At 59.6% G+C, this 108,888-nt stretch carries 125 protein-coding genes (1 of these 125 only partly in view); 47 read left to right on the top strand and 78 right to left on the bottom strand.

Annotation, left to right across the window (positions count from 1 at the left end):
• Window positions 1-242: 242 nt before the first annotated feature.
• From nqrF to KUW67_RS03110, 6 genes are read right to left on the bottom strand one after another with little or no spacing between them, the layout of a single operon-like run.
• Complete coding sequence (nqrF, locus tag KUW67_RS03085) at window positions 243-1,463, bottom strand: NADH:ubiquinone reductase (Na(+)-transporting) subunit F (protein ID WP_224823816.1); 1,221 nt, start codon at window positions 1,461-1,463, stop codon at window positions 243-245.
• A 12-nt stretch (window positions 1,464-1,475) separates the two neighbouring features.
• Window positions 1,476-2,084, bottom strand: coding sequence for an NADH:ubiquinone reductase (Na(+)-transporting) subunit E (nqrE, locus tag KUW67_RS03090; protein ID WP_224823817.1), 609 nt, complete (start codon window positions 2,082-2,084; stop codon window positions 1,476-1,478).
• Window positions 2,084-2,737, bottom strand: a complete 654-nt coding sequence (locus KUW67_RS03095; RefSeq protein ID WP_224823818.1) for an NADH:ubiquinone reductase (Na(+)-transporting) subunit D — start codon at window positions 2,735-2,737, stop codon at window positions 2,084-2,086. The genes nqrE and KUW67_RS03095 overlap by 1 nt, the downstream gene beginning before the upstream one ends.
• A 1-nt stretch (window position 2,738) precedes the next feature.
• On the bottom strand, window positions 2,739-3,554 hold the full coding sequence (locus tag KUW67_RS03100) for a Na(+)-translocating NADH-quinone reductase subunit C (RefSeq protein WP_224823819.1): 816 nt from the start codon (window positions 3,552-3,554) through the stop codon (window positions 2,739-2,741).
• Window positions 3,547-4,752 carry an NADH:ubiquinone reductase (Na(+)-transporting) subunit B gene (locus KUW67_RS03105; protein WP_224823820.1) on the bottom strand — a complete coding sequence of 402 codons (1,206 nt, stop codon included), beginning with the start codon at window positions 4,750-4,752 and terminating at the stop codon, window positions 3,547-3,549. Before KUW67_RS03105 ends, KUW67_RS03100 begins: the two co-directional genes overlap by 8 nt.
• Before the next feature lie 3 nt (window positions 4,753-4,755).
• Window positions 4,756-6,084 carry a Na(+)-translocating NADH-quinone reductase subunit A gene (locus KUW67_RS03110; protein ID WP_224823821.1) on the bottom strand — a complete coding sequence of 443 codons (1,329 nt, stop codon included), beginning with the start codon at window positions 6,082-6,084 and terminating at the stop codon, window positions 4,756-4,758.
• A gap of 199 nt (window positions 6,085-6,283) precedes the next feature.
• On the opposite strand from KUW67_RS03110, the gene KUW67_RS03115 reads away from it, so the two are divergent.
• Both KUW67_RS03115 and nqrM read left to right on the top strand, forming a co-directional pair.
• Window positions 6,284-7,312, top strand: coding sequence for an FAD:protein FMN transferase (locus KUW67_RS03115; protein WP_224823822.1), 1,029 nt, complete (start codon window positions 6,284-6,286; stop codon window positions 7,310-7,312).
• Window positions 7,313-7,330: 18 nt separating this feature from the next.
• Window positions 7,331-7,573: a (Na+)-NQR maturation NqrM gene (gene nqrM, locus KUW67_RS03120; RefSeq protein WP_224823823.1), complete on the top strand. Its 243-nt coding sequence runs from the start codon at window positions 7,331-7,333 to the stop codon at window positions 7,571-7,573.
• Between the two features lie 76 nt (window positions 7,574-7,649).
• Here the strand turns inward: nqrM and KUW67_RS03125 are convergent, their stop codons facing one another.
• The 6 genes from KUW67_RS03125 to KUW67_RS03150 form a co-directional block, all read right to left on the bottom strand.
• On the bottom strand, window positions 7,650-7,922 hold the full coding sequence (locus KUW67_RS03125; RefSeq protein ID WP_224823824.1) for a hypothetical protein: 273 nt from the start codon (window positions 7,920-7,922) through the stop codon (window positions 7,650-7,652).
• A 186-nt stretch (window positions 7,923-8,108) separates the two neighbouring features.
• Entirely contained in the window at window positions 8,109-8,300 is a 192-nt protein-coding gene (locus KUW67_RS03130) for a hypothetical protein (RefSeq protein WP_224823825.1), read from the bottom strand.
• A 6-nt stretch (window positions 8,301-8,306) separates the two neighbouring features.
• Window positions 8,307-8,792 (bottom strand): CBS domain-containing protein, encoded by a 486-nt coding sequence (locus KUW67_RS03135; protein ID WP_224823826.1) that lies wholly within the window; start codon window positions 8,790-8,792, stop codon window positions 8,307-8,309.
• A 118-nt stretch (window positions 8,793-8,910) separates the two neighbouring features.
• The gene (hisD, locus tag KUW67_RS03140) at window positions 8,911-10,215 is read right to left on the bottom strand and encodes a histidinol dehydrogenase (RefSeq protein ID WP_224823827.1); all 1,305 of its coding nucleotides are present in this window, start codon (window positions 10,213-10,215) and stop codon (window positions 8,911-8,913) included.
• Window positions 10,216-10,219: 4 nt separating this feature from the next.
• On the bottom strand, window positions 10,220-10,882 hold the full coding sequence (locus tag KUW67_RS03145; protein ID WP_224823828.1) for an amino acid racemase: 663 nt from the start codon (window positions 10,880-10,882) through the stop codon (window positions 10,220-10,222).
• Entirely contained in the window at window positions 10,879-11,880 is a 1,002-nt protein-coding gene (locus KUW67_RS03150; protein WP_224823829.1) for a D-cysteine desulfhydrase, read from the bottom strand. Before KUW67_RS03150 ends, KUW67_RS03145 begins: the two co-directional genes overlap by 4 nt.
• Window positions 11,881-11,992: 112 nt before the next feature.
• Here KUW67_RS03150 and KUW67_RS03155 point away from each other — a divergent pair, with 112 nt between their 5' ends.
• Window positions 11,993-12,850, top strand: a complete 858-nt coding sequence (locus KUW67_RS03155) for a LysR family transcriptional regulator (RefSeq protein ID WP_224823830.1) — start codon at window positions 11,993-11,995, stop codon at window positions 12,848-12,850.
• A gap of 151 nt (window positions 12,851-13,001) precedes the next feature.
• On the opposite strand, the gene KUW67_RS03160 is transcribed toward KUW67_RS03155, so the two are convergent.
• Window positions 13,002-14,321 (bottom strand): aminotransferase class III-fold pyridoxal phosphate-dependent enzyme, encoded by a 1,320-nt coding sequence (locus tag KUW67_RS03160; RefSeq protein ID WP_224823831.1) that lies wholly within the window; start codon window positions 14,319-14,321, stop codon window positions 13,002-13,004.
• A gap of 101 nt (window positions 14,322-14,422) precedes the next feature.
• On the opposite strand from KUW67_RS03160, the gene KUW67_RS03165 reads away from it, so the two are divergent.
• The 3 genes from KUW67_RS03165 to KUW67_RS03175 all read left to right on the top strand — a co-directional run bounded on the left by KUW67_RS03165 (window position 14,423) and on the right by KUW67_RS03175 (window position 18,408).
• A complete protein-coding gene (locus KUW67_RS03165; RefSeq protein WP_224823832.1) occupies window positions 14,423-15,877 on the top strand; it encodes a PLP-dependent aminotransferase family protein in 1,455 nt (484 codons plus the stop codon).
• A gap of 75 nt (window positions 15,878-15,952) precedes the next feature.
• Complete coding sequence (locus KUW67_RS03170; RefSeq protein WP_224823833.1) at window positions 15,953-16,486, top strand: RNA polymerase sigma factor; 534 nt, start codon at window positions 15,953-15,955, stop codon at window positions 16,484-16,486.
• Window positions 16,483-18,408: a VWA domain-containing protein gene (locus KUW67_RS03175; protein ID WP_224823834.1), complete on the top strand. Its 1,926-nt coding sequence runs from the start codon at window positions 16,483-16,485 to the stop codon at window positions 18,406-18,408. The genes KUW67_RS03170 and KUW67_RS03175 overlap by 4 nt, the downstream gene beginning before the upstream one ends.
• Before the next feature lie 140 nt (window positions 18,409-18,548).
• On the opposite strand, the gene KUW67_RS03180 is transcribed toward KUW67_RS03175, so the two are convergent.
• The 3 genes from KUW67_RS03180 to KUW67_RS03190 all read right to left on the bottom strand — a co-directional run bounded on the left by KUW67_RS03180 (window position 18,549) and on the right by KUW67_RS03190 (window position 20,803).
• Window positions 18,549-19,019, bottom strand: a complete 471-nt coding sequence (locus tag KUW67_RS03180) for an Hsp20 family protein (RefSeq protein WP_224823835.1) — start codon at window positions 19,017-19,019, stop codon at window positions 18,549-18,551.
• A 144-nt stretch (window positions 19,020-19,163) separates the two neighbouring features.
• Complete coding sequence (locus KUW67_RS03185; RefSeq protein ID WP_224823836.1) at window positions 19,164-19,988, bottom strand: serine protease; 825 nt, start codon at window positions 19,986-19,988, stop codon at window positions 19,164-19,166.
• Window positions 19,985-20,803, bottom strand: coding sequence for a serine protease (locus tag KUW67_RS03190; RefSeq protein ID WP_224823837.1), 819 nt, complete (start codon window positions 20,801-20,803; stop codon window positions 19,985-19,987). Before KUW67_RS03190 ends, KUW67_RS03185 begins: the two co-directional genes overlap by 4 nt.
• A 297-nt stretch (window positions 20,804-21,100) precedes the next feature.
• Between KUW67_RS03190 and KUW67_RS03195 the strand changes: the two genes are divergently transcribed.
• On the top strand, window positions 21,101-21,925 hold the full coding sequence (locus tag KUW67_RS03195) for a DUF2189 domain-containing protein (protein WP_224823838.1): 825 nt from the start codon (window positions 21,101-21,103) through the stop codon (window positions 21,923-21,925).
• Window positions 21,926-21,944: 19 nt separating this feature from the next.
• Here KUW67_RS03195 and glcF read toward each other — a convergent pair whose 3' ends face one another.
• From glcF to KUW67_RS03210, 3 genes are read right to left on the bottom strand one after another with little or no spacing between them, the layout of a single operon-like run.
• A complete protein-coding gene (gene glcF, locus KUW67_RS03200; RefSeq protein WP_224823839.1) occupies window positions 21,945-23,345 on the bottom strand; it encodes a glycolate oxidase subunit GlcF in 1,401 nt (466 codons plus the stop codon).
• A 10-nt stretch (window positions 23,346-23,355) separates the two neighbouring features.
• Entirely contained in the window at window positions 23,356-24,480 is a 1,125-nt protein-coding gene (glcE, locus tag KUW67_RS03205) for a glycolate oxidase subunit GlcE (protein WP_224823840.1), read from the bottom strand.
• 12 nt (window positions 24,481-24,492) lie between these two features.
• Complete coding sequence (locus KUW67_RS03210; RefSeq protein WP_224823841.1) at window positions 24,493-25,941, bottom strand: FAD-linked oxidase C-terminal domain-containing protein; 1,449 nt, start codon at window positions 25,939-25,941, stop codon at window positions 24,493-24,495.
• Between the two features lie 101 nt (window positions 25,942-26,042).
• Between KUW67_RS03210 and KUW67_RS03215 the strand changes: the two genes are divergently transcribed.
• Both KUW67_RS03215 and KUW67_RS03220 read left to right on the top strand, forming a co-directional pair.
• Entirely contained in the window at window positions 26,043-26,759 is a 717-nt protein-coding gene (locus tag KUW67_RS03215) for a DUF599 domain-containing protein (protein ID WP_224823842.1), read from the top strand.
• A 36-nt stretch (window positions 26,760-26,795) separates the two neighbouring features.
• Window positions 26,796-27,146, top strand: a complete 351-nt coding sequence (locus KUW67_RS03220; protein ID WP_224823843.1) for a hypothetical protein — start codon at window positions 26,796-26,798, stop codon at window positions 27,144-27,146.
• A 3-nt stretch (window positions 27,147-27,149) separates the two neighbouring features.
• On the opposite strand, the gene KUW67_RS03225 is transcribed toward KUW67_RS03220, so the two are convergent.
• Genes KUW67_RS03225 through KUW67_RS03240 form a run of 4 tightly spaced genes read right to left on the bottom strand, consistent with a single transcriptional unit; the run spans window position 27,150 to window position 33,910 of the window.
• Window positions 27,150-29,213: a hypothetical protein gene (locus tag KUW67_RS03225; protein ID WP_224823844.1), complete on the bottom strand. Its 2,064-nt coding sequence runs from the start codon at window positions 29,211-29,213 to the stop codon at window positions 27,150-27,152.
• Between the two features lie 49 nt (window positions 29,214-29,262).
• Window positions 29,263-32,031 carry a DUF4159 domain-containing protein gene (locus KUW67_RS03230; protein WP_224823845.1) on the bottom strand — a complete coding sequence of 923 codons (2,769 nt, stop codon included), beginning with the start codon at window positions 32,029-32,031 and terminating at the stop codon, window positions 29,263-29,265.
• Window positions 32,031-32,906 (bottom strand): DUF58 domain-containing protein, encoded by an 876-nt coding sequence (locus tag KUW67_RS03235; RefSeq protein ID WP_224823846.1) that lies wholly within the window; start codon window positions 32,904-32,906, stop codon window positions 32,031-32,033. The genes KUW67_RS03230 and KUW67_RS03235 overlap by 1 nt, the downstream gene beginning before the upstream one ends.
• Entirely contained in the window at window positions 32,903-33,910 is a 1,008-nt protein-coding gene (locus KUW67_RS03240) for a MoxR family ATPase (protein WP_224823847.1), read from the bottom strand. The genes KUW67_RS03235 and KUW67_RS03240 overlap by 4 nt, the downstream gene beginning before the upstream one ends.
• 70 nt (window positions 33,911-33,980) lie before the next feature.
• Here KUW67_RS03240 and KUW67_RS03245 point away from each other — a divergent pair, with 70 nt between their 5' ends.
• Window positions 33,981-34,559, top strand: a complete 579-nt coding sequence (locus KUW67_RS03245; protein ID WP_224823848.1) for a DUF1285 domain-containing protein — start codon at window positions 33,981-33,983, stop codon at window positions 34,557-34,559.
• Window positions 34,560-34,729: 170 nt separating this feature from the next.
• Here the strand turns inward: KUW67_RS03245 and KUW67_RS03250 are convergent, their stop codons facing one another.
• Genes KUW67_RS03250 through KUW67_RS03275 form a run of 6 tightly spaced genes read right to left on the bottom strand, consistent with a single transcriptional unit; the run spans window position 34,730 to window position 40,259 of the window.
• On the bottom strand, window positions 34,730-35,623 hold the full coding sequence (locus KUW67_RS03250; RefSeq protein ID WP_224823849.1) for a cation diffusion facilitator family transporter: 894 nt from the start codon (window positions 35,621-35,623) through the stop codon (window positions 34,730-34,732).
• A 2-nt stretch (window positions 35,624-35,625) separates the two neighbouring features.
• Window positions 35,626-36,195, bottom strand: coding sequence for a YdeI family protein (locus KUW67_RS03255; protein ID WP_224823850.1), 570 nt, complete (start codon window positions 36,193-36,195; stop codon window positions 35,626-35,628).
• Entirely contained in the window at window positions 36,195-36,728 is a 534-nt protein-coding gene (locus KUW67_RS03260; protein ID WP_224823851.1) for a pseudouridine synthase, read from the bottom strand. Before KUW67_RS03260 ends, KUW67_RS03255 begins: the two co-directional genes overlap by 1 nt.
• A gap of 3 nt (window positions 36,729-36,731) precedes the next feature.
• Window positions 36,732-37,151: a hypothetical protein gene (locus tag KUW67_RS03265; protein WP_224823852.1), complete on the bottom strand. Its 420-nt coding sequence runs from the start codon at window positions 37,149-37,151 to the stop codon at window positions 36,732-36,734.
• Window positions 37,152-37,195: 44 nt separating this feature from the next.
• Complete coding sequence (polA, locus tag KUW67_RS03270; protein ID WP_224823853.1) at window positions 37,196-40,000, bottom strand: DNA polymerase I; 2,805 nt, start codon at window positions 39,998-40,000, stop codon at window positions 37,196-37,198.
• Between the two features lie 55 nt (window positions 40,001-40,055).
• Complete coding sequence (locus KUW67_RS03275; protein ID WP_224823854.1) at window positions 40,056-40,259, bottom strand: zinc-finger domain-containing protein; 204 nt, start codon at window positions 40,257-40,259, stop codon at window positions 40,056-40,058.
• A gap of 98 nt (window positions 40,260-40,357) precedes the next feature.
• Between KUW67_RS03275 and KUW67_RS03280 the strand changes: the two genes are divergently transcribed.
• The gene (locus KUW67_RS03280; protein WP_224823855.1) at window positions 40,358-41,290 is read left to right on the top strand and encodes an ABC transporter ATP-binding protein; all 933 of its coding nucleotides are present in this window, start codon (window positions 40,358-40,360) and stop codon (window positions 41,288-41,290) included.
• Between the two features lie 495 nt (window positions 41,291-41,785).
• Here KUW67_RS03280 and KUW67_RS03285 read toward each other — a convergent pair whose 3' ends face one another.
• Together KUW67_RS03285 and KUW67_RS03290 are read right to left on the bottom strand one after the other, a co-directional pair.
• The gene (locus KUW67_RS03285; protein ID WP_224823856.1) at window positions 41,786-42,169 is read right to left on the bottom strand and encodes an HIT domain-containing protein; all 384 of its coding nucleotides are present in this window, start codon (window positions 42,167-42,169) and stop codon (window positions 41,786-41,788) included.
• Window positions 42,170-42,177: 8 nt separating this feature from the next.
• Window positions 42,178-43,755, bottom strand: coding sequence for a DUF5928 domain-containing protein (locus tag KUW67_RS03290; protein ID WP_224823857.1), 1,578 nt, complete (start codon window positions 43,753-43,755; stop codon window positions 42,178-42,180).
• A 141-nt stretch (window positions 43,756-43,896) separates the two neighbouring features.
• On the opposite strand from KUW67_RS03290, the gene KUW67_RS03295 reads away from it, so the two are divergent.
• The gene (locus KUW67_RS03295; protein ID WP_224823858.1) at window positions 43,897-44,715 is read left to right on the top strand and encodes a sulfotransferase family protein; all 819 of its coding nucleotides are present in this window, start codon (window positions 43,897-43,899) and stop codon (window positions 44,713-44,715) included.
• Window positions 44,716-44,989: 274 nt separating this feature from the next.
• Here the strand turns inward: KUW67_RS03295 and KUW67_RS03300 are convergent, their stop codons facing one another.
• On the bottom strand, window positions 44,990-45,982 hold the full coding sequence (locus KUW67_RS03300; protein ID WP_224823859.1) for an adenosine kinase: 993 nt from the start codon (window positions 45,980-45,982) through the stop codon (window positions 44,990-44,992).
• Window positions 45,979-46,623, bottom strand: a complete 645-nt coding sequence (gene nth / locus KUW67_RS03305) for an endonuclease III (protein WP_224823860.1) — start codon at window positions 46,621-46,623, stop codon at window positions 45,979-45,981. Before nth ends, KUW67_RS03300 begins: the two co-directional genes overlap by 4 nt.
• Window positions 46,624-46,717: 94 nt before the next feature.
• Here nth and KUW67_RS03310 point away from each other — a divergent pair, with 94 nt between their 5' ends.
• The 4 genes from KUW67_RS03310 to KUW67_RS03325 all read left to right on the top strand — a co-directional run bounded on the left by KUW67_RS03310 (window position 46,718) and on the right by KUW67_RS03325 (window position 50,372).
• The gene (locus KUW67_RS03310; protein WP_224823861.1) at window positions 46,718-47,557 is read left to right on the top strand and encodes a bifunctional helix-turn-helix domain-containing protein/methylated-DNA--[protein]-cysteine S-methyltransferase; all 840 of its coding nucleotides are present in this window, start codon (window positions 46,718-46,720) and stop codon (window positions 47,555-47,557) included.
• Between the two features lie 113 nt (window positions 47,558-47,670).
• Window positions 47,671-48,351, top strand: a complete 681-nt coding sequence (locus tag KUW67_RS03315; protein WP_224823862.1) for an OmpA family protein — start codon at window positions 47,671-47,673, stop codon at window positions 48,349-48,351.
• A 102-nt stretch (window positions 48,352-48,453) separates the two neighbouring features.
• The gene (locus tag KUW67_RS03320) at window positions 48,454-49,221 is read left to right on the top strand and encodes a FadR/GntR family transcriptional regulator (RefSeq protein ID WP_224823863.1); all 768 of its coding nucleotides are present in this window, start codon (window positions 48,454-48,456) and stop codon (window positions 49,219-49,221) included.
• Between the two features lie 125 nt (window positions 49,222-49,346).
• Window positions 49,347-50,372 (top strand): fatty acid desaturase, encoded by a 1,026-nt coding sequence (locus KUW67_RS03325; RefSeq protein ID WP_224823864.1) that lies wholly within the window; start codon window positions 49,347-49,349, stop codon window positions 50,370-50,372.
• A gap of 77 nt (window positions 50,373-50,449) precedes the next feature.
• Here the strand turns inward: KUW67_RS03325 and KUW67_RS03330 are convergent, their stop codons facing one another.
• From KUW67_RS03330 to KUW67_RS03355, 6 genes are all read right to left on the bottom strand, one after another.
• Window positions 50,450-51,010: a F0F1 ATP synthase subunit B gene (locus KUW67_RS03330; protein ID WP_224823865.1), complete on the bottom strand. Its 561-nt coding sequence runs from the start codon at window positions 51,008-51,010 to the stop codon at window positions 50,450-50,452.
• A 4-nt stretch (window positions 51,011-51,014) separates the two neighbouring features.
• Window positions 51,015-51,536 carry a F0F1 ATP synthase subunit B' gene (locus KUW67_RS03335; protein WP_224823866.1) on the bottom strand — a complete coding sequence of 174 codons (522 nt, stop codon included), beginning with the start codon at window positions 51,534-51,536 and terminating at the stop codon, window positions 51,015-51,017.
• A 77-nt stretch (window positions 51,537-51,613) separates the two neighbouring features.
• Window positions 51,614-51,850, bottom strand: coding sequence for a F0F1 ATP synthase subunit C (locus KUW67_RS03340; protein ID WP_011453893.1), 237 nt, complete (start codon window positions 51,848-51,850; stop codon window positions 51,614-51,616).
• Window positions 51,851-51,910: 60 nt separating this feature from the next.
• Entirely contained in the window at window positions 51,911-52,621 is a 711-nt protein-coding gene (locus KUW67_RS03345; protein ID WP_224824372.1) for a F0F1 ATP synthase subunit A, read from the bottom strand.
• A 44-nt stretch (window positions 52,622-52,665) separates the two neighbouring features.
• Window positions 52,666-53,016, bottom strand: a complete 351-nt coding sequence (locus KUW67_RS03350; protein ID WP_224823867.1) for an AtpZ/AtpI family protein — start codon at window positions 53,014-53,016, stop codon at window positions 52,666-52,668.
• A gap of 140 nt (window positions 53,017-53,156) precedes the next feature.
• Entirely contained in the window at window positions 53,157-53,615 is a 459-nt protein-coding gene (locus KUW67_RS03355) for a GFA family protein (protein WP_224823868.1), read from the bottom strand.
• Between the two features lie 254 nt (window positions 53,616-53,869).
• Between KUW67_RS03355 and KUW67_RS03360 the strand changes: the two genes are divergently transcribed.
• The 3 genes from KUW67_RS03360 to KUW67_RS03370 all read left to right on the top strand — a co-directional run bounded on the left by KUW67_RS03360 (window position 53,870) and on the right by KUW67_RS03370 (window position 57,022).
• The gene (locus KUW67_RS03360; RefSeq protein WP_224823869.1) at window positions 53,870-54,706 is read left to right on the top strand and encodes a LysR family transcriptional regulator; all 837 of its coding nucleotides are present in this window, start codon (window positions 53,870-53,872) and stop codon (window positions 54,704-54,706) included.
• An 8-nt stretch (window positions 54,707-54,714) separates the two neighbouring features.
• Entirely contained in the window at window positions 54,715-55,038 is a 324-nt protein-coding gene (locus tag KUW67_RS03365; RefSeq protein WP_224823870.1) for a metalloregulator ArsR/SmtB family transcription factor, read from the top strand.
• A 142-nt stretch (window positions 55,039-55,180) separates the two neighbouring features.
• Window positions 55,181-57,022, top strand: a complete 1,842-nt coding sequence (locus KUW67_RS03370) for a Hint domain-containing protein (RefSeq protein WP_224823871.1) — start codon at window positions 55,181-55,183, stop codon at window positions 57,020-57,022.
• Here KUW67_RS03370 and KUW67_RS03375 read toward each other — a convergent pair.
• Together KUW67_RS03375 and KUW67_RS03380 are read right to left on the bottom strand one after the other, a co-directional pair.
• Entirely contained in the window at window positions 57,011-57,511 is a 501-nt protein-coding gene (locus KUW67_RS03375) for a ClbS/DfsB family four-helix bundle protein (protein WP_224823872.1), read from the bottom strand. The two genes, KUW67_RS03370 and KUW67_RS03375, sit on opposite strands and share 12 nt — an antisense overlap.
• A gap of 68 nt (window positions 57,512-57,579) precedes the next feature.
• Window positions 57,580-58,461, bottom strand: coding sequence for a LysR family transcriptional regulator (locus KUW67_RS03380; RefSeq protein ID WP_224823873.1), 882 nt, complete (start codon window positions 58,459-58,461; stop codon window positions 57,580-57,582).
• A gap of 111 nt (window positions 58,462-58,572) precedes the next feature.
• Here KUW67_RS03380 and KUW67_RS03385 point away from each other — a divergent pair, with 111 nt between their 5' ends.
• From KUW67_RS03385 to trmD, 12 genes are all read left to right on the top strand, one after another.
• Entirely contained in the window at window positions 58,573-59,154 is a 582-nt protein-coding gene (locus KUW67_RS03385; RefSeq protein ID WP_224823874.1) for an FMN-dependent NADH-azoreductase, read from the top strand.
• Window positions 59,155-59,221: 67 nt separating this feature from the next.
• Window positions 59,222-59,707: a hypothetical protein gene (locus tag KUW67_RS03390; protein WP_224823875.1), complete on the top strand. Its 486-nt coding sequence runs from the start codon at window positions 59,222-59,224 to the stop codon at window positions 59,705-59,707.
• Between the two features lie 162 nt (window positions 59,708-59,869).
• Complete coding sequence (gene ffh, locus KUW67_RS03395) at window positions 59,870-61,351, top strand: signal recognition particle protein (RefSeq protein WP_224823876.1); 1,482 nt, start codon at window positions 59,870-59,872, stop codon at window positions 61,349-61,351.
• Window positions 61,348-61,878 carry a GNAT family N-acetyltransferase gene (locus KUW67_RS03400; RefSeq protein WP_224823877.1) on the top strand — a complete coding sequence of 177 codons (531 nt, stop codon included), beginning with the start codon at window positions 61,348-61,350 and terminating at the stop codon, window positions 61,876-61,878. Before ffh ends, KUW67_RS03400 begins: the two co-directional genes overlap by 4 nt.
• A complete protein-coding gene (locus KUW67_RS03405) occupies window positions 61,878-62,384 on the top strand; it encodes a GNAT family N-acetyltransferase (protein WP_224823878.1) in 507 nt (168 codons plus the stop codon). Before KUW67_RS03400 ends, KUW67_RS03405 begins: the two co-directional genes overlap by 1 nt.
• Complete coding sequence (locus KUW67_RS03410) at window positions 62,384-62,983, top strand: GNAT family N-acetyltransferase (protein WP_224823879.1); 600 nt, start codon at window positions 62,384-62,386, stop codon at window positions 62,981-62,983. Before KUW67_RS03405 ends, KUW67_RS03410 begins: the two co-directional genes overlap by 1 nt.
• Window positions 62,976-63,272, top strand: coding sequence for a chorismate mutase (locus KUW67_RS03415; protein ID WP_224823880.1), 297 nt, complete (start codon window positions 62,976-62,978; stop codon window positions 63,270-63,272). The genes KUW67_RS03410 and KUW67_RS03415 overlap by 8 nt, the downstream gene beginning before the upstream one ends.
• A 48-nt stretch (window positions 63,273-63,320) precedes the next feature.
• Window positions 63,321-63,752, top strand: a complete 432-nt coding sequence (rpsP, locus tag KUW67_RS03420; RefSeq protein ID WP_224823881.1) for a 30S ribosomal protein S16 — start codon at window positions 63,321-63,323, stop codon at window positions 63,750-63,752.
• 15 nt (window positions 63,753-63,767) lie between these two features.
• Window positions 63,768-64,397: a 5,6-dimethylbenzimidazole synthase gene (gene bluB, locus KUW67_RS03425; protein ID WP_224823882.1), complete on the top strand. Its 630-nt coding sequence runs from the start codon at window positions 63,768-63,770 to the stop codon at window positions 64,395-64,397.
• A gap of 45 nt (window positions 64,398-64,442) precedes the next feature.
• A complete protein-coding gene (rimM, locus tag KUW67_RS03430; protein ID WP_224823883.1) occupies window positions 64,443-64,946 on the top strand; it encodes a ribosome maturation factor RimM in 504 nt (167 codons plus the stop codon).
• 32 nt (window positions 64,947-64,978) lie between these two features.
• The gene (locus KUW67_RS03435; protein ID WP_224823884.1) at window positions 64,979-65,908 is read left to right on the top strand and encodes a phosphotransferase; all 930 of its coding nucleotides are present in this window, start codon (window positions 64,979-64,981) and stop codon (window positions 65,906-65,908) included.
• Window positions 65,909-65,965: 57 nt separating this feature from the next.
• Window positions 65,966-66,754, top strand: a complete 789-nt coding sequence (gene trmD / locus KUW67_RS03440) for a tRNA (guanosine(37)-N1)-methyltransferase TrmD (protein ID WP_224823885.1) — start codon at window positions 65,966-65,968, stop codon at window positions 66,752-66,754.
• A 72-nt stretch (window positions 66,755-66,826) separates the two neighbouring features.
• Here the strand turns inward: trmD and KUW67_RS03445 are convergent, their stop codons facing one another.
• Both KUW67_RS03445 and KUW67_RS03450 read right to left on the bottom strand, forming a co-directional pair.
• The gene (locus KUW67_RS03445; protein WP_224823886.1) at window positions 66,827-66,997 is read right to left on the bottom strand and encodes a hypothetical protein; all 171 of its coding nucleotides are present in this window, start codon (window positions 66,995-66,997) and stop codon (window positions 66,827-66,829) included.
• A 5-nt stretch (window positions 66,998-67,002) separates the two neighbouring features.
• Complete coding sequence (locus tag KUW67_RS03450; protein ID WP_224823887.1) at window positions 67,003-67,167, bottom strand: hypothetical protein; 165 nt, start codon at window positions 67,165-67,167, stop codon at window positions 67,003-67,005.
• Between the two features lie 101 nt (window positions 67,168-67,268).
• Between KUW67_RS03450 and KUW67_RS03455 the strand changes: the two genes are divergently transcribed.
• The 9 genes from KUW67_RS03455 to KUW67_RS03495 all read left to right on the top strand — a co-directional run bounded on the left by KUW67_RS03455 (window position 67,269) and on the right by KUW67_RS03495 (window position 76,911).
• The gene (locus KUW67_RS03455) at window positions 67,269-68,147 is read left to right on the top strand and encodes a LysR family transcriptional regulator (RefSeq protein WP_224823888.1); all 879 of its coding nucleotides are present in this window, start codon (window positions 67,269-67,271) and stop codon (window positions 68,145-68,147) included.
• Window positions 68,148-68,383: 236 nt separating this feature from the next.
• Window positions 68,384-68,767: a 50S ribosomal protein L19 gene (gene rplS / locus KUW67_RS03460; RefSeq protein ID WP_224823889.1), complete on the top strand. Its 384-nt coding sequence runs from the start codon at window positions 68,384-68,386 to the stop codon at window positions 68,765-68,767.
• A 12-nt stretch (window positions 68,768-68,779) separates the two neighbouring features.
• Window positions 68,780-69,001, top strand: coding sequence for a 50S ribosomal protein L31 (rpmE, locus tag KUW67_RS03465; RefSeq protein ID WP_224823890.1), 222 nt, complete (start codon window positions 68,780-68,782; stop codon window positions 68,999-69,001).
• Between the two features lie 93 nt (window positions 69,002-69,094).
• Complete coding sequence (locus tag KUW67_RS03470; protein ID WP_224823891.1) at window positions 69,095-69,499, top strand: VOC family protein; 405 nt, start codon at window positions 69,095-69,097, stop codon at window positions 69,497-69,499.
• 61 nt (window positions 69,500-69,560) lie between these two features.
• Window positions 69,561-69,989 carry a hypothetical protein gene (locus tag KUW67_RS03475; RefSeq protein WP_224823892.1) on the top strand — a complete coding sequence of 143 codons (429 nt, stop codon included), beginning with the start codon at window positions 69,561-69,563 and terminating at the stop codon, window positions 69,987-69,989.
• A gap of 217 nt (window positions 69,990-70,206) precedes the next feature.
• Window positions 70,207-73,644: a reductive dehalogenase gene (locus KUW67_RS03480; protein WP_255596711.1), complete on the top strand. Its 3,438-nt coding sequence runs from the start codon at window positions 70,207-70,209 to the stop codon at window positions 73,642-73,644.
• Between the two features lie 283 nt (window positions 73,645-73,927).
• The gene (locus tag KUW67_RS03485) at window positions 73,928-74,776 is read left to right on the top strand and encodes a MaoC family dehydratase N-terminal domain-containing protein (RefSeq protein WP_224823894.1); all 849 of its coding nucleotides are present in this window, start codon (window positions 73,928-73,930) and stop codon (window positions 74,774-74,776) included.
• Window positions 74,776-76,020 carry a CoA transferase gene (locus KUW67_RS03490; RefSeq protein WP_224823895.1) on the top strand — a complete coding sequence of 415 codons (1,245 nt, stop codon included), beginning with the start codon at window positions 74,776-74,778 and terminating at the stop codon, window positions 76,018-76,020. Before KUW67_RS03485 ends, KUW67_RS03490 begins: the two co-directional genes overlap by 1 nt.
• 81 nt (window positions 76,021-76,101) lie before the next feature.
• A complete protein-coding gene (locus KUW67_RS03495) occupies window positions 76,102-76,911 on the top strand; it encodes a division plane positioning ATPase MipZ (RefSeq protein WP_224823896.1) in 810 nt (269 codons plus the stop codon).
• Here KUW67_RS03495 and KUW67_RS03500 read toward each other — a convergent pair.
• The gene (locus KUW67_RS03500; RefSeq protein WP_224823897.1) at window positions 76,880-77,101 is read right to left on the bottom strand and encodes a hypothetical protein; all 222 of its coding nucleotides are present in this window, start codon (window positions 77,099-77,101) and stop codon (window positions 76,880-76,882) included. The two genes, KUW67_RS03495 and KUW67_RS03500, sit on opposite strands and share 32 nt — an antisense overlap.
• Before the next feature lie 92 nt (window positions 77,102-77,193).
• Between KUW67_RS03500 and KUW67_RS03505 the strand changes: the two genes are divergently transcribed.
• Window positions 77,194-78,462, top strand: coding sequence for an MFS transporter (locus KUW67_RS03505; RefSeq protein WP_224823898.1), 1,269 nt, complete (start codon window positions 77,194-77,196; stop codon window positions 78,460-78,462).
• Window positions 78,463-78,515: 53 nt separating this feature from the next.
• Here KUW67_RS03505 and KUW67_RS03510 read toward each other — a convergent pair whose 3' ends face one another.
• From KUW67_RS03510 to KUW67_RS03530, 5 genes are all read right to left on the bottom strand, one after another.
• Window positions 78,516-79,193 (bottom strand): type 1 glutamine amidotransferase domain-containing protein, encoded by a 678-nt coding sequence (locus KUW67_RS03510; RefSeq protein WP_224823899.1) that lies wholly within the window; start codon window positions 79,191-79,193, stop codon window positions 78,516-78,518.
• Window positions 79,194-79,316: 123 nt separating this feature from the next.
• The gene (locus KUW67_RS03515; RefSeq protein WP_370634878.1) at window positions 79,317-80,390 is read right to left on the bottom strand and encodes a BMP family ABC transporter substrate-binding protein; all 1,074 of its coding nucleotides are present in this window, start codon (window positions 80,388-80,390) and stop codon (window positions 79,317-79,319) included.
• 22 nt (window positions 80,391-80,412) lie between these two features.
• On the bottom strand, window positions 80,413-81,345 hold the full coding sequence (locus KUW67_RS03520) for an ABC transporter permease (protein WP_224823900.1): 933 nt from the start codon (window positions 81,343-81,345) through the stop codon (window positions 80,413-80,415).
• Complete coding sequence (locus KUW67_RS03525; protein WP_224823901.1) at window positions 81,345-82,430, bottom strand: ABC transporter permease; 1,086 nt, start codon at window positions 82,428-82,430, stop codon at window positions 81,345-81,347. The genes KUW67_RS03520 and KUW67_RS03525 overlap by 1 nt, the downstream gene beginning before the upstream one ends.
• Window positions 82,427-83,971, bottom strand: coding sequence for an ABC transporter ATP-binding protein (locus KUW67_RS03530; protein WP_224823902.1), 1,545 nt, complete (start codon window positions 83,969-83,971; stop codon window positions 82,427-82,429). Before KUW67_RS03530 ends, KUW67_RS03525 begins: the two co-directional genes overlap by 4 nt.
• Window positions 83,972-84,127: 156 nt before the next feature.
• Between KUW67_RS03530 and KUW67_RS03535 the strand changes: the two genes are divergently transcribed.
• A complete protein-coding gene (locus KUW67_RS03535; RefSeq protein ID WP_224823903.1) occupies window positions 84,128-84,820 on the top strand; it encodes a trans-aconitate 2-methyltransferase in 693 nt (230 codons plus the stop codon).
• A gap of 134 nt (window positions 84,821-84,954) precedes the next feature.
• On the top strand, window positions 84,955-85,398 hold the full coding sequence (locus KUW67_RS03540; protein WP_224823904.1) for a DUF4399 domain-containing protein: 444 nt from the start codon (window positions 84,955-84,957) through the stop codon (window positions 85,396-85,398).
• A gap of 92 nt (window positions 85,399-85,490) precedes the next feature.
• Here KUW67_RS03540 and KUW67_RS03545 read toward each other — a convergent pair whose 3' ends face one another.
• On the bottom strand, window positions 85,491-86,231 hold the full coding sequence (locus tag KUW67_RS03545) for an SDR family NAD(P)-dependent oxidoreductase (protein ID WP_224823905.1): 741 nt from the start codon (window positions 86,229-86,231) through the stop codon (window positions 85,491-85,493).
• 125 nt (window positions 86,232-86,356) lie between these two features.
• Between KUW67_RS03545 and argB the strand changes: the two genes are divergently transcribed.
• From argB to KUW67_RS03560, 3 genes are read left to right on the top strand one after another with little or no spacing between them, the layout of a single operon-like run.
• Entirely contained in the window at window positions 86,357-87,202 is an 846-nt protein-coding gene (gene argB / locus KUW67_RS03550; RefSeq protein WP_224824374.1) for an acetylglutamate kinase, read from the top strand.
• Window positions 87,199-87,831, top strand: a complete 633-nt coding sequence (locus tag KUW67_RS03555; RefSeq protein ID WP_224823906.1) for a ferredoxin — start codon at window positions 87,199-87,201, stop codon at window positions 87,829-87,831. Before argB ends, KUW67_RS03555 begins: the two co-directional genes overlap by 4 nt.
• On the top strand, window positions 87,828-88,322 hold the full coding sequence (locus KUW67_RS03560; RefSeq protein ID WP_224823907.1) for a histidine phosphatase family protein: 495 nt from the start codon (window positions 87,828-87,830) through the stop codon (window positions 88,320-88,322). Before KUW67_RS03555 ends, KUW67_RS03560 begins: the two co-directional genes overlap by 4 nt.
• 93 nt (window positions 88,323-88,415) lie before the next feature.
• On the opposite strand, the gene KUW67_RS03565 is transcribed toward KUW67_RS03560, so the two are convergent.
• From KUW67_RS03565 to rplO, 18 genes are all read right to left on the bottom strand, one after another.
• Window positions 88,416-89,183 carry an amino acid ABC transporter ATP-binding protein gene (locus KUW67_RS03565; protein WP_224823908.1) on the bottom strand — a complete coding sequence of 256 codons (768 nt, stop codon included), beginning with the start codon at window positions 89,181-89,183 and terminating at the stop codon, window positions 88,416-88,418.
• 15 nt (window positions 89,184-89,198) lie between these two features.
• Window positions 89,199-90,494: an amino acid ABC transporter permease gene (locus KUW67_RS03570; RefSeq protein ID WP_224823909.1), complete on the bottom strand. Its 1,296-nt coding sequence runs from the start codon at window positions 90,492-90,494 to the stop codon at window positions 89,199-89,201.
• A gap of 1 nt (window position 90,495) precedes the next feature.
• Entirely contained in the window at window positions 90,496-91,710 is a 1,215-nt protein-coding gene (locus KUW67_RS03575) for an amino acid ABC transporter permease (RefSeq protein ID WP_224823910.1), read from the bottom strand.
• Window positions 91,711-91,837: 127 nt separating this feature from the next.
• On the bottom strand, window positions 91,838-92,854 hold the full coding sequence (locus KUW67_RS03580) for an amino acid ABC transporter substrate-binding protein (protein WP_224823911.1): 1,017 nt from the start codon (window positions 92,852-92,854) through the stop codon (window positions 91,838-91,840).
• 197 nt (window positions 92,855-93,051) lie between these two features.
• Window positions 93,052-93,783 carry an ATP12 family chaperone protein gene (locus tag KUW67_RS03585; RefSeq protein ID WP_224823912.1) on the bottom strand — a complete coding sequence of 244 codons (732 nt, stop codon included), beginning with the start codon at window positions 93,781-93,783 and terminating at the stop codon, window positions 93,052-93,054.
• Window positions 93,784-93,787: 4 nt separating this feature from the next.
• Complete coding sequence (locus KUW67_RS03590; RefSeq protein WP_224823913.1) at window positions 93,788-94,456, bottom strand: HAD-IA family hydrolase; 669 nt, start codon at window positions 94,454-94,456, stop codon at window positions 93,788-93,790.
• Window positions 94,453-95,496: an RluA family pseudouridine synthase gene (locus KUW67_RS03595; protein WP_224823914.1), complete on the bottom strand. Its 1,044-nt coding sequence runs from the start codon at window positions 95,494-95,496 to the stop codon at window positions 94,453-94,455. The genes KUW67_RS03590 and KUW67_RS03595 overlap by 4 nt, the downstream gene beginning before the upstream one ends.
• Entirely contained in the window at window positions 95,493-95,870 is a 378-nt protein-coding gene (gene crcB / locus KUW67_RS03600) for a fluoride efflux transporter CrcB (protein ID WP_224823915.1), read from the bottom strand. The genes KUW67_RS03595 and crcB overlap by 4 nt, the downstream gene beginning before the upstream one ends.
• 31 nt (window positions 95,871-95,901) lie before the next feature.
• Entirely contained in the window at window positions 95,902-97,209 is a 1,308-nt protein-coding gene (locus KUW67_RS03605; RefSeq protein ID WP_224823916.1) for a replication-associated recombination protein A, read from the bottom strand.
• Between the two features lie 37 nt (window positions 97,210-97,246).
• A complete protein-coding gene (locus KUW67_RS03610) occupies window positions 97,247-97,834 on the bottom strand; it encodes an acyl-homoserine-lactone synthase (protein ID WP_224823917.1) in 588 nt (195 codons plus the stop codon).
• 59 nt (window positions 97,835-97,893) lie between these two features.
• Window positions 97,894-98,505 (bottom strand): LuxR family transcriptional regulator, encoded by a 612-nt coding sequence (locus KUW67_RS03615; RefSeq protein ID WP_224823918.1) that lies wholly within the window; start codon window positions 98,503-98,505, stop codon window positions 97,894-97,896.
• A gap of 140 nt (window positions 98,506-98,645) precedes the next feature.
• A complete protein-coding gene (rplQ, locus tag KUW67_RS03620; RefSeq protein WP_224823919.1) occupies window positions 98,646-99,065 on the bottom strand; it encodes a 50S ribosomal protein L17 in 420 nt (139 codons plus the stop codon).
• Between the two features lie 131 nt (window positions 99,066-99,196).
• Window positions 99,197-100,213, bottom strand: coding sequence for a DNA-directed RNA polymerase subunit alpha (locus KUW67_RS03625; protein ID WP_224823920.1), 1,017 nt, complete (start codon window positions 100,211-100,213; stop codon window positions 99,197-99,199).
• A 112-nt stretch (window positions 100,214-100,325) separates the two neighbouring features.
• Window positions 100,326-100,715: a 30S ribosomal protein S11 gene (gene rpsK, locus KUW67_RS03630; protein WP_224823921.1), complete on the bottom strand. Its 390-nt coding sequence runs from the start codon at window positions 100,713-100,715 to the stop codon at window positions 100,326-100,328.
• A gap of 11 nt (window positions 100,716-100,726) precedes the next feature.
• Window positions 100,727-101,095, bottom strand: a complete 369-nt coding sequence (gene rpsM / locus KUW67_RS03635) for a 30S ribosomal protein S13 (RefSeq protein WP_224823922.1) — start codon at window positions 101,093-101,095, stop codon at window positions 100,727-100,729.
• A gap of 194 nt (window positions 101,096-101,289) precedes the next feature.
• Complete coding sequence (locus KUW67_RS03640) at window positions 101,290-101,871, bottom strand: adenylate kinase (RefSeq protein WP_224824375.1); 582 nt, start codon at window positions 101,869-101,871, stop codon at window positions 101,290-101,292.
• Window positions 101,871-103,232: a preprotein translocase subunit SecY gene (gene secY / locus KUW67_RS03645; RefSeq protein ID WP_224823923.1), complete on the bottom strand. Its 1,362-nt coding sequence runs from the start codon at window positions 103,230-103,232 to the stop codon at window positions 101,871-101,873. Before secY ends, KUW67_RS03640 begins: the two co-directional genes overlap by 1 nt.
• Window positions 103,233-103,348: 116 nt before the next feature.
• Window positions 103,349-103,822, bottom strand: coding sequence for a 50S ribosomal protein L15 (gene rplO, locus KUW67_RS03650; RefSeq protein WP_224823924.1), 474 nt, complete (start codon window positions 103,820-103,822; stop codon window positions 103,349-103,351).
• Window positions 103,823-104,118: 296 nt separating this feature from the next.
• On the opposite strand from rplO, the gene KUW67_RS18335 reads away from it, so the two are divergent.
• On the top strand, window positions 104,119-104,241 hold the full coding sequence (locus KUW67_RS18335) for a hypothetical protein (protein WP_255596695.1): 123 nt from the start codon (window positions 104,119-104,121) through the stop codon (window positions 104,239-104,241).
• Window positions 104,242-104,435: 194 nt separating this feature from the next.
• Here KUW67_RS18335 and KUW67_RS03655 read toward each other — a convergent pair whose 3' ends face one another.
• From KUW67_RS03655 to rplN, 10 genes are all read right to left on the bottom strand, one after another.
• The gene (locus tag KUW67_RS03655; RefSeq protein WP_224823925.1) at window positions 104,436-105,149 is read right to left on the bottom strand and encodes a hypothetical protein; all 714 of its coding nucleotides are present in this window, start codon (window positions 105,147-105,149) and stop codon (window positions 104,436-104,438) included.
• A gap of 129 nt (window positions 105,150-105,278) precedes the next feature.
• A complete protein-coding gene (gene rpmD, locus KUW67_RS03660; protein WP_050931352.1) occupies window positions 105,279-105,467 on the bottom strand; it encodes a 50S ribosomal protein L30 in 189 nt (62 codons plus the stop codon).
• Between the two features lie 12 nt (window positions 105,468-105,479).
• Window positions 105,480-106,058 carry a 30S ribosomal protein S5 gene (rpsE, locus tag KUW67_RS03665; protein WP_224823926.1) on the bottom strand — a complete coding sequence of 193 codons (579 nt, stop codon included), beginning with the start codon at window positions 106,056-106,058 and terminating at the stop codon, window positions 105,480-105,482.
• A gap of 104 nt (window positions 106,059-106,162) precedes the next feature.
• The gene (gene rplR, locus KUW67_RS03670; RefSeq protein WP_224823927.1) at window positions 106,163-106,522 is read right to left on the bottom strand and encodes a 50S ribosomal protein L18; all 360 of its coding nucleotides are present in this window, start codon (window positions 106,520-106,522) and stop codon (window positions 106,163-106,165) included.
• A 10-nt stretch (window positions 106,523-106,532) separates the two neighbouring features.
• On the bottom strand, window positions 106,533-107,066 hold the full coding sequence (rplF, locus tag KUW67_RS03675) for a 50S ribosomal protein L6 (protein ID WP_224823928.1): 534 nt from the start codon (window positions 107,064-107,066) through the stop codon (window positions 106,533-106,535).
• Between the two features lie 11 nt (window positions 107,067-107,077).
• The gene (rpsH, locus tag KUW67_RS03680; RefSeq protein WP_224823929.1) at window positions 107,078-107,470 is read right to left on the bottom strand and encodes a 30S ribosomal protein S8; all 393 of its coding nucleotides are present in this window, start codon (window positions 107,468-107,470) and stop codon (window positions 107,078-107,080) included.
• 15 nt (window positions 107,471-107,485) lie between these two features.
• Window positions 107,486-107,791: a 30S ribosomal protein S14 gene (gene rpsN, locus KUW67_RS03685; protein ID WP_224823930.1), complete on the bottom strand. Its 306-nt coding sequence runs from the start codon at window positions 107,789-107,791 to the stop codon at window positions 107,486-107,488.
• Window positions 107,792-107,808: 17 nt separating this feature from the next.
• Window positions 107,809-108,369, bottom strand: a complete 561-nt coding sequence (gene rplE, locus KUW67_RS03690) for a 50S ribosomal protein L5 (RefSeq protein WP_224823931.1) — start codon at window positions 108,367-108,369, stop codon at window positions 107,809-107,811.
• Window positions 108,362-108,676: a 50S ribosomal protein L24 gene (gene rplX / locus KUW67_RS03695; RefSeq protein ID WP_224823932.1), complete on the bottom strand. Its 315-nt coding sequence runs from the start codon at window positions 108,674-108,676 to the stop codon at window positions 108,362-108,364. The genes rplE and rplX overlap by 8 nt, the downstream gene beginning before the upstream one ends.
• 1 nt (window position 108,677) lies before the next feature.
• A protein-coding gene (gene rplN, locus KUW67_RS03700) for a 50S ribosomal protein L14 (RefSeq protein ID WP_224823933.1) crosses the window boundary here: on the bottom strand, window positions 108,678-108,888 show its 3' portion. Its footprint extends 158 nt past the window's final position; 211 of the gene's 369 nt are visible here — the last part of the coding sequence; its start codon lies off the right edge, out of view; its stop codon occupies window positions 108,678-108,680.

Consider the following 108,888-nt stretch of genomic DNA (forward strand, 5'->3'; position numbering starts at 1 on the left):
TGGCAAAGCTCAAGCCGATGGACCCAGCCTTTGAGTAAGAGCGCGGTCCTACTTCGGACATCCCAGTAAATTAACGCGATGACGCAAACCAAAGCGTCAGAAAAGAAGAGTTTTTCAACAAAATCAGATGCGAGCGGTTTCTGCGTCAGCAAAAGCCGCACGTGCAAAAGGCGGGTTTGTCCGCAAAGCGGTCTTACAGCCTAAACGACAAAGGCCGGAGCGTTTGCTCCGGCCTTTTGCATTTATCCGCCGAAATCGTCCAGCATGATGTCTTCGCGGTCGACGCCCAATTCGATGAGCATGTTGATGACCGACTGGTTCATGATGGGGGGACCGCACATGTAGTATTCGCAGTCTTCCGGCGCGGGATGGTTCTTGAGGTATTCCTCGTAAAGCACGTTGTGGATGAAGCCGGTGTGGCCGTCCCAGTCTTCATTTGGGGCCGGGTCGGACAGGGCGACGTGCCATTCGAAGTTATCGTTTTCGCGGGCGAGCATGTCGAAATCCTCGACATAGAACATCTCGCGTTTTGAGCGCGCACCATACCAGAAGCTGATCTTGCGCTTGGTCTTGATGCGGCGCAGCTGATCGAACAGGTGGCTGCGCATGGGGGCCATGCCCGCACCGCCGCCGACAAAGATCATCTCTTTCTCGGTCTCGCGGGCGAAGAACTCGCCGAAGGGGCCGGAGATTGTGACCTCGTCACCTGCTTTGAGGTTGAAAATGTAGGAGGACATCTTGCCCGCGGGGATGCCCTGGCTGCCCGGGGGCGGCGAGGCGATGCGGACGTTGAGCATCACGATGCCCTTTTCCTCAGGGTAGTTGGCCATGGAATAGGCGCGCTCAATCGGTTCATCGACCTTTGAGGTCACGTCCCAGATTTTGAACTTGTCCCAATCCTCGTGGTATTCCTCGTCTACGTCGAAATCCTTGTAGGACAGTTCGTACGCGGGGGCTTCGATCTGGATGTAGCCACCGGCGCGGAACTTGACGTCTTCGCCTTCGGGCAGTTCCAGAACTAGTTCCTTGATGAAGGTGGCGACATTGTCGTTGGAACGGACTTTGCATTTCCACTTCTTGACGCCGAAAACCTCTTCGGGGACTTCGATTTCCATGTCCTGCTTGACGGCGACCTGACAGGACAGGCGGTCGCCGCAGGAGGCTTCGCGCTTGGTGATATGGCCTTCTTCGGTGGGCAGGATTGAGCCGCCGCCGGAATGGATTTTCACACGGCATTGGGCGCAGGTGCCACCGCCGCCGCAGGCCGATGGCACGAAGAGTTTCTGTTCGGCCAGTGTTTGCAACAGCTTGCCCCCGGCGGGGACTTTGATCGTTTTCTCGCCGTTGATGGTGATCGATACGTCGCCCGTCGAGACCAGCCGCGAGCGGGCGACAAGGATCAGCGTCACCAGCATGATGACGATCAGCGTGAACAGCGCGACGCCAAGGCTGAAGGTTTCCATATGAACGCTCCCTTACAGTTTGACGCCGGAGAAGGACATGAAGCCGATGGCCATCAGTCCGGCGGTGATGAAGGTGATCCCGAGGCCTTGCAGACCGTCGGGGATGTCGGAGTATTTCAGCTTCTCGCGCACGCCTGCCATGGCCGTGATGGCGAGCGCCCAGCCGACGCCTGATGCGATACCATATGTGGTCGCTTCGGCGAAATTGTAGTCCCGTTCGACCATGAAAAGCGAACCGCCAAGGATAGCGCAGTTCACGGTAATGAGCGGCAGGAAAATGCCCAGCGCGTTGTAGAGCGGCGGGAAGAAGCGATCGAGGGTCATCTCGAGGATTTGCACCATCGCGGCGATGACGCCGATATAGGAGATCAGGCCAAGGAAGGTCAGATCAACCTCGGGGAAGCCAGCCCAAGCGAGCGCACCGGGTTTCAGCAGGTAGGTCAGGATCAGGTTGTTGGTGGGCACCGTGATGGCCTGCACCACGATGACCGAGATACCCAGACCCAGCGCGGTGCTGATCTTTTTCGACACGGCGATGAAGGTACACATGCCAAGAAAGAACGAGAGCGCGAGGTTCTCGACAAAAATGGCCTTTACGGCGAGGGAAAGGAGACCTTCCATCAGTGCGCCTCCGCTTCCTGAATTTTGTATTCACGCTTCTCGACCTGCTCGGGCTTCCAAGCGCGGAAGGCCCAGATAATCAGACCGATCACGAAGAACGCGGAGGGCGGCAGAAGCAGCATGCCGTTGGGGACATACCAGCCGCCGTTGTTTACCGATGGCAGGATCGTGACGCCAAAGAGCGTGCCTGCCCCGAACAACTCGCGCACAAAGCCGACCATCAGCAGGATGAGCGAATAGCCAAGTCCGTTGCCAATGCCGTCCATGAAGGACGCAACCGGCGGGTTCTTCATGGCGAAGGCTTCCGCGCGGCCCATCACGATACAGTTGGTGATGATGAGGCCAACGAAGACCGACAGCGTTTTGCTGATCTCATAGGCGAAGGCTTTGAGCACTTGGTCCACCAGGATCACGAGCGAGGCGATGATGACCATCTGCACGATGATCCGGATCGAGCTGGGGATCTGGTTGCGGATGCACGAGATGAAGAAGCCGGAAAAGCCTGTCACCAACGTCACCGCCAACGCCATCACCGCAGATACGGTGAGCGAGGAGGTCACGGCGAGCGCCGAGCAGATGCCCAGCACTTGCAAAGTGATCGGATTGTTGTCGACCATCGGGTCGACCAGCAGATCGCGGGTTGTCTGGGCCATCTTAGAGCCCTCCCTGTTGTAGTCTGGCAAGGAAAGGCTCGTAGCCTTGCTCGCCCATCCAGAATTTCACGAGATTGTCGACACCCACAGAGGTCAGCGTGGCCCCGGCCAGCGCGTCGATCTGGTGGTCGATCATGTCGGCTTGCGGCGTGCCTTTTTGAACGGCGATGCGAAGCTCGCCTTCTTCGTTGTAAAGTTTCTTGCCCTTCCACTGGGATTTCCAGTTGGGGTTGTCGACTTCCGCACCCAGACCCGGCGTTTCGCCGTGGTCATAGAATTGCAGGCCGAAGATTTCGTTGCCGTCCTCTTCGATCGCGACAAAGCCGTAGAGCGTGGACCAAAGCCCATAGCCCCAAAGCGGCAGGACCACTTTGTCCAGTTCGCCCGCCTCGTCGCGCAGAAGATAGGCGGTGACGAAGTTGGGTTGGCGACCGATGCCTGCGATGTCGTTGGTCAGTTCGCGCGACAGCTCGGGATCGTTGGCCGACTGGATATCGTCGAAGCCTTCGACGGAAATGGCGTCGCTGAATTCGCCGGTGGAGACTTCGAGGATGCGCTGCTCGAACGCGCCGAAAGCGTCGTTCACATTCATACCGGGCTCGTAGACGCCCGCGACCTCGAGGATGTTCTTGCGTTTGTCGACCAGTGAGTTGGCTTCCTGCACGGGGCGCAAGGACACAGCTGCGACCGACACGATCATCGAGCAGAAAAGGCACAGGGCCACAGCGACGAAGATCGTCTTGGGCGTGCTGTCTGGCGGCAGCGCCAGAAAGCGGCCGATGGGGCCTTTGGGGGCGGTGGGTTGGACGTCAGACATAACGCTTTGCCCTTCTCTTGATATTGGCCTGCACGACGAAGTGGTCGATCAGCGGGGCGAAGATGTTGGCAAAGAGGATCGCGAGCATCATGCCTTCGGGGAAGGCCGGGTTGATGACGCGGATCATCACAACCATGAAGCCGATGAGCGCACCGTAGATCCAGCGGCCCATATTGGTGTGGCTGGCGGAGACGGGCTCGACCACCATGAAGGCCAGACCGAAAGCGTAGCCGCCAATGACAAGGTGCCAGTACCACGGCATGGCGAACATCGGGTTGGTGTCAGAGCCGATGATGTTCAGGAGGCCCGAGAACGCGATCATGCCCAGCAGGCAGCCTGCGACCAGCCGCCAGTTGGCGATCTTGGTGATCATCAGGAAGGCCACACCGATGAGCGCCGCAAGGGTCGAGGTTTCACCCATCGAGCCAGGAACGAAGCCGAGGAAGCTGTCCCACCAGGTCATGCCGTTGGCCGCTAGCGTCTGGTAGCCGTCGGAGGCGCTGATCGCCAACGCGGTGGCCCCGGAATAGCCGTCGACGGCGACCCAAACGGTGTCACCGGACATCTGCGCGGGATAGGCGAAGTAAAGAAACGCGCGGCCCACAAGGGCGGGGTTGAGGAAGTTTTTCCCTGTGCCGCCAAAGACCTCCTTACCGATCACGACACCGAAGATGATGCCCAGAGCGACCTGCCAGAGCGGCGTGGTGGCGGGCAGGATCAGCACGTAGAGCATGGAGGTGACAAGGAAGCCCTCGTTCACCTCGTGGCCACGGATGACCGAGAAGATCACCTCGCACACGCCGCCTGCGACGAGTGTCACGACATAGATCGGCAGGAAATACATGAAGCCGTGGGCCATATTGGCAAAGACATTGTCGGGGTTGAACCCGATACCCAGCGCCGACAGGACCGCCGCGCGCCAGCCAGAGGGTTCGAACCCCGTGGCGGCCATCGCGGCGTTGGCCTGAAAGCCGGTATTGTAGAATGCCATCATGATGCAGGGGATCGTGGCGACGACCACGTAGATCATGATGCGTTTCATGTCGATGAAGCTGCGCGCGTGCGGCGCGGCCTTGGTCACCGTCTTTGGGGTGTAGACGAAACTTTCCACCATTTCATAGAGCGGGAAATACTTCTCGTATTTGCCACCGTTCGTGAAATGCGGCTCAAGACGGTCGAAGAAACTGCGTGCGCCCATGGCTCAGCCCTCTTTCTCGATCTTGGCGAGGCTTTTGCGAAGCGCCTCTCCGTATTCATATTTTGCGGGGCAGGCGAAGGTGCACAGGGCGAGGTCTTCCTCGTCCAGCTCCATCGCGCCCAGCGCTTGTGCGGTGTCGGTATCCATGACCAGCAGCGCGCGCAGCAGCTGCGTGGGCAGGTAGTCTTGCGGCATCAGACGCTCGAACGTGCCGGTGGGCACCATCGCGCGGCGACCGCCGTTCAGGTTCGAGGTCATATTGTAGAGCTTGCGGCCCAGAAAGCTGGAGGCCAGCACGGGCTGCGTGGAATAGCGGTTGGGCTGGGGGGAAATCCAGCCGAGGACCAGTTGCTTGTGATCTTCCTCGATCAGCGTGACCTGACGGGCGTAGCGGCCCAGATATGCAAAAGGGCCATCTGCTGCGCGCCCTGTGAGGACCGAGCCTGAGATGATGCGGCACGGCGCGTCGCCTTCGATCTCACCATCGGTGAGGTCCACGAGCGGCGCACCCAGAACGGTGCGCAAAAGGCGCGGGTTCTTGGCCATGGGGCCTGACAGCGCGATGATACGGCTTGGATCAAGATGGCCGGTGCGCAGCAGCGCGCCGATGGCGATCACGTCCTGATAGCCGATTGTCCAGACCTCTTCACCGGCTTTGGGCGGCTGAAGGAAGTGGATATGGGTGCCTGCAAGGCCTGCGGGGTGCGGGCCAGCGAAACTTTGGGCGGTGATGCCGGGCGCGCCCATGCCGGGGATCTGATCCTCGGGTTTGTGGCAGAGATACGTGGCGCCTTTGGTCAGGGTTGCGATGGCGTTGAGGCCGTCTTCGAACTCGGCCGCGCGGTCATTGATGATGACGCTGGCCTCGGCGCAAAGCGGCTCGGTATCCATGGCGGTTACGAAGATCGCGGCAGCCTCGGCGTCCAGGGCTGGGACCTTGGAATAGGGGCGCGTGCGGAACGACGTCCAGAGGCCGGAGGCCGCGAGTTTGGCGCGCAGATCGCCTACTTTGGAGAAATCGAGGCCGGTATCGGCGGCATCGCTCACGTCGATCACGACGCTTTGCAGCACACGGCGCGCCCCGCGATTGATCGCGCGCACCTTGCCGGTGGCAGGTGCGGTAAACATCACATCGGGCGAATCCTTGTGGCACCACAGCGGCTGGCCGCGACGCACCTCGTCCCCCTCTGCCACCAGCATTTTCGGCTTCAAGTCGACGGTATCTGCCCCGATCAGGGCAACTGAGGCAGGGAAATCAGTGTCTTGCACTGTTTGGCTGGGCGCACCTGCGATTGGCAGGTCGAGGCCCTTCTTGAAAGTCAGATCTGTCATATTATCTCTGTTGCCTTGGCGAGAGGCTGGCTTCTTTGGCCCCTTTAGTATGCCTTTGCGCACCGCGTCTCTATGCGGCAGATTGCCCATGCTCGGTTGGGTCGCAGATGGCAGATTGCTGCTAGGGTGATCCTCTTTTCTTGACCCGCACGCGATATTTTCGCATCAGCGCGTGACCCTATTTTGGAAAGCAGGCAATATGATCCGACCCCTCTTTGCGACACTGTTCCTTTTTGTTTTGGCAGGGTGCCTGTTTGGCGATGACACGCCCGATGTGCTGCGCTTTTCAGGCGAGACGATGGGCACCACGTATAACGTGACCGTGGTCGACCCGCCCGAGGCGCTGGATGAAGCGGCGGTGCAGCAGGCGATTACGGCAACGTTGGAGGCGGTGAACGGGTCCATGTCGAACTGGGATCCGCAATCAGAGGTGTCGCGTTTCAACTCATCCGCCGCACTGGAGCCGGTGCCGATGTCAGAGCCGTTTGCGACCGTGATGGCCTTGTCGAACGACATTCATGACGCGAGCGGCGCGCGGTTTGACGTGACGCTGGCCCCGCTCATCGAACTTTGGGGCTTTGGCACGCGCACGCCGGAAGATGAAGTGCCGCCACCGGCGGATATCAATGCAGCGCTCGATCTGGTGGGCCAGCGCGAGGTTTTGCGCATGGAAGGCGATGCGCTGATCAAGACCGATGACGCGGTGTCGGTGAACCTGTCGGCGATTGCCAAAGGCTACGGCGTGGACGCGGTGGCCGAGACGTTGTCCGAGGCCGGAGCGGCCCGGTATCTGGTGGAAATTGGCGGCGATCTGGTGACACGTGGGCTGAATGCAGAAGATGAGCCTTGGGCCATTGGCATCGAGCGGCCCGACGTGGCGGGCCGTGTGGTCGAACTGGTCGTGCCGGTTTCAGGCTATGGGCTGGCCAGTTCGGGCGATTACCGGAATTACTTTGAGGCCGGTGGCGAACGTTATTCGCATATTCTGGACCCGACAACGGGCCGCCCGGTGACCCACAGCACCGCTTCGGTCACGGTTTTGGCCGAGAATGCCACGCTGGCCGATGGCTGGGCGACCGCACTTTTGGTAGCGGGTGCCGAGGTTGGCTTGCCTCTGGCAGAGGCGGAAGGGCTGGCGGTTTTGTTCATCACCCGCGAGGACGGCGCTTTTGTCACATCCGCCAGTCGTGCCTTTTCAGAGCTGATCGGCGATACTACATCTGAGTAATCCACCCAAGAGAGCCCAATGGAAACCTTCGTTCTTGCGTTCATCTTTCTGCTTTTGATCGTCATCGGCATGGCGATCGGGGCGATTGTCATGGGCAAGACGATCAAGGGCAGCTGTGGCGGTTTGAATGCGGTGGCGGGGGCTGACAAATGTCTGGTCTGCAAAAAGCCCGTTGACCCGGACAGCCCCTTGCGGGACAGGTTGCAGTGCAAGCGCGCCCGCAAGATGGTGGAGCAGATGGAACGCGAAGCAAACGCCTGATAGGTCTGCATCGCCCATGAAAAAAGCCCCCCGAAGCGTCTGCTTCGAGGGGCTTTTTCGTTTTTAGCGCTAAGGCTTAGTGGCGTGCGCTGATCTCAGCGGGGGACGTGACGCCCAGCTTGGCCAGAGCGTTCAGGCTTTGCGTGGAGATCATGTCATCGGACGCATCACCCATGGCTGCAATCTCGGCAGGGGAGGTTTTGCCCAGATCGTCGGAGGTCATGAAAGACGCGTCGAAGCCCGACATGGAGGCCAGTTCGGCAGGCGAGGTCACGCCCAGATCAGATGCTGCGAAAGCAGGTGCTGCGGCGCCAAATGCGATGGCTGCGATAAGTGCGATACGTGTCATTGTGTTAATCCTTTTGTCATGTTGCGTTGTGTGTGTCTGGAAGTTTGCGCTTCCGATGACAGACAAATGGGCCATGACCCTAGGTAAGAAAACGCGCAGGATGATCGGGAGAACTGTGCATCATCGCACATCACAACGCCGATACTCAGATGTGAGTTATCTTGCTCACGCTCGTGTGAGGGTGCGTTACCCAAACTCCATCGGCACGAAGGCGAGCGCGGTGAACGAAATCAGCACCGGGATTGCGTAGAGCCAGCCGCGCAGAACCCAGCCGTCCTCTTGCGCTTTCCAGTTCTGCCGGAACCCCCGCCCGCAAAAGACGAGGATCACGAAGAACACGGTGGCGGTGAGCGGTGTCAGGACCAGCCCGTCGAACATAGGCGGTCAGCCCACGATCATCTGGCGCATGCGCAAGGCGTCGTATTCCAGCTCGATCAGGCGGTGCTTGACCACATCGCGGATCGAGATCAGGCCGACCATCGCGCCACCATCCAGAACGGGCATGTGGCGAAAGTTGCCGTCGGTCATGGCTTGCATGACCGCGATCAACGGATCGGACGGGCGGCAAGTGATGGGATCAGCGGTCATCACATCGCCCACGAGCGTCTGCAGGCCGTCAGTGCCTTTTTCAGACAGGTGCCGGACCACGTCGCGTTCCGACAGGATCCCTTTGAGCACACCTTCATCGACCACCAGCACGGACCCGATGCGGTTCTGGCCCATCATATCCATCGCCTCGGTCAGCGGCGCATTGGTGCTGATCTGCACGATGGCGCCGCCTTTTTCCGCAAGGATCGTGGCGATGCTGGCCCCCGCAGAGTCGGTGCGCAGGTTGGACGCCGTCGACTGGGACTGGCTTTTTTGAACCATTGGGTCTTACTCGGTTCGGCCCTGATATGATGACGGCATCGCGTGTCCTCCCTTGATGAGTCGCCCCCCAAGGTAGGACCGTGTCGGCCCTTTAGGCAAGCGCCGCGGTGCCGCGCCCTTAGTCGGGGCTGAGATCAAAGGTCTCGTCTGGGAAGAATTTGGCCAGCCGGATATCGGCGGTGCGGGCATGGCCTTCCATCCCTTCGAGGCGCGAAATCCGGGCGGTGGCTTCGGCGACGGGCTTGGCTGCGGCGCGGGTGGAGCGCTGCCATGTGACGGTTTTCATGAACTTGTGCACCGAGAGACCGCCGGTATAGCGCGCCGCGCCAGATGTCGGCAGGACGTGGTTGGTGCCTGACGCCTTGTCACCGAAAGCCACGGTGGTTTCTTCGCCAAGGAACAGAGAGCCATAGGCGTTCAGTTCCGCCAGATACCAATCGAGGTCCCGGCAGAGCACCGTCAGATGCTCGGGCGCGTATTGGTTGGCCATCGCGGCCATCTCTTCACGGGTTTCGCACAGGATCACCTCGGCATAGTCGCGCCAGGCGGCGGCGGCATTGTCGCGGTTCAGATCGGGCAGATCGTCGATGGCGTTGGGCACTTCGGCCATGACCTTGTCGGCGAGCGCCTGTGTATCGGTGACAAGCCAGACAGGGGAGTTGTAGCCATGCTCGGCTTGCCCCACGAGGTCCCAAGCGACGATTTTGGGGTCGGCGTCACTGTCGGCGATGACCATGGAGTCCGTCGGGCCTGCGAACATGTCGATGCCCACTTGGCCGTAGAGGATGCGCTTGGCCTCGGCGACATATTGGTTGCCGGGGCCGACGAGGATGTCGGCCTTGGGCAGACCGAAAAGGCCATTGGCCATGGCGGCGACGCCTTGCACGCCGCCCATGTTGAGGATGCGGTCAGCGCCGCAGAGGTCCATCGCGTAGAGGATCGCAGGGTGGATGCCCTCGCCTTTCTTGGGCGGGGAACAGGCGGCGATATGGGTGACGCCCGCGACCTTGGCGGTGGTCACGGTCATGATGGCGCTCGCGATATGAGCGTAGCGTCCCCCCGGCACATAGCAGCCCGCAGCGGTGACCGGGATTTGCTTTTGACCAGCGATCAGGCCGGGGATCACCTCGGTCTGGAAATCCGCGGTGGAGGCTTTCTGCGCTTCGGCAAAGCGTTTGATATTGGCGTGGGCGAATTGGATGTCTTTCTTGAGCTGCTCGGGCACCTTGGCGGTGGCTTCGGCCAATTGCTCGGGCGTGACGAAGGTCTGACCGTCCCAACCGTCGAGCTTGAGGTTATAGTCAACCGCCGCATCATCGCCGCCCTCGGCAATCGTATTGAGCATCGCCTCGACCCGGTCGCGCACGTCCTCGTGGCCGGATTTGGAGGTGGAGGTGGCTTTCTTGAGGTAAGTCACGGTCATTGCGTCAGCCTTTGATTGAGAACGCGACAATGGCGTCGGTGAGAATATCAAGCGTGTCGATGCTGGGCGCTGCGATTTCATCAGCGATCAGCGAGAATTCGGTGCAGGCGATGACCTGCGTGTCGGCACCCTGCGCGGCAAGGTCTCCGGAGGCCACCTTGAGCGCGGTGCGAGCGGCGTCGGTGGGGCCGTTGGCCTTGATATCACGGATCGCGGCCAAAAGCGCGTCAGGATCGCTGGGGTAAAGCGCGCCGGGCATGGCTTTTTCGAAGACGCCAACGCGCTGGAGCGCGGGGGAGCCCAGGATACCGGGGCGGCCTTGAACGGCCTCTCCGGTGAGCGCGATCATATGCAGGAACGGGATGTCCACCGCCGCCGCGATCTGTTCGACGTAGTGATGCGCGGTGTTGCAGGGCATGGCGAGTGCCTCTGCCCCGGCGGCTTGCAGGTCTTGCGCGGTCTTGATCAGGACGGGGAGCGGATCCTCCCCCTGCCCTTCGATCAGCGTGGCGATGCGCGACGGCACTTGGGTGTTTTGCGCAACGATCATCGGGACGTGGCCCGCGTCATCTAAGGCGGGCGTGGCGCGGATCACGCGGGCCATCAGGTCGACTGTCGCCGCTGGCCCCATGCCGCCCAAGACGCCTATGACGCGCGGTGTGCTCACTTGAAGTCGAACGCGGAGGTATAGCCAAATAGCCCCGCCGCCCCGCCGGTGTGCAGAAAAACGATGCGCTCGCCCTTCTTGAAATGCCCTTTGCGGCAGCTGTCGATCAAGCCAGCCGCGCCTTTTCCGGAATAGACGGGGTCGAGCAGGATGCCTTCGAGCTGGGCGAACATCTCGATCGCCTCGATCGTGTCTTCGCGGGGGATACCGTAGCCTTCGCCAACGTAATCGGTGTTGGCGACCACGTCTTCGCGTTTGACGACGCCGGGTGCGCCGATCTTCTCAGCCGTCTTGAGGGCGAGGTTGAAGACGTTTTCTTCCTGCTTGTCCTTGGGCGCGCGGACGCCGTAGCCCAGAAGCGGGATATTGGCGTTCATTGCTTTGATGCCGGTGATCAGGCCCGCTTGGGTGCCCGCGCTGCCGGTGGCGTGGACAAGATGGTCGATCACGAGGGAGCGGTCGTTGGCCTGCGCGATCAGCTCGAACGCGCAGTTCACATAGCCCAGTGCACCGGTTGCGTTGGAGCCACCGCCGGGGATCGTGTAGACTTTCTTGCCGTCTGCGCGCATCTGGTCGGCAACTTCCTCCATCTTGGCGTTCATGTCGATGCCGCCGGGATGCTTTTCGCGGGATGCACCATGCAGATCATCGAGGAAAACGTTGCCGGATTCATTATAGTTGGGATCGTTCGAGCCGGTGCGATCTTCAAGCAGGATGTGGCACTTCATGCCCATCTTCGCCGCAAAGGCAGCCGTCTGGCGCGCGTGGTTGGACTGGGTCGCGCCTTGGGTCATCACCATGTCCGCGCCAGAGGCTTCGGCATCGGCCATCAGGAACTCAAGCTTGCGGGTCTTGTTGCCGCCGGTGGAAAGCCCGGTACAGTCGTCGCGCTTGATCCAGATCTCAGGTCCGCCAAGCTCGGCGCTGAGACGCTCCATCTTCTCCAACGGTGTCGGTAGATGCGCAAAATGCTTGCGTGGGAAGCGGGCCAGATGCATGAGGTGAGTCCTTTGTAGAATATGCGTTAAGTGAGTGTTACAGAGGGCTGCAGAAGGTGCAAATGCATATTCTGCGCGCATATAGTGCAAGATGCGCAAGTTAGGAGCGATCATGCGACTCGAATGGCTGGAAGACATTTTGGCGGTAGTGGATACAGGTTCGCTGTCAGAAGCGGCAGAGCGGCGCAACCTGACGCAATCGGCCTTCTCGCGCCGGGTGCGGATGATCGAAGAGCACGTGGGCGTGCCGCTGTTTGACCGCGCCCGCAAGCCGGTACAACTGACGCCCGCAACAGCCGCGCAGGAGGACCATATCCGCGCTTTGGCAGCTGATTTGCACGGTTTGGTCAATGAACTACGGAGCCAGACCGCGACCGCCCAGAACCGCATCGTGATTGCATGCCAACACGCGATTGCCACCTCGCTGGCCCCGCGGATCGTGCAGGATCTGGTGGGCCATGACGGGCTGACCGTGCGATTGCGCTCGGCCAATCTGGACGCGTGTTACGGCATGCTGATCTCGCGCGAGGCGGATCTGACGATTGCTTACCGCACGGCGCGGGACCGCGCGCCGGGGCGCGAGGGGTTTTTCGAAACATTGGATCTGGGGAGCGACAGCCTGATCCCGGTCTGCGCGCCAAACTTGCCGATGCGTGGCGTGCTGCCGGTCATCGCGTATCCAGCGGATGCCTATCTTGGCACCCTGACCGAGCGGGATATCACGCTGAACCGCCCTTTTGAAAAGCGCGCCGAGACTGCGCTGACCACGTCTGTTCTGGAACTGGCCAAGGCTGGTGTTGGTGTGGGGTGGGTGCCACATACGCTTGCAGCAGCCGGTCTGAAAGCAGGCGATCTGGTGCAACCTGAGTTGCCAAGCGTTCAGCTGAGCATCGTTGCAGTGCGGCTTGCGGGCCCCCACGCGCGTGCGGAGAACCGGGCATGGGCACGGCTGCCGGAGATTATGGGCTGAGAGGGCTGGCGTTTTTGTGCGCGCGTCCCGGACTTGATCCAGGACCTTTGATGGTGAGGTTGAGGCCCCGGATCAGGTCCGGGGCGGGTTGGCGAAAAGCAAACGGGCCCGAGAAACCCCAGGCCCGTTGATCTTGATGCGAGAGGCGCTGTTAGTGCGGCAGCGCGTCCAGCGTCTCGCGGAACTTGGTCATGATCTCGTCGATATGGGACTTCTCCGAGATGAACATCGGCGCGATGATCGCATTGTTTCCTGTGAATTTCACATGCAGACCCTTCCAGAACATCTCTGTCTGGGCGCGCACGCCCAGGGAGCCGTGTTCAGGATGGTGGTGCATTTCCACACCCGCCATCATGCCGATGGAGCGGACATCCTTGACCAGCGGATGGTCACCCAGCGAATGCACCGCCTCCGAGAAGTAGGGGGCCATTTCCTTGGCGCGGTCGAACAGACCTTCCTCTTGATAGATCGCAAGGCTGGCGAGGCCCGCGGCACAGGCGGCGGGGTGGCCGGAATAGGTGTAGCCGTGGAACAATTCGATCCCGCCCATGGCGGAGGCGTCGGTCACGGTTTCGTAGATGTCATCGCGCACGGCGACGGCACCCATCGGGATGGAACCGTTGGTCAGCGCCTTGGCCATCGTGATGATGTCGGGCGTCACGTCAAACGCATCTGCCGAGAAGTTGCCACCGACACGGCCAAAGCCACAGATCACATCGTCAAAGACGAGCAGGATGTTGTTGGCATCGCAAATCTCGCGGATGCGCTGCAGGTAGCCATGGGGCGGCGGCAGGGTGCCGGTGGAGCCTGCGACAGGTTCGATGAACACCGCACCGATGGTTTCGCCGCCGAAATTGTCAATCGCACGCTGCAGGTCTTCGGCGCGGTCTGCCCCGGTGGTGCGCTGGCCGGGGGTGTGGAGTTCTTCGTCGGTCCAGGTGTGGCGCATATGCACGATATTGGGCATCACGGCCGGGAACGCGCGGCGGTTGTTCACAAGCCCCGACAGGCTGACGCCGCCGATATTCACACCATGGTAAGCCCGCTCGCGGCTGATGAACCGGGGGCGGTTTTCGCCTTTGGCGTGGTGGTAGGCCATGACGATCTTAAGAGCGGTATCAATCGCCTCCGACCCTGAATTCACGAAGAAAACGTGGTTAATCTCTTCGGGCGTCAGGCGGCACAGTTCCTCGGCTAACTCAAAGGACAGAGGGTGGTTCGTGGAGAACGGCGAGACGAAGGTCAAGTCTTGGAGCGCGGTGTGCACGGCCTCGATGATCTTGGGATGGCAGTGGCCGGCGGGCGAACAGAACAGCCCGGACGAGCCGTCGATCACGGTTCCACCCTTGTGATCCTGCATGTAGACGCCCTTGGCCTGCACCACCAAGCGCGGGTCTTTCTTGAAGCCACGGTTATCCGTGAACGGAATCCAGAATTCTTCGAGCGAGTTATTCTTTGCATCAAGCGCCATGGTTCATCTCCCAACCGTGAGTCTTCGCGACATCTAACGCTAGCCTTGACGGGCCGTTTTCATTATATCCAGTGCTGATCCTGAAATAAGGCCAGTTCAACATGGCAGTTTCCGCAGATAGCTTCTTTCTTGACCCCGACGCCCAAGGAACGCTCCAAAATCAGATTCAGCAGATGGTGGCGCAGGGGATTTTGTCGGGGCGGCTCAGGCCCGGCGAAAAGATGCCCTCGTCGCGCAAACTGGCGGCGCATCTGGGGGTCAGTCGGATCACGGTGACGCTGGCGTATACAGAGTTGCTGGCCGATGATTACCTCAGCTCGCGCGGGCGGTCGGGCTACTATGTGTCTGAAAACGCGCCGGTTCCGCCGGATTTCAAACCGACCGAGCGCACGCAGGACGTAGTCGATTGGAGCCGCGCCTTGGGGCATCGCTATGCGGAAACACCGATGCTGGCGAAGCCTGCGGATTGGCGTAGCTACGCGTATCCGTTCATCTACGGGCAGGCCGATGAAGAGCTGTTTGACCGTGCCAACTGGCGTCTGTGCGCCTTGCAGGCTTTGGGCAAGCGCGACTTTGAGGCGTTGACGGCGGATTACTATGATCAGGACGATCCGCAGCTGATCGACTTTATCTTGCGCCACACCCTGCCCCGCCGGGGTATTTTGGCGAATCCCGATGAGGTGCTGATTACGCTGGGCGCACAGAACGCGCTGTGGATGACGGCGCAGGTGCTGCTGACGCAACGGAGAACGGCAGCGATCGAGGACCCGTGCTACCCGTCACTACGCGAAATCCTGACGCAGTCGCGCTGCCATCTAAGGCCTATTCCGGTGGATGCCGACGGATTGCCCCCTGAAAAACTGCCCCCCGACACGGATGTCGTGTTCACCACGCCCAGCCATCAATGCCCGACCACGGCGACAATGCCGATTGCGCGACGGCAAGAGCTGCTGCGGCGCGCCTCCCGCGATGATTTCCTGATCGTGGAGGATGATTACGAGTTCGAGATGTCGTTCTTGAAATCACCCTCTCCTGCTCTGAAATCGCTCGATAAGGAAGGGCGGGTGATCTATGTCGGCAGCTTCTCCAAATCGCTCTTTCCGGGGTTGCGGTTGGGATATCTGGTGGGCTCGGCGCCTTTTATCGCCGAAGTGCGCGCGCTACGGTCTTCGGTGCTGCGCCACCCGCCGGGGCATATCCAGCGCACAGCGGCCTATTTCCTGTCGCTGGGGCATTATGATGCGCTGGTTCGGCGCATGGGGCTGGCCTATCACGAGCGGCGCAACACGATGGAGGCCGCGCTAAACAAGCATGCGCTGACCGTGGCGGGGCGCGGTGTTTATGGCGGTTCCAGCTACTGGATGCGCGCACGCGATCCGATTGATACGGGTCAACTGGCTCACGATCTGGCACAAAAAGGCGTGCTGATCGAACCGGGTGCACCTTTTTTTGCAGGCCAGGACGCGCCGCGCAGTTTTTATCGGATCGCGTATTCCTCGATCCATAAAAAGAAGATCGCGGCAGGCATTGATCTTCTTGCGGCAGCGCTTCGGTGATTTCATCTTTGCAAAAATACTCAAAAAAATTCCAAGGATCGGGTCCGCGCCTCCGTCAAACCTTTCAAGATGCGCATGACAACCGATGACCGATCCCTTGGCCTTGCGGCCGCTGGCGGAGATGCCGCCGCCTTTGCCTCGCTTCTTGAGCGGCATTACGACCGCATGTTCGGGCTGGCTTTTCGGCTGACCGGGATACAGGCGGAGGCCGAAGATCTGACGCAGGACATCTGCGCGGCGTTGCCGTCTAAAATTCGCGCCTACCGCGGCGAGGCGGCGTTTTCGACATGGCTTTACCGCGTCGTGGTGAATGCCGCCCATGACCGGCGGCGCAGGCAAGCGACCCATCGCAAGGCTGCCCAGGGCTGGGGCGATTGGGAGGTCAATCGCGTGGCCGCCAACGCCGAAGCCGCAGACGCGCAAGATTGGTTGCAGACCGCGATGGCGTCCTTGCCCGAGACGCTGCGAGATACGCTGGCCTTGGTTCTGGATGATATGAACCACGCCGAAGTGGGCGCGGTTATGGGCATCTCAGAAGGCACCGTGAGTTGGCGCGTGTCAGAGGCCAAAAAGCACCTGCGCGCATTGAAAGAAAAGGAGACGACATGACCGACGATCTCGACGATCTCCGCAAGGCAATGAAGGCGGCGACACCCGCACCGGATGCGAGTGCAAAGGCCAACAATATCGCTTTGGCACAGAAAAATTTCGCCGACCTCCAAGGATCGGGTGCGGTGGCCCGTCCCAAGTCCAATCGTATTTGGACAGGAGTTAAAGCGATGTTTTCCACCATGACCACACGCGGCGGACTTGTCGCCTCGACCGCATTGATCGCGATTGGCTTTGTCGCGCTGAACCCGCAGCTGCTGGAGTTTGGCGCGCAGCCAGAGGCCGTGACCTTGCCTGCCAGTGTCGACCCCGAGCCGCTTGAGATGGCGGCAGAGGATCGCTTCACGGGGGCCGTTGTTTTGGAAGAAGCAGCACCAGCAGGCACGCTTGCCGCACCACAGGCCACATCGAAGCGCCTCCAAAGGACAGCGGAGAGCTATGATTGGCCCGAAACGCGCATCTATCCGCAGCCTGCGCCACGCCCGTCCATTGTGTTGCCTGACGCGGATGCTTTGACCCCTGGCCCTGTGATCGAGGGGGATACCGAGGCTTTCCCGGAAGCTGCCGCGACCCCGCTGAAGATCACCGCAGAAGAGCCGGTCTCGACGTTTTCAATCGACGTGGACACGACCTCTTATGCGGTTGTGCGCAACTCGTTGATGAACGGCCAATTGCCCCCGCGCGAGGCGGTGAGGGTCGAGGAAATGGTGAACTATTTCCCCTACGCCTATCCCGCGCCCGTCGGCGATGCGCCGTTCCAGCCCACCGTGACCGCGGCCGAGACCCCTTGGAACCCCGGCACGCAATTGGTGCATATCGGGTTGCAAGGGGCCGAGGTGACGGAGCGACCGCCTTTGAACCTTGTGTTTCTGATCGACACATCCGGCTCGATGCAGGCGGCCAATAAGCTGCCTTTGTTGAAGCAGTCCTTCCGGCTGATGCTGTCGCAACTGCGGCCTGAAGATGAGGTGTCGATTGTCACCTATGCAGGCAGCGCGGGGCAGGTTCTGGAACCGACGCCTGCGGGCGAGCGGTCTGTGATCTTGGCGGCTTTGGACCGGTTGGAGGCGGGCGGTGGCACCGCAGGGCAAGCCGGGTTGCAGCAGGCCTATGACGTGGCCAAAGGGATGAGCGCGGAGGGCGAGGTCTCGCGCGTGATCCTGGCCACGGATGGCGATTTTAATGTCGGGTTGTCGGACCCTGACGCGCTAAAAGATTTCATCGCTGACAAGCGCGACAGTGGCACGTATCTGTCGGTTCTGGGCTTTGGGCGCGGCAATCTGGATGATGCCACGATGCAAGCCTTGGCGCAGAACGGGAACGGGCAAGCGGCCTATATCGACACGCTGTCAGAGGCGCAGAAGGTGCTGGTTGATCAGCTGACAGGTGCGCTGTTTCCGATTGTCGATGACGTGAAAGTGCAGGTGGAGTTCAACCCCGCACGGATCGCCGAATACCGCTTGATCGGGTATGAGACGCGCGCGCTGCGGCGTGAGGATTTCAACAATGACCGCGTTGATGCGGGCGAGATTGGTGCAGGCCATACGGTGACGGCGATCTATGAGGTGACGCCGGTTGGATCGGACGCGGTGTTAAGCGATCCGTTGCGGTATGGTGATGCTGTGGCGGGCGATCCGGAGGCAGAGATCGGGTTTCTGAAGCTGCGCTACAAGGCACCGGGTGAGGATGAGAGCGCGTTGATCGAGACAGTTTTACCTGAGGTCTCGGAATTGGGTTCCGAGGCGCAGTTCGCGGTGGCGATTGCGGGATTTGCGCAGTTGCTGCGGGACGAAAGTGCGGTGCTGGATTGGGACTACGCGGATGCGATTGCGTTGGCCAATGGGGCTAAAGGCGATGATCCTTTCGGGTACCGAGCCGAGGCGGTCAGCCTGATGCGGCTGGCGCAGAGCTTGAGCGAGTAGAGCGCGCTGAATTCAGGGGTTGCCCGGGGGCACTGCCGGGCCGCGCCCACCCAGGGTCGGGCGCGGCCCTTGGAAACCGAAGAAGCAAAAAGGCCCCGCGCATCGCTGCACGGGGCCTTCCACACACAATTCGTCAGACGTTAGTTGACGGATTTCGCGTCAACGACGTCTTTCTCGATCGCCTTGGTCCCGCTGGAGATTGCGATGCGGCGGGGCTTGAGGGCCTCGGGCACTTCGCGTTCCAGATCAATGTGGAGCATACCGTCCACATGGCTCGCACCCGTCACGCGGACGTGGTCAGCCAGTTGGAAGCGGCGCTCGAACGCGCGGGTGGCGATGCCGCGATGCAGATAGCTGCGCTCGGTCTCGTCAGTCGCTTTGCGGGCCGAGACGTGCAGGGCGTTTTCCTTCACCTCGACGAACAGCTCGTCTTCAGTGAAACCAGCCACTGCAATCGAGATGCGATACGCATCATCGGCGGTCTTTTCGATGTTGTAAGGGGGGTAGGTTTGGTTGCTGACATCACTGGCCAGAACCCGGTCCATCATGTCGGCGATTTGGTCAAAACCGACTGTTGCACGATACAAGGGTGCAAGATCAAAACTACGCATGGTCATCCTCCATTGAGCGATAAATAAGCGTTTATGTGCAGGCCTTCCGTTGTGGACAGGCCTTGTTTTCAAGGTATCGGACCCATCATTGGCATCCGATACACCTTATATTGGATGGGTGATTTGGCGTTTCAAGGGGTGAGTTTACGGCTTCACAAACCGGGCGCTGGAGCCTGCGTCAGACTGAGGCAAGCCCAGACGGCGGGGCATGACGCGTTCGGTTTTGGTGGTGGCGGCTTCGGTCACGCCACGCCCGCTGCGCAATTGTTGCTTCATTTCGGAGACCGCGCGGGGCAGTTCCATCCCGAAGGCCAGAACGTCGCCATTTTTATCGAGCCCACCGCGCGAGACGAGCGACACGATCTTGACGCGGTGACCGATCTTCTCGAACACAGGCGCGCCGCTGGAGCCGAAAGTGACATCACAGTTGAAGGCGATCAGCCCGTCGAACTTGCCGCGCATCCGGCATTTACGCTGCCATGACAGCGCTTCGTTCCGGCCCCGACCATAGGAAACGATGCTGATATCGCGGCTGTTGAGGGTTGGGTCAGCGACCACGAACGGGTCAGCGAGGCCCACATGAATAGGCGTGTCGAGTTGCAAAAGCGCCATATCGTAGAGCGCATTGTAGACGGTTGAGGGCGCATCGGGGTCGTAGCGTTCATGCACGGCGATGCGGGTGCCTTTCGCCTCGGCGATGGCATCACCGTCGCGGTAGCCCGCGCGGAATTTTACCTTGGCCGGGTCCATCGTGCCTTTGCCGCGCTGGGTGACGCAGTGGGCGGCGGTCAGGACCAGATCGGTAGCGATCAGCGCGCCGGTGCAGGTGCCTTTGCCTTGCATATCGAGACGGCCCACGGCCTCGTATCCAAACAGATCATCGCGGTCGGTCAGCCTGATCAGGCTTGAGTTTTGCGCCTGCGCGGTGGGGGCGATCAGACAGAGCGACAGGGCAAGCGCGCGGATCATGGCTTGGGGCTCACGAATTTCGCGCCGGTGTCGCGGCGTTCACCAGACATCAGAAGGCGGGTGGAGGTCGGGCGGATGCCTGCGACGGTGCCTTCACCATCGTCGAAGCGGGCCATAAGATCATCCATCGGGCCGTCCACCGCCATGCCAAGCGAGACCTTGCGGCCCTGCATTTCGGCCTTCGCCGACACGACAGAGACGATGCGGGCCGTGCCGTCGGTGACGCTGAAAATCGGCGCGCCCGAAGCTCCGAAGTCGACATCGCAGGACAGCACCAGCGTGGCGAAGCGGCGGGCGAGGACGGAACAGGTTTCCTGGATCGACGGGGCCTCTGCCCGGTCCTTGGCGTAGGAGACGACACCCACATCTGCGCCTTTGAGGGGCTTCTGGCCCATATCAAAGGGGATCACTTGGGTGTTGCGGATGGGCTGGCTGAGCTCGATCAGCGCAAGATCGTATTTGACACGCGCGCCTTGGTTCCCGGTCGCTTCGTAGCTGTAATCGGGATGCGCGAGGGTACGTTTGGCTTTGCGGAACGCGCTGGCAAAACCGTTGCGCCAGCCGGGACGAAATTCGATTGTGCCCGGATCAATGGCATTGCCAGCCTCGTCAAACAGGCAATGGGCGGCGGTCAGAACGACATTGTCACGGATCAGCGCGCCGGTGCAAAAGCCGTTGACCCCAAGGTTCAGACGGCCCACAGCCTCCCAGCCGCGGGTGTCGCCGCCGGTTTTCATCTGCTTGAGGCCGGTATCATCCGCCCAAGCGAAAACGGGAAGTGCGGCCAAAACCGCAGCAATAATCAAGGATCGCATGATCTGCCTGTCCTGCATCTGACGCGTCTGTTTCGACGCTTAATGCAACCTTAGGGCAAAAATGGGGCAGTCGGTAGATTAGTTTCGGTGCGCGGTTGGCGAGGTAAATGTCAGTTTCTGCGACGACGATCACTTTGTAACTCAAAGCAAATATCGGGGTTCAGGGGTGGGACCGCCTGCCCGACTTGCCCAAATGCACGCGCTCGTGGCACCCTAGGGCTGGACCAGCACCGCCTGTTTCGCCGCCGGATCAGCGGCCAAACGGGCCCGCGCCGACATATTGGGGAGGAGTTCTTCATGACGTCCAAAACCACCAAGCCGACACCGCCGGACGCTCTGCCGCCGCAACAACCCAGCATGCCCAAGATCAACAAGGTCACGGCGGAGGATATCACAGCGTCGCTCAAGGCCGGGTTTTCGGACTTTTGGGCGCGCCCGATCATGAGCGGGTTTTTCGGCCTCTTCTATGCGGTGTTCGGCATCCTTATGGTCTGGTGCCTTGTCTGGCTTGGCTATATCTGGATGCTCATCCCTGCGTTGGTCGCTTTCCCTCTGGTCGCGCCTTTCGCCTGCGCCGGGCTTTATGAAATGTCCCGTCGGTTGGAGAACAATGAGCCATTTGGCTGGGGCGATATCCTCACCGTGATGGCTGACCAACGCAAACGCGAAATGGGTTGGATGGCCTTTGTCACGCTCTTCGTTTTGTGGGTCTGGTTTTACCAGTTTCGAACTGTGCTGGTGATCGTGCTGCAGGATGCGTCTTTTTCGGATTTGGACGGGTTCATCCAAGCCGTGCTCTACACGCCGGAGGGCTGGACGTTCCTTGCGATTGGCACGGGCGTCGGCGCGTTTCTGGCTGCCGCCTTGTTCACGGTTACAGTGGTGGCCATGCCGCTGCTGCTTGACCGGGATATTGATTTCGTCACTGCCATGATCACGTCGGTGCGCGTCGTTCGGGAGAACCCGGTGGTGATGCTCACATGGGCGGGGATTATCACGGTGACCATGGTGGTGTCGCTTGTCCCGGCGTTTCTGGGGTTGATCTTCACGTTGCCGATCCTTGGGCACACCACCTGGCATCTCTATCAGCGGGCCGTTGTTTTGGATCAGGCTGCAAGGTGATCGCTGTGCCGATTTGGGTCTAGCGCAGGATCGGCACTTCAGGGGCGCGTTTGCCTTCGGCCGTCAGCGCAGGGGGTTGTGGCCCGCCCGTGGCCCAGTCGAGCAGTTCGACCGTGTGGACAATGGGGATGTCTGTGCCACCACCGATCTGCATCATACAGCCGATGTTGCCGGCGGCGATGATGTCTGGGTTTTTGGCCTCTAACGTATCCACTTTGCGTTTTTTGAGCTGCTTGGAGATTTCGGGCTGCATCAGGTTATAGGTGCCTGCGGAGCCGCAGCAGAGATGGCTGTCGGCAGGCTCTACCACTTTGAAGCCCGCGCGTTTGAGCAGGTCTTTGGGGTAGGTCTTGATCTGCTGGCCATGCTGGAGCGAGCAGGCGGCGTGATAGGCGACGGTCAGGGTGCCGGTGCCAACGGGTTTGGGCGGCACATCGGCGGCATCTGTGCCGGCGATGGCGGCTTTCGCGGTGTTCACAGCGGTAAATTCAGGCGCGCCTTTGGGCAGCAGTTCAATCAGAACCTCGGAGATATCCTTGGCGAGACCCGCGACGGCGGCGGCCTCCTTGGCGAGTGGTTCATTGCGGAACATGTGGCCATAATCCTTGACGGTCGTGCCGCAGCCGGAGGTGTTGATGACGATGGCGTCCAGCCCCTCGCCTTCGATTTCCTTGTGCCACGCGCGGATGTTCTTGGCCGCCGTCTTGTGGCTTTCTTTGGTCTTGCCCATGTGGTGGGTCAGCGCCCCACAGCAGCCCGCACCTTCGGCCACGACGACCTCTGCCCCGAGGCGCCGCAGAAGGCGGATCGTGGCGTCGTTGATATCGGTGTTCAGCGCCTTTTGCGCACAGCCCGTCATCAGGGCGACGCGCATTTTCTTCGGCGCTTTGGGCGCGAAGGTTTGCGGGTCGTCATTGCGCGAGACGGGCGGGATCGTCTTGGGAGCCATCTCAAGCATCGCTTTAAGACGGGCGTCGGGCATCAGGAACGCAAAGGGGCGACCGATCTTGGCACCCAGAAGGGCCAGACGGAAGCGCGTCGGATAGGGCAGGATCTGCGCGAGGATCCAACGCAATGCGCGGTCGCTGAAGGAGCGCTTGTATTTTTGTTCGATGTATTCGCGCGCATGATCAACGAGGTGCATGTAGTGCACGCCGGAGGGGCAGGTCGTCATGCATGCCAGACAGCTCAGGCAACGGTCGATATGCTTGACGGTTTTCTCGTCCGGGACACGCTCGTTTTCGAGCATATCCTTGATCAGATAGATACGGCCCCGGGGGCTGTCCAACTCATCGCCGAGCACTTGATAGGTGGGGCATGTGGCGGTGCAAAAGCCGCAATGCACGCAAGTGCGCAGGATTTCGTTGGAGCGCTGGATGCCGGGATCGGTCAACTGCTCGGGCGTGAAGGTCGTTTGCATATCGCGCTCCTCAGGCCATCAGGCCGGGGTTGAGAATTCCACTTGGATCGAACTTGGCGCGCAGGCCCGCGCTGATCTTGGCAATCGGTTCAAGCTCGGGGTGGAACACATCAAGCTTGGCGCGCGTGGCCTCGTCGGCGCGGATCAGGGTGGCGTGGCCTTGGGTGCCGTTCATCTTGGCGCGCAGGTCGGTGCCTTTGGGCATGACGGCCCAGATCAGGCCGCCGCCCCAGTCCATAAAGAGCTTATCCGTGCCGAGCTTGGCGGCGAGGGTCGCGCCGTCGGTGGGCTTGACCGAGATACGCCAGATGTCGCCATCGGCTTTCTGGAACCCTTCCACATCGCGGGACGCCGTCCAGATCTTCCCGGATTTGGCGGGGTCGGACTCAACGGTGATGTCACCAAAGGGCGCAAGTTCGTTCATCAATTGCTCGGCCCGGTAGGCGACGGATTTCTCGAAGCCTTCGATGCGCAGCATGGTGACCGCGCCATGGCCCATATCGGGCATATGGGCGGCGGCAGACACCTCATACGGGGATCCAAGCGCGGCAGACATGGCCTTGACCGCGTGGGCGAAATCAAGGCCATGGATCATCAGCGTGGCCTGCGTGTCGGTCTTGGGCAGCACTTTCAGCGACACCTCGGACAGGACGCCAAGCGTGCCGTAGCTGCCAGTGAGCAGCTTGACCAGATCATAGCCGGTGACGTTCTTCATGACGCGACCGCCGTTCTTAAGGATCGCGCCAGTCCCGTCGACAAACCGCACCCCCAGCATATGATCCCGGCACGCGCCTGCCTGAATACGGCGGGGGCCGCTGACATTGGCCGCCACGACACCGCCGATGGTTGGCGCGCCGGTCGTGCCAAGAAGGCCTCGGTGATCCATCGGCTCGAAGGCGAGGCGTTGGTTTTCCTTGTCGAGAGCGGTCTCGATCTCGGCCAGAGGTGTTCCTGCTTTTGCGACGATTGTCAGCGCGCCTGGCTCGTAAAGCTCGATACCGGACAGAGCTGAGGTGGAGAGCACTTCGCCCGCGACGGGATTGCCAATCGGGCGGGTGCCACCGCCGATGATGCGCAAAGGGGCTTTGGCGCTGGCGATGGCATCGGCCAGCTCGGCTTCGGTTTTAGGGGTCATTTTGTCGTGCCTTTACTCTGCCGCAAGGGCCATTGCGCGGCGGGCCTCGGAAGCCTCAAGCGGAAACACTTTGGCGGGGTTCAAAAGCCAAGTGGGGTCGAACACGTCCTTCACCGCCATCTGGTTCTCCAGATCATCCGCGGCGAACTGATCCACCATCAGATCGCGCTTTTCGATGCCGACACCGTGTTCGCCCGTCAGGCAACCTCCGACCTCGACACACAGGCGCAGGATGTCAGCGCCCAGCGCCTCGCAAAGCTCCAGATCGCCGGGTTTGTTGGCATCAAAGAGGATCAGCGGGTGCATGTTGCCGTCGCCTGCGTGAAATACATTGGCCACGTCGAGGCCGTAGTCCTTGCTCATCTCGCTGATACGCTTGAGCACGAAGGGGAGCGAGGACACGGGGATCGTGCCATCGAGACACATATAGTCGTTGATCTGGCCCATCGCGCCAAAAGCGGACTTGCGGCCCAGCCAGATTTTCGCGCTTTCATCGGCGGATTTGCTTTCGCGCAGCTCGACCGGATTGTGCTTGCGGGCGATCTGCATGATGAGGCCCAGCTGTTCGTCGATTTCCGCGTCGGAGCCTTCGACCTCGACGATCAAAAGCGCCTCGCACATCGGGTAGCCCGCTTTGGCGAAGGCCTCTGTCGCCTCGATGCAGGGGCGGTCCATGAATTCAATGGCGACGGGCAGGACACCGGCCTTGATGATGTCGGCCACACAGGCACCGGCAACCTCGTTGTCGTCGAAACCCATCAGGACAGGCCGCGCGCCTTCGGGCTTGCGCAGGATGCGTAGCGTGGCTTCGGTCACGACGCCAAGCTGACCTTCGGAGCCACAGATCAGGCCCAGCAGGTCCAGCCCGCCCGCGTCCAGATGCGCGCCGCCCAACTCGGTAATTGTGCCGTCCATCATCACAAGGGTGACGCCCAGCAGATTGTTGGTGGTGACGCCGTATTTCAGGCAATGCGCCCCACCGGAGTTCATGGCGATATTGCCCGCAATCGCGCAAGCCAACTGGCTGGAGGGGTCGGGGGCGTAAAAGAAATCCTCTTCTTCTACCGCGCCGGTGACGCTGAGATTGGTGCGGCCGGTTTGAACCTTGATGACACGGTTTTCGTAGTCGGTCTCAATCACATCGTTCAGGCGTGCCACGCCAAGGATGATGCTGTCAGCGGTGGGCAATGCCCCACCGGCGAGTGACGTGCCAGAGCCGCGCGGGACGACCGGCACGCCTTCTTCGTGGCAGATTTTCAGAATGGCGGAAACCTCTTCTGTGGAGGAGGGCAGCACGGCAGCCAGCGGCGGACACTTATAGGCGCTGAGCCCGTCGCATTCATACGCGCGCGTCTCTGCCTCGTCATGGATCACAGCATCCTTGGGAAGCACGGATTGCAACCGCTCCACGATCTTGGCCTTTTTCGACAGAATCGTGGCGTTCGGGGCTGGCATTTCCATTGTGATCTCCTCCAGATCAGGGCAGATGCAGGCTATTGGTAAATAAATATAACCAATTTCACGCATTGGCAAGAGATTCCCATCCGCGATACCGTGAGGCCATGACACTTGGTGACGTGCTTTCCCTATTTACCCTGTTTGATGCGGCCGCCGTGGGCTTTCTGATCGTCTCTTGGATCGGGATCGGGCTGGTCATCGAGAACCCCCCAAAAAACCGCCCGTCCGTGTCGATCCTGATGAAAGACTATCGCCGCGACTGGATGCACGCGTTTGTCACCCGGCAGCCCCGGATTTTCGATGCGCAGATTTTAGGCAACCTGCGCCAGGGCACGGCTTTTTTCGCCTCGGCCTGCATGATCGCGATGGGTGGCGGGCTGGCGCTGGTCGGCAACACGGATCGTTTGCTGGGCGTGGCCGAGGACCTCGCGATCGAGCGCGCACCTGCGGTCGTGTGGGAGGTCAAAATCCTGCTGATCCTGCTGTTCATCGCCAATGCATTTTTGAAATTCGTCTGGGCGCACAGGCTTTTCGGCTATTGCTCAGTCGTGATGGCAGCCGTGCCGAATGACGAGGCCGATCCCACGGCTTATCCGCGCGCGGCCAAAGCGGCAGAGATCAATATCACCGCTGCGACAGGCTATAATCGCGGCCTGCGGTCGGTTTATTTCGGGCTGGGGTCAGCCTTGTGGTTGATCGGCGCGCCTGCGTTGATCTTGGCCACATTGGTCACTTTGGGCGTCATTTGGCGGCGCGAATTTGCCTCGCGCTCCAGAAGTGTGCTTTTGGTGCAAGACACGGAAACCGTCACACAGAAGTGACGCGACAGGCCGCAACAGCGTCCCTATATAGCGCCCATGAGATACGTTTTTGCTTTCCTCGCTTGCTGTGCAAGCCCAGCCTTTGCCGACGACCCCGTGGTCGAAGCGGCGACGATTTCGATGTCCGGAAATACGGCTACGATCAGCGTGACGATCCGCCATGGCGATACCGGGTGGGATCACTATGCGGATGGTTGGGCTGTGCTGGCCCCCGATGGCACGCAGCTGGGATATCGCAAGCTGCTGCATCCCCATGAGAACGAGCAACCGTTCACGCGCAGCTTGTCTGGTGTCTCAATCCCGGCGGGGATTGATCACGTGCTGATCCGGGCCAATGACAATGTGACGGGCGCTGCCCAGGACACATACCGTCTCAACCTGCGCTAACCCCTAGCGCCGCCCCTCGCGCAGCCACGCGCCAATCATCAGGCTCGCTGCAATCAGCAGGAACAACCAAGCAGGCAGCAGCGATGTCACGGTGACATCGGCGGTCACATAGGCCTCGCGCGGGGTCAAGCCGATCCAGCCGCGCCCGGAGGCGGGGCGCCCGTCGCGGACATTACGCAGATCCGGCACGCCCTCTTCCAGCGCTTTGACACCGCCGCGCCGCGTCTCGACCAGCGGGGTCAGGGCGGTGCCATCGGCAATCGTGTTCTCAAACTCGCGCGGGGCCGAGGGGCCAAGGGCGATCACGGCCTCTTCTTCGCCATCGGTCAGGCGATAGAGCCCAATTTCAGGCCCTTCAAACTCGGCCTGCCAGCGACCGGGCGCGGCTTGTTCAAGTTGCACCACCACCTCAGAGCCATCGGGAAGCGTGACGGTCACATCGCCCACGCTGTCTTCCAAAGTGCGGCGCACGATGGTCATGCTTTGGCCATCGGGTTCCGCCCAAAGGGCTTCTTCCTCAAGCTGCGGCTCTTTCATCATCCAGTGCGCCAGACGGCGCAGCAGTTCAAGCTGCGGGCCACCGCCTTCATAGCCCCGGCTCCAAAGCCAGGCGTGATCTGACGCCATCAGCGCAACACGCCCCTCGCCTACGCGATCCAGCAGCAGAAGCGGCTTGTCATCCTGGCCGACCATGACAGTATTGCCGGCGCTTTCGGTCACATCAATCAGTCGGAACCAACGCCCCCAGCCGGGCGCGCCATCCTCACCGGGCGGCGAGAGCGCATCAAGCCCCTCGGTCACCGGATGCCGCTCGCCAACTTCTGAGATGCGCGGCAGGAAGCCTTCCTCGATCACGCGCGCGGTCGGACGACCGGGAATGATCTCTCCCAGCGGGGAGCGGAACAGGCTGTCGGCAGAGGCAAAATCGGGACCAGCGGCGATCAGCACCGCGCCGCCCTCTTCCACGTAATTGCGCACGTTATCCAGATAGATCGCAGGCAGGATGCCCCGCCGCTTGTAGCGGTCAAAGATGATCAGATCGAACTCGTCGATCTTTTCCAGAAACAGCTCGCGCGTGGGAAAGGCGATCAGGGACAGCTCGTCCACGGGCACGCCGTCCTGCTTTTCAGGTGGCCGCAGAATGGTGAAATGCACCAGATCGACCGAACTGTCAGATTTCAGCAGGTTGCGCCATGTGCGTTCGCCGGGATGCGGCTCGCCTGAAACAAGGAGCACCCGCAACCGATCCCGCACACCGTTGATCTGCACGACGGCAGCGTTGTTGCGGTCGGTCAGCTCACCGTCTTCCACAGGTACATTGAACTGGATGACGTTCATGCCGCCATGGGGGAGCGTCACGGGCAGCTCCAGCGTCTCGCCAATGGGGACGGTGAAGGGTTGCGGCTCTTCGCCATCGACGGAAATCAGGAGCTGCGCAGTGGCGGCCTCGGGCGCCGCACCTTGGTCTTCGATGCGCAAGGTCAGCGCGACGGGTTCGCCCAGAATGGCAAAGGCAGGTGCGTTCTCGATGACCAGACGGCGGTCCCAGTCATCCTCTCGCCCAGTCAGCAGAACATGCAGCGGGGCGGGTAAATCTGGGGCCCGTTCGAGGTCATGCAACTGGCCATCGGTCAGCGTGATGATGCCTGCGATACGCGCCTGCGGCTCTTGCGCCAGCGCTTCGGCAACAGCGCTCATCAGCAAGGTGCCCTCATCGCCTTGCCCGTCGCGCAGCGTGACAATCCGCAACTCGGTATTGGGACGCGCGGCAATCTCGGCCTCAAGCCCGGCCAACGCCTCGGCCACCTGATCGGGCCTGTCGGAAATGCTTTGAGAGGCACTTTCATCAACGACCAAGACGACAATATCGCTCAGCGGGGTCCGGTCTTCGTTCTGCAAGGACGGGTTCGCAATGGCAGCCAGCAACGCAATTGCGCCCAGCCCACGCAACCACCATCCCGCCAGCCCGCGCCATAGAGACAGGCCAACCAGCAGCAGCATGACGGCTGCGGCTGCATAGAGCACCGGCCACGCGACCAGCGGGTCAAAGATGACTTGACCGCTCATGTCGCTTCGCTTTTCGCAAATATCCGCGCCGCAGGCATCTGACCCATCCTCACTGCCCCAACCGATCGAGTAGCGCGGGGACATGGACCTGATCGGATTTGTAGTTACCCGTCAGCACATGCATCAGCAGGTTCACCCCGAAGCGCAAAGCAATCTCGCGCTGGCGCTCGCCCGCATAGCCACGCCCGACGGGAAACATCCGGTTGCCGCGCGCGTCTACGGCCCAGGCGGCGGCCCAATCATTGCCGCCGATCACAACCGGCGTCACACCGTCATTCAGATTGCGGAAAGGCATTCCTTCAACTTGCTCGGAATCAGGCGGCGCGGCCTCGACCCAGACGTCGCGGCTGGCGTGACGGCCGGGGAAATCCTGCAGCAAATAGAATGTACGTGTGAGGACGTGATCGCCGGGGATCGGCTCCAAAGGCGGCACGTCGAGGGGGCGGGCAAGTTGCTGCAACTTGCGTCCGATGGGGCTGGAGGCTCCAAAGCGCGCCGTGTCCGCGTCGCGGGTGTCAAAAAGGATCATGCCGCCTGTGCGCAGATAGCGGTTCAGCTTGGCGTAGGCCTCGTCACTGGGCAGGGGCTGATCCGCCGAAATCGGCCAGTAGAGGAATGGAAAGAACGACAACTCATCAGTCTCCAGGTTCACCGAAATCGGCTCTGCTGGCTCAATCGAGGTTCGTTGAAAAAGCGTCTGGCTTAACCCGCTCAACCCGGCAAGGGCCACCTCGTCAAGGCGCGCATCGCCGGTGATCACGTGGGCCAGGACGACCTCGCTTGTGGCTTCAATCGCAAAGCTTTCCTCTTGCGCGTCGGCCATGGGTGCGGCGAGGCTCAGCGCCGCGGCCACCGTTGCCACCATCGCAGCGCTTGCCGCACGCGGCCCGCGCAGACGGCCCGACAAGGCGAGCGAGGCGATCAGGTCAACCGCCAGAGCCAATAGCGCAGCCGCCAGGAGCAATCCTTTCAGCGGGGTTTCTTCCGCAACACTCAGACCCTCAACCGTGATGCGGGAGGGCCAGACGTCCCCGGCCAACTCGGTCTCGGCAGAGATGACATTCAGAGCCAAACGGCGGTCCGCACCTGCATAGAGCCCCGGCAGTAGGCCGACGCCTGGAACGCCTGCGGCCAGTTCGACCCCGTCAACGCCGGGCAAAACGCCTGCATCCTCGACCGATCCAAAGGCGGTCAGCACTCTTTCGGGCAGCCATGTCGTGCCTTCCAAATCCGCCGCATCCGGGGCTGCGGGGCGGGTCGATACGGCGAGCCGTTCGAGCATCTGTACGAAAAGACCCGACAGCGGCAAGCTGGACCATTCGGCGTTTGCTGTCACATGGAACAGCACCACTTGCCCATCGCCCAGCGCCTTGCGAGTGACCAGCGGCGTGCCGTCGTCCAATGCTGCAATCACGCGGGACGGTAGATCGGGATCGGGCTGCGCCATCACCTGCGCGTCCACGACCACATCGTCGCGCAAGGGCAAACCAAAGAACGGGCTGTCTTCGTCGAAGGCGCGCAGACCTTTGGGCTCGCCCCAAGACATCGCGCCACCAACTGTCCGCCCCCCGGCGCGCAGGCGCACGGGCATCAGCGGGTCTTCCTCGGTGCGGCTGACATCGCTGGCCGCCAAACGCGGCCCAGCAAAGCGCAGCAGCAAGCCGCCCTCTTCGACCCAACCGCGCAGATCAGCCTCTTCTGAGCCTGCAAGGCGCGCGACATCGGCCAAAACGATCACGTCAGGGTTGGCCAGAAGTAGCGTTTCCATCGGGCCGTCGATCAGGTCAGCGGTCGGTTCCAGCGCTTGTTCGAGGTAATGCAGCGGCGAGAGCAGTTCGAGGCCTTCGCGGTCTTCGCGACCCGCGATCAAAGCGACCTCGCGACGCTTGAGGCTGTCATCGGTCAGGCTGACCGCCCCGGCGGAGCGCTGGCCGATCACCTCGAACCGCGACACACGGTTGCGCAGTTCGGGGGGCAGCGACAGCTCCACCGTGGCGCGGGTTTGATCGGGATCGAAACGCAAAGGCACACGGGCCAGTTCACGCTCCACCCCGTTGGGATCAAGGCCGCGTGCGGCGATGGTGATATCGGCGCTGTCGCCGGGGACCGCGCGCAAGGCGGTCAGCTCAAGAACACCCTCGGCAAAGATGGCTGGGGCCATGCCATAGACAGGGCGCGGACTTTGAAAGACACGCACGTCGCCTTTCGCCTCAAGCGCGTCCAGCAAGGTGTCGCGGCCCGCATGGGCAAGCCCGTCAGACATCCAGATCGTCTCGAACGACTCCGGTTGAGAGCTGATCCAGTCGGTCACTGCAGCCATATCGGGGGCGAAGGGCGCGGGTGTCAGACCCGGCACGCGCGGCGCCCAGGATTCAGCGGTTTGAAAGGCCAGATCGCCCGGCAGCAGGTCGGTCGCAAGGGCGACGGCCACTGGGCGGCCTGCGCGGGTGGCCTCGGACAACGCCGTCTCGATGCGGTCCAGCTTGGCCGACCATGTGGGCGCGTCGGCCCAGCTTGCATCGGCGAGGATCAGAAGTGGGCCGGAGCCTGCGCGCTCTTCCTGCGGGTTCAACACAGGGCCTGCAGAACCGATGATCACAGCAGCAACCGCGAGGATACGCAGCAACAAGAGCCACCACGGGGTCTTGTCGGTCTGCGTTTCGTCATCTTCGAGGCCAAGGAGCAGCGCAACACCGGGAAAGCGGCGTTTGATGGGGGCTGGCGGCACAGCGCGCAGCAGCAACCACAGGATCGGCAGCACGATCAGGGCAAGCAGCAGCAGCGGGAACGCGAAACCTATCGGGCCAAGCATGAACATCAGTGCACGCGCTCCATTGCCGTATAAAGCCAAAGGAGCGCTGCTTGCGCGCTGTCGCCGGTGTGATGCGTGTGAAACTGCCAGCCGGTGGCGCGGGCGATGGCTTGCAGCCGATCCTTGCGTTCCGCAAGGCGGTCCAGATAGCGATCGCGCAGGTCGCCTGCTTTGAGCGTCTCATGGCGGACCGCGCCGGTCATCGACTCGAAGACGGTGCGGCCATCGAAAGGGAAGGCCTCTTCCTGCGGGTCGAGGATTTGCAGCAGCGCGCCTTTGACACCGCGGTCCGCGGCTTTGGCGAGCGCGGCTTCAACCTTGGTCAGGTCGCCCATGAAATCGGAGATAAAAACGGCACGGGAATTGGGGACCATGCCGCGCGCCTCGGGTTCGCCATAATCGGCATCCGAGCCTTCGTCGGACAGCAGATTGGCGAGGCGCATCAGTTGCGGCTCGCCAGACCGTGGCGGCGCATCGAAAGCGGTGAGGCCAACGCGTTCACCCCCGCGCAGCATGAGGATGGTGATGGCCATGGCCAGAAGCCGGGCGCGTTCGCCTTTGGTGGGCAGGTTCTTGTCGGACGAAAAGCCCATCGCGGCGGCGCTGTCGACCCAAAGCAGAACGCTTTGGGCGATCTGCCATTCTTTTTCACGCACAAACTGAGTGTCGGACTTGGCAGAGCGCCGCCAATCGACAAAACGCGCCTCGTCGCCTGCGTGGATCGGGCGGTATTGCCAGAACTCGTCGCCCATTCCGGCGCGGCGGCGGCCATGGTCGCCCAGCATGACGGTCGCAGCCAAATGCTCCGCCCCGACCAGAAGGGACGGGAACGGCGACGCCTGATCTTCGGCGCGGGCGCGAAGATCGGCGGCTTGGCTCACGCGGCGGCCTCGACCCGGGTGATGCTTTCTGCGGTTTGTTCGATCAGATCGCCCAGATTATCGCCACGCGCTCGGGCCGAGAAGCTAAGCGCCATGCGGTGGATCAGAACGGGGCGTGCCATGCGCACCACGTCTTCGGGCGACGGGGCCAAGCGCCCTTCAAGCAGCGCTTGCGCACGCACGGTCAGCATCAGCGCTTGGGCCGCGCGCGGACCAGGGCCCCAGCTAACAGTGTCTTTGATGATCTGCGGCGACTCGGGATATTCGGGACGGCAGGCGCGGACCAGATCAAGGATCATTTCGACCACGCCTTCGCCGACCGGCATCCTGCGCAGCAGCGTTTGCGCATCCAGCAGCTCTTGCGCAGTGAAAACGCCTGTGGATTGCGCTTCGTCCACGCCAGTGGTGGCGAGCAGAATGTCGCGTTCCGTGTCGCGGTCGGGGTAGTGGACGTCGATCTGGACAAGGAAGCGGTCAAGCTGGGCTTCGGGCAGTGGATAGGTGCCCTCCTGCTCAATCGGGTTCTGCGTCGCCAGAACATGGAAGGGCGTGCCGAGGGGGCGGTGTTCGCCCGCAACGGTAACTTCCTTCTCCTGCATCGCTTGCAGCAGCGCCGATTGGGTCCGCGGGCTGGCGCGGTTGATCTCGTCTGCCATCAGGAGCTGGCAGAAGATCGGACCTTCGATAAATTTGAACGCGCGCGATCCATCAGCGCCGGTTTCCAAAACCTCCGAGCCGAGAATATCGGCAGGCATCAGGTCGGGCGTGAACTGGATACGGTTGCCGTCCAGCCCCATCACGGTCGAAAGCGTATCGACCAGACGCGTCTTACCAAGGCCCGGCAGGCCCACAAGAAGCCCGTGCCCGCCGCACAAAAGGGCGGCCAAAGTCAGGTCCACGACCCGCTCTTGCCCGATGAAACGATTGGTGATGCTGGCCTTCGCCTGCCCCAGTTTTTCGCCCAGCGCTTCGATATCAGCGACAAGATTGGCGGCGTCGACCATGACAAAACTCTCCCGGTGGATATATGTCCTATGAAAGCATCTATGACGCGTAACACAAATGGCAAAAGCGATGAGCGGACAAAACATTGTGAAACCATCGGCAGAAAGCCTCGCAGCCTTGGCACAGGCTGCCTCAAAAAAGGGCGCTCCGCCGGTGCATTTATGGAACCCGCCCTTCTGCGGGGACCTTGATATGGTCATCAAACGGGACGGGACGTGGTTCTATCAGGGCACGCCGATTGGGCGGCCGGGGCTGGTAAAGCTGTTTTCCTCGATCATCCGGAAAGACGGGGATGACTATTTTCTGGTCACGCCTGTCGAGAAGGTCGGCATTACCGTTGAGGACGCGCCGTTCGTGGCGATTGACTTTGACCGGATGGGCGACAGCTTGGTCTTCCGCACCAATGTCGAGGATGAGGTCACAGCCGGGCCAGAGCATCCGATCCGCGTGGTGCGGGATGCAGAGACCGGGGAGCCGTCGCCCTATGTGCTGATCCGCGCAAATCTTGAGGCGCTGATTGATCGCAAGAGCTTCTACCGGCTGGTGGAGGAAGGCGAGCATGCCAAGCATGAAGGCGCCGACTGGTTTGGCGTGCGGTCCGGCGGGGCGTTTTTCCCAATTATTCCGTCGGCGGAGTTGCCCAGTTAGAACTAAGGGCCACGCCCGACCTGGAGGGCGTTCGTAACAGTCTACTTGCTAACGACAGTTGGTTCACATCCGAGACTATTTCTTTGGTGCAGCGGTGCATCACGCCCTTCGGGGAAGGTCGGGCGTGGCCCGGCGGTTCCGCCAGGCGGGACGTTTGATACCTGCATCCCTTAACTTCCGATGTCTTTCGCCTCGCCCTGGTGCGTTCCGGGCAGTTCAAACTCAAAGACTGAGTGCTGGATGCCAAATTCGGCCTCCAACATCTCTTTGAGGCGGATTTTCACGTCTTCCAGATGATCGAACCGGCGCAGCACGACGTGGGCATCAAGGGAGCTTTCATACTCGCCCATCATCCACAGATGCATGTGGTGGACGTCGACCACCTCCGGGTCGTCCTCAAGCCGCGCCATCACATCCTGCGCCGAAACCGCGGAGGGGCTGCCCAGCATCAGCACACGGATCACGGGTTTGATGCCGATAATGGCGTGCCAGAGGATATAAGCCGAGATACCCAGCGTCACGATGGGATCGACCAGCCGCCAATCATAAAGCAGGATCAGCGTGCCCGCGACGATCACCGCGATGGAGCCGAGCGCGTCGGCCATGTTGTGCACAAAGGCCGCACGCATGTTCATGCTGTCTTTGGACAACTTGAAGATCAGCAGCGCGGTGATGGTGTCGATGACAAGGGCAACCCCGGCGACGACGACCACAATCCAGCCTTCGACGGCGACGGGATTGAAGAGGCGCTCGACCCCCTCGGCGGCAAGGTAGAAAGCGACGACGATCAGCGTGGTGTAGTTGACGAGTGCGGCCACGACCTCGGCCCTTTTATAGCCAAATGTCATTTTCGCATCGGCGGGCTTACGGGCAATCCGGCGGGCGGCGAAGGCAATGACGAGCGACAGCGCATCGCTGAAGTTGTGGATCGCGTCGGCAATCAGCGCGAGGGAGCCGGAAAGGACGCCCGCGATGATCTGCACGAAGGTCAGCAGAAAGTTCACCCCTACCGCCGCCGCGACGCGCTTGTCGCCGGGATCAAGTCTGGGATGGTCGTGGGCCATGTTTACCGCCGGAAAATGCTGGGTCTGACACCTTGCTGGGCTGAGTTCACCACATCTGCGATGCGTTTGGAACGGGTGGCTTCGGTTTTCGCGGTCTTGATCCATTCCAGCGTGCCGCGTTTGACGGATTTCGGGTAGGCCTCCCATGTGGGGCGGAGGTCTCCGAGGGCTGCGGCCATGTCGGGCGGGACTTCGAGGCGGTCGACGTCGTCGAGGAAGGTCCAAGTGCCGGTCTCTTGCGCGAAGGTAATCATCGCCTCGCCTGCCGGGGTCATCGCACCAGAGGCGCGGGCCTTTTCGACAAGCGCTTTGTTGAACGCCGACCAGTTGGATTTCGGGTTGCGGGGTGAGATGCGGATCATGGTGCGGATCGCATCCAGCTTGCCAACGACGCTGTCGATCCAGCCCCAGCACAGAAGCTCTTCGATGATCTCTTCGGTGGGGATGTAATGCGGGCTGGGCTGCTTGCATTTGACGAGCCAGACGGTGGTGGCTTGTGCGTGTTTCTTGGTGAGCCACGCGCGCAGGTCGACGCGGGATTTGACTTCGACTTTGGGGAAGTCTTTGGTCATCAGAGCTGCACTTCGCGCCATTCCCCCGGCGCAAGGCCTTCGACCGACCATGGCCCGATCTGCCAGCGCACAAGCCTGAGGCATGGCAAGCCGACAGCGGCGGTCATGCGGCGGACCTGACGGTTTTTGCCTTCGGAGATGGTCAGGCGGAGCCACGCATCGGGCACCGTTTTGCGCACGCGAACGGGCGGGTCGCGGGGCCAGAGGTTGGGGTCGGCAATTGCAACGGCTTTCGCGGGGCGGGTCTTGCCGTCTTTCAGGGTGACACCGCGGCGGAGCTGTTCGAGGGCGTCCTCGGTGGGGGTGCCTTCGACTTGGGCCAGATAGGTTTTCTGCGTCTTAAACTTCGGGGACGAAATCTGCGCTTGTAGCTTACCATCATCGGTCAGCAGCAACAGCCCTTCGCTATCGCGGTCGAGCCGTCCGGCGGCGTAGACATTGGGGACGTCGATCCAGTTCTTGAGGCCCCGCCATTTGCCCTCGTCGGTGAACTGGGAGAGCACGTTCATGGGTTTGTTGAAGGCGATGAGCATGGGTCAATATCTTAAAGAAATCAAACCCAAAACGAAGCCGATTAAACCCACCACTAAAGAAATTACCGCAATCTGCGAACCAGTTCGGATAAAGGGATCAGGGACACTTACAAACCACTTAACCCTTCCCACTAGGGTAGCGGGCTTGATCTCAAAATCGCCAGTGAATGGCGCTCTACCTTGCGGTGCGCCAAGCGCTTTACGTTGGTCAAGATCTAAACGCATAACACTTTGTTCGTTCGGTCTATCGTTCCCGATAACAGAGCAAAACACAAAGTGACCGTTTGTTGTGTTTGTTATTTTTACAATGCTTCTTCGGCTGATCTCTTTGCGTTTTGATTTATGAAGTTCAACGACACCTAAACCAACATTTGACGATTGTGCTCTATCTAGGGTCATGGAAAAGACCAGTGACTTCTCCAATACCAAACCTCCTATTTCTAATGGCGAGTGAACCATCTTCGTTGTCAGTGCGCCTCGGCCCAATTAGCCCCCTGCCCTGCATCCACAATCAGCGGCACGTCGAGTTTGACGACGGGCATGGAGGCGCCTTCCATCACCTCTCGGGCCGTGCCGATCAGGTCGTCGATGGCGCTGTCTTCGACCTCGAATACCAGTTCGTCGTGGACCTGTAGCAGCATCTTGGCGGGCAGCGCCTCAATCGCGGCGGGCATGCGGATCATGGCGCGGCGGATGACGTCGGCGGCGGTGCCTTGGATCGGCGCGTTGATGGCGGCGCGTTTGGCGAAACCGGCGGTGGGACCCTTGGCGTTGATCTCGGGCGTGTGGATTTTGCGACCGAAGAGGGTTTGGACGTAGCCGTGCTCTTTGGCGAATTTCGTCGTGTCGTCCATGTAGGCGCGGATGCCGGGGAAGCGTTCGAAATAGGTGTCGATGAAGGCCTGCGCCTCCGCCCGGGGGATGCGCAGGTTGCGGGCAAGGCCGAAGCCCGAGATGCCGTAGATCACACCGAAGTTGATCGCCTTGGCTTGGCGGCGGACCTCGGGGGTCATCTCCTCCAAAGGCACGTCGAACATCTCGGAGGCGGTCATGGCGTGGATGTCGATACCATCGGAAAACGCTTGTTTCAGCGCGGGGATGTCGGCGATATGGGCGAGGATGCGCAATTCGATCTGGCTATAGTCCAGCGCGACCAGCGTCTTGCCTTCGTCGGCCACGAATGCCTCACGGATGCGGCGGCCTTCCTCGGTCCGGATCGGGATATTTTGCAGGTTCGGATCGGTCGAGGCGAGGCGTCCGGTGTTCGCGCCCGCGATGGAATAGGAGGTGTGCACGCGGCCCGTGTCGGCGTTGATGTGGTCTTGCAGCGCGTCCGTGTAGGTCGATTTCAGCTTCGACATTTGCCGCCAATCGAGGACGCGGGCGGGCAGTTCATGCTCCGTCGCGAGGTCTTCGAGGATATCGGCACCGGTGGAGTATTTGCCCGTTTTGCCTTTCTTGCCGCCTTCCAAACCCATCTTATCAAAGAGGATTTCACCCAGCTGCGCAGGCGAGCCGACGTTGAAGGATTGGCCCGCAAGCTCATGGATTTCAGCCTCAAGCCCAGCCATTTTCTGGGCAAAGGCGTTGGACATGCGGCTGAGCGTGTCGCGGTCGACCTTGATGCCGGTACGCTCCATCTGCGCCAGCACGGGGACCATGGGGCGTTCCAGCGTCTCGTAGACGACAGTGACCTGTTTCTGGTGCAGCTGCGGCTTGAAACTTTGCCAGAGGCGCAGGGTGATGTCAGCGTCCTCAGCCGCATAAGGAACCGCTTCGTCGATCTTGACTTTGTCAAAGGTGATCGCGGATTTGCCGGTGCCCAGAAGGGGCTTGATCGGGATGGGGGAGTGGCTGAGATACCGCTCGGACAGGCTGTCCATCGAATGGTTATGCAGCCCCGCATTCAGCGCATAGGACATGAGCATCGTATCGTCGATGGGGGCAACAGTGATGCCTTCGTTGGCGAAAATCTTGGCGTCGTATTTCATGTTCTGGCCGATCTTAAGGACGCTTTCGTCCTCCAGCATCGGTTTGAGCATTTCGAGCGCTTCGCGCAGGCCCATTTGGCCCTCGGCCAAGGCATCAGAGCCAAACAGATCGTCGGCGCTGCCATCTTTGTGTTGGAGCGGGATATAGCAGGCCTCTCCGGCCTCGACGCAAAGAGAGACGCCAACCAGATCAGCGCGCATCTCATTGAGGCTAGTGGTTTCGGTATCGACAGCCACATAGCCGCGTTCATAGATGCGGTCGAGCCAAGCCTGAAGCGCGGCTGCATCGCGCACACATTCGTATTTGCTGGCATCAAACGGCACATCCGCAGGACCGGGCGCATCGCCGGGATTGGCGCCTGCGGGGTCGGTGTCGGCTATGACAGGAGGCTCAACATCCAGCGCGTCGGAGATGCGTTTGGTGAGGGTGCGGAACTCCATCTCGGCGAGGAAACCCAGCAGGGTATCGGGCTCGGGGTCACGGACTTCAAGATCATCCAGCGTGAAGGGCAGATCCATTTTGTCGTCCAGCGTGACAAGCTGTTTGGACAGGCGGATCTGATCGGCGTGATCGATCAGGGTCTGGCGGCGCTTGGGCTGCTTGATTTCCTCGGCACGCTCTAGCAGCGTTTCCAGATCGCCAAATTCGTTGATGAGCAAAGCGGCGGTCTTGATGCCGATGCCCGGCGCACCGGGGACGTTATCGACGCTATCGCCCGCCAGCGCTTGCACATCGACCACACGGTCGGGACCGACGCCAAACTTTTCCTCGACCCCTTCCGTGTCGATGCGCTTGTTTTTCATCGCATCCAGCATTTCAACTCCGCCGCCGACAAGCTGCATCAGGTCTTTATCAGAACTGATGATCGTGCAGCGGCCGCCAGCCTCGCGGGCCTGAACAGCGAGGGTGGCGATGATGTCGTCGGCCTCAAACCCCTCCATTTCCTTGCAGGCGATGTTGAAGGCTTCGGTCGCGCTGCGGGTCAGCGGGATTTGCGGGCGCAGATCCTCGGGCATCGCGTCGCGATTGGCCTTGTATTGATCGTAAAGGTCGTTGCGGAAGGTGTGGCTGCCCTTGTCGAAAATCACGGCAACATGGGTGGGCGCGTCGGGGCCGGAATTGCCGTCGATATAACGCTGCAACATATTGCAAAAGCCGCTGACCGCGCCGATAGGCAGGCCATCGGACTTGCGCGTCAAAGGGGGCAGCGCATGGTAGGCGCGGAAAATGAAGGCCGATCCGTCGATCAGATGAAGATGACACCCTTTGCCGAAAGTCATGAAACGCGCCCCCTGTTTGGTCGTCTCAAGACCTAGCGAAGGGGGCGGGGTAAGACTAGTCGCTGAGGCCGAATTTCTTGAAAACGGCGTCTTTGAAATCCTCGTGGACGATCAGCTTGTCGCAATAGGGGCAGATGACATACCCCTCGTCCCGGTCTACCGAGAGCCAGACGCGCGGGTGACCCAACGCGCCTTCCCCGCCATCACAGGACACGCGCCACTGGTCGGTGATCTGAACTTCGCGCGGGGATGTCGGCATTCTCTGGCTCCACGGGTTGTCGTTGGCTGGACAGGCTTCTAGGTTGTGCTTCGAGATACGGCAATCCCCCCTCCCCGGCAAGATGAGAGACGACCCCCATGCGTGACGCAGCCATCGAGATTACAGGTCTGAAAAAGACCTATGCCGCGCAGAAAGGGCAAGAGGCCAAGGAAGCGCTGAAGGGCATTGATTTGCGCATTCCCGCTGGGTCGATTTTCGGGCTGTTGGGGCCGAATGGGGCGGGAAAATCGACGCTAATCAATATTCTTGCGGGGCTGGTGATTAAATCGGCGGGTCAGGTCAAGATTTGGGGCTTCGATCAGGATGTGAACCCCCGGCAATCGCGCGCCTCCATAGGCGTGATGCCGCAGGAGTTGCACCTTGATCCGTTCTTCTCGCCCCGCGGCGCGTTGGAGGTGCAGGCGGGGCTTTATGGGGTGCCGAAAGGACAGCGTCGAACGGACGAGATTTTGGAGACGATTGGCCTGACAGACAAAGCGGATGCCTATGCGCGGTCTTTGTCAGGTGGCATGCGGCGGCGGCTGTTGCTGGGCAAGGCGATGGTCCACATGCCGCATATTCTGGTATTGGATGAGCCGACGGCAGGCGTCGATATCGAGCTGCGCAATATGCTGTGGGCCAATGTGCGGAAGATGAACAAGGCGGGGATGACGATCATCCTGACGACGCACTATCTGGAAGAAGCCGAAGAGATGTGCGACGAGATCGCGATCATCAACCACGGTGAAAAGATCGCGCAGGACAGCACGGAGAACCTGCTGGGGCGGCTGGATGCCAAGACGATGGTGATCGAGCCAGAGAGTGCGGCTCCGGCCCAGATCGCACTGCCTGAGGGGGTCGACCTGACCCGTCGCCCAAACGGAGCCTTGGCGTTCACCTATGACCGGGGGACAACAACCGCAGAAGCGATTTTGGCGACAGCGCATACCGCCGGGATCACGATCAAGGATGTGAAGACCGAGGACCCTGATCTTGAGGATGTTTTCTTGGCGCTCACATCACGCGTGTGACGCCTCCGGCGGGGATATTTGGATAAAGCGAAAGCAAGAGGCGCGCGTCAAGGTTAATGGCATGCATGGTGCGGGTTCAGAAAACGCGGACGAAAGCTGTGATGAACCTGGCAAAGATTTGGGGCCCCTCCCCGTTCAGTTGGGCCACATCCTGAAAGTGCATGCCGATCGCAATGAACCCGATCAGCACGAAGGCTATCAGGTTTCTGGTCCAGTTATTCTTAATAAACCAGCCCTCGTCCGGACCAAACCACCGCTCTCTCGCTGCGCCTAGCGGCAAAAGCAGGAGAGCGCCCACGATCACATAATCTGCCCAAAACAAAACGGGTTCTCCCATTTATTTCGAGACTTGGTTAGTCGCCGAATGTGACCATTGCAGGGCGCAGTCTGGCTAGATGTGGCCTATTTGAAATCCGGCGAACTCGCGTGCCTTGCCCCTTCATCTTGGAAGAAAAACCTTGGGGAGAGGCCGCGCAGCTGTCGGGGGCGAAGCCGCTATTTTGCAGGTTGCAGCATGCGCCCCAGATTGCGCCCCGCGACTATATGAACATGCAAATGCGGGACTTCCTGAATGGCGTCTTCGCCCGCATTCGACAGCAAGCGATACCCCGCGCCGCCCTCACCGGGTTGCACGCCCATCTCTTTGCAGATGGTGCCAATCGTGCGGGTGTAGTCCACAATCTCGGCCTCGGAGGCTTCAAGCGCGAAATGATCATAGCAGACATAAGGGCCTTTTGGGATCACAAGGATATGCTCGGGCGCTTGGGGGTAGATGTCGCGGAAGGCCAGCGCGTGCTCGGTCTCCATCACGGTGTCATTCGGGATCTCTCCGCGCAGGATTTTGGCAAAAATATTCTCGGGGTCATAAGCGTAGGGCATCAGCAACCTCAGTCAGCGAAAAGATAATCGGTGTTGGCAATCTCGCGCGCGGTCTCGGCAGGGACGGACAGGAACTCTGCGAGCGCGGGGGTGTTTTGTTCGGGCGAGGCGCGTTCATGGATGCAGGTATGGTTTGGCAGGTTGGCGTCGCGAATGCGGTCACTTTCAAAGACAACATCATAACGGATTGTGGGCAGCAAACGATCCAGCGTTTCTTTCGGGGTGCGTTCGCCTGCAAGGCCCACTCGCATGGCGTGACCGATCAGGTAATCCTCGGTGAAGTTGCAGTCGATCTCTAGCAGGCGGGTCTTTGACCGGTCGGCGTAGAAATCCTGAATGAGGTCGATGGCGCTGGGATCAAGACAGATGATCAGACGGTTGGTCTCGTAGTAGTCAAAGAGCATCCGCATCAGCGCGCGGCGGTGACGGGTGCGTTTGCCAAGCGTCGACTGGATGCCGCCCAGATCGGGCAGCGGCGTGTCTTCCTCATTGAACAGATAGTCAATGGCCGGGATGTTGGTGGTCTGCTTGATCCGGCCCAGCAAGCGCTTGGCCACATGCCATTTCTTGCAGGCCACGATCATCAACTCCCGCTCGCGGCCCAGCGAGGCCTCCGTTTCCCAGAAGCGGGTGGCGAAACGGCGACCGATCCGGCCCCGGCCCGTGAGGAACTTGAAAAGGCCCGCACCTTCGTTGGAGATGTCAAATTCGGCTTGTTTGGCGGCGTAAAGCTCCCCCAGACGGCGTTTGAGTTCATGCGCTTCGGGGCTGATCTTGCGGGCGAAAAGGAAGTCCTGACTGAGCAGCAAATCGTAGTGATCATTATAGAACGTCACCGGCATCCCGTAGTCAGAGAACATCAGGAATGTCAGCGTGCGCGATTTGATCTCATGCTCTGGCACAAGATGGCGAACCAGCGTCTGAAAAAAGGTCTCATCCGGAATCCAGGTGGTGCGAAAGAACTTCATCACGTCCTTGCGCGTGCGGGTGAAATCGAGGATCCACTCAATCGTGCGACGGCGCAGGCACCACCACTGGCTGCCGATCATCACCTGAATATCGGCCGGGATTTCGCGGGTCAGATTGAAGCGACGCTGCGCATTGAACGCGGCATAAAAACGGCGCTTTTGCGTGCGTTCGTTGAAGAAATGACGGTAGATCAACCGCTCTTCCTTCATCCCGGTCTTGATCCAGTCGCTTTCAAAATAGTCGAAGCTCTCGATATAATCGACATCATTGCTGTCGAGGAACTCATGGGCGTATTCGGCGGATTTGATCGCCATGCAATCGCCCGACAACATGTAGAAATGCGTGGCGCGCGGAAAGGCTTCCTCCGCCGCCTCAACGGCATGGAGTGTGGCTTGCACCAGCGACCACTCCCCCCAACCGCATTTGATACGCTTCTTTGCGAAGGCGACGTTGGGATTGTCGTCGAGGGCAGCGCGGATCATCTTGTAATGCGCAGGCTTGGCGCGCGCATCAAAGTGGATCGCCATATAGTCGCCCACAGCTGTCAGCCGCTCGGCCTGTTTGATAATGGCCTCAGGGTCTTTGTGGCACAGCAAGATGAAGGCGATTTTTGCCATTTACGAGACCAAACCCTTTAAAATCGTTGATTGTTTACACCAGATAACGTGAACAGACATTGAATAAACAGAGTTTGTTTGCTTTTTTGTGCGCAAGTGGCCGCGTGATATTTTAAAAAGGCTGCGATTTGGAGGCAGATTATGGGGTTTCCCGGCACCTGGATGACCGAGAGTGAAAGCGTTGTGTATCGGGTCGTTCCGAAATGCGCCTGCTCGACCATTGGTCAGATCATGTTTTATTCCGACCACGGCGAATTTTTCGACGGCGATATCCACGATGCGACGGGCGGTCTGCACAAATGGGCGCTTGATGAAAGCCAGCCGCTGATTACGGACAATGTGAAGGCGCATAAATCCTATTCGTTCACCTGCGTACGCAACCCCTATACGCGCATCCTGTCATCGTTTTTTGACAAGATTTGCGGCATTCAGCGCAATGGAAAACGCTACCGCGGGAACCTCGTGCCACTGTTGATCCAGAAATACGGGATCGAGGTCGGCGACCCGGAAACCGGTTTCGAGTTCGACCAGATCAAGAGCTTCCGGCGGTTTTTACTGTTTGCACGCGACACCATCCGCTGGCGGCGCCCGATGGAGCCGGATATCCACTGGTCGGCCATGTCGGGCCACATCTCGACCTTCATCGTGAATGGCGGAACCTACGACAAGATTTTCTGGACCGAGCAATTCAACGACGGGATGCAGGACGTCCTGGATGCGATCGAGGCCCCGAATTCCGTTGATCTGAAAGGCATCCCGCGGTTCAACGAAAGCGAAGGGCATGGGCCAAAGCGCGCGCATCCGGTTGAGGATTACTTCGACGATCTGTCGATGCATCTGATTTACGAGATTTATAAAAAAGACTTCGAGCTGTTCAAATACGACTTCGAAGATCCATCAAACAAAATGCCGATTGCAGAAGTCGATTTGGCCGAAGTCCACGCTAAACTGGGAGAGTAGGAGCATCTTGCGACTGCTGGTTTTAGGTATTTAGAGACAAAAGAAAGCAGGGTCGGGCCTTGTTTTCAGCCGATCAGAGCAGTCCTGACGCTTACCGAAAACAAGGCGCCTTCTTCTGTCACGGTCATCGGCTCCTCAGCCTGTACCGTGTCGCGTTCATAGCGGCGTTAACCTTAATACAGGGTTAAGCTGTGTTCTTTTGTCTCGAAATACCTCGGGGGTCCGGGGGCAGAGCCCCCGGCGGCTCCGATCCGCTAGGATTGGAAGCCATGTCTCAAAGGAAGCCTTTCTCGGAAAAGAGTGCCTTCAGATCTGCCTCGGGCCGCGCGCCCATATGGCTAATGACTTCACCGGCTGCCACACACCCCATCTTCCCGCATGTCTCCAAGTCCCGCTCTGTCGCCAGACCAAAAAGGAACCCGGCGGCAAACTGATCGCCCGCGCCTGTGGCATCCACAGGCACCACCTTCTCAACCGGCACGTCGATCCGCGTATCACCTTGAAGAACACTCACACCGTCACCAGAGCGGGTGCAGACAGCGAGCGGACAAAGGGTGGCAAGTTTACTTATTGCAAGATCCAGATCATCGGTCTCGAAAAGCGATTTCACCTCGTCCTCATTGCCGATGACATAGTCCAGTTCCTCTCCGATCAGCGTCAGAAAGTCAGCGCGGTGACGTTCAACACAAAACGGATCGGAGATCGCGATGCCGGCTTTGCCGCCCGCCGCACGGCAAGAGCGGGCGGTGCGGATGAAGGCCTCTTTGCCTTTGTCCTTGTCGAATAGGTAGCCTTCCAGGAAAACGATTTCGGCTTGTCCGGCAACATCTTCTGACACATCTTCGAGGCCCAGTTCGGCAGAGATACCGAGATAGGTGTTCATCGAACGCTCACCGTCAGGAGACACAAAGATCATCGAACGAGAGGTGGGCAACTCTCCTCCCGGCACGGGCGGATTGACGAAAGCTGTGCCGTCTTGCTCCATCGCATCCGCGTAGAACCGGCCCAATGCATCGTCATGGACACGTCCAATGAAGCCCGTCTTAAGACCCAGATTTCCAAGGCCCGCCAGCGTGTTGGCGACCGATCCACCGGGCGCTTGCACGCGGCCTTCCATCGCGCCATAGAGCATCTCGGCGCGCTCGCGCTCGACCAATTGCATAATGCCTTTTTCGATGCCCATATGATCGAGGAAATCATCGCTGGACTGGGTCAACACATCCACGATGGCGTTGCCGATGCCGACAACCTTATACGTCTTACTCACTCGGTCTTCTCCTCGAACTGGCAGAATTCCCGGATGATGCAGTTGCTGCACACCGGCTTGCGCGCCTTGCATACATAGCGACCGTGCAGGATCAACCAGTGATGGGCGTGTTGCTGAAAATCAGCGGGGATGTTGTCTTCAATGGCACGCTCCACGGCGTCGACGTCCTTGCCAGGCGCGATGCCGGTGCGATTGCCGACGCGGAAGATATGGGTATCGACGGCCTGAGTGGGTTGTTTCCACCACATGTTCAGCACGACATTCGCCGTCTTGCGCCCCACGCCCGGAAGGCTAACGAGCGCGGCACGGGAGTTTGGCACCACCCCGTCATAGTCCTCGACCAGAATGCGGCTGAGCTTCATCACGTTCTTGGCTTTGTTTCGGTAAAGGCCGATGGTCTTGATGTGCTCGATCAGCTTTTCTTCACCCAGTGCCAGCATCTTTTCAGGCGTATCGGCGATCTTGAAAAGTTCTCGCGTGGCTTTGTTCACACCGACATCAGTGGCTTGCGCGGACAGTGCCACGGCAACGACCAATGTATAGGCGTTGGTGTGCTCTAACTCGCCTTCGGGTTCCGGCTCCATCTCGTGGAAGCGCTCGAAGATCGCGCGGATGGTTTTGTAATCAAGTTGCTTTGCCATATGACCCTATGGCCTTACGCGCGAAAAACCGCAAGGAACGGGTCGCGCCTGCCCCTGAACATCCCTTAATGTGTTCCAAAGCGAGGAAGCGACCATGACTGATCAGACCCCTTTGGAAAGCCACTATCATTACGGCGTGATGCGCCGGGCGATTGAGCTGATAGATGGGGCGGAGGTGCCGTTGACGCTGGAGGGGCTGGCGCAGCAAATGCAGATGAGCCCGACGCATTTTCAACGGCTGTTCAGCCAATGGGTCGGGGTGTCGCCGAAGCGCTACCAGCAATATCTGACGCTGGATCACGCAAAGACGCTGTTGCGCGAGCAGCATACTACGCTGGATACCGCGCAATCTGTTGGGCTGTCGGGCTCCAGCCGGTTGCATGACCTCTTCGTGCATTGGGAAGCGATGACGCCGGGGGAGTATGCCAAGGGTGGTGCGGGCTTGACGATACTTTGGGGCTGGTTTGAAAGCCCCTTCGGGCCTGCTTTGGTGATGGGCACGCAAAAGGGCCTGTGCGGGATCGGCTTTGCGGCCGAGACCGGGGCAGAACCGACCATGGCCGATCTGAAATCGCGCTGGCCGAAGGCTGCATTTATCGAGGATCCTGTAGCGCTTAAGCCGATGGTAGATGCGGCGTTTGGGGGCGGTGAGGCGCAGCTGCATCTGATTGGTGCACCGTTCCAGATCAAGGTTTGGGAGGCATTGTTGCGCATCCCGTCGGGCACCGTCACCACCTATTCGGATATCGCCGAAGCGATCGGCAACCCCAAAGCTGTACGCGCTGTCGGCACAGCTGTGGGGCGCAACCCGATCTCCTGGTTGATCCCGTGTCACAGGGCCTTACGCAAGTCGGGCGGTTTGGGCGGCTACCACTGGGGTCTTCCCGTTAAGCGTGCAATGCTGGCGTTTGAAGCGGCGCGCGCGGAAACGTGATGGGCAAAAGCCCGCCGGTTTTCCCCCTCAAAACCTTTTCCCTTGCAGCCGGGGCCGGTGTATAGACTGCTCATAAGCGACAATTTCGCATGAGCAGTAAAAGAGGCTTTCAAATGACCAAGTTCAAGATTTTTGCCGTTATGACGGTGTCGGCGCTTGCGCTGGCGGCATGTGACACGACCGCAAACCGGTTCGACCGTGTCAGCCCGTCCAACGGCGATCCGAACCAGCGCACTAAGCAAGGTGCTTTGATCGGTGGTCTTGCCGGTGCCGCAGCGGGCGCGTTGGCTGGCGACGACGCCGAAGAGCGGCGCCGCGGCGCTGTGATCGGGGCAGCGATTGGTGCGGGTGGCGGTGCTATCATCGGCAATCAGCTGGACAAGCAGGCCGCAGAACTGCGTCAGCAGGTGGGCAATGATGTGCAAATCGTCAACACCGGCAACGAGCTGATCGTGACCATGCCGCAGGACATCCTGTTCGCCGTCGACAGCGACACATTGCGCTCTGATTTGCAGAGCGATCTGCGCGCGCTGGCGACCAATTTGAACAACTACCCCAACAGCACTGTGGATATCATCGGACATACCGATAACACCGGTGATGCGGGCTATAACCAAGGCCTGTCTCAGCGCCGTGCGCAGTCGGTGCGCAATGTGTTGGTCAACTCCGGCGTTGATGGATTCCGTCTGCGCGCCATCGGACGCGGCGAAGACCAGCCGGTTGCAAGCAATCTTGACGAGGCGGGTCGCGCGCAGAACCGCCGGGTTGAGATTGTCATTCGCCCGAACGCTTAACGGGTATCCCTTACGAGAAAGGCCCGCCTGTTGCGCGGGCCTTTTTTGTTGAGATATACCGGATTTGGTCATATCGTTTTACCAATTGATCCGAGGTAAACCATGCCCTTCAAACCGGTCCAGGCGGAGCGTTTGTCCTCTGCCGTTGTGCGTCAGATTGAGAAGCTGATCCTGCAAGGCATCCTGCGCCCCGGCGAGCGCTTGCCGTCCGAGCGGGAGCTGGCCGAAAAGCTGGGCGTCTCACGTCCGTCTCTGCGCGAGGCGGTTGCCGAACTGCAGGAAAAAGGCTTGCTGGCCTCGCGCGCAGGTGCGGGGATTTTCGTGGCAGATGTTCTGGGCTCGGCCTTTTCAGAAGGGCTTGTGCGCTTGTTTGCAGCTCATGACGAGGCCGTTTTTGACTATATCAGCTTTCGCCGTGACCTTGAGGGGCTGGCTGCAGAACGCGCGTGTCGGCTTGGCTCGGAAACCGATCTGAAGGTGATCGACACGATCTTTCGCAAGATGGAAGCCGCGCATAACAAGCGAAACCCGGCCGAAGAAGCCTCGCTTGATGCGGATTTCCACATGTCGATTATCGAGGCCAGCCACAACGTCATCATGCTGCATATGATGCGATCCATGTTCGAGTTGCTGCGCGAAGGCGTCTTTTACAACCGGACAATCATGTTCAAGCAACGCACGACGCGCGATTTGCTGTTGGATCATCACAGGGCGATCAATGCGGCTTTGCAAGCGCGGGATGGTGCGGCGGCACGGGCAGCCATTGAAATGCATCTGACCTATGTCGAGAAAGATCTGAAGGATCAGAAGAAATCCGAAGAGAACGAGACAATTGCGCAGCAACGCTATGAGCACGAGCAAGCGCGGTAAGCCTGATCGCGCGCGGCCTATTGTCCTGAACCGAGGCATTCGCCCTATGTCCTAGAACTAACGCTTCTGCCTTCGCGGGAACACCTCTAGGGTCGCAGGCAACATAAACAAAAAAGAAACGGGCCATGACCTCCGATAAAGAAAAGACGCCCATCGCTGCGCGCGATTGGGTCAGGGTACTTGCGCAATACCGCGAGCCGAACAGTTGGCGCAGCAGCTTTGAGCTGGCTGTCAGCCTGATCCCCTTTGTTGCGCTTTGGATCGCGGCGTGCTGGGTCGCACCGTATTCCTATCTCGCCGCGTTCCTGCTGTCGGCGCTGAATGGGTGCTTTCTGGTGCGGATCTTCGGGATCCAGCATGATTGCGGTCATGGGTCATTCTTCAAAAACCGCCATGTGAGCGATTGGACAGGCCGCATGCTGGGCGTTCTGACGCTGACACCTTACGACGTTTGGCGACGGGCGCATTCGATCCATCACAGCCATGCAGGCGATCTGTCCCATAGGGGCATTGGCGATGTGATGACGCTGACGATTGAGGAATACCACCAGCGTACGCGGTTTGGACGGTTCCTCTATCGGGCGTATCGGCATCCTCTGGTGATGTTCGGGCTGGGGCCGACTTACGTGTTCATCCTGTGCCACCGCTTGCCGCTAGGTATGATGGACCAGGGGCGCAAATACTGGATCAGTGCAATGGGGACCAACGTAGCCATTGCGGCAATCCTGAGCGTAATTGTCTATTTTGGCGGTTGGGCAGCGCTGTTTTTGGTGTTTTTGCCGACCGTGCTGATCGCGGCCTCCGTCGGGGTGTGGCTGTTTTATATCCAGCACCAGTTCGAGGACACGCAGTGGGATCAGCCCGAAGATTGGCAACTGCACCACGCGGCCCTTCATGGCAGCTCGCATTATGATCTGCCACCGATCCTGCGCTGGTTCACGGCCAATCTGGGCATCCACCATGTGCACCATCTGTACAGCCGCATCCCCTGCTACCGCCTGCCGGAGGTGCTGCGCGATCATGAGGCACTGGTCGATTGCAGCCGCATGACACTGCTGGAAAGCTTTAAATGCGCGTCACTGCATCTGTGGGACGAAAAAAGCCGAACGCTGGTGTCTTTCGCGAAAGCGCGGCAATTGAGAAGCACCTGACGAGAGCCCTACCCTCGCAAAGCAAGAAGCCCCGGCCGTTTCGGACCGGGGCTTTTTGTTGCTTTGTCGCTTGGCACTTAGTGCAGCTTCGCGCCGGCTTCTTTGATGGCATCGTCGATCAGTTTGTTCTGATCAGCTGCCGTCATCTGCTTGGCAACGACATCTTTCGCAGCACCAACGGCAACGGCAATCGCAGTGTCGCGCACTTCGCGGACGGCACCGGCCTCGGCGCTTGCGATTTGATCTTCCGCAGCGGCCAGACGGCGCGCGATGGAGTTCTTGATGTCCGTCTTCGCTTGCTCGGCGGCCTCTTGGGCTTCCGTGCGTGCGTGGGCGACGATGCGGTCGGCTTGCTCTTGCACTTCTTTCTGCTTGCGCTCGTAGGAGGCCAGCAGGGTCTGTGCTTCTTCACGCAGCGCTTTGGCTTCGTTCAGGTCCGACTGAATGCCTGCGGCACGCTTATCAAGCATCCCGCCGATTAGGCCTGGAACCTTGAAGTAAGTCAGGACTGCAATGAAGCAGACGAAACCGATGGCGACGACGAAGTCGGTATTGGCGAGCGAGAAGAACGGCTTGTCACCAGCAGCCAGCGCAGGGCTGGCGGCAAAGATCATGGGAAGGGTCAGATATGCGCGCATGGGTCTATCCCTTCATCCGGGCGTTCACCGCCGCGGTTACCGTTCTTGCGTCGGCCTTGCCGCCCAGCACAGCCACCAATTCCTTGGCGGTGTCCTTGGCCACTTCCTTGACGCTTTCCGCAGCACTTTCGCGGATCGCTGCGATTGCCTTTTCAGACTCAGCGGTCTTGGCGGCAATCTCGGCATCGGCTTTCTGGATTTCGACGTCCAGCTCTGCCTGAATCTCTGCTTTTGCTTCCGCCACGATCTGATGCGCTTCGGCGCGGGCATCGGCGAGGGCTTTTTCGTAAGCCTCTTCCGCTTCCACGGCCTTCAGCTTCAGCTCTTCAGCAGCTGCAAGGTCATTTGTGATGGTTCCCTGACGTTCTGCCAAAACAGCCGCAATACGCGGCATCGCGATGCGCGACAGAATGAAATAGATCGCAAGAAGCGCGATCACCAACCAGAAGATCTGGTTCGGGAAGGTCGAGAACTCCAGCTGCGGCATGCCCGCTGCTTCTGTGCCCCCGGTTGTCTCAGTAGCCATATCGTCCTCCAGGAACCTTGTTGGTCACTGAACGGGGCAACATGTGCCCCGCTCAGGCGTAAGGATCGTCTGTCGGATTATACGGCGAACATCAGCAGCAGAGCGACGAGGAATGCAAAGATGCCCAGTGCTTCTGCGAATGCGATGCCGATGAAGAGCGTGGCGGTCTGACCAGCAGCAGCCGACGGATTGCGCAGAGCGCCCGCCAGGAAGTTGCCAGCAACGTGGCCCACACCGATAGCAGCGGCACCCGAACCGATGGCTGCCAGGCCTGCGCCGATGAATTGACCCATTTGTGCGATATCGCCTTCCATTGGTATTCTCCTTACGATGGAATTTGGTTGGAAACTTGGTTGTTTGGTTGAAGCCTGGCCTTAGTGATGCGGATGCAGCGCGTCTTTCAGATAGACGCAGGTCAGGATGGTAAAGACGTAGGCCTGGATGGCCGAAACCAGAACTTCGAGCGCGTAGATCGCGACGATGCCGAAGATCGGAATGAACGAAAAGACGCCCAGCGACGCGGCGAAGCCTGCGAACACTTTAAGCACCGCGTGGCCAGCCATGACGTTACCAGCCAGACGAATGGAGTGGCTAACGGGGCGCACGAAATAGGAAATCAGCTCGATAATGGCGAGGATCGGACGCAGCACCAGAGGCGCGCTGGACACCCAGAAGAGCGACAGGAAGCCTGCGCCGTTCTTTACAAAGCCCAGCACCGTGACGGTGACGAACACAGCACCGGCCAGCACAGCCGTCACAGCGATATGCGAGGTGGTCGTGAAGCTGCCCGGGATCAGGCCAAGGAAGTTAGCCAGCAGGATATAAAGGAAAAGGGTGAAGATGTAGGGGAAGTATTTAAGACCTTCCTTGCCAGTCACATCTTCAACCATCTTGTAGACAAACCCATAGGCCATTTCGCCTACAGACTGGCTGCGCGACGGCACGATTGCCCGGCCGCGAGTGCCGACAACCATCAACAGCGTGACAGCGACTACCGCGAAGAACAGCCACAGGGTGACGTTCGTGGGCGTGTACCAGTGGATTGCACCGTCGCCGAACAGCGGCTCAACGATGAACTGGTCCATCGGGTGAATTTCGATGCCGCCTTTTGCTTCGTCTGCCACGTCGGTCAGTCCTTCTTCTCTTCGCCCTCGCGGGCTGTCTGTTCTTTGGCCGCCTTGGCCTCTGCTTCTGCCTGAAGCTCCTGCGCGGTTCGCATCATCGTTTTGACGCCCGCCGCAAGGCCCAGCAGTATAAAGATCACCAGGAAGATCGGGAGTGTCCCGAACAGGCTGTCCAGCCCGTACCCGATGCCAAAACCGATCACCAAACCCGCGACCAGCTCGATCACCATTCGCCATGCCGTCTGGGCCGTCGAATAATGCTCGTCAGCGCGTGGGGCCGGTTCGAGGGATTTTTTGACCCCGCTGATCCGTTCCTCAAGCGCCTTGAGACGCTCTTTGTCAGGATCATTCGCCACGGTGAAACCTCACGCTGAAGTTGGCCGCAACTTAGGTTTGGGGAAGCAGAGAGTCAATGAGGTCTAAAGCATTGGAAAATATGCAAAATGTCAGGGCGCCGCAGCACCCTCTATATTCAACCATCTGGTTGATCTTTGGCTTAAGCCTTGGGCAAATCCAGCGCATCATGGACCCAGCCCAGCGCCTCATCTGCATGGAATTGCTGTAATGGGGTCGCGTCCTCGGGTCGCTCCAGAAGGGCGGCGTAGAAATGCGTTTCATCTGGATAGCGATCGGAAAAGTAATAAAGCTGCGTTCCGCACGTGCCGCAAAACCCGCGCGTCTGCCCGGGAGAGCTTTCATAAGTCCGAGGCGCCTGCCCCGTCCACCGCCAGCGCCCATTCTCATGCCCGATCCACGTAGTAAACGGTGACGCGCTGGCGCGACGGCAGCTTTCGCAATGGCAATGGCCCACCCAGTTATGCGGCCCCGTCAGCTCAAAAGACGACGCCCCGCAAAGGCAATGCCCGCGGAGCGTCTGCTCGGATGTGTCGGCTTTGGCGCGTTCCATAGGCGCACCATAGGCCGTCAGATCAGGCGCGTCATCTTTGATGCGCAAGCCGGGCGAAAGGGGCCCGGATCCGAGGTAGGGTGAGCCGCCAGAACGGGCAACGTTTGCGTTGCTGCAAGTCCGCTTGCATCTGTGCAAAGGCTTGCTGCTCTTTGCGGTATTCCGTGGCGGGTTGATCCGGGATAGTTACGGACAGGAGTAATGGGGACATCTGGACGCTCCTTTACAGGTAAGATTGGTCCAAACCTACGAGCTTGCCGCATCGCTGCTCAGCCCCTGAAACCGAAGGTGGAGTTGCAAAAATGAAAGCGCCGGATTGGAGTGACCTTGCCTATTTCTCTACCGTGGCCCGGACGGGCAGCCTGAACCGGGCGGCAGAGGAAACAGGCGTAAGTGCCGCAACGCTGAGCCGCCGGATGAAGGCGTTTGAGGCCAGCCTCGGGCGGCGGTTGTTCCTGCATGGGGCCGAAGGGTATGCGCTCACCTCCGAAGGGCGTGATCTGCTCAAGCGTACCGCGCAGATGGAGGATACAGCCCGTCAGATCAGCCAATGGCGCGATGCAGCACAAGGGCCGACTTGCGTGCGCATATCGGCTGGCACTTGGACCGCTTTGGACCTCGCACAACGGCTGTCGGAGTTCTGGACACCCGATGCCATCTGGCTGCCGGAATTCATGTATTGCGACCTAAACCTCGATATTGCGCGGCGCGAGGTCGATATCGGTATTCGCAACGCACGCCCCGATCAGCCGTGGGTCGCGCGCCAGCAGATCGGGCATGTGGATTATGCGGTTTACGCAGCGCATGGCGATGTCGAGGGGTGGATCGGCCCGTCTTGGGACACGCCCCTCACCCCGTCGATCCGGTGGGTGCAAGAACAGCATGGCGCGGGCATCGTCACCAAGGCCAACAGCCCGCATTTGGCCTGTGCCTTGGCGCAAGCGGGGATCGGGCGCGTTGTTCTGCCGATGTTCATGGGGGAACGCATGCCGGGTTTGATCCAGCTTGGCGACCCGATTGAGGACTTGCGGAGTGAGCAATGGTTGGTCTCGCATCACGAAGGGCGCAATGAGCCGCCTGTCCGCGCGGCTCTTGATGCGATTGCAGGCTATCTGGCGCGGCGCGGGGAAGCACGGTAGGGTGCGCCATGACGACGTCCCTCGACACGGTTTTTGCGGCTCTGGCCGACCCAACACGCCGCGCGATCCTCGCAATGCTGCTGGAGGACGACATGGCCGTAACAGATGTGGCTGAACCGTTTGAGATGTCGTTGGCTGCGATCTCGAAGCATCTGATGATCCTCACGAAAGCGGGTCTGATCTCTCAGGAAAAGCGCGGCCGTGTGAAATGGTGCAAGCTGGAGCCGGATGCGTTGCGCGATGCGTCGATCTGGATGCAGGGCTTCGGGCAGTTCGAGGCCGTTAACCTTGATGCGTTCGAAGCGTTCTTGGCGACCGAGTTGCGCGACTAAGCCCTTAATTCGCTTAAAATTAAGTGGATTTTGCGCACGCGCTCACGCGCGTCTTTACCAATTTTGAAGATGCGAAAGGCACAGTTTCGTTCAAGGCCAAACGGCACAGACCGTTCGGCCGCCATCTGGATATGGACGCAACATGGCCCAACGCACAGGCTACCGAATTTACTTTGATCAGGGCTACACCGGCGCGGATAGCGGCGACGGTGTCTCTGGCGGCTTGCAAACGCTGGATTTCGATCCAGCCGACTACAACCAGTCCGCCACAGGGACGGTCAATTACCCGAATACACTGGGCGACGTGTCAGGCGCTTTCTACTTCGTTGACGGGGATTACTACTTTGTGCCCGACAACGATGCCGGCTTCCCGCCGAATGAGGCCGGCACCGTGGTTAATACGAATTATAGCGGTGGAAATGGCGTCGTTGACGGCACCTCTGGCTCGGACATGATCGGCCCGCATATGACGTCGCAAGATGTCGACGGCGATGAGGTTGATGGTGCCGATGGCGATGACGACATCATTTATGCAGGCGGCGGGAATGATTGGGTTGATGGCGGCGAAGGCGATGACACGATTGATGCTGGCAGTGGCAGTGATTTTGTCGATGTCAGCGATGGTCAGGATAACATCAGCCTTGGGGAGGGCGCAGATCACGTTCAGATCATCGACAATCAAGGCCACGATACGCTGGATGGCGGCGCAGGCTATGATCGGCTCGATTTTGATCAATTTGATGGCTGGGACGTCACAATCTCGGAAGCGGGAACGGGCAGCTATACCAATGACTCTGGCGCGTCGGGTGATTTCACGAATTTCGAGCGGATCTCGGGCTCTAGCGGGGATGACACGTATGATGCATCCTCTGCGACGCAGAGCGTCGATATCGATTCTAGCGGCGGCGATGACACGGTTATCGGTGGCGCGGGCGATGACATTCTGGATGGCGAACACGGGTCCGACACGATCGAGGGCGGCGCAGGTCGCGATGCAATCGATGGCGGCACCGGGGATGACACACTGTCTGGCGGTGCAGGCGACGACACCTTAACCGGCGGTGCGGGTAACGACATTTTCGAATGGAACGTCGGCGACGGCAAGGATGTCATCACCGATTTTAACAGCGGCAATTCCGGCACGTTGGATGATGGCGACAGCACCAATAACGACTTTGTCGACTTGTCCGGCCACTATGACAGGCTTTCGGAACTATATGCCGACCACGCAGATGACGGCGTTCTGAACCAGTCCAACAGCACCGCCAATGGCGGCGATGTCGATTATTCGGACAACACCCAGTTCGGCAGCGGCTCCATGGAATTTCGGGGCGCCTCGGCTGACAGTTCCAGCTTCACACAAGAAAATACCGGCGTCGTCTGTTTCGCATCCGGCACATATATCCGCACCCCGCGTGGTGATGTGCCGATAGAGCATCTGCGCCCCGGTGATCTGGTTTGCACGCAGGATAATGGCCCACAGCCCCTGCGTTGGATCGCCAGTCGCGAGCTTGATCGCGCAGCGCTGAAAGCCGCTCCTCAGCACGCGCCAATACATATTGCCAAGGGCGTTCTGGGAACCAACCGCGCGATGCTCGTCTCCCCTCAGCATGGCTTGTTGGTGGGGCCAGACCATCTGATCCGGGCGAAACATCTGGCCGCGCATCTGCCGGGGGTGCGTATTGCACGGGGCAAAACCCATGTGCGCTACATCCATCTGCTGTTTGAGCGACATCAGATCATTTTTGCCGAAGGTGTGCCGACGGAAAATTTTTTCCCCGGTCCAATGGCCCTTTGCGCGCTTAGCAAACCTGCGCGGGCCGCGCTGTTCATCTTGCTTCCTGCGCTAAAGACAACCCATGCGCGCGACAGTTACGGCCCGACCGCGCGGCCTTTCCTAAAGCGGCGCGATCTGGAGGCTGACCCCACGTATTGGGCGGCCCTCACCAGGGCCCCCGCATCGGCAATCGCTTTACATGCGTGATGCGCGCAGCCTTGCGCGAATGAACTTTGCGGCAGACCGGAAATGGCTTGGCCCAGCGGCTTCGGCATAGCGGCCCATCGTCCATTTTCCGTTTCCGCCCGGCATTGGCCCTCCATAAAGCATGGCGTCATCCGAGGTTTCCAATGTCGCGACCAGGGCGGCCTTTCGGGCTTCTAGCAATGCAACCACATCGGACCATCCAAGGTTGGATTGATCCTGCCGGATTTTCGCGTTCAATTCCGGCAGCATGTTCCATTTATACCCCTCTGCGGGCATAAAGATCGGTCCGCCCGAAGCGCTCTGCGCGACCCATCCCAGATAGAGCTCGATCCACGCGGCGCGGTGGCCCAGCACGTCCTTGATCGTCGCACCTGCGTCATCCGGCGCGAGGGCAACATCTTCGGACACTTGCGCCAGACAGTTGGACAGTTTGCCCCATTCAGACTCGAGCACTGAGAGAAGATCGGTCTTGGTTGTGGCTGCTGGCATGTTCCTGCCCTCCTAACCGGACAGGTTAGGAGGCGATGCCCTTCACCGCTCTGATCTGGCTCAAAGGATCAAACGTGGTCCCAGGTTTTTGCGACATCCTTGATGTATTTCAGAAACGCTTGAACCTTCGGTGTGCGGTGCAGATCGACATGGGTCACCAGCCAGGTCGAGACCGCCCATTCCGGTAAAGGTGCCTTCACCTGCACCAGCTCCGGAAAGCGCGCGGCTTCCCAGACCGGTAGAAAGCCGATGCCAACGCCATTCAGGATCGCATCTTCCAGAACGCTGTCATCAGTGGCCGTAAAGACAATCCGGTCATCCGGCACGTTCTGGCGGAGCCAGCGATAGAACGGCGCGCGGATATCCTTGTTGTCATGGGTTACAAAATAGTGGTTCGCAAAGTCCTCGACCGACTCAGGCTTGCCGCGCGCTTCGATGTAGGCCGCATTGGCATAGAGACCGAAATTCTGCGGCACGAAAGGTTGCACCACATTGTCGGGCTGATCGGGGGCGTTGCCCAGCCGGATCGCCACATGCGCCTCACCATATTCCAGCCGGAACAGGCGTTCGCCCGTGAGCAGGCGCATGATGATTTTGGGATTCTGGCGCTGGAAATCAGTCAAGGCCGGGACCAGAAGGCCCGTGACACCGGACAGGGTGGTAATAACAAGTTCACCGCTCACATCATCGCCGCGGCCTTTGATGCGGCCCGACAGCTGGGTCAGTTGATCATCGGTGGCCTGGGCCACTTGCATCAGATCCATGCCCGCTTCGGTCGGAGTATAGCCGCGTGCGTGGCGCTGAAAGAGCTTGGCGCCCAGTCGCCCCTCCAGGCTGTCGATATGACGGATGACCGTGGCGTGATGCACACCCAACACGTCGGCGGCCCCGCTGACTGTGCCCATACGCGCGACCTGAAAGGCCGTTCTGATTTCGTCCCAGTTATCCATTCTCTCACCTGCTGTGCGCTCATAAACATACGCTGTTGATAGGGGCATATTGCGTTCGCCCATGCAAGGATCAACTCTGAGCGTAGACATCACAGTTTCTGGAGAAACCCCATGACCCGCACCGTTCTTCGCATCGACGCCTCAGCCCGCCGCACCGGCTCCATCACCCGCGATCTGAGTGATCGCATCATCAACCGTCTCGCGCCTGAGACGGTCATTACAAGGGATCTGACGGATGCTCTTCCGCAGATCGACGAAGATTGGATGGGTGCCAATTTCACACCCGCCGCCGAGCGCACCGCCGCACAGCAAGACAGTCTTGCCCTGTCGGACGCTCTGATTGACGAGATCAAACAAGCCGACACGCTGGTGATCGGCCTGCCCATCTACAACTTTTCGGTCCCAGCCGCTTTGAAGGCCTGGATTGACCAGATCGCCCGCGCCGGCGTGACCTTCCAGTATACAGAGAATGGCCCCAGAGGCCTGCTGGAAGACAAACGCGCGATCTTCGCCGTCGCCTCTGGCGGCACCGAGGTTGGGTCCGACATCGACTTTGCCACCGGCTACCTGCGCCACATCATGGGTTTCATCGGGATCTCGGACGTCGAGATTGTCCACGCTGATCGTATGGCTGTTGAGCCGGAAGAGACGTTGAAGGCTGCCCATGCGCAGGTGGAAGACCTGGCGGCTTGACGGAACCCGTGGAGGGCGCAAGCGCGTGCGCCCTCTTTTGGCCATTATGGGGCGGTAACAGAGCCCCATGAAAGTAACGCGCGATACACCCGAACAGCTTATTGTTGAACACAAGGCAAACGACGCAGCGCTGACCGCCGTCTTTTTCCCGATCATTCTTTGGTGTTTCTTTGTCCTTAAACGGCCACCATCGAGCGTCTTCGACGCTGTTCTTAACGTCGGCCTGGCGCTTTGCGGCGGCGTTATCTTCCTTTCAAAAGTCGAACGCAGTCAGCTCATTCTGGATCGGACCACAGGAACCGCGACTTTGCGACAGCGTGCCATTTTTGGGTATAATGAGATTATCCATGATCTTCGGGAAGTTTCGCACGCAAAGACGGAACCAGGTACCCATCCAAAACAGCGGTCTCACTACCGCCCTGTGATCGTGCTGGCAGAAAGTATGAGCGCTGGAAGTCATCCAATCACAAAGCGATATCATCAAGGCGTCGAGCCCCAGAAGATATCAATCGCCATAAACCGCTGGCTTGACTCGCACCGCCCAGCCACCTAAACGCCCCTTCATACCCGGAAGTATGCACATCTTCCGGTCCCTGCCTCTGAGCAGGGATCGCCATCCGTCAGCGCGTTGCGCCCACGGGTGCGTTTGTGCTTTGAGCCGTCCCTTCCTATTTTAGGGGCACCTGTTGAAGAAGGCCGAAGGAGGGCCGAGGGCATGTTTGAAAATTTATCCGAACGCCTCTCTGGCGTCTTTGACCGGCTGACGAAACAGGGCGCGCTGTCAGAGGATGACGTCAAAACCGCGCTCCGCGAAGTGCGTGTGGCGTTGCTGGAAGCGGACGTCTCGCTTCCCGTCGCGCGCGATTTCGTCAAGGTCGTGCAGGAAAAGGCGACTGGCCAAGCGGTGACGAAATCGGTCACGCCCGGCCAGCAGGTCGTCAAGATCGTGCATGATGCGCTGGTTGATACGCTGACCGGCGAAGGCGAACCGGGCGAGTTGAAAATCGACAACCCGCCTGCACCCATTTTGATGGTTGGTCTGCAGGGCTCCGGTAAGACGACGACAACCGCCAAGCTGGCGAAACGCCTGAAGGATCGCGACAACAAGCGGGTGCTGATGGCCTCGCTCGACACGAACCGCCCTGCAGCTATGGAGCAGTTGGCGATCCTCGGCACCCAGATCGGCGTCGATACGTTGCCGATTGTGAAGGGTGAGGACCCTGTTTCCATCGCCAAGCGCGCCAAGCAACAGGCGACGATGGGCGGCTATGACGTCTATATGCTGGATACCGCAGGCCGCCTGCATATCGATCAGGAACTGATCGCGCAGGCCGCCGCCGTGCGCGATGTGGCCAACCCCCGTGAGACGTTGCTGGTAGTTGATGGCCTGACCGGTCAGGACGCGGTGAACGTGGCCGAAGAGTTTGACGACAAGATCGGCGTCTCGGGCGTGGTCCTGACACGGATGGATGGCGACGGACGCGGTGGTGCCGCACTTTCGATGCGCGCTGTGACCGGCAAGCCGATCAAATATGTCGGCCTTGGCGAGAAGATGGACGCGATCGAGGAATTCCACCCCGAACGCATCGCGGGCCGCATCCTTGGCATGGGCGACATCATTTCACTGGTTGAAAAGGCGCAAGAAACCATCGAGGCCGAACAGGCCGAGCGCATGATGAAGCGCTTCCAGAAGGGTCAGTTCAACATGAACGACCTCAAGGGCCAGCTTGAGCAGATGATGAAGATGGGCGGCATGGAAGGCATCATGGGGATGATGCCAGGCATGGGCAAAATGGCCAAGCAGATGGAAAGCGCGGGCTTTGACGATAGCATCCTGCGCCGCCAGATCGCGCTGATCAATTCGATGACGAAGAAAGAGCGCGCCAACCCGCAGCTTCTGCAAGCCAGCCGCAAGAAGCGGATTGCCAAAGGTGCGGGGCTGGAAGTGTCAGAGCTGAACAAGCTGATGAAAATGCACCGTCAGATGTCCGACATGATGAAGAAAATGGGCAAGATGGGCAAAAAGGGCCTGCTCAAGGGCGCGATGGGCCAGATGTTTGGTAAAGGCGGCCCCTCTCAGGCAGAGATTGAAGCGGCACAGGCGCAGATGGGTGCGGGCAAGATGCCCGGCCTGCCCGGTCTTGGCGGCGGCGCAGGCCTGCCCCCCGGTCTTTCAGGCTTCGGCAAGAAGAAGTGACCGCAACACTCACCAATACCCCGGTCCTTGAGACCGAGCGCTTGATCCTGCGCGCCCCGATCCCGTCGGATGTAGCACCTTGGGTTGCGTTCTTATTGTCTGATCGTGGCATCTGGCATGGCGGCGGTCCAGAAAATGGCGAAGGCGGTGCATGGCGGGTCGCGGCAACCTTTGCAGGGCATTGGGTGCTGAATGGGTTCGGGCTGTTTGTAGCTGTGGATAAGGCGACTGGGCGTCCAGTTGCATCTGCGGGCCCTTACCATCCGCCTGATTTTCCTGAGATCGAGTTGGGCTGGTCTGTCTGGTCAGACGAAGATCAGGGCAAAGGTTATGCGTCTGAGGCTGCGAAGGCGATCATCGCGCATTGCCGAAATGATCTGCAGTTCCCCTCGCTGGTCAGCTATATCGCACCCGAGAACACACGCTCATGTGCGTTGGCAGAGCGGCTTGGCGCTGTGCTTGATACGTCAGCAAAACGCCCACATCCGGGCGATCTGGTCTACCGCCATTTCGGGGAGGTCGCGTGATGACCGTCGCCCCTACGATCACTACCGACCGCGTGATCCTGCGCGCCCATCGCGCCAGCGATATGGATGCGTTTTGGGACTTCTACCAGACAGCGCGGGCCGATTTCATGGACAAGCCCCAGAACCGCTCGCATCTGTGGTATGGCGTCATGGCCGAGATAGGATCGTGGGTTCTGCATGGCCATGGCGGCTGGGCAGTTGATCTGCATGATGGCACCATGATCGGGCAGGTCGCGATCCTGCAACCTCCGCATTTTACTGAGACCGAGTTGGGGTGGCTGCTGTTCGACGGCTATGAGGGCCAAGGTTACGCCTTTGAGGCGGCAGACGCCGCGCTGGGTTATGCGCGACAGACTCTGAAACCGGCCTCGCTTGTCAGCTATATTCACCGCGATAACACCCGCTCCAGACGGCTGGCGGAACGACTGGGTGCTGCGCCCGACCTACAAGCCAAAGCCCATGACGACGAAGATATCGTCTACCGCCATTTCGGGGAGGCCGCCTGATGCCCGCGATCCCCGTTCTGGAAACCAAGCGCCTTGTCCTGCGCGGCCCCGAGCCCGAGGATTACCCCGACTTCAAGGCGACCTTCTCCAGCTACCGCGCGCGGTTCATGGGCGGCCCATTGAACGCGTATGAGTCGTGGATGCTCTATGCGGCCGAGATCGGCCATTGGGCAATCCGCGGATACGGCATGTGGATGATCCACGACCGCGACACGGACGAGACCTACGGCATGGCCGGTGGCTGGAAGCCCGCGAAATGGCCCGAGGCCGAGATTGCGTGGATTATCTGGCCGGATGCTCAAGGTCACGGCTTTGCGCTGGAGGCGACACACACCGCGCGCAACTATTTCTATAACACCCTCGGGTGGGAGGGCGCTGTCAGCTACCTCGACCCGAAGAACCTCGACAGCATCCGGCTGGCCGAACGTCTTGGGGCGATCAAGGACAAGGACGCCCCCAGCGTTGATGGCAATGATGTTGTCTACCGTCATCCCAGCCCGGAAAAGCTGCGCGGCAGTCAGTTGGCCGACGGCATCGCGTTAGAGATTGAAAGTTACCAGAACCCGCTCTTTCAGCCGAAAGGATACGCCATTGACTGATGCCGTAACCCGCGCCGCCGAGATCCTGAAGGATCATCGCGACAGCATCGACCGCCTTGATGCGATCCTCGTCTACACGCTGGGCGAGCGGTTCAAGCACACGCAGGCTGTGGGCCGGCTCAAGGCCAAACACGCGCTGCCCCCCTCTGATCCCGACCGTGAAAGCAAACAGATCGCGCGGCTCGAAGATCTTGCCCACCGGGCCGATCTGGACCCGGAATTCGCCAAGAAATTTCTGAATTTTATCATTCAGGAAGTCATCCAACACCATGAACAACACCAATCGTAAGGTGGGTTTCAAACCCACCACACCAACGCCATTAAAGGAGAAACTCACATGGCTATGAAAATTCGTCTCGCCCGCGGCGGCTCGAAAAAGCGTCCCTTCTACCGCATCGTGGCTGCTGACAGCCGCATGCCCCGCGACGGTCGCTTCATCGAAAAGCTGGGCACCTACAACCCGCTGCTGCCCAAAGACAGCGAAGAGCGCGTGAAAATGGACATGGAGCGTGTGCAGCACTGGCTGGATCAGGGCGCTCAGCCCACCGACCGGATCGCACGTATGTTGGAGGCCGCGGGCACCCTGCCCAAGACCGAGCGGAACAACCCCAACAAAGCCAAGCCAGGCAAGAAAGCCCAAGAGCGCGCTGAAGAAAAAGCTGCCAAAGCTGCTGAAGCCGCCGAGGCTGCCGCTGCACCGGCTGAAGAGCCCGCAGTGGAAGAAGCACCCGCTGAAGAGGCTGCTACCGAAGAAGAAAAGTCCGAGTAATCGGGGAGACAGGGGGTGCACAGCTTCCCCCAGTCTTTTCGGGACGAGCTTTCAGAGCTTATGAGGTGGCGGCGCGATGTGCGCCGCTTCCGCACCGATCCCGTTGAGCAGGCCGTTCTGGACCGCTGCCTTGCCAGCTTTGCCTGCGCCCCATCCGTAGGCCTGTCCGAGCCATGGCGCTTGGTGCAACTCACCTCGCCCGAGGCGCGTGCAAAAGCCCTCGCCAATTACCAAGACGCCAATGCTGACGCCCTTAAAGGCTATTCCGGCGATCAGGCGACGCGCTATGCGACGCTGAAATTGTCGGGCATGGCAGAAGCCCCCATCCAATTCGCGATCTACTGCGACGAGGCGACCGACAAGGGCGCTGGCCTTGGGGCCGCAACCATGCCCGAGGCGCGCCGCTATTCCGTCGTCGGTGCGATCATGCAGTTCTGGCTGACCGCGCGCGCCGAAGGACTTGGCGTGGGCTGGGTCTCTGTCCTTGATCCGGCGCGGTTGAACGCGGACCTCGATGTACCGCCTGACTGGCACCTCGTCGCCTATCTGTGCGTCGGCTGGCCCGAAGCCACGAGCGACACGCCAGAACTGGAAACGCTGGGCTGGGAGGCGCGTGCGGCCGCCCTTCCCCTCGAAACGCGCTAGAAATTGCGCGCACGACCCGCTACCCCAATACAAACGGAGAACAACATGTCAGAGCGTATTTGTGTTGGTGCCATCGCCGGGTCCTACGGGGTCAAGGGCGAAGTGCGCCTGAAAAGCTTCTGCGCTGAACCCGCCGCGATTGAAGATTATGACCTGACGACCGAAGATGGCAGTCGTGCGTTCAACGTCACGCTAACCCGCGCGATCAAGAACGGCTTTGTCGCCGATATGACCGGTGTGCAGACCAAAGAGCAGGCCGACGCATTGAAGGGCACACGGCTCTATGCGACCCGCGATCAACTGCCTGAATTGCCCGATGACGAGTATTATCACAATGATCTCATCGGCTTGGCGGTGTTCGACACCGGCGGCACTCAGATCGGTACTGTCAAATCCGTGATGAACCATGGCGCCGCGGATCTTCTGGAAATCCACGGAGCCCAGCTGAAAGACACGGTCCTTTTGCCCTTCACGCTGGAGGCTGTGCCGACCGTCGATCTGAGCGCAGGCCGCATCATCGCCGACCCACCCGAAGGACTGATCGACTGAGCAGCGATCCCCCATATCGCGCGGCTCAAGCGGTGCTGTCGCGCTATGCGCAAACCACCGGAGATACCCGGCCCTACGACTTGGTTCATCTGGCAAATTCCAGTGTAAACCCAGAAGCTCGATCGGTTTTTCGGCTGCGCCACGCGGATGGTGATCTGGCACTAAAGCTCGATCTGGACGGGTTGGAAACCGACCGTCCAGCGCGCGAATACAACACGTTGGTGCGCCTCGCACCGGCCTTCGCAAAGACGCCGCATGTAGGCTTGATCGACCCTGTCTGGGTCGATCCCGATGGTCTCGCCCTTCTGACAAAGTTTGTCACTGGACCAACCGCCTTGCAAGCCGCGACCGATGATCCAACGGCTGAGAACCTGACCGTTCTGGGGCGCAAAGGGGCGCAATTTCTCAACGTGTTGCACAAGGCCGAACCGGCAGAAGAGATCGGCTATTGGCCCGATTGGGTGGTCAAACGGCTTACCAATCTGGCTTCAAAGACCGGAAGCTGCGCCCCTCAGATCGGGGCCTCTGCCTGCCGAAAGCTGATCCAGTCGTTTCGCAAACTGAGTGATGCCAACCGCCGCGTTGCCTGTATGAAAATGCTGGCGCATGGGGACTTTCATGGCGGCAATCTTATCATCTCGGAGACGGCGGCGACGGGCCTCGACATGACCGAAATCCGACACAAGCTGGGGCTTTATGATACCGTGGACTATCTGACCTCACTGGATATCCAGCGGCCCGATCTGGAAGAGCCGCTGAGCGATCTGGGTGTGCATCCTGCGCTTGATGAGGCATTCACCGAAACCTACACACACCCGCTGCCCCGCGATGTCCTGCGCTGTGCGATGTTGGGCAAGTGGTTGATCCTGGCCTTCAAGATCACAGAAGCGCGTCACGCAGCATCCCGGTTTCAGCGTGTCAAACTGATCCGGCTGCGCAACCGTCTTGCACGTATGACATGAGCCTCTGAAAGCACGCGGAATTGCAATGACCAGGCAATCTGCGTATCTGGCAACACTATGAGCACGCCTACAAAATCCCACGGTCGCAAGACGATCCAATCAACCCTGCAACCGCGCGAGTTGATGACCCATCGCCCGCAGCTCAAAGGCGCGTGGATGGCGAAGGTCATCACGCTCTTTCCCGGCGCATTTCCGGGGCTGCTGGGTGAAAGCCTGACGGGTAAGGCGCTGAAAGACGGGCTGTGGCAGTTGGAAACCGTCGATCTGCGAATGTTCGGAGACGGCAAGCACCGCAATGTCGATGACACGCCCTCTGGCGGCGGCGCGGGCATGGTGATCCGACCCGACGTGCTGGGCCGCGCGATTGAGCATGCCGTCAAAGGGCCGCCGCGTCCGCTGATTTACCTCTCGCCGCGCGGCAAGCCGTTTACGCAAGCGATGGCGCAATCGCTGTCTGAGACGCCGGGTGTTACCCTGATCTGCGGACGGTTTGAGGGGGTCGACCAGCGGGTGATCGACCATTACCAGATCACCGAAGTGTCGCTGGGTGATTTCGTCATGACCGGTGGGGAGATTGCCGCACAAGCGATGATCGACGCGACGGTTCGGTTGCTGCCCGGTGTCCTGGGCAATGACGAGAGCGCAACTGAAGAAAGCTTCTCGGACGGGTTGCTGGAACATCCGCAATATACACGTCCTGCGGAGTGGAACGGACACACGATCCCCGAGGTTCTGACATCGGGAAATCACGCAAAAGTGGCCGAGTGGCGCCAGAAAGAGGCCGAACGGCTTACCGCCGAACGACGCCCCGACTTGTGGGAGGCCTATAAGGCCCGCAAAAGATAAAAAGGGCGGGTCCGAAGACCCGCCAGACAAGCGCTCAGGGGGCGCTTGATAAGACCAACAGGGAGTGTGGTCTTATTCCGTATCCGCCCAGGATAGATCGCGTTTGGTGTTGAACCGCCGCTCGGCCAGCCGATGCGGAAGCTCCATCCGAGGCGCGTAATGGTTGTAGGACCCATGCTCTGGCCGCGGGCGGGGGTTCGCGCCCATCGGACGCACCCAGCGCAAGTTCAGAAAGCCAAACATGGCGCTCACCACAGGTCGCGCTGACGGTCCAGACGGAACGGGCGCTCGTTCTCAAGGCGCGCGCGGCGCAACATTTGGTTATGGGCATGTTGGTCTTTTATCCGCTCATCGACATCGTCGCGTCTTTGACGGGTTGCGGTCATCAGGGCATCTGCAATGATTGTAAGCATGACTATTCCTTTCGTTGCGTTTGAAAAAGAAATACGCATGTTGTGCTGGTTTTCCTAATCAGCAATACTTTCCATATGTAAGCTCAACTAACAGGTAAGATATGGACTGGCGTCATGTCCCCTCCCTCTCGGCCTTGCGTGCGTTCGAAGCTGCGGCCCGGCTGACCAACTATTCCGCCGCCGCGCGGGAACTGAACGTGACCCATGCCGCCATCGCGCAGCATGTGCGCCGTCTGGAAGACCACTTCGGTCTCAGCCTGATGCAACGCGACGGGCAGACCATGCAGCCAACCCCAGAGGGGCAGCGCCTGTCACGCAGCCTCAGCACGGCTTTCGGCCAGATTGCCGAGATCAGCGAGGATCTGATTGCGCAGGATACGGATCGCCCGTTGCGGATTGCCACGACGCCTAGTTTTGCGGAGTACTGGCTGATGCCTCGGATTGGGGCGTTTTGGGCCGCCAACCCGGAGATCCGCGTCGAGATTGCCCCGTCAGGGGATTTGGTGGATCTGCGCGCCGATGGCTTTGATCTTGCGATCCGGTATGGTCGGGGGGCCTGGCCCGGATTGAATACAGAACGTCTGGAATCCGCAGGCCATGTTGTTGTGGCCGCCCCGTCTGTGGTTGGCAGCAACTACGTCGGGTGTATGACAGACCTCGAGGACCAGCATTGGCTGATCACCGGGACAAGCACGGAAGAACGGGTCTGGCTGAAGGCAAATGGCCTTGATCTGTCGAAATGCAGGGTTACGCAGATGGATGTGACAGCACTTTCACTGCAAGCTGTCCGCGCAGGGCATGGGATCACCATTGTTCCGCGCGCGGTTGCAATCGGCGACATCGAGAACGGGACCCTCATCGCGCTTTGCGAAGAAATCGATAGCGATCTGGGCTATCACATCCTGACCCGGCCCGACCGCGTCTCACCACAGTTGAAGACCTTTATCGCATGGCTCCGAAAACAACGCGAAACCCCTTGATCGCTTGAGCCAAAGGGCCTATACGCCCCCAATCCGCCGCTGGGAAACTCGCGTGCGGATTCGTTTGTTTTGGCCGCAGCGGGGCTTGCCCGCCTGAAATGGGGTCAAACGCGGACGCAAAAAGGAATGACGTGCTGATCTCTGGCGGGCACTGCGGTGGACCCGGAACAAGACCAAGAGCTCTGAGCGCGCGCACATCTTCGCGGATCAACCGTGAGCATTAATGGAGACTAGCGATGGACCTGATCGCACAACTCGAAGCCGAGCAAATTGCAGAGCTTGGCAAAGACATCCCCGATTTCAAAGCGGGTGACACCGTTCGCGTCGGTTACAAAGTGACCGAAGGCACGCGCACCCGTGTGCAGAACTACGAAGGCGTCTGTATCGCACGCAACAACGGCAAAGGCATTGCCGGGTCGTTCACCGTGCGCAAGATTTCCTTCGGCGAAGGTGTGGAGCGTGTGTTCCCCCTGCACTCGACCAATATCGACAGCATCACCGTTGTGCGCCGTGGCCGTGTCCGCCGCGCCAAGCTGTATTACCTGCGGACGCGTCGTGGTAAATCCGCGCGTATCGCCGAGCAGACCAACTACCGCGCGCCCAAGGGCGCCGAGGCATAAGGACGTACCCCGATGAAAAAAGACATCCACCCCGATTATCACTTCATCGACGTCAAAATGACCAACGGTGACATTGTGAAAATGCGCTCGACCTATGGCGAAGAAGACACTGTCCTGTCGCTCGACATCGATCCTTCCGCGCACCCCGCGTGGACTGGCGGCAACACCCGCCTGATGGACACCGGTGGCCGCGTGTCGAAGTTCAAGAACAAGTACGACGGGTTCGGCTTCTAAGCAGCCCAATCCGTTTGAGAATAGAAAGCCGCCCTCGACCGGGGCGGCTTTTTTCATGCGCGTCATTTCCGGGGAGCCGTTATAACGGGTGTCATGATTTCTCATATCACCCTTGGCACATCCGATCTCACCCGCGCGCGTCAGTTCTACGCCCCATTGATGGAGGCCCTTGGCTGGTCCCTCGTTGTGGTCGAGGACGCGTGGATGGGCTGGACCCCCAAAGACGTGCCCCGCCCTCTATTCGTGGTGGGTCTGCCAGAGGATGACGCCCCCGCCAGCGTCGGCAATGGCACCATGATTGCGTTGATGGCCTCCGACCGCGCTGCCGTTCGTGACGGCCACGCCGCGGGTCTTGCTCAAGGCGGTACCGATGCAGGTGCCCCCGGTCCGAGGCCGCAATACCACGTGGATTTCTACGGCGCTTATCTGCGCGATCCGGATGGCAACAAGCTGTGCCTGTGCTGTCACGACCCGGAACCGGGCCACTCAGACCTGTGACCAACGAGTGAATTGAAGATTGCGCCGAGATGGTTCAAACACCTGCCAAGCATCGAACGTCTTGAAAGGTTCAGTTTTGCAATTCCGCCTACCCGGACAAACGGACCGTTCCTTTGCGATCTTGATCGCGATTCTGCTGGGGCTGTGGGTGACCTATTTTCACGCCTCGATGATCTCTCTGGGCGAGATCAGTCACTACGATGAATATCTGGCCCTTGACCGCATCACCGCTTTCGAGCGGCAAGGCGATTGGTGGAACGTCTATAGCAACCAGCAAGTCACCTTCAACAAGCCGCCCCTGCAATACTGGATGAGTGCGCTTTTGCTGGAAGCAGGTGTCGATATGACAACCGCGCTTCGCGCGCCGTCCTGGCTTTTCGGTGGGCTTTGCCTGATCGCGACCGGCATGTTGGCGGCGGCGATCTTGCCAGGCAATCCTTGGGTGATCCCGGCAGCAGTTCTGCTCGTCACAAGTTCCGAACGGTTCTAGAAAAGCGCCATGACGGCGTTGCTGGACACCGGATCCCTGCTGTTCGTGACCCTCGCCATGGCCGCTTTGATCCTGGCCCTCAGGCGAAATCATCGGCATCTGCACTCAAGAGCAGCTCAAGGCGCTCGAGGCGGTCTTTGACGACATCAAAATCAAGGACACCGCGCAGATCTACGCCTATTTCAGCGCGCGCGTCGCGCCGTAGGGATCACGCGATCTGAACTGTCGGCACGGCGCGCCGATGACAATCCAGTCAACGTCGGCGCCACTTTTTGGTCCATCGCTGTCGGACAGGTTTGGCCACCTGATCGACAGTGTTGCCGTGGGTGCGACTATCCTTGGCGTGGTTCAAAAGCTTGGCTTCGGTATTAAGTCGTTCCTGGCGGGGCTGACCCGGATCGCCTCCGGGGCCGTTTTCATTTCCCACGGCCTTGGGATCAGTTTACTTAGACACCCAATGCGCCTTTTCTCTGATAAAAACAGGCCCGTGCATATGGGCCCCTATCCGACAGAACGCCTGTCACGGCGCGCAAAGGTCGATCTGTCCGACGTCCCACCTGCGCCGCAGCTTTCGTTTGATCGACCAGAGGATCCGCTTTCGATCCTGAATGCCATGCGCGAGCATCAAGCGATGCTTGACGCGATCCGCGACGGTTTTGTGAACCGCGCCGTGGCCGAAGCTCCGACCGATCCGCAAATACGCGCGCATCACCTCAAAGCGTTCGGCTATTTTGCCGACGCCGCCGATGTCGGCATCTGCGCTGTGCCCGGCACAGCTGTCCTTAAAGCTCCATTCGCCAACCCCGATATTGACCGGCTTGCCCATGATCTGAAAACCCGGCAGACCAAGACGCTTGCCTCGGGCATCGACATGATTATGGCCGACCTGAAAGAGTCGATGGAGGCCCCAGCAGCCACGATTGACGGCCATACCCACGCCCTCGTCCTGCTTTATGAGAACCCCCGCGCGCCGGAGATTGATGAAGCCGGCACCGTTTGGATAAAAGACGCCCAAGCGCACCGTGCGGGGCTATTGGCCGCCGAAACGGCCATCGTTCTGGCGAATTATCTGCGCGTTCTGGGATATCCGGCGCGGGGGCATACTGTCGCCAGCGCGGATGTCGATCTGAACCAGCTGGCCGTTGCGGCGGGCCTAGCCACGATCGAAAACGGCGCGCTAACACATCCTTATATCGGCACACGCTTTGGCTTTGCTGCTGTCACGACAACCTTTGAGCTTGCCCCGGATCAACCGCTGGCTCCACGTGGCGATCAGCCCAAATCAGCTTTCGGCGCCGTGTGGCGCATTGGCTCAGCCGCGCGCAAGAATGCGACCAACGCGGTGCCTTATGCCAAGCGCCGTTTTGTTGATGGCGCGCATCCGTTTGAAACGCTCAAACGGGTCGACACGCCCACCACCTATATCGACGAGCCGAACGTGCCCCGCGTTCCCAAACGCGCTGATCTGTTTGCCCGCGGCCAATTTGGCGACATGGGCAAAAAGATGCAGGACGCCGCGAAAGGCGGCCATTACGTTCGCAAGGCCGCCCCGTCGATGGCCCAGCGCCGCGCTCTTGGGGCTTTTGTTTTACTTCAAGATGGCGAACCTGCGGCGCAGAAAGTGCCGCTCTCTCCGGACGAGGCGGCGGCCCTTATCAAAGCGACCAGCTATTGGTTGGGGGCCGACGCGGTTGGCCTGTCGCGCTGTCCAGATTGGGCATGGTATAGCCACGACGCCCGCGGCGCACCGATTGATCCGCCCCATGACCAGGCGATTAATATGATCATTGATCAGGGCTACGAGACGATGGAGGGTTCGTCTGGCGATGACTGGATAGCCGTTGCCCAATCCATGCGCGCCTATTTGCGGTTTTCGTTGCTGGGCGGCGTCATCGCCAAGCAAATCCGCAACCTCGGCTACAGCGCCAAGGCACATACGGTGATGGATGGCGAAGTGCTGCAACCGCCACTTTTGCTGCTGTCGGGTCTGGGTGAAGTGAGCCGAATTGGCGAGGTAATCCTGAACCCGTTTCTTGGCCCACGCCTGAAGTCCGGCACCATCACTACCGACCTGCCGCTGGCTCATGACAAGCCCATCGACTTTGGTCTGCAGACCTTCTGCAAAAGCTGTAACAAATGCGCGCGCGAATGTCCGTCCGGCGCGATCACGGCTGGGCCAAAGCTGATGTTCAATGGCTATGAGATCTGGAAATCCGACAGCCAGAAATGCGCGACATACCGCGTGACGACCGAAGGCGGCGCGATGTGCGGGCGGTGCATGAAGACCTGTCCTTGGAACCTTGAGGGATTGTTCAAGGAAACGCCGTTCCGCTGGGCGGCAATGAATATCCCCCAACTTGCGCCTGCATTGGCCAAGCTCGATGACGTGGCGGATAATGGCACACTGAATCCGGTCAAGAAATGGTGGTGGGATCTGGAGATTGCCGAGGACGGCGGCTATCGCCCCACGGAAAAACCAGTGAATGCCCGCGCGCTGCAAAAGGACCTCGCCCTGAAATACGAGGACCAGACGCTTGCGGTTTATCCCGCCCCTCTGGCCCCGCATCCTTACCCCTACCCGTTCCCGATGGACCGTGAGGCCGGGATCGAAGCCTATCAGGCGATGGTGACCGCCGATGAATACAAAGCCCGCTTAAAGCGCGGCGATAACAGTGTTCTGCATGTCTACACAGCCGAAGGCGACAGCCCCGTCATTCAAGTCGAAATCACCAAGGCGGAGGCCACCGCAGAAGGCGTGATGAAATACGAATTTCAGCCTGTTGCAGGTGGCGATTTACCCGAATGGCAAGCCGGTGCACATCTGGATATCGTCATCGCACCAGAGTTCTTGCGTCAATATTCCATGTCAGGAAACCCAAAAAATCGCAGTCTATATCAAATTGCCGTTCTTAAAGAAGAAGACGGGCGCGGCGGGTCCAAGCTGATGCATCGCATCTTTAACGAAGGGCGGAGGCTCTTTATTTCTAAGCCCATCAATCACTTCCCTCTCGACCCGACCGCGCAGAAAACGATCCTGATGGGCGGCGGGATCGGAGTGACGCCTTTGATCGCGATGGCGCATGAGCTGCACGCAGCTGGGCGAGATTTTGTGCTGCATTATTCGGGCCGAAGCCGCTGCAAGATGGGACTGCTGGACGATATCGCCGAATTTCCCTGGGCCGATAAGGTGCAGCTTCATATCTCCGATGAAGGTACCCGCATTAACCTTAGCGCAGCACTCGCCTACACGCCCGGCGCGCATGTCTATACCTGCGGCGCGGACCGCTATATGCAAGCCGTTCTAGAGGCCGCCACAGCTGCGGGGTTCCCGGAAGACGCACAGCATCTGGAATATTTCTCGGTCCCCGAACAGCCGGACTATGTGAACCACCCGTTTACGCTACATCTCGCAAAATCCGGTCAGGACCTCTATGTGCCCGCCGACAAATCCGCAACAGATGTCCTGATCGAACACGGCATCCCGGTCGATGTGAAATGCTCGGACGGGATTTGCGGTGTCTGCAAATGCAACCTGCTGCAAGGAGAGGTAGAGCATCGCGATTTCGTCCTCTCCAAGGCCCAACGCGAGGGCGCCATTATCCTGTGCCAGTCGCGCGCCGCCACCAAAGATGCAATCATCACGATTGACCTCTAGACGCGGAAAGCACGGGGCATGACAGCTCCCTTGCCGATTCTATACACACGGTGAAGACGGGGTCAGAAGCACCTTTTCCATAAGCACCGCACAGCATTATGCGCGTTTTCCAAAGCCCATGCTGCAACCGCACAAAACAGGAAATCTTTCAGAGATTCCAACAAGAAACCCCGATGCTGCATATGCGAAATCTCTTATTTGTATGCAACGGTATTCCTCTAAGTATCTAAATTCATTTGCTTTTTTCTGATTTCTCCCTCAATTTACAAAAAGGGAGAGTTGTATGGAGCAAAATCACACAAAGATGTTTGAAGCGCGCACCGAAATCGCCCAAGGCGGGGTTTCGACACAACTTGCCGCGCAGATTCATGCAACACTCGCGCCTTCGACCGCGTCCGCACCAGCCACAGGCACCCCCATGCCCGCACTGTGGCATTGGATGGCCTTTCCGCCAACCGCACCGATGTCAGAGCTTGGCAGCGACGGGCATCCCAAGCTTGGCGGCTTTCTTCCCGATCTTGGTCGTTCTCGCAGGATGTGGGCGGGCGGCGCTCTGGAGTTCAAAGCACCGTTGCACGTGGATGAGCAGCTCACCAAGTCCTCGACCATTCGCAGCATTACAGAGAAAGACGGCCCCACCGGTCCCATGAGCTTTGTAACCGTTGACCATGAGATCAGCGGCGAGGCAGGCGTCGCGATCAGGGAACGTCAGGATATTGTTTATCTCGATATTCCGGAAGCTTACACACCGCCGCGCAAAACTCCTGTGCCTGAAAACTCAACGGCGCAGCGCAGCATACCTGTCCCGCCAACATTGCTGTTTCGCTATTCTGCGCTGACTTTCAACGCGCACCGCATTCACTACGATCTCGATTACACTCGCGACGTAGAGCATTATCCGGGCCTTGTCGTGCATGGCCCATTGCAAGCGACGCTGGCGATGCAGATGGCCGTCGAATTGGGTGGCAGCACTCCGGACCGGTTCGAGTATCGCGGCATTCACCCACTTTTCGCAGGCGCTGATCTGCAGATTTATGGCACCCGCCAAGACGGTGGTCAGATCGACGTCGCCATCGGCGCGGCAGAGGGTCATCAGACCCTCAAAGGCACAGCAACTTGGGAGGACATCTGATGCAAAACGGCGTTCTGAATGGCATGCGCGTGGTCGAAGGCTCGGCCTTTGTCGCAGTTCCCTTGGCGGGTATGACCTTAGCCCAGATGGGCGCCGAGGTGATCCGTTTCGACCGTATCGGCGGCGGCTTGGACGCCGGACGCTGGCCCCTGTCGCCAAGTAAAGAAAGCCTCTTTTGGGCGGGTATGAACAAAGGCAAGAAATCCATCGCCGTCGATATGAAAGCCCCTCGCGCCAAAGAGCTTATTACACAGATCATCACCGCACCGGGCGAGGATGCAGGGCTTTTTCTGACCAACCTGCGTGTGCGCGGCTGGATGGATTACGAAACCCTGTCGCAACACCGCGAAGATCTGATTTGCGTGACCCTGACCGGGGACCGCCATGGGCGTCCCCAGGTTGATTATACGGTGAACCCAGCGCTTGGCATTCCGCATATCACCGGCCCCGAAGGCAGCGATGCACCCGTCGCCAACGCTTTGCCTGCCTGGGATTTGATCGCAGGCAATATGTGCGTCTCAGCCCTTCTTGCGGCAGAGCGGCACCGCCTGCGCACCGGGCGCGGGCAGGATGTAGAGCTGTCACTAAAGGACGTGGCGGCTGCAACGTTGGGTCATCTGGGCATGATCGGGGACGCGATCCTGAATGAAGAGGAACGCACCAAAGCGGGCAATGCGCTTTATGGGGCGTATGGGCAGGATTTTATCTGCGCCGACGGTCGACGCGTCATGGTGATTGGCCTGACGGATCGGCAATGGCGCGGGCTTGTGCGTGCCACCGACAGTGCCGATGCGATGGCCGCGATCGAGGCGCGTCACGGTGTTGATCTGCGCAACGAAGGCACACGCTGGAGATATCGCGCACAGATCACCGCGGCGCTGAAGCCATGGTTTGCGGCCCGCCCTGTCGCCGCATTCCGCGATGAGTTCGACCGCGCTGGCCTCACATGGTCCGAGTTCAAGACGCTCAAGGAGGCTGTCGCAACTGACCCGGACCTTGGCCCCGACAATCCGATGTTCGAAACGATGCAACAACCCGGCATCGGCGCGTTTCCGGTGCCTGCCAGCCCCGTTACATATTCCGAAAGCGGACGCTTGCCGCCGCAACCCGCCCCCGCGCTGGGACTGCACACGGAAGAAATTCTGGGTGACGTGGTTGGGATGACCGACACCGAAATCGCCCAGCTCTTTGATGAAGGCGTTGTGCAAAGCCCGCAATATAACTCGGCCCGTCCAGCTGCCTGAGGGGGTTTTCGCCCTTCCCCCGCGCCTGAAAATCCGCCTATAACGACTGCCAAAGGCTTATAAGCCAAAGGGGTAAGGGCAGTGGCACATATCATTGTTGTCGGAAACGAAAAGGGCGGCGCAGGCAAGTCGACCGTGTCGATGCATGTCGCTACAGCACTGGTGCGCATGGGCCATAAGGTCGGCGCGCTGGATCTGGATTTGCGGCAGAAAACCTTCGGGCGCTATGTCGAGAACCGCCAGAAAACGGCGCAGAAAGAAGGGCTGGAACTGGCCACGCCCGACTATCGCGACCTGCCCGAAATTGACAAAGACAGCCTGAAACCCGGCGAGAATATCTTCGACCACCGTCTGTCCGCTGCTGTGGCGACGCTGGCACCGGATAGCGACTTCATCCTGATTGATTGTCCCGGCTCGCATACGCGCCTGTCACAGGTCGCGCATTCACTGGCTGACACGCTTGTCACACCCCTCAATGACAGTTTTATCGACTTTGACCTATTGGCCCATGTGGATGGCGATGCCGAGAAGATCCTTGGCCCGTCTGTCTATTCCGAGATGGTCTGGAACGCCCGCCAGCTACGCGCACAGGCGGGGCTGGAGCCCATCGACTGGATCGTTGTGCGCAACCGTCTGGGCGCGCAAAACATGGTCAACAAGAAGAAGATGGCTGCCGCCTTGAACAAGCTGTCCAAACGGATCGGATTTCGCACCGCACCCGGCTTTAACGAGCGTGTGATCTTTCGCGAACTGTTTCCGCGCGGGCTGACCTTGCTGGATCTAAAGGACATTGGCGTGACGCAGCTCAACATCTCGAACGTGGCCGCACGCCAAGAGCTGCGCGACCTGATGACAGCGCTTAATCTTCCGGGGGTAACGGTGAATTTCTAAGCGCTTTCAATGATCTATAGATCACGAAGACTGCGAAGCCCCCGCCGAACAAGCCGACCTCGACCCATGCGGGATTGAAAGTTCCCATCATCAAAGTGGCGATCACGCCGACGATGAAGAACGCGATCAGCGCCAATCCGAAAATCAGGAAAAAGATCGCCTCCCCGCGGGAGGGGCCGTATTTCGACATGGTTATCCTCGCTGGCTTGGGAACCGCGACATGAGTTTCCGCGTTTGCGTCAGTTACCCTATCGCACCCCCCGCAGGAGTCCACATATCGCAATGGTTTTGCAACGCGCCTATGCCACCCTGACAAGTACCAAATCCGATGATCTGGAAGACGGCGAGGCCCGGAACGGCCTGGTTCATTCAACCTCGCTGATCCTGACAAAAACGGCGGACGGGCTGATTGATCCGAAACTGGTCTTGTCCTGGTTACTGAATGCCCTTGGCGCGCCCGGCGCCGCAATCGGTGCCTTGGTGCCCGTGCGCGAGGCCGGCGCACTTCTTCCGCAACTCGCCCTTGCCCGCTATGTGGAGCGCAGCCCACAACGCAAGACATTCTGGGCGACCGGGTCCGCACTGCAAGGCCTGGCTGCTGCAGGCATCGGAATTGTCGCCTTGATCTATAGCGGCGCTGTCGCGGGCTGGACCATCCTTGCGTTGTTGGGGCTGCTCGCCTTGGCGCGTGCCGCGTCGTCGGTCAGCTATAAAGATGCGCTGGCTCGAACGATCCCGAAGACGCGGCGCGGGGCCGTCACAGGGCTTGCGTCCAGCGCGGCAGCCGGTGCGGTCTTGTTGTTTGGCGGCCTGCTCTCATTCGGATTGGTGCCACTTGAAACAGGCACACTCGCCGTGGCGATCCTGATCGCTGCCGGGTTCTGGCTGATCTCATCGGCGCTTTTCCTGACCCTGAACGAGCCGAAAAGCAAACCAGACGCGTCAGAAGAGGCGGGTTTGACGCAGCTGGTCAAGCCACTTCTCAGCGACGCGCAGTTGCGTCGCTTCATAGCCGCGCGGGCGCTTCTTTCAGTGACCGCGCTTGCGCCGCCCTTCATCGTCTTGCTCTCGTCTGAACAGCAACGCTCCGGCTTAGGTGATTTGGGTCCTCTGGTCATCGCCTCCGCACTGGCTTCCATCGTTTCGGGCTATGTCTGGGGGCGCATTGCGGACCGTTCCAGCAGGTATTGTCTTATTCTTGGTGGACTTCTGGCTGCGGTCGTCTTTGCGGCAACCGGGGGCATCTCGCTGACATGGGGCATGCTTGGTGGAACGCTCGCATGGGCCACTGCGATCTTTGTGGCACAAATTGCCTATGAAGGAGTGCGCGCTGGGCGAAAACTGCACCTGACGGATATGGTCGGGGATGAAAAACGCGCGCGCTACACGGCCATCTCAAATAGCCTGATTGGAGCAGCTTTACTGGCAGGCGGCGGTTTTGGCGCTTTGGCCGACTGGATTGGAACGGCCTGGGTCTTACTGGTCTTCGCCTGCATTTGCGTCGCAGGTGCGTGTGTCGCGGTATCGCTGGATGAGGTGCAGCAAGACTAAAACGCCCGCCGGTATCAAGCGGCGGGCGTTTCTTGGGGCGCACTCTCTAGGGGCTATCCCATTAGCTCTAGCAACGCCTTCGCGGTCGGCGCAGAAGATGCCGGGTTCTGACCCGTCACAAGCATTCTATCTGTCACCACGTAAGGCTCGAAATTCTCACCTTTCTCGTAGGTGCCACCGACCTGTTTCAAAGCATCCTCCAGCAGGAACGGCACAGCATCGGTCAAGCCAACCGCTTCTTCCTCTGCATTTGAAAAGCCGGTGACCTTGCTGCCCGACAACATGGCGCGACCGTCCATGTCTTGCGCTTGCAACAGGGCAGCGGGCGCATGGCATACGGCACCAATCGGTCGCCCGCCGATCTGGAACGCTTGGATAACGCGCTTGGACTCTTCGTCACGGGCCAGATCAAACATCGGGCCATGACCGCCCGGCAGGAAAACGGCGTGATACTCGTCCGGCTGAATCTCGGACAGCTTCACCGTGTTCGAAAGCGCGTCTTTGGCGGCATCGTCCTCGTAATAGCGTTTCGTGTCTTCGGTCTGGGCATCATCGGTCTCGCTGCGCGGATCAATCGGCGCGGCCCCACCCTTTGGGGAGGCCAGCGTGATCGTCGCCCCTGCGTCCTTGAAGACATAGTACGGTGCTGCAAATTCTTCGAGCCAGAGACCGGTTTTCTCACCGGTATCCCCCATTTCATCATGTGATGTGAGGATCATAAGGATGTTCATAAGATGGCCTTTCGTTGAGGATGAGCATTCAAAAGACCAACGGGACAGCTACGCCCAAGTTCCCGCCCAAACGAAAAAAGGCGCGGAGAACACCGCGCCTTTCTTCATCAAAATGCTGCAAGATCAGTTCGGAATTTCTGCCGTGATCCCTTCAACATAGAAGTCCATGCCAGCCAGCGTGCCATCATCAGCGGTCTCGCCTTCGGCCAGCCAGACGGTGCCGTCTTGCTTGTTGATCGGGCCAGTGAACGCGTGATAGCTGCCGTCGGCCAGCGCCTCTTTCATGGCCATAGCCTCTTCGGCAACCTCAGCCGGAACTGCGTCGGTGATCTCACCAATCGCGACCATGCCCGGGCCGATGCCGTCCCATGTGTCCGTGCTTTCCCATGTGCCGTCCATGACGGCCTGCACGCGCGCAATATAGTAAGGCGCCCAGTCATCGATGATCGAAGAGACGCGCGGGAACGGGGCGTATTCGCTCATGTCAGAGGCCTGACCGAAGCCGATCACGCCGCCTTTGGCTTGCGCCGCCGCCAGCGGTGCGGTCGAGTCAGTGTGCTGCAAGATCACGTCAGCGCCCTGTTCGATCAGCGCATTTGCGGCGTCGGCCTCTTTTGCCGGATCAAACCAAGTGTAGGCCCAGACGATGTTAAACTCGACGTCGGGGTTCACCCGGCTGGCGTGGATATAGGCCGAGTTGATGCCGCGGATAACTTCGGGGATCGGGAAGGACGCGATGTAGCCGATCTTGTTCGTCTCGGTCATCTTGCCCGCGATATGGCCTTGGATCGCGCGGCCTTCATAGAAGCGCGCGGAGTAGGTCGACACGTTGTCGGCGCGCTTATAGCCGGTCGCATGCTCGAACTTCACATCGGGGAAATTGGCAGCCACGTTGATCGTCGGGTCCATATAGCCAAAGGACGTGGTGAAAATCAGATCAGCACCCGACAGCGCCATCTGCGTCATTGCGCGTTCTGCATCGGCGCCTTCCGGGACGCTTTCTTGGAAGACGGTTTCGACCGCATCACCGAAATGCTCTTCGACGGCCAAACGGCCTTTGTTGTGCTCATAGGTCCAGCCACCGTCACCAATCGGGCCGACATAGATAAAGCCCACTTTCAGCGGGTCTTCGGCCATTGCAGCGCCACCGATAGCGGCGGCCGCGACGGCACCAAGAAGGGTTTTCATCAGGTTCATTTGGTTCTCCCAGGTTGTCGCCTCAGCTTGAGGCGTGGAACGGTTTTCCCAGCGCCGCGGGCGCATTCAAGGCAGCGCGCGTGCGGTCGCGGGACATGATGACAAGCACGAGGATCGTGATCAGATACGGGCTCATCGACAAGTATTCGACGGGGATTTTGAGGCCCGCCGCCTGCAAGTTCAACTGCAAGACGGTGATGCCGCCAAAAAGATAGGCACCCAGCAGCGCGCGCCACGGCTTCCAGCTTGCAAAAACGACGATGGCCAGCGCAATCCAGCCTGCGCCAGCGGTCATGCCTTCGGTCCATTGTGGCACGCGCACAAGGCTGAGGTAAGCGCCGCCGAGGCCCGCGCAGGCCCCACCGAAAGCAATCGCCATCAGGCGAATGCGCACGACCTTGTAGCCCAGCGCATGGGCGGCATCGTGGCTTTCACCGACCGCACGCAGGATCAGACCCGCGCGCGTTCTAGTGAGAACATACCAGACCGCGGCAACGATCCCGATAGAGATATAAATCATAGCGTCATGTTGAAACAGGACCGGGCCTAGCACCGGGATATCTGCAAGCGGGCCAAGGGGGACATCTGAGGTCGCGGGCGCGCGGATACCGACATAGTTCTGCCCCATCAGCGCGGCGATGCCGAGGCCAAACAAGGTTAACGCGAGACCCGTGGCGACTTGGTTCGACAGCAGTACCTGGGTCAGAAAGCCAAAGAGTAGCGACAGTAGGGCACCGCCTAGTGCAGCGGCGATAAAGCCCAACGTCGGCGAGTCCAGATTGACCGCCGCAATAAACCCGGTAACGGCCCCGACAATCATCATGCCTTCGACACCAAGGTTCAAAACGCCGGATTTTTCGACGACCAATTCACCTATGGCCGCCAGCAGGATCGGCGTAGACGCGACCATCAGCGAGGCCAGCAGAATGAGCGGGTTGATTGAGCTAAGATCCATCACGCCACCTGCTTTGGTTTAATCCGAATGCGGAAGTTGCTCAGCACATCGACGCCGAGCAGGAAGAACAAAAGCATCCCTTGGAACGCTTGGATCGCCGCCGATGGAATGCCCAGCATGAACTGTGCCAACTCCCCGCCGATATAGGTTAACGCCATGAGCAAACCGGCCAGCAGGATGCCGATAGGGTGCAAGCGGCCAAGGAAGGCTACAATGATGGCTGTGAATCCATAGAAACTGTTGAAGTCGATGCTGATCTGGCCTGCGGGGCCGGACACCTCAAAAAGGCCCGCAAGGCCCGCAAGGCCGCCGGAAATCCCAAGGCACAGCGCGATCAAGACGTTCGGTCTGACACCCGCAAACCGCGCCGCGCGCGGGGCTTGGCCTGTCAGTTTGATCTGATAGCCCAGCAAGTGCTTGTTCAGCAAAACATACGCCGCGATCACAGCGATGAAGGCCGCGACAACACCCCAATGCGCGCCGGTGCCTGCGATCAGCTCGGGGTTCGCAGCAGAGGGGTATTGCTGCAAATTGCGTGATCCGGGAAAGCCGCCACCGTCAGGATTTCTGAGTGCGCCCAAGGCCATAGAGGCCAAAAGCTGCTCGGCCACATAGACCAGCATCAGCGACACGAGAATTTCGTTGGTGCCAAATCTGATCTTCAAAACCGCGGGGATCATCGCCCAAAGCGTGCCACCAATAGCCCCTGCGAGAACCATCAGAGGGAAGATATAAATCGCCTCCGTCGGGTAGAAAGCAAGGCCGACAGCCGCGCCGCAAATGGCCCCGACGATGTATTGCCCCTCAGCCCCGATATTCCAGATGCCCGCGCGAAAGCCCAGCGACAGACCGATGGCGATCAAGATCAACGGAGCTGCTTTCACCAGCAATTGCGGGCGCGAATAGCTGGCGAATTGCGGGTTGAAAAGCGGATCCCAAAAGATCGTGCGGATCGCCTCGAACGGGTCCTTGCCCAACAATGCAAATAGTAAACCGCCTGCGATCATGGTTAACACGACCGCGAGGACCGGCGTCAAAGCCTGCCACATGCGCGAAGGTTCGGGGCGGCGTTCAAGCGTGATCATGCGGGCTCCATATCATGGGCACCGCCCAGCATCAGGCCGATCTGATCGAGCGTCAAACCTGCCGCTGGCACGGCCTCGCTCAGGCGTCCGCCGTTCAATGCGGCAAAACGGTCGCTGATCTCCATCAACTCGTCCAAATCCTGGCTGATGACGACAACGGCGCTGCCTTGACCAGCCAAGTCCAGAAGTGCTTGCCGGATCGCGGCAGCCGCGGCGGCATCAACGCCCCAAGTGGGTTGGTTCACAATCAAAACGTCCGGGTTTTGCAGCACCTCGCGCCCGATCACGAACTTCTGCAGATTGCCGCCAGACAAGGCGCGCGCAACCGAACTGACCCCCGGCGTCCGCACGTCAAATTCGTTAACGACCCGCTCTGCGAAGGCCCGTGTCTTGCGCCAATCCAGAAATCCGTTACGCGCCAGATTTTCGCGGACATGACCCGTCAGCAACGCGTTCTCAGTCAGGCTCATATCGGGCGCTGCGGCATGGCCCAAGCGCTCTTCCGGACCGCTGAGAATACCCACGCGCCGCCGGGCGGTTGGCCCCAACTTGCTGATCGGCTGCCCGTTCAAAAAGACCCCTTCCCGCGTGCCACGCTCGCCGGATAGCGCAGCCAGCAGCTCGTCCTGCCCGTTGCCAGCGACCCCACCGATCCCGAGCACTTCACCTTGGCGCACCTCGAAGCTGACATCGCGTAGCGGCGTGCCGAACTGCGTGGCAGGCGGCAGGGAGAGGCCCCGCACTTCCAGCGCAACATCGCCCAGATCAGCCCCGCTGGCCTTGGTTTGCTGCAATACCTTGCCGACCATCATCTCGGCCAACTCACGCGCGGTTTTCTTGCGCGGATCGCAGGTCGCCACAACCTTGCCACGCCGCAGGATCGTGGCGCTGTCACACAGCGCTCGAATTTCCTCAAGTTTATGAGAAATATAGAGAATTGCGGTGCCTTCCGCCTTCAACTTACGCAAGGTGGCGAACAGAATATCGACCTCTTGCGGTGTCAAAACGCTGGTCGGCTCGTCCATGATCAGCAATTTGGGATCCTGCAAAAGGCAGCGAATAATCTCGACCCGCTGACGCTCTCCGGCGCTGAGATGGCCAACCAGACGGGCCGGGTCCAGCGGGAGCCCGTAAGCCTCGCTCACCTCGGTGATGCGGCGGGCAAGATCGCGAAGGGGGGGCGGATTTTCCATGCCCAACGCGATGTTCTCAGCAACATTCAATGCCTCGAACAGGCTGAAATGCTGGAACACCATCGCCACGCCAGCAGCCCGTGCGGCGCGTGGCTCTGGCGGCGCAAAAGGCGCGCCGCTCAACGTCATCGCACCACTGTCAGGGCGCACCAGGCCGTAGATCATCTTGACCAAGGTCGACTTGCCCGCGCCGTTTTCGCCCAGCAAAGCATGAACTTCCCCACGCTCGATGGAGAAGGACACATCATCATTCGCGATAACACCCGGATAGGCTTTGCTCAGCCCATCGACCGTCAAAAGCACACTCAAATCGCAGGTCCAGTCATGATTACCCCAAGGATCACCCATGCCAGCCTATGCCAAGCACAAAAGCCCGGCAATGGCATGTCGCCCAATTGCACGCTCCCGCTGCAAAACGGTTGGCATTTAGCATTTTTATTAGACAATGCCGGGGCATGCAGGGTTGTAATACAGCCAAACAACGCAAAACGCAGGGTTGGGCAGATGGCAGAGAAGAAACTGGGACCGTTCAAACGCGCCTTGAAGGAGGCCGAAGAGAAAGCCGGGGCAATACGCGTTGAAGAAGACGGGATCGTCACGCACACCTACCCAGATTACGAGACCTATCGCGACGTTCAAGTAGCTGGAAACAAAGCCAAACTGCGCATGCAGTTCGTTAAGGAAAGTCACATCATCGGGCTCAGCACGTATCTGGGCGAGATTTTCGAGACAGTGGATTTCGGCTTGTGTCACGGCACACGGCGCGGTCAGGAGCAAGCCTGGTTCAAGGCGCATCTCCCAGGCTCACCTACGATTATCGGAACCGAGATTTCCGACACCGCTGATCAGTTTCCCGATACGATTCAGTGGGATTTTCAGGATGACAATCCCGACTGGCATGACAAGGCGGACTTCGTCTACTCCAACAGTTGGGATCATGCCTATGACCCAGCCAAAGCCTTCGACAGTTGGACGAAATCCCTAAAGCCAGGTGGCGTTCTCCTGCTCGATCATACGAAAGGACAGACGCCCGACGCGGCCAATGCGCTTGACCCGGTTGGGGCCACGTTAGATGGGCTGAAGACCTTGTTGAACCGCGCTTTGGACGGCCAAGGCGAGATCCGCGAGACCTTGAACTGGTGGCGCACCAACAAGGAGTATCGCAGCCGCGTGGTCGTTTGGCAGAAGGCTTCGTGAAAGCGTTCAACTGAGCGCAAGTCAACGCTGCCAACCCGCCGCAACCTATCGCGTGGCTCATGTGGTCCTCGCCCTGCTCGACTTAGCCAATATTTCCCCTACGTCATCTAACATGAGTAATGGGAGGACCAATCATGAGACATTTGCTGACCGGTTTGATCACCGCCGCTGCGCTGACAGGCGCCGCCTTCGCACAAGATACGCCTGCCCCGGACGATGCAGAGCTATACTTTATCGGTCTTGAGGACGGCGCCGAAGTCACAGCGCCCGTGACCGTCCAGTTTGGCCTGCGTGGCATGGGCGTCGCCCCTGCGGGGGTTGAGCAAGAGATGACCGGGCATCACCATATCTTCATCAACCGTCCGCCCCTTGGCGAGGGCGAGTTCGGCGCTGAAGAGTTTGAGTTGGGCATTCCGTCTGACGAGAACCACATCCATTTCGGCGGCGGTCAGACCGAGACCACGCTGGACCTGCCACCCGGCGAGCACACGTTGCAACTGGTGCTTGGGGATCACGGCCACGTTCCGCATAATCCACCAGTGACCTCGGACGTGATTACGATCACCGTTTCGGAGTAACCGCCTCTCTCGGCGAAAAGACGTTGGCAAAATAAGCTGGGCCGACCCTCAGGTCGGCCCCTCCAGCGACCGCACAGCAAGCACAAAACCTATTAGACGTGCTGGCCTGCGTTCACTTCGATCTCGGTGCCAGTCACATAGCTCGATTGATCCGAGCACAGGAAATAGATGACATCTGCCACCTCGGACGGTTGCCCAAGCCGCCGTAGAGGCAGGCCTTCGACAATTTTCTCTGTGCCCGGGCTAAGGATAGAGGTTTCCACCTCTCCCGGCGCAATCGCATTCACCCGCACACCCAAAGGCCCGAAATCATGGGCCATTTCACGCGTCAGCGCAGCCAGAGCCGCTTTTGATGTCGAATACGCGGCCCCGGCAAAAGGATGCACCCGCGCACCCGCGATCGAGGTCACGTTCACAACCGATCCTTTGGCCGCCGACAATTCGTCTTTCAACCCCCGCGCCAGCACGACAGACGCAAAGAAATTCACATGAAAGACTTTGCCCCATGTGCGCAAATCCGTCTCAAGCGTGTTCAAACGCCCGCCTTCGTCGTCCTTGGGCGAAATCCCTGCATTGTTCACCAACGCATCAAGCCGCCCGTCAATCTTCGACTTCACGACTTCAATCGCTTTGATCGTATCATTCGGGTCGGCCAGATCGACCTGAATGTGGTTCTCTTCCCCGCCGGGCCACGGGCAGCGCGCATCAAACGCCTGTCGCGAACAGGTCAGCACGCGCCACCCAGCCGCTGAAAACCGTTTGACCGTCGCGTGGCCGATGCCGCGGGAGGCCCCCGTCAGCAGCATTGTTTTTACGCTGTCTGAATCGCTCATGCTTCGGGCTCCTTTTCTGATCCGACTCTAGCAGCCGCAGCCCAACACGCAACGCACCCCTTGGCACATGGGCGCGAACCGACTAACGATGCGCTCAAGAGGACAGCATGAGACAACAGACTGCTATGAAAAGCGACTGGATCGCCACCGCCCGCACGCTCAGCCAGGCCCTGCCCTATTTGCAGCGCTATGACGATGCGATTGTCGTCATCAAGCTGGGCGGCCACGCCATGGGCAGCGACGAAGCGATGGAGAGCTTTGCCCGCGATGTCGTGCTGATGCAGCAGGTCGGGGTGAACCCCGTGATCGTCCATGGCGGCGGCCCGATGATCAATCAGATGCTCGACAAGCTTGAGATCACGTCCGAGTTCGTGAACGGCAAGCGCGTGACGGACGAGGCCACCATTGAGGTGGTCGAGATGGTCCTGTCAGGCCGCGTCAACAAGCGCATCGTGCAGGCGATCAATGCGCAGGGGGGCCGCGCGGTTGGCCTCTCTGGCAAAGACGCCAATCTGATCACCTGCGACCCGGTGGACCCGGCTTTGGGTCTCGTAGGCGCGCCCAATGACATTGACCCCAGCGTACTGCAGTCGATGTTCCGCGATGATATGATCCCCGTGATTGCACCGCTTGGCGCAGGCCGCGCAGGCGAGACGTTCAACATCAATGGCGACACGGTCGCAGGCGCCGTTGCCGCCGCGCTGAAGGCCGACCGGCTTTTACTGCTGACCGATGTGGACGGCGTGAAAGACGCCGAAGGCAATGTCGTGACCGAAATGACGCCGCTCCAGATCGAGGCCATGACCAAGGATGGCATCATTGCAGGCGGCATGATCCCCAAGACCGAAACTGCGCTTGAGGCGATCCGTGGCGGCGTCCGCGCGGTGGTCATTCTGGATGGACGCGCGCCCAATGCCTGCCTGCTGGAGCTTTTCACAGATCACGGCGCAGGCTCCCTGATCCGCGCGTGAATGAGCTGGAGGCAGAAGCCAACGCGCGCGGTCTGACCATCGCTGGCAGCTTTCATCCCAAGCCCGAAGACGCGCTTCCAAAAGATATCGAAACACTGCTCCTGCTTGCACCTGATGGCGCGCGGTTTTGGGACATCTTCACTCAAAGCGCCGCCTTCAATGATGGCGCGCCTGACCCCTTGGACCGCTGGTCGCGTCAGATTATTGGCCGCTGGGCCTGCGATCTCGGGGCCAAAGCGCTTTTCCCTTTTGGCGGGCCGCCCCATCAACCGTTTCACACTTGGGCCTTGCGCAGCGGTCGGGCGTTTTCCTCGCCCGTGGGATTTCTGGTGCACGCGGAACAAGGGCTGATGATCTCATTCCGCGGCGCGCTGGCGCTAAGAGAGCGGTTGAATCTGCCGCCCGCGGTCGAAAATCCATGCCTTACCTGCCCGGCCCCTTGCACCGCAGCATGCCCTGTCGGTGCACTGACGCCACAGGGCTATGACGTGCCGCGCTGCAAAATCTATCTTGCAGATGCGCCGCCTTGCTTGCACCAGGGCTGCGCTGTGCGCCTCGCTTGCCCGATCAGCCAAACCTTTGACCGCCCCTCGACCCAATCAGCCTTCCATATGAAAGCATTTTTATGATCAAGACCCTGATCCTGATGCGCCATGCAAAGTCCGACTGGGACGACCCGCTGATGCCCGACTTCGAACGCCCGCTTAACAAACGGGGCCGCGCCGCAGCGCCTGCCATCGGCAACTGGATCACGGCACAAGGCCTCGCACCCGACCTCACACTTTGCTCGAGTGCCAACCGCACCGCTGAGACATGGGCGCTGACAGGGCTGGAGGCCGATATTCGCTTTGAAAAACGCCTCTATCACGCGACCGCAGACATGATGCTCAGCGTTCTTCAAGAAGCGGCGGGCGACACCGTGATGATGATCGGCCATAACCCCGGCATCGCTGATTTCGCTGAGCGGCTTGTCAAAACGCCGCCCACCCATCCCGATTTCTGGCGCTATCCGACAGCGGCCACACTGATCGCGACGCTCGACATTTCAGACTGGATTCAAGCGCAGTTCGCTCAGGCAACAGCACAGACTTTCATCGTCCCAAGGGACCTGACAGACTGATCTTCTTTTGTCCTGAAATACCGCAGAGTTTGAGGCAGAGCCTCAATAAAAATTGGAATGCGCCCCCGTTCAGGGGGCGCTCCGTGTCTTGACCTAGTGGCCCAGGATCTGGCTGAGGAACAGCTGGGTGCGTTCGGATTTGGGGTTGTTGAAGAACTCTTCGGGTTCGTTCTGCTCAACAATCTGACCCGCATCCATGAAGATCACGCGATTGGCGACCTGACGGGCAAAGCCCATCTCGTGGGTCACGCAAAGCATGGTCATGCCCTCTTCCGCGAGCTCGATCATGGTATCCAGAACTTCCTTGATCATCTCCGGGTCCAGCGCCGATGTCGGCTCGTCAAAGAGCATGATACGCGGACGCATGCACAGCGAACGGGCAATCGCCACACGCTGCTGCTGACCACCGGACAACTGGCCGGGATATTTCAGCGCCTGATCGGGGATTTTCACCTTCTCAAGGAAATGCATCGCCGTTTCTTCGGCTTCCTTCTTGGGCGTCTTGCGCACCCAGATCGGGGCCAGCGTGCAGTTCTCAAGGATCGTCAGATGGGGGAAGAGGTTGAAGTGCTGAAAGCACATGCCGACTTCCGAGCGGATCGTGTCGATATTCTTGAGATCGGATGACAGCAATGTTCCGTCCACCGTGATGGAGCCCTGCTGATGCTCTTCCAACGCATTGATGCAGCGGATCAGCGTCGATTTACCCGAGCCGGACGGCCCGCAAATCACGATCCGCTCTCCGCGAAAAACCGTCAGGTCAATGTCGCGCAGAACGTGGAAGGTGCCATACCATTTGTTCATTCCCTGAATGTCGATTGCGACTTCGTCAGAGACTTGCATTGCAGCTGTTTCGTTCATGTTTTCAGCCCTTCCTTAGCGGTGGCCGGTCTGAAGCTTGCGCTCCAACCATTGTGAATATTGCGAGATGCCGTAGCAGACGACGAAGAACAGGACCGAAGCAAAGGCCCACAGCTCCCAGTAAACGCCCGCCCAGTCGGTCGAGGACAGGATCGGTCCGCGGATCATGCCCACCAGATCGAACATCGAGATGACCGATACCAGCGTGGTATCCTTGAACAGACCCACCGCCACGTTCACGATCCCGGGGATCGAGATTTTCAACGCTTGCGGCATGATGATCAGGCGCGTGGCCTGTGCGTAATCCAGGCCAAGGCTGTCTGCGGCTTCATACTGACCGCGCGGCAAGGCAGCCAGACCGCCCCGGATCACCTCGGCGATATAGGCCGACGAGAACATCGTGATCATGATGATCACCCGCAAGATCAGGTCGAGCGAGGTTTCCGGCGGGAAGAAATACGCCAGAACCACGTTCGCCACGAACAGCAAAGTGATCAACGGCACACCCCGGATAAACTCAATGAAGATCACGCAGATCCACTTGATGATCGGCATATGCGACTGACGACCCAGCGCCAGCGCGATGCCGATGGGCAGCGACAGCGAAACGCAGACCGTGCCAAGGATCATGTTGAGCATAAAGCCCCCCATGTTCCGGCTTGCGACCTCTGGCAGCGCTAGAAAGTTCGGCGCCGCCTGGACAAGAAAGCCCGTGACCCACCATGTGATCAGCGCAGCAGCAACGGCCCCGAAAAGGCCCGCTGCAAAGCTGTTCCGCTCCAATCGTCTGAAGGCAAAGTAGCCCACGACGAAACCCAGAAGCGCAGTGATCGGGATCAGGATCGTGCCGCCCCAGATCAGGAAATACGCAAGAAACGGGTAGATGCCCGTGAAGGCCAGCATGATGCGCGGCAGGTTCAGGAACAGAACCGGCGCAACGGCCACGAAGAGCAGAACAAACGCAAATGTCGGACGCCAATACTCGGAACTGGGATACTCAAAGCCAAACAGAAGTTGCTGCCACCGCTGCTCGATCACGGCGAAACACGCGCCGCCATTGCCTTGAGTGATCTCGCGACACTCGCGGATATTGTCCACGCCCCAGACACCGTTGGCGATCCAAGGGAAAATGCCGACGACAAGCGTGTAAACGATGTAGACACCCAGAAGGGTCATGATCGTGTTGAACGGCCCCGAAAAGAGGTTCTCGCGCATCCACTTGACCGCACCGGTCTGACCGGGCGGCGGCGGGGCTGGTGGGATTTCGGTGTGCCGCACGAAGGCGACGGTTTGTGCATGTGTGTCGCTCATATCACCGCTCCTTCAGCTTGATCGAGTTGTTGTAGACGTTCATCAGCGCCGAGATCGTCAGCGAGAATGTCAGATAGAACAGCATCAGCAGAAGAACGGATTCAATGGCGCGTCCGGTCTGGTTCAGCGTGATGCCACCCAGCGTTCCGGTCAGGTCCATATACCCCACGGCAATCGCCAGCGAGCTGTTCTTGGTGATGTTGAGATATTGCGAGATCAGTGGCGGGATGATGACGCGAAGCGCTTGCGGCAAGATCACAAGGTTCATGATCCGGCCCGAGCGTAGACCAAGCGCCGCGGCCGCCTCTGTCTGCCCTTTGGAGACGGCGAGGATACCGGCACGCACGTTCTCGGCGATGAAAGCTCCTGTATAGATCGCCAAAGCGAACCATAGCGCGATCAATGAGCCACGGATGGTTAAACCGCCTTGGAAGTTGAAGCCCCGCAATTCGGGATATTCCAGGCCAATCGGACGACCGAGGATGAAATAGGCCAGCAGCGCAGGCACAAAGAAGATGGCCAGCGACGGCAGGAAGACCGGCACGATGCGGCCCGTATCAAACAGCACCTTCCGGGCGTAACGACGCCACAGGAAGATACCGGCGATGGACGCCAGAAAGACCGCCACGACGATCCAGCCACCCGCCTCAAAGACCGGCTTGGGGACGTAGACACCACGGTTGGTGAAGGCAACCGCATCGCCGACCATGCTGGCGGTCGGATTATCGCCCCGGAAATCGCGAGGCTGCGGGAAGACATTGGCCGTCACCGTGAAGATGATGATGATCCAGATCAGCACGGGCACGTTACGGAAGGCCTCGACATAGAGGCTCATCAGTTTCGAGATGATCCAGTTGTTCGACAGGCGCAAAACACCAGCGATCACACCGAAGATCGTCGCCGTCACACAGGCCAGAAACGCCACAATCAGCGTGTTCAGCGCACCCACGATAGAGGCCCGCATATGCGTGCTTTGACTGTCATAGGGGATCGGCTGCTGGTTGATGTCATATCCAGCTGGATCGCCCAGGAATTCATAGGAAATATTCAGGCCCGCTGCCGCAAGGTTTTGCGCAAGATTGTTCCCGAGGATCGAGAAAATCACGATCAGCGCGAGAACTGCAATAGCCTGGAAAGTATAGGAGCGATACCGGGTGTCGTTGATCAACATCGACAGGCGGAATGACTCCTTCGGAGGGTCAGTCGCAATGGTCATTATATGTGCTTCCCTGAAGCGCCCTCGGTCTCTCTTGACGGGTTGTCCCGTTCTTGGGGCCGAAGATTATTATCATTGAATGGAAAGGGGCGCGGCCTTTCCAGCCGCGCCCCAAACCGTAAGCGTCTTACCGGAACGGCGGCGAGTAAATCAGGCCACCATCGGTCCACTGTGCGTTGAGACCGCGGGCAAGGCCGATCGGGGTCTCTTCGCCGATGTTGGTGGAGAAGATCTCACCGTAGTTACCACCGGTCATGATTGCGCGCTTGGCCCATTCGGCGTCCAGACCGAGCATCTCGCCCAGCGTGCCTTCGGTGCCCAGCAGGCGGTTCACTTCGGGGTTGTCGGTGCCACCGGCCAGCTCTTCAGCGTTCTCCGAGGTCACGCCCAGCTCTTCAGCTGTGATCAGCGCGTTCAGGGTCCAGCGAACGACATCGCCCCACTCGTTGTCGCCGTGGCGAACAAGCGGACCGAGCGGCTCTTTCGAGACGATTTCGGGCAGCAGAACGTGGTCACCCGGTGTCTCGAAGTTGGCGCGCTGAGCGGCCAGTGCCGAGGCGTCGGTGGTGTACACGTCGCATGCGCCAGCCAGATACTGCTGAACAGCTTCTGCACCGGTTTCAATCGGCACGGGCTCATAGCTGATGTTGTTGGCGCGGAAGAAGTCCGCGAGGTTCAGCTCGGTCGTGGTGCCGGTCTGGATGCAAACCGTTGCGCCATCAAGGTCCTTGGCGGACGAAACGCCCAGAGCGGACGGGACCATGAAGCCCTGACCGTCATAGTAGTTGATGCCGATGAATTCGAATTTCAGGTCGACATCGCGCGAGAAAGTCCAAGTTGTGTTCCGGGCCAGCATGTCGATCTCACCCGAGGCCAGCGCTGTGAAGCGGGTCTTACCGGTGGTCGGCACAAACTGCACTTTTGTGCTGTCGCCCAGAACAGCTGCGGCAACCGCGCGGCACACAGCCACGTCGAAGCCCTGCCATTCGCCGTTCGCGTCGGGCTCAGCAAAACCGGGAACGCCAGTGGTCACGCCGCAATTGAGCATGTCACGGGCTTTCACGTCATCAAGCGTGCCAGCAGCAGCAACGCCAGCCGAAAGGCCAGCGACCGTCAACGCGCCAATAAATACGGATGTTTTCATGTTTACCTCTTCCTGATTGTCCCCCCGTGAGTGGGGAGGTTCGTCCGGCCTGTCCCGGCCGGGTTCGATACGATGAAGGTAGTCTTCTCCCTCAGTGGCGCAAGTGTGGGCAAATTCATCAAAGAAGGTCAAGGCATGGATCATCAAAAGAAATGGAGGAACCACCGTCTTTCCCCTGCGTCATGCGCTTGAATCGCCTAGGGATTGAGCGCAACATCTTCATTATGCATCAGTTTGTAGAAACGATACGCATGTAAGAAGGCCAATCGCTTCGCCTCAGCCAGCGCCGAGGCTTCCTCGTCTTCGCCCCATTGTGCGATCTGCCAGTCCTCATCAACCCTTGAAATATGCCAAAGATCTTCGGGCGGTGTGTGCCCCTCAATCGCCGCAAATCCGAGGATCAGAGAGCCTGACAGGCTCACCAGATCATGAAACGCCGTCAGCTCGAACGCATCCAGCTGGTGCACACGCGCGTTCAGATTGCGCAGGGCATCAGCGTCCTGTGCCACAAGCATAACGCCAGAAACGGGCTTTAAACGGGCGCTTAGGGCCGTTTCGGCCCAATCAAGAAACGGGTCCCACGCAGCATTTTGCGCCGCAATCAACTCGACCGGGCTGTCGGCGCGGTAGCACAGCAAGTCAGTGGTGCCGTATTCCGCGATCATATTCGCCACGTCCGCATGTTGCCGCCCGGTCTTGTCGAGTGCCGCGTTCACAGAGCGGGTCACGGGCATCGACATCGGATTGATTTTTTCGCCTTGAGCATCCCACTCGCCCGCAACGGCCTGCGCCAGTGCTTCGCTTGGCACAACCAAAGCCGTCTTGGCGGGCGTCTTGATGCTGCGCCCATCAAGGCGCACGGAAAAACCTGTCCCTTCCGGCTGCACCGTGGTCTCTTTCCAAAAGCGTTTTGCGGCCCATTCGCTCATTTTTTCAGCTCCAAAGCCCGGAAAGGTGGTCCGGAAGGTGGCGGATATCGTCGATGATTCGGGCAGGTGATGCCTTTTTGAGCGTCTCAACCGGGTGATACCCCCAACTGACGCCAATGATTTGAGCACCCGCAGCGCGGCCCATTTCCATGTCGAAACTGGTGTCGCCGATCATCACCGCATGACCCGCGTCGATCCCGGTTTCTGACAAGGCCGCTTGCACCATGGCAGGGTGTGGCTTCGACGGATGATGATCGCTGACCTGTTCTGTCATGAAAAACCCGGTCAGATCATGGGTGCGTAACACGATATCAAGGCCCTTGCGGGATTTGCCGGTCGCCACGCCCAGCACAAATTCCGGCACCCCTTTGAGCTGCTCAAGCACGTCACGCACACCGGGATAGAGCGGGCTGTGATCGCGGCCATTGTGGCGGTTTTCCACAAAGGATTGCTTGTAGGCCTCGACCAGTTCGGCGTTCTGGCGGTCACCCAGCTCCGGCGCCAACCGCGCAATCGCTTGCGGTAACGACAGCCCCACAATCGACAGCGTGTCTTCGCGCGAGGGGGCGGTCATGCCATGTCGCTCAAACGCGTGGGTCATCGCGGCGAGGATGTGGTTCTGGCTGTCCACCAGCGTCCCATCCACATCGAACAGGATCAGCTTCGGGGTCACATCAGATCCTCAAATGGGTCGGCTGGGAAATCATCTGGCAACCATTCAAACGTCTTCCACGTCTTCGCCATGTGATCCGAAAGCGGTGCAGTGATGTTCAACTGCGCGCCCGTCACCGGATGGGTCAGGCTGATCGAGCGGGCGTGTAGGTGCAGCTTGCGGCTGATCTCTCCACCCAGTTGCGCACCCCAACCGTCGCCCAAATTCTCTTGCCCTGAGCCGCCATATTTACCATCCCCAATAATCGGATGTCCCATCTCGGCCATATGCGCGCGCAATTGGTGCGTGCGACCGGTGACGGGCACCAAAGCCACCCATGCGCCGCGCTGCGCGAGCGTTGTCAGCACCGCATAATCCGTGGTCGCGCGCTTGGCCCCTTCGGTCTTGTCCACGTCGCGCGGATGGATGCAGAGCATCTTTTCCGCCTCCCCCCGTGCGCCATGACCCGGCGCTTTCACCAGCCCGTATTTGATCGTGCCCATCCGCGGATGCGGTACGCCCGCGACGGCGGCCCAGTAGATCTTGCGCGTCTCGCGGGCGCGGAAGGCATCGGCCAACGCGTTCGCCGTCAGCCGGTTGCGCGCCAGTAGCAAAACGCCGGATGTGTCTTTATCCAGCCGATGCACAAGACGCGGCTTGTCATCGAACCCAAAGGTCAGCGCCTCGGCCAGCAGGTCGACATGGCGGGTCTGTTTGCTGCCCCCTTGGGAGGGCAGACCCGGAGGCTTGTTCAAAGCGATAATGTGATCGTCGCGATACAGAACGCAGCTTTGGATCATCTTGGCGTCGGCATCGCTGACGCGCTGCTTGGGTTGCGCGGTGATCTGATCGGGATCCGGCAGCGGCGGTACACGCACGCTTTGCCCTGCTTCCACGCGGGTCGACGACTTGACGCGGCCCCCGTCAACGCGCACCTCGCCTTTGCGGCACATCTTTTCGATCCGGCCCTGCGAGATATGCGGATAGCGGCGGCGCAGAAAGCGGTCAAACCGCTGGCCGTCTTCATCGCTCATCACCGTGATCATCTGAACGCCGCTCATGCCAGCACCCCCCGCATTGCGATGACACCAAGGACCAGCGCGCCGATGGACAGCACCACAGACAGGCCCACATACAGCGCCGCCTGCCCGACCTCGCCCCGCTCAAAAAGCGTGTAGGCTTCGAGCGAGAACGCCGAGAAAGTCGTGAAGCCGCCCAAGATGCCTGTCATCAGAAACGGGTTCAAATGGGTCAGCGATTTCTGCCCCAGATAGACGACCAAAAGCCCCATCAGGAACGAACCGACGACGTTTACCACCAACACGCCCAGCGGGAAGCCGGGGCCCGTCGCGCGAAACACGGCAACGCCCACGCCATAGCGCGCAGCCGCTCCGATTGCGCCGCCAAGGGCCACTTGTAGCATCGTTGAAAACATGGGGGGTCTGTCGCGCGCGCGGGCTTTGATGTCAACCGCCGCGCTTGCCGCGCAGCTTGACGAAGTAATCCAGACGGCGCTTCAACTCACGTTCAAACCCACGCTCGACGGGCTGGTAGAAAACCGGTCGCTTCATCGCCTCGGGGAAGTAGTTTTGCCCGGAAAACCCATCCTCGGCATCGTGGTCATAGGCGTAGCCATCGCCGTACCCCTGATCCTTCATCAGCGATGTCGGCGCGTTCAGGATGTGCTTGGGCGGCGGTTCCGAGCCGGTTTGTTTGGCCGATTTGCGGGACTGCTTATAGGCCACGTACCCCGCGTTCGATTTCGGAGCGAGCGCCAGATACGTAACCGCCTGCGCCAGCGCCAACTCCCCCTCCGGCGAGCCAAGGCGCTCGTAGGTTTCCCAGCTTTGCAGGCACACGGCTTGAGCTTGGGGATCGGCCAGCCCGATATCCTCCACCGCCATACGGGTCAGGCGGCGGGCCAGAAAGCGGGGGTCTTCGCCGCCCTCCAGCATTCGCGCGAACCAATAAAGTGACGCGTCAGGGTCCGAGCCGCGCACGGATTTATGCAGGGCGGAAATCAGGTTGTAATGCGCGTCACCAGACTTGTCGTATTGGGCGGCACGGCGCATCAGCCGCGCGCTAAGCGTAGCCGTGTCGAGCTTGTCTTTATCGGGCCAAGCCGCGACCTGTTCGATCAGGTTCAGCAGCGCGCGGCCATCGCCATCGGCCATTTCCAAAAGCGCCTCACGGGCGGGACCATCCAACGGCAAACCTTTGCCCAGCTCCTTCTCGGCCCGTTGCGCCAGCCGTTCCAGATCAGCCAGATCGAGACGCGTCAGCACCAACACCTGCGCGCGCGACATGACGGCGGCGTTCAGCTCGAACGAGGGGTTTTCGGTTGTGGCGCCGACCAATAGGATCGTGCCGTCCTCCATATGGGGCAAAAACCCGTCTTGCTGGGCTTTGTTGAAGCGGTGAATCTCGTCAACGAACAGCAAGGTGCCCTTGCCATTGGCGCGGCGTATCTTCGCGGCCTCGAACACCTTTCGAAGCTCAGGCACGCCGGTGAAAATCGCGCTGATCTGGACAAAGTGCAGATCGGTTTCATCCGCCAGAAGCCGCGCAATGGTCGTCTTGCCGACACCGGGCGGCCCCCAGAAAATTAACGAGGACAGCGCGTTATTGGCGAGCATGACGCCCAGCGGCGCGTCGGGGCCAAGCACCTGCTCCTGACCGATCACCTCAGACAGAGCTTGCGGGCGCAAGCGGTCGGCCAGCGGGCGCGGGGCACCGCTGGCGACGGGGTCTGGTGTATCAAACAGATCGGCCATGGCGCACCATAAGAAGGGTGCGCACCGAGGGGAAGGCTCAGTGCAGATGCGCGGTGAAATCGAGGCTCACGGCCTGATAGTTGATCCCGCCCATATCCATCACGCGGCCCGCCGGTGCCATATCCAAAGCGCAGCGCTTGGCCCAACGGCTCCAGTTCGACGGCAAAAGCGCCACCATCTGGTTGATCCCTTCGACACGTGCGGCGCGCACCATTTCCATCACAAGCCGTGTATGGACCTTGCGACGAATGGTGGAGGGGATATTGTGGGCCACGAAACCGCGCGTCACCTCCCACACATGGGGCGCAACGGGGGCCTGGTCGAACATCAGGTCCTGCGGAATCGAGTCGAGCAGACCCAACTGCGCATCGCGGATCATATAGGTGTAGATGCCGCAACGCGCGGTTGTCGGTGTCAGACGCACCCCGGCCATCACCTCCCCCAGGTGATGCACCGCGATCCAGCGGCTTTGGGGCGTGTCGTATTGGTCAAACTCCATGTCCATAACCTCTGGGAGGTCCCATTTGTTCTGGACGATGAAGGATTGCTTCCGGGCGCGGAAGATATTGGCGAACAACTCGCCGTGCTGGTGAAAGTTCGCAAAAGATAGAGTGGTAGCTTGCATGGTCGTCTCCGTTTCGGTTCAAGGTTTTTTTCCCTCGTTCCGATTCCGGAGACCCCCGTCTATAACAGTCTGTAGTCGCGCGCGCGTTGAATGGCTTCGGCTGTAGTGCGGGCCAGAAGCCGCTGACGAGCGGACGTCAAACGAGCCTTCAAGGCGCTTTCTGAGATATTGAGTTCGGCGGCGGCAGCTGCATGACGATGGCCCTCGGCAATCAGTTTGAGGGCTTCGATTTGGGCCGGTGTCAGGTTCTCAGGGGGCTGTGTGACGGTGTGCATATCCTCCACAATTTTCTGAAAAGCGCTAATTTCGGCATCTGTGAACTCGCGGTCGGCGCGCGCGCTTGATGCGATCGTGCGCGACTGCATCGGACCGCAGGACACAGCAAGCCCGTAGACCATGCCGTGTTCTTGCGATTGCCCCAGAATGTCAAAGGGATCCGGGATCTCGATCTCACTCCAACGCGTTGCACCGGTTGTGCTGAAGCCCCAGGCGATGATGGGATCGCGCAAGGCATATGCCTCTTCGGTATAGTGATCCGTCCACGCACGCGGGAATGTTTGGTGGTGGATAAGAGGCAGGGCAAACCTGATGTGTAACGCATAAAAGAAACCATTCGGCGACAGAGCGCTCAGCGATTGGGTGTGGCGATCAAGATCAGCTCTCACAGACATAACTTTTAGACAATCTCGGGTTGTTTAGGTCAATATACAATCGCCCATCACTGGGGTTGTGTTACAATAGAGTTGCTCGCGCAAAAGAAAAACCCCCGCGTCTGCGGGGGTTTAGAAAAGTAACGTAGCGTCAAATGGGGTTAGCCTTCTGCGGCCTCTTCGGCAGCGACGCGGGCCTTGTCAGCCGCGCCTTTGGCATCCCGGTCGCGGTCTACGAACTCGATAATGGCCATCGGTGCCATGTCGCCGTAACGGAAACCCGCCTTCAGAACGCGGACGTAGCCGCCATTGCGATCCTTGTAGCGCGGGCCCAGAACGTCGAACAATTTGGCGACGTATTGGTCCTGCTTGAGCTTGCTGGCGGCCTGACGGCGCGCGTGCAGATCGCCGCGTTTCGCCAGTGTCACCATTTTCTCGATGATGCGGCGGAGTTCTTTCGCTTTGGGCAATGTTGTCTTGATTTGCTCATGTTCGATGAGCGAGCCTGCCATGTTCGCCCAGAGCGCCTTGCGGTGCTCGTGCGTGCGGTTCAGGCGGCGGTATCCTCGTGCGTGACGCATTTCTCTAGTCCTTATGTCGTATCGTTGTTTTGCTTTGTCCGGCAGCTGGTGCGTGTCAGCCACTCTCCTTGGGGCGGGTGCCCGGGTCTTGAAGGCGGGCGCGGATCAAGCCGCGCCCATGCCCTTTTGGCTTAGAAGTTGTCTTCGAACTTCTTGGCCAGGTCGTCAATGTTGTCTGGCGGCCAGTCCTCAACATCCATGCCAAGGTGCAGACCCATGCCGGACAAGACTTCTTTAATCTCGTTCAGCGACTTGCGACCGAAGTTCGGAGTGCGGAGCATCTCGGCTTCGGTTTTCTGGATCAGATCGCCAATATAGACGATGTTGTCGTTCTTCAGGCAGTTTGCCGAACGGACAGACAATTCCAGCTCGTCCACTTTCTTCAGCAGAAGCGGGTTGAACTCAAGACCATCATCTTCTGCGGCAGTCGATGCGCTTTCCGGCTCATCGAAGTTCACGAAGATCGACAGCTGGTCCTGCAGGATGCGCGCAGCGAAAGCCACAGCATCATCGGGCGAGATGGAGCCATCGGTTTCCAGCTTCAGGGTCAGCTTGTCATAGTCCAGCACCTGACCTTCACGGGTCGGCTGCACGTCGTAGGAGACTTTCTTGACCGGCGAATAGATCGCATCAATCGGCATCAGGCCGATCGGCGCGTCTTCGGGGCGGTTCTTGTCAGCAGAGACGTAGCCTTTGCCGGTGTTGACCGTCAGCTCCATGAAGAGGTTTGCGCCCTCATCAAGGTGGCAGATCACGTGCTCTTTGTTCAGAACGTCGATGCCCGCGCTTTCCGAGATATCGGCAGCGGTGACAACGCCCGGACCTTTGGCCTGGATCGACAGGCGCTTGGGGCCTTCGACTTCCATGCGGATGGCAACGCCTTTGAGGTTCAGGATGATGTCGGTGACATCTTCGCGAACGCCCGCAACAGACGAGAACTCGTGCAGCACATTGTCGATCTGAACGCTGGTGATGGCAGCGCCCTGCAGCGAGGACATCAGCACACGGCGCAGGGCGTTGCCCAGCGTCAGGCCAAAGCCGCGCTCAAGCGGTTCGGCGACAACGGTCGCCTGGCGTGCGGGCTCATTGCCCGGCTTCACATCAAGCTGTGTCGGCTTGATCAGTTCTGCCCAATTCTTATGGATCATGCGTCCCTCCATTCCTGCTTGCCTTCCATGTCCCAAAAGGCAAGCGCCCGAGGATTAAAATGCGTGCGGGGGCCGTGCGAAAACACGCGGCCCCAGCGGTAACAAATGTCGATTAGACCCGGCGACGCTTCGGCGGGCGGCAGCCATTGTGAGCCATCGGCGTCACGTCACGGATCGACGTGATGTTGAAGCCAACAGCGGCCAGCGCACGCAGCGCGCTTTCACGGCCAGAGCCGGGGCCTTGCACTTCGACCTCAAGCGTTTTCACGCCGTGTTCCTGTGCTTTCTTGCCAGCGTCTTCGGCGGCCATCTGCGCCGCGTAGGGCGTGGATTTCCGCGACCCTTTGAAGCCCATCGTGCCAGCAGACGACCAGGAGATCGCATTGCCCTGCACGTCCGAGATCAGGATCTTGGTGTTGTTGAACGAGCTGTTGACGTGTGCGACGCCCGCAGCGATATTCTTGCGCTCTTTTTTCTTAGCGCGTGTCTTTTCGCGTGCCATCTATCCGCCCCTTACTTCTTCTTGCCAGCGATTGCTTTCGCCGGGCCTTTGCGCGTGCGCGCATTCGTGTGGGTGCGCTGACCGCGCACAGGCAGATTGCGGCGATGACGCAGACCGCGGTAGCAGCCAAGGTCCATCAGACGCTTGATGTTCATTTGCACTTCACGGCGCAGGTCACCTTCAACGGTGTGGTTTGCGTCGATATGCTCGCGGATAGCCAGAACTTCGGCATCGCTCAGCTCGTTCACACGACGGGTTTCGTCGATTTTCACAGCTTCGCAGATGGATTTTGCCGAAGAGGGGCCAATTCCGGTGATATAAGTCAGGGCGATCGGGACCCGCTTGTGGGTCGGGATGTTTACGCCGGCGATACGTGCCACGTGTCACTTTCCTTTTCGTTGCGGTTCCGTGGTTCCAGAACCTTTTTTCACAACGGAGGCCCGAGGCATCTGCCAACGGGCCGCAGCTGATATCCGAGGTATTCACATGCGGGCGCGACCCGCACAGGAGAATCAATTTTCCCAATGGGAAGGCTGTCAGTTAGGCCCTATTTGTCTGGGCGTCAAGGGTGCGCTCAGAGGTTCTTGAGAACGGCCGAAATCTCGACCGCGACCTCGTCAATCGCGCCAAGCCCGTTGACCGATTTCAGATCACCCTTGGCGTAGTAATACCCCAGCAGCGGAGCAGTCTTCTTATAGTATTCCATCAACCGTTGCTTGAGGCTTTCGGCGTTGTCATCGGCGCGGACTGGCTGTCCAGCCGCTCTCGCCTGTTCGGCGCGACCAACGATGCGGTCAACCAGAACGGCGTCATCGACTTTCAGCTCGATCACGGCATCCAGCGTCTTGCCTGTCTTCGCCATCAGCGCGCCCAAGGCGTCGGCCTGCGCCAGTGTCCGCGGGAAGCCATCGAAGATGAAACCGCCGCCGTTCTCACCTGTCAGCTTTTCCTCAATCAGGCCGATGACGATCTCGTCTGTGACAAGCTCTCCACGCGCCATGACCTCGGCCACGCGGTTGCCCATTTCGGTGCCGCTCTTCTTGGCCTCGCGAAGCATATCTCCGGTCGACAGCTGCACCATGCCACGCGCGTCAACCAAGCGTTCGGCTTGGGTGCCTTTCCCGGCACCCGGAGGCCCTAGCAAAATGATATTGATCATCGACGTGACGGCGCCCGGCGGCCCTTCTTCTTGGACTTGCCGCGAAGTTGGGATTTTTCGATCAGGCCTTCATACTGATGCGCCAGCAGATGGCTTTGAACCTGTTGGATCGTGTCCATCGTCACCGACACAACGATTAGCACGGACGTGCCGCCGAAGTAGAACGGAATGGCCAACTCAGAGCGCAGGATCTCCGGCAGCAAGCAGACAAGCGCCAGATAGCCGGACCCGAGCACCAGAATACGCGCGACGACGTAGTCAAGGTATTCAACGGTTTTCTGACCGGGACGGATACCTGGAATAAAGCCGTTCTGATTCTTGAGGTTCTCGGCCACATCCTCGGTCTTGAAGGAGACGTTGGCAGTGTAGAAATACGTGAAGAACACGATCATCGAGGTGAAGAACAGCAGGTAAAGCGGCTGTCCGGGGCCAAAATACGCAAGGATCGTCGACATCACAGGCCCGGTCTGGCTGCCCGAGAAGGTCGCGAGCGTGGTCGGCAAAAGCAGCAGCGACGAGGCGAAGATCGCGGGGATCACACCGGCGGGGTTGACCTTGACCGGCAGGTGAGAGTTGCCGCCGTCATACATCTTCATCCCGACCTGACGGCGCGGGTATTGGATGGTGATCTTGCGCAACGCGCGCTCCATGAAGACCACGAAGGCGATGGTGACAATCACCATAAGGATCACCCCCACGATCACCGCAGGAGAGATCGCGCCAGAGCGGCCTTGGCTGAAGAACTGCGCAAGGGCGGCTGGAACCTCGGCGATGATACCGACGAAAATGATGAGCGAAATACCGTTGCCGATGCCGCGTGCGGTGATCTGCTCACCCAGCCACATCAGGAACATGGTGCCGCCGACCAGCGTAATCACGCAAGCAATGCGGAAGAACATGCCCGGATCGGTGACAAGGTTGCCGGCCTCGAGCGACACGGCCAAACCGTAGGCTTGCAGCGTGGCCAGAAACACCGTGCCGTAGCGGGTATATTGGTTGATCTTCTTGCGGCCCTGCTCGCCCTCTTTCTTCAACTGCTCCAGCTTCGGCACCATGGCGGTGAGAAGCTGAACGATGATCGAGGCCGAGATATACGGCATAATCCCAAGGGCAAAGATGCCCATCCGGCTCAGCGCACCGCCCGTGAACATCGACAGAATACCGCCGATGCCCGTGGCTGCTTCCTGCATGAACCGCTGCAATTCGGCGCCGTCGATGCCCGGAACCGGGATGAACGTGCCCAAGCGGTAGACGATCAGAAGGCCAAGTGTGAACAGGATGCGTTGACGAAGCTCAGTGGCTTTGCCGAACGCGCCCCAGCTCATATTGGCGGCCATTTGTTCTGCTGCGGATGCCATGCAATGCCTCTTTATGGGACGTCTAATTAGAACGGCGCCGCCAGACCGGGTTCCCGGACGGCGGCGCTTGGAAACTTGGGAGTTATGTAAGCGGCGGGCGCGCCGCTCACAAGTCTTTACTCAGCTGCTGCCGCCGTTGTGACCGTGAGAGAGCCGCCGGCTTTCTCGACAGCCTCGATAGCCGCTTTGGATGCGCCGGTCACTTCGAGCGTGATTTTCGACGTGATCTCACCTTTGGCGAGGATGCGCACACCGTCGAGCTTGCGACGGACCAGACCGGACTCAACAAGCACATCCTCGGTGATGGCTTTCTTGGCGTCGATCTTCTTGGCGTCGATAAATTTCTGCAAAAGCTGAAGGTTTACAACAGCGTAGGACTTCCGGTTGCGGCTGTTGAAGCCCCGCTTGGGAAGACGCTGATAGAGCGGCATCTGGCCGCCCTCGTAGCCATTGATGGCCACACCAGACCGGGATTTCTGACCTTTGATACCGCGACCGGCGGTTTTGCCCATGCCAGAGCCGGGACCACGACCAACGCGCTTGCGTTTCTTGGTAGCGCCGGGATTGTCGCGCAGTTCATTCAGTTTCATTTCGCTTCTCCTAAGCCGGATGTGGCCCCCGAAGCGTAACGGGCCAACCACGGCATTTCTTGATTTGTGAATCGGGCCGGATGGCCACCGGAGGCGTATAGACGGTTGTCTTGAGGGTGGCAACAGGGGATGCAAACAAGGGGATGGCTGGCGTCTGGTTCGGGTATGGTTCCGGTATGGCTCGCGTATGGCATCTGTACGGACAAATACAGACGCCGGACCTTACGGAACGCCATTGCGCCCCGCGGGAAAGTGATTATCTATGGCAGAGCGCATATACGAAGTGAGGACCCCTGATGAAGAAGATTGATGTCAAAGACGATCTGAAGCGGTCCAAGTTCCTGATTGTCGCGATGGTGCTTCAGGTTGTCGTCGTCTTGGTGCTCATGTTCGCCTATTGGGCGTTTCTGGCCAGCTAAACCAGGAGTCTTCTCAGCGTTGATTTGAGGTCATGCCCGGTGGGCACCGCCGGGCGGCGCCCGGCCCTCCCCCCGGGAGGGCGCATTGTGGACGACATGCACCGAACCAGTGTGCTGCTTGGGTCGGTAGCCTCGCTTCGATTGGCTGTTGCGAGCGCCCACCCAGGCTCGGACGCGTTCCTTAGGAATGGCGATCAGATGTTGTGATAGCGAATTGGATTAGCCGCGCCTCTCGGTCGAGGTGGAACACGCTTCCTGCGATACTTGCTCTCGATCTCCTTGGGTGCTGGACGACCGATGAAGCCAAATCTATCGCTTTGTTCGGTTGCATGGGAAAACTCAGGGAAATTCGCCCGTGTTGCCGACTTCCACTCATCAATGAGAAAGATTTCCAAGATCAGGCCGTTCAGGACAGCAAAGACATATTCTGCCTTCTCCGCTCGAGCTTGAGAAAGCTTCCAAGCAAAACGGGCACTGTCATAGACTGAGCCATCCAGAGCCGAACGGTTTACAAGTATCTCGATGACTTTGTCGGTGATGACCGCTTCTTGCGCTTCGAATTTCTCAATAATTTCCTTGGAATGAGCGCAGCCCCGATCATTATTTCCATGCCCACCTGCGAGATTGGTCACTCCCGGATAAGCTTCAATCAGGGCTGCTTCTACTTCAAAGGCAGTCTTATCATCCATTCCATGCCGGTGAATAACATGCTGTACTTCAAAGCCTGAGTTTCTAATCTCAAAAATGCGTTTAAGCTTCTCTGAACCATCATCCGATAGATCGCCGTTTATATGAGCGAAGACACGGTTTCCCTTCCCTTTCCCAACATAGAACGTCTCCCCATTCCTTGGATCAATCAGCCGGTAAACGTAACAACCAATCTCTTTACAAACTTCTGGTGAGAACACTTTCGATACCCCTTCAAACTGTGCTGCCGAACAGTAATGATACTCACCTTAAACGTGTATTCGTTGCAATCTCCAAACAAAAAAACGCCCCGCAGAAGCGAGGCGTTTTCACTATTCTCTCAGGCGAACTTACCCGCGCTCTTCGATGATCTCGACGAGGTGGGGGATGGAGTTGACCATGCCGCGGACGGACGGGGTGTCTTCCAGTTCGCGGGTTTTGTGCATCTTGTTAAGACCCAGACCGACCAGCGTAGCGCGCTGTTTGGCGGGGCGGCGGATCGGGGAACCGATCTGCTTGACGACGATGGTTTTTGCCATGGTGACGTCTCCTTATGCTTCTGCCGGAGCTTCGGCTTCGGCGGGGGCCGGAGCGTCAGTCTTGGGCAGGATGTCAGCAACTTTCTTGCCGCGACGCTGGGCAACCTGACGCGGGCTGGCTTCGCGGCCAAGGCCGTTCAACGTTGCGCGGATCATGTTGTAGGGGTTCTGCGAGCCGATCGACTTGGCGACGACGTCCTGAACACCCAGCATCTCGAACACGGCACGCATCGGACCACCGGCGATGATACCAGTACCCTGCGGCGCGGTGCGCATCACGACTTTACCAGCGCCGTGACGGCCCTCGATGTCGTGGTGCAGCGTGCGGCCTTCGCGCAGAGGCACGCGGACCATCTGACGCTTGGCTTGTTCGGTTGCTTTACGGATCGCCTCGGGCACTTCTTTGGCTTTACCTTTGCCAAAGCCGACGCGGCCTTTTTGGTCACCGACCACCACGAGAGCAGCAAAGCCGAAACGCTTACCACCTTTCACGGTTTTCGAGACGCGGTTGATCGCAACCAGGCGATCCTGAAATTCCGGTGTTTCGTCGCGGTCGCGACGGCCCCGGCCTTGTCCTTGTTCACGTGCCATCTGGCATCCTTTTCCTTGCGGACCCAGCGGCCCTTCATTTGGTCAATCGCAGTGGACCAACGGTCCCCCGATCATCGAGGCGGCCCCGAAAGGCCGCCTGCGCTTTAGAACTTGAGGCCACCTTCACGGGCAGCGTCGGCCAGAGCCTTCACCTTGCCGTGGAAGAGAAAACCGCCGCGGTCGAAATAGCATTCGGTCACGTTGGCCTTCTTGGCACGCTCAGCGATTGCAGCGCCAACCTTGCTTGCGGCGTCGATGTTGTTCTTACCGACAACGCCAAGGTCTTTTTCGAGCGAAGATGCGGACGCGATGGTCTTGCCCGCGACATCGTCGATCAGCTGCACGCTGATGTTCTTGTTGGAGCGGTGAACGGAAAGACGCACGCGCCCTTCGTTGTTCTTCCGCAGCTTGTTCCGAACGCGCAAGCGGCGCTTCAGAAACAGATCTCGTTTGCTGTTAGCCATTTTGCCGTCCTTACTTCTTCTTGCCTTCCTTGCGGAAGATATACTCGTCTTTGTACTTGATACCTTTGCCCTTGTAGGGCTCGGGCTTGCGCCATTCGCGGATATTGGCCGCGACCTGGCCGACGAGTTGCTCATCGATGCCCTCAACCACGATTTCCGTGGGCTTGGGGGCGGTGACCGTGACACCTGCGGGGACGTCAAAGTTGACCTCGTGCGATAGACCGAGGTTCAGCTTCAGCGTGTTGCCCTGCATCTGCGCACGGTAGCCGACGCCGTTGATCTCAAGGTCTTTCTTGAAACCATCGGTGACGCCCGTGACCAGATTGGCGACCATGGTGCGGCTCATGCCCCACTGCTGGCGCGCGCGCTTGGAGGACCCACGCGGGGTGATCGTGACGACGTTGTCTTCCACGGCCAGCGTGACATCATCGGTGGCGGTGAAGCTGCGGGTGCCCTTGGGACCCTTCACTTCGACCGTCTGACCCGACACGGACGCACTGACGCCAGAAGGCAGATCGACCGGTTTTTTACCAATTCGAGACATTCATGCTCTCCTTAGAAGACCGTGCAGAGCACTTCGCCGCCGACATTGGCGGTGCGTGCGCTTGCGTCCGACATCACACCCCGGGGGGTGGAGACAATCGACACACCCAGGCCCTGACGGACCGAGGGAATGTCCTTGACGCCCATGTACACGCGACGACCGGGTTTGGAGACCCGCTTGATTTCGCGAATGACAGGGGTGCCATCGTAGTATTTCAGGCTGATTTCGATCGCCGGGTGACCGTCTTTGCCGGTCGTGGCTTCGTAACCGCGGATGTAGCCTTCGTCAGCCAGAACATCGAGAACCCAGGCGCGCAGCTTGGAAGCTGGCGTCACAACGGTGGACTTGCCACGCAGCTGTGCGTTCCGGATGCGTGTGAGCATATCGCCGAGAGGATCGTTCATAATCTATATCTCCCCTTACCAGCTGGACTTGACCATGCCCGGAGCCTTGCCGTTGGAGGCAAGTTCCCGCAGCGCGATCCGCGACACTTTGAGCTTACGATAGTAAGCGTGAGGACGACCCGTCAGTTGGCACCGGTTGTGCAGACGTGTTGCCGAGCTGTTGCGCGGCAGTTTGGCAAGCTGGAGGCGCGCCTTGAAACGCTCTTCCATGGTCTTGCCGTCGTCATTCGCGATTTCCTTGAGCGCAGCACGCTTGGCGGCATATTTTTCCACCAGCTTCTGACGCTTCTTCTCGCGTTCGATCATTGCTTTTTTAGCCATAACTCTCTCTCCCCCGCTTAGCTGTTGAAGGGCATGTTGAAATGCTTCAACAGCGCCTTTGCTTCTGCATCGGTCTTCGCGGTGGTGCAGATGATGATGTCCATGCCCAGCATATCGTCGACCTTGTCGAAGTCGATTTCCGGGAACACGATGTGCTCTTTCAGGCCCATGGCATAGTTGCCACGCCCATCGAACGATTTGCCGGACACGCCGCGGAAGTCGCGGATGCGGGGCATTGCGATGGTGATCAGGCGATCCAGAAATTCATACATGCGGTCAGCGCGCAGCGTGACTTTGGTGCCCAACGGCATCTCTTCACGGACGCGGAAACCAGCGATGGATTTCTTGGCCTTGGTCACGACAGCGTTTTGACCCGCGATCAGTGTCAGCGCTTCCTGAGCGGCTTTCACTTTCTTGGTGTCCTTGACCGCATCGCCGACGCCCATGTTCAGGACGATCTTGTCCAGACGCGGGATCTGCATGTCGTTCTTGTAGCCGAACTCTTCCTTCATGGCGGCGCGGATGGTTTCCGCATAAGCCGCCTTCAGGCGCGGGGTGTAGTTTGCATTATCAAGCATCAATCACTTCCCCCGATTTCTTGGCGTAGCGCACTTTCTTGTCGCCATCCATCTTGAAACCAACGCGGGTCGGACCACCGTCTTTGGGGTCAACCATGGCGAGGTTGCTGAGCTGGATCGGCATTGCCTGGGGGACACGGCCGCCCTGGCTGTTTTGCGATTGCTTGGTGTGACGGATCGAGATGTTGATGCCATCCACGATTGCCTTGCCGGCCTTGGGGTCGACGGAGGCGATTGTGCCTTCCTTGCCCTTGTCCTTGCCGGACAGAACCACGACCTTGTCGCCTTTTTTCAGTTTAGCAGCCATATCACAGCACCTCCGGCGCGAGCGAGATGATCTTCATGAAGTTCTTGGCGCGCAGTTCGCGCACAACCGGCCCGAAGATACGGGTGCCGATGGGCTCCATGTTGTTGTTGAGGATGACGGCAGCGTTGCGGTCAAACCGGATTGCGGTGCCGTCTTCGCGACGAACCTCTTTGGCGGTGCGCACGACAACGGCCTTGCGGACGTCGCCCTTT

The organism is Cognatishimia sp. MH4019 (assembly GCF_020177595.1).
Lineage (GTDB): Bacteria > Pseudomonadota > Alphaproteobacteria > Rhodobacterales > Rhodobacteraceae > JAHTBL01.

What these genes read in the sequence shown, in the direction of transcription:
- KUW67_RS03180 (WP_224823835.1), bottom strand. Translation starts at nt 19,019, where the DNA reads ATGCGTAGTTTTGATCTTGCACCCTTGTATCGTGCAACAGTCGGTTTT.
- KUW67_RS03520 (WP_224823900.1), bottom strand. Translation starts at nt 81,345, where the DNA reads ATGGATCTTAGCTCAATCAACCCGCTCATTCTGCTGGCCTCGCTGATG.
- KUW67_RS03500 (WP_224823897.1), bottom strand. Translation starts at nt 77,101, where the DNA reads ATGTCGAAATACGGCCCCTCCCGCGGGGAGGCGATCTTTTTCCTGATT.
- KUW67_RS03100 (WP_224823819.1), bottom strand. Translation starts at nt 3,554, where the DNA reads ATGTCTGACGTCCAACCCACCGCCCCCAAAGGCCCCATCGGCCGCTTT.
- KUW67_RS03195 (WP_224823838.1), top strand. Translation starts at nt 21,101, where the DNA reads ATGACGTCCAAAACCACCAAGCCGACACCGCCGGACGCTCTGCCGCCG.
- KUW67_RS03330 (WP_224823865.1), bottom strand. Translation starts at nt 51,010, where the DNA reads ATGCGCGCATATCTGACCCTTCCCATGATCTTTGCCGCCAGCCCTGCG.
- KUW67_RS03105 (WP_224823820.1), bottom strand. Translation starts at nt 4,752, where the DNA reads ATGGGCGCACGCAGTTTCTTCGACCGTCTTGAGCCGCATTTCACGAAC.
- KUW67_RS03185 (WP_224823836.1), bottom strand. Translation starts at nt 19,988, where the DNA reads ATGATCCGCGCGCTTGCCCTGTCGCTCTGTCTGATCGCCCCCACCGCG.
- KUW67_RS03530 (WP_224823902.1), bottom strand. Translation starts at nt 83,971, where the DNA reads ATGGGTGATCCTTGGGGTAATCATGACTGGACCTGCGATTTGAGTGTG.
- crcB (WP_224823915.1), bottom strand. Translation starts at nt 95,870, where the DNA reads ATGTTTTCAACGATGCTACAAGTGGCCCTTGGCGGCGCAATCGGAGCG.
- rpsN (WP_224823930.1), bottom strand. Translation starts at nt 107,791, where the DNA reads ATGGCTAAAAAAGCAATGATCGAACGCGAGAAGAAGCGTCAGAAGCTG.
- KUW67_RS03505 (WP_224823898.1), top strand. Translation starts at nt 77,194, where the DNA reads ATGGTTTTGCAACGCGCCTATGCCACCCTGACAAGTACCAAATCCGAT.
- KUW67_RS03485 (WP_224823894.1), top strand. Translation starts at nt 73,928, where the DNA reads ATGGAGCAAAATCACACAAAGATGTTTGAAGCGCGCACCGAAATCGCC.
- KUW67_RS03365 (WP_224823870.1), top strand. Translation starts at nt 54,715, where the DNA reads ATGACGACGTCCCTCGACACGGTTTTTGCGGCTCTGGCCGACCCAACA.
- nth (WP_224823860.1), bottom strand. Translation starts at nt 46,623, where the DNA reads ATGGCAAAGCAACTTGATTACAAAACCATCCGCGCGATCTTCGAGCGC.
- KUW67_RS03385 (WP_224823874.1), top strand. Translation starts at nt 58,573, where the DNA reads ATGACCCGCACCGTTCTTCGCATCGACGCCTCAGCCCGCCGCACCGGC.
- KUW67_RS03310 (WP_224823861.1), top strand. Translation starts at nt 46,718, where the DNA reads ATGACTGATCAGACCCCTTTGGAAAGCCACTATCATTACGGCGTGATG.
- KUW67_RS03565 (WP_224823908.1), bottom strand. Translation starts at nt 89,183, where the DNA reads ATGAACGAAACAGCTGCAATGCAAGTCTCTGACGAAGTCGCAATCGAC.
- rplE (WP_224823931.1), bottom strand. Translation starts at nt 108,369, where the DNA reads ATGCTTGATAATGCAAACTACACCCCGCGCCTGAAGGCGGCTTATGCG.
- KUW67_RS03215 (WP_224823842.1), top strand. Translation starts at nt 26,043, where the DNA reads ATGACACTTGGTGACGTGCTTTCCCTATTTACCCTGTTTGATGCGGCC.
- KUW67_RS03275 (WP_224823854.1), bottom strand. Translation starts at nt 40,259, where the DNA reads ATGCCGACATCCCCGCGCGAAGTTCAGATCACCGACCAGTGGCGCGTG.
- KUW67_RS03220 (WP_224823843.1), top strand. Translation starts at nt 26,796, where the DNA reads ATGAGATACGTTTTTGCTTTCCTCGCTTGCTGTGCAAGCCCAGCCTTT.
- rpsP (WP_224823881.1), top strand. Translation starts at nt 63,321, where the DNA reads ATGGCTATGAAAATTCGTCTCGCCCGCGGCGGCTCGAAAAAGCGTCCC.
- KUW67_RS03285 (WP_224823856.1), bottom strand. Translation starts at nt 42,169, where the DNA reads ATGCCCTACGCTTATGACCCCGAGAATATTTTTGCCAAAATCCTGCGC.
- KUW67_RS03510 (WP_224823899.1), bottom strand. Translation starts at nt 79,193, where the DNA reads ATGAACATCCTTATGATCCTCACATCACATGATGAAATGGGGGATACC.
- KUW67_RS03135 (WP_224823826.1), bottom strand. Translation starts at nt 8,792, where the DNA reads ATGGTTCAAAAAAGCCAGTCCCAGTCGACGGCGTCCAACCTGCGCACC.
- trmD (WP_224823885.1), top strand. Translation starts at nt 65,966, where the DNA reads ATGAGCACGCCTACAAAATCCCACGGTCGCAAGACGATCCAATCAACC.
- KUW67_RS03380 (WP_224823873.1), bottom strand. Translation starts at nt 58,461, where the DNA reads ATGGATAACTGGGACGAAATCAGAACGGCCTTTCAGGTCGCGCGTATG.
- KUW67_RS03210 (WP_224823841.1), bottom strand. Translation starts at nt 25,941, where the DNA reads ATGGAAATGCCAGCCCCGAACGCCACGATTCTGTCGAAAAAGGCCAAG.
- nqrF (WP_224823816.1), bottom strand. Translation starts at nt 1,463, where the DNA reads ATGGAAACCTTCAGCCTTGGCGTCGCGCTGTTCACGCTGATCGTCATC.
- KUW67_RS03615 (WP_224823918.1), bottom strand. Translation starts at nt 98,505, where the DNA reads ATGTCTGTGAGAGCTGATCTTGATCGCCACACCCAATCGCTGAGCGCT.
- rpmE (WP_224823890.1), top strand. Translation starts at nt 68,780, where the DNA reads ATGAAAAAAGACATCCACCCCGATTATCACTTCATCGACGTCAAAATG.
- KUW67_RS03155 (WP_224823830.1), top strand. Translation starts at nt 11,993, where the DNA reads ATGCGACTCGAATGGCTGGAAGACATTTTGGCGGTAGTGGATACAGGT.
- KUW67_RS03115 (WP_224823822.1), top strand. Translation starts at nt 6,284, where the DNA reads ATGATCCGACCCCTCTTTGCGACACTGTTCCTTTTTGTTTTGGCAGGG.
- KUW67_RS03445 (WP_224823886.1), bottom strand. Translation starts at nt 66,997, where the DNA reads ATGTTTGGCTTTCTGAACTTGCGCTGGGTGCGTCCGATGGGCGCGAAC.
- KUW67_RS03490 (WP_224823895.1), top strand. Translation starts at nt 74,776, where the DNA reads ATGCAAAACGGCGTTCTGAATGGCATGCGCGTGGTCGAAGGCTCGGCC.
- KUW67_RS03405 (WP_224823878.1), top strand. Translation starts at nt 61,878, where the DNA reads ATGACCGTCGCCCCTACGATCACTACCGACCGCGTGATCCTGCGCGCC.
- glcE (WP_224823840.1), bottom strand. Translation starts at nt 24,480, where the DNA reads ATGACCCCTAAAACCGAAGCCGAGCTGGCCGATGCCATCGCCAGCGCC.
- KUW67_RS03130 (WP_224823825.1), bottom strand. Translation starts at nt 8,300, where the DNA reads ATGTTCGACGGGCTGGTCCTGACACCGCTCACCGCCACCGTGTTCTTC.
- KUW67_RS03525 (WP_224823901.1), bottom strand. Translation starts at nt 82,430, where the DNA reads ATGATCACGCTTGAACGCCGCCCCGAACCTTCGCGCATGTGGCAGGCT.
- KUW67_RS03390 (WP_224823875.1), top strand. Translation starts at nt 59,222, where the DNA reads ATGAAAGTAACGCGCGATACACCCGAACAGCTTATTGTTGAACACAAG.
- KUW67_RS03160 (WP_224823831.1), bottom strand. Translation starts at nt 14,321, where the DNA reads ATGGCGCTTGATGCAAAGAATAACTCGCTCGAAGAATTCTGGATTCCG.
- rpsE (WP_224823926.1), bottom strand. Translation starts at nt 106,058, where the DNA reads ATGGCACGTGAACAAGGACAAGGCCGGGGCCGTCGCGACCGCGACGAA.
- KUW67_RS03335 (WP_224823866.1), bottom strand. Translation starts at nt 51,536, where the DNA reads ATGGCTACTGAGACAACCGGGGGCACAGAAGCAGCGGGCATGCCGCAG.
- KUW67_RS03560 (WP_224823907.1), top strand. Translation starts at nt 87,828, where the DNA reads ATGATCAAGACCCTGATCCTGATGCGCCATGCAAAGTCCGACTGGGAC.
- KUW67_RS03585 (WP_224823912.1), bottom strand. Translation starts at nt 93,783, where the DNA reads ATGAGCGAATGGGCCGCAAAACGCTTTTGGAAAGAGACCACGGTGCAG.
- KUW67_RS03540 (WP_224823904.1), top strand. Translation starts at nt 84,955, where the DNA reads ATGAGACATTTGCTGACCGGTTTGATCACCGCCGCTGCGCTGACAGGC.
- KUW67_RS03190 (WP_224823837.1), bottom strand. Translation starts at nt 20,803, where the DNA reads ATGCGATCCTTGATTATTGCTGCGGTTTTGGCCGCACTTCCCGTTTTC.
- KUW67_RS03580 (WP_224823911.1), bottom strand. Translation starts at nt 92,854, where the DNA reads ATGAAAACATCCGTATTTATTGGCGCGTTGACGGTCGCTGGCCTTTCG.
- KUW67_RS03110 (WP_224823821.1), bottom strand. Translation starts at nt 6,084, where the DNA reads ATGACAGATCTGACTTTCAAGAAGGGCCTCGACCTGCCAATCGCAGGT.
- KUW67_RS03320 (WP_224823863.1), top strand. Translation starts at nt 48,454, where the DNA reads ATGCCCTTCAAACCGGTCCAGGCGGAGCGTTTGTCCTCTGCCGTTGTG.
- KUW67_RS03230 (WP_224823845.1), bottom strand. Translation starts at nt 32,031, where the DNA reads ATGTTCATGCTTGGCCCGATAGGTTTCGCGTTCCCGCTGCTGCTGCTT.
- KUW67_RS03410 (WP_224823879.1), top strand. Translation starts at nt 62,384, where the DNA reads ATGCCCGCGATCCCCGTTCTGGAAACCAAGCGCCTTGTCCTGCGCGGC.
- KUW67_RS03455 (WP_224823888.1), top strand. Translation starts at nt 67,269, where the DNA reads ATGGACTGGCGTCATGTCCCCTCCCTCTCGGCCTTGCGTGCGTTCGAA.
- hisD (WP_224823827.1), bottom strand. Translation starts at nt 10,215, where the DNA reads ATGACCGTGACTTACCTCAAGAAAGCCACCTCCACCTCCAAATCCGGC.
- KUW67_RS03450 (WP_224823887.1), bottom strand. Translation starts at nt 67,167, where the DNA reads ATGCTTACAATCATTGCAGATGCCCTGATGACCGCAACCCGTCAAAGA.
- KUW67_RS03125 (WP_224823824.1), bottom strand. Translation starts at nt 7,922, where the DNA reads ATGACACGTATCGCACTTATCGCAGCCATCGCATTTGGCGCCGCAGCA.
- KUW67_RS03340 (WP_011453893.1), bottom strand. Translation starts at nt 51,850, where the DNA reads ATGGAAGGCGATATCGCACAAATGGGTCAATTCATCGGCGCAGGCCTG.
- rplR (WP_224823927.1), bottom strand. Translation starts at nt 106,522, where the DNA reads ATGGCTAACAGCAAACGAGATCTGTTTCTGAAGCGCCGCTTGCGCGTT.
- rpsK (WP_224823921.1), bottom strand. Translation starts at nt 100,715, where the DNA reads ATGGCACGCGAAAAGACACGCGCTAAGAAAAAAGAGCGCAAGAATATC.
- KUW67_RS03250 (WP_224823849.1), bottom strand. Translation starts at nt 35,623, where the DNA reads ATGGCCCACGACCATCCCAGACTTGATCCCGGCGACAAGCGCGTCGCG.
- KUW67_RS03260 (WP_224823851.1), bottom strand. Translation starts at nt 36,728, where the DNA reads ATGCTCATCGCCTTCAACAAACCCATGAACGTGCTCTCCCAGTTCACC.
- KUW67_RS03290 (WP_224823857.1), bottom strand. Translation starts at nt 43,755, where the DNA reads ATGGCAAAAATCGCCTTCATCTTGCTGTGCCACAAAGACCCTGAGGCC.
- KUW67_RS03240 (WP_224823847.1), bottom strand. Translation starts at nt 33,910, where the DNA reads ATGGTCGACGCCGCCAATCTTGTCGCTGATATCGAAGCGCTGGGCGAA.
- rplQ (WP_224823919.1), bottom strand. Translation starts at nt 99,065, where the DNA reads ATGCGTCACGCACGAGGATACCGCCGCCTGAACCGCACGCACGAGCAC.
- nqrM (WP_224823823.1), top strand. Translation starts at nt 7,331, where the DNA reads ATGGAAACCTTCGTTCTTGCGTTCATCTTTCTGCTTTTGATCGTCATC.
- secY (WP_224823923.1), bottom strand. Translation starts at nt 103,232, where the DNA reads ATGGCATCCGCAGCAGAACAAATGGCCGCCAATATGAGCTGGGGCGCG.
- rplX (WP_224823932.1), bottom strand. Translation starts at nt 108,676, where the DNA reads ATGGCTGCTAAACTGAAAAAAGGCGACAAGGTCGTGGTTCTGTCCGGC.
- KUW67_RS03595 (WP_224823914.1), bottom strand. Translation starts at nt 95,496, where the DNA reads ATGAGCGGCGTTCAGATGATCACGGTGATGAGCGATGAAGACGGCCAG.
- KUW67_RS03170 (WP_224823833.1), top strand. Translation starts at nt 15,953, where the DNA reads ATGACAACCGATGACCGATCCCTTGGCCTTGCGGCCGCTGGCGGAGAT.
- KUW67_RS03295 (WP_224823858.1), top strand. Translation starts at nt 43,897, where the DNA reads ATGGGGTTTCCCGGCACCTGGATGACCGAGAGTGAAAGCGTTGTGTAT.
- argB (WP_224824374.1), top strand. Translation starts at nt 86,357, where the DNA reads ATGAAAAGCGACTGGATCGCCACCGCCCGCACGCTCAGCCAGGCCCTG.
- KUW67_RS03280 (WP_224823855.1), top strand. Translation starts at nt 40,358, where the DNA reads ATGCGTGACGCAGCCATCGAGATTACAGGTCTGAAAAAGACCTATGCC.
- rplO (WP_224823924.1), bottom strand. Translation starts at nt 103,822, where the DNA reads ATGAAACTGAATGAACTGCGCGACAATCCCGGCGCTACCAAGAAACGC.
- KUW67_RS03545 (WP_224823905.1), bottom strand. Translation starts at nt 86,231, where the DNA reads ATGAGCGATTCAGACAGCGTAAAAACAATGCTGCTGACGGGGGCCTCC.
- KUW67_RS03535 (WP_224823903.1), top strand. Translation starts at nt 84,128, where the DNA reads ATGGCAGAGAAGAAACTGGGACCGTTCAAACGCGCCTTGAAGGAGGCC.
- ffh (WP_224823876.1), top strand. Translation starts at nt 59,870, where the DNA reads ATGTTTGAAAATTTATCCGAACGCCTCTCTGGCGTCTTTGACCGGCTG.
- KUW67_RS03165 (WP_224823832.1), top strand. Translation starts at nt 14,423, where the DNA reads ATGGCAGTTTCCGCAGATAGCTTCTTTCTTGACCCCGACGCCCAAGGA.
- rplF (WP_224823928.1), bottom strand. Translation starts at nt 107,066, where the DNA reads ATGTCTCGAATTGGTAAAAAACCGGTCGATCTGCCTTCTGGCGTCAGT.
- KUW67_RS03225 (WP_224823844.1), bottom strand. Translation starts at nt 29,213, where the DNA reads ATGAGCGGTCAAGTCATCTTTGACCCGCTGGTCGCGTGGCCGGTGCTC.
- KUW67_RS03095 (WP_224823818.1), bottom strand. Translation starts at nt 2,737, where the DNA reads ATGGCCCAGACAACCCGCGATCTGCTGGTCGACCCGATGGTCGACAAC.
- KUW67_RS03470 (WP_224823891.1), top strand. Translation starts at nt 69,095, where the DNA reads ATGATTTCTCATATCACCCTTGGCACATCCGATCTCACCCGCGCGCGT.
- KUW67_RS03610 (WP_224823917.1), bottom strand. Translation starts at nt 97,834, where the DNA reads ATGCAAGCTACCACTCTATCTTTTGCGAACTTTCACCAGCACGGCGAG.
- KUW67_RS03370 (WP_224823871.1), top strand. Translation starts at nt 55,181, where the DNA reads ATGGCCCAACGCACAGGCTACCGAATTTACTTTGATCAGGGCTACACC.
- rpsH (WP_224823929.1), bottom strand. Translation starts at nt 107,470, where the DNA reads ATGAACGATCCTCTCGGCGATATGCTCACACGCATCCGGAACGCACAG.
- KUW67_RS03360 (WP_224823869.1), top strand. Translation starts at nt 53,870, where the DNA reads ATGAAAGCGCCGGATTGGAGTGACCTTGCCTATTTCTCTACCGTGGCC.
- glcF (WP_224823839.1), bottom strand. Translation starts at nt 23,345, where the DNA reads ATGCAAACGACCTTCACGCCCGAGCAGTTGACCGATCCCGGCATCCAG.
- nqrE (WP_224823817.1), bottom strand. Translation starts at nt 2,084, where the DNA reads ATGGAAGGTCTCCTTTCCCTCGCCGTAAAGGCCATTTTTGTCGAGAAC.
- KUW67_RS03255 (WP_224823850.1), bottom strand. Translation starts at nt 36,195, where the DNA reads ATGACCAAAGACTTCCCCAAAGTCGAAGTCAAATCCCGCGTCGACCTG.
- KUW67_RS03325 (WP_224823864.1), top strand. Translation starts at nt 49,347, where the DNA reads ATGACCTCCGATAAAGAAAAGACGCCCATCGCTGCGCGCGATTGGGTC.
- KUW67_RS03575 (WP_224823910.1), bottom strand. Translation starts at nt 91,710, where the DNA reads ATGACCATTGCGACTGACCCTCCGAAGGAGTCATTCCGCCTGTCGATG.
- KUW67_RS03625 (WP_224823920.1), bottom strand. Translation starts at nt 100,213, where the DNA reads ATGATCCATAAGAATTGGGCAGAACTGATCAAGCCGACACAGCTTGAT.
- KUW67_RS03375 (WP_224823872.1), bottom strand. Translation starts at nt 57,511, where the DNA reads ATGCCAGCAGCCACAACCAAGACCGATCTTCTCTCAGTGCTCGAGTCT.
- polA (WP_224823853.1), bottom strand. Translation starts at nt 40,000, where the DNA reads ATGACTTTCGGCAAAGGGTGTCATCTTCATCTGATCGACGGATCGGCC.
- KUW67_RS03175 (WP_224823834.1), top strand. Translation starts at nt 16,483, where the DNA reads ATGACCGACGATCTCGACGATCTCCGCAAGGCAATGAAGGCGGCGACA.
- rpmD (WP_050931352.1), bottom strand. Translation starts at nt 105,467, where the DNA reads ATGGCAAAAACCATCGTCGTCAAGCAGATCGGTTCCCCGATCCGCCGC.
- KUW67_RS03345 (WP_224824372.1), bottom strand. Translation starts at nt 52,621, where the DNA reads ATGGACCAGTTCATCGTTGAGCCGCTGTTCGGCGACGGTGCAATCCAC.
- KUW67_RS03515 (WP_370634878.1), bottom strand. Translation starts at nt 80,390, where the DNA reads ATGAACCTGATGAAAACCCTTCTTGGTGCCGTCGCGGCCGCCGCTATC.
- KUW67_RS18335 (WP_255596695.1), top strand. Translation starts at nt 104,119, where the DNA reads ATGAAGAAGATTGATGTCAAAGACGATCTGAAGCGGTCCAAGTTCCTG.
- KUW67_RS03570 (WP_224823909.1), bottom strand. Translation starts at nt 90,494, where the DNA reads ATGAGCGACACACATGCACAAACCGTCGCCTTCGTGCGGCACACCGAA.
- rplS (WP_224823889.1), top strand. Translation starts at nt 68,384, where the DNA reads ATGGACCTGATCGCACAACTCGAAGCCGAGCAAATTGCAGAGCTTGGC.
- KUW67_RS03245 (WP_224823848.1), top strand. Translation starts at nt 33,981, where the DNA reads ATGAGCGGACAAAACATTGTGAAACCATCGGCAGAAAGCCTCGCAGCC.
- KUW67_RS03605 (WP_224823916.1), bottom strand. Translation starts at nt 97,209, where the DNA reads ATGGCCGATCTGTTTGATACACCAGACCCCGTCGCCAGCGGTGCCCCG.
- KUW67_RS03150 (WP_224823829.1), bottom strand. Translation starts at nt 11,880, where the DNA reads ATGCATCTGGCCCGCTTCCCACGCAAGCATTTTGCGCATCTACCGACA.
- KUW67_RS03315 (WP_224823862.1), top strand. Translation starts at nt 47,671, where the DNA reads ATGACCAAGTTCAAGATTTTTGCCGTTATGACGGTGTCGGCGCTTGCG.
- rimM (WP_224823883.1), top strand. Translation starts at nt 64,443, where the DNA reads ATGTCAGAGCGTATTTGTGTTGGTGCCATCGCCGGGTCCTACGGGGTC.